Here is a 112663-nt window from a genome sequence, read left to right as displayed (position 1 = left end):
GACTTTTGCAGGATAATCGCGCGTGGTGCCGCTGGATGGTTTGCTTCTGACAGAGTCCCTCGTGCCCACAAACAATCAGCAACGCAACAGTCCCGGTTCGGGTGCCAGTACCGCTGGCCGGGAGCGGCGGTGCTGGCACCCGAACCGGATGTTTCACCCACACGACATTACACGGAGTTGGCATGAGTGCAAGTCTGATCAAAGTCCCACAAGGCGGCCAGAAAATCGTTCCGGGGCAGGCTGTCCCGGATAATCCGATCATCCCGTTCATCGAGGGCGACGGCATCGGCATCGACATCACGCCGGTGATGATCAAGGTGGTCGATGCGGCAGTCGCCAAGGCCTACGGTGGGGCGAAGAAGATCTTCTGGATGGAGGTCTACGCTGGCGAGAAGTCGACGCAGATGTACGGCTCCGACGTCTGGCTCTCCTCCGAAACCCTTGGCGCACTCAAGGAGTTTTCGGTATCGATCAAGGGGCCGATGACGACGCCGGTCGGTGGCGGCATCCGTTCACTGAACGTGGCGCTGCGTCAGGAGCTCGATCTCTACCAGTGTGTTCGCCCGGTGCGCTACTTCCGGGGCGTGCCCTCGCCGCTCAAGGATCCGGCCAAGACGAACATGGTCATCTTCCGCGAGAACACGGAGGACATCTACGCCGGAATTGAGTGGGAAGCGAATTCCGAGGGCTGCCGGAAGGTCGTCAAGTTTCTGCAGGATGAGATGGGCGTGAAGAAGATCCGCTTCCCGGCCAGTTCGGGAATCGGCATCAAGCCGGTATCGCAGGAGGGTACCGAGCGCCTCGTGCGTGCAGCCATCAAGTACGCGATCAGCAACAAGCGCAAGTCGGTGACAATCGTCCACAAGGGCAACATCATGAAGTTCACCGAGGGCGCCTTCCGTGACTGGGCTTACGCGCTGGCGAAGAAGGAATTCGGTGGCGTCGAGATCGATGGGGGACCCTGGCTTAGGCTGCCCAATGGCATCGTGATCAAGGATTCGATCGCCGACGCGTTCCTGCAGCAGATCCTGCTGCGCCCGGCGGAGTACGACGTGATTTGCACGACGAACCTGAACGGCGACTACATATCGGACGCGCTGGCCGCCCAGGTCGGTGGCATCGGGATCGCCCCGGGCGCCAACATCTCGGACGCCTACGCCTGTTTCGAAGCGACGCACGGCACGGCACCCAAGTATGCCGGTCTCGACAAGGTCAACCCGGGTTCCCTTATCCTCTCGGCAGAGATGATGCTGCGCCACCTCGGTTGGTTCGAAGCCGCGGACCTGATCATCGCATCGATGGAGGCCGCGATCGGCGACAAGGTCGTCACCTACGACTTCGCGCGCCTGATGGACGGGGCCACCGAGGTCTCGTGCTCGGAATTCGGCGACGCGATGATCGCCCGCATGTAGAGAATCGATGCGACGCAAGCCTGGCTTGCCGCACCACGAGGACCCCCCGGCGAGGGGGTCCTGTTTTTTTCTCCTCGGCCATCGGGCGACCACGCCGCACTGGCCTTCTTGGCATCATCCCGGTCGCTTGCCTGTCAATCGCAAGCCCTCAGCGGACGCTTGCCCGGTCGCGCAGACGATGCGGTAGAATCGACCACGATGTCTGGAGCGACGGCATCCCACCGTTCTGTCCCGGCAATGTCACCCCGGATTCCACGCCGCGGGCGCCGGTGACAGGATGGGCTGCGCGCCCAGTCTCCCGAGAGCGGCACGCGGCGACCGCCATGCACCGCAAGAGCCGTCCGTCGCAACCACCTGCTGCCCAGAGGGAGGCCACCGATGAATCGCCGGACAAGTCTTTCAGTGGCTGCCCTGTTCCTCCTCCCCCTCGACGCCAGCGCCAGACCGCTGCCGGATGATCCGTTCGAGCGCCGGTGCTGGCTGCAGTTCACCGCTGACCGCGCCGCCGTCAACCTGTTCGCCGACGCGACGCCGGTAACGTTCTCCAACCTGCGCGACGGTTTCCATGTTCGCAGCCCGCTGTGGGTGGAGTTCGGCATCCGCGGCATGGGCGTGATGCCTGCCGGCAACAAGCGCGAGCAAACCGGCCACCACCACTTGCTGATCGACACACCGCTTCCGGCATCGGTTACCGAACCGATTCCCTTCTCCGACAAGCACCGGCACTTTGGCAAGGGACAGACCGCCGTCGCGCTCGACCTGTCGCCCGGACCGCACCACCTGCGCTTGCTCTTTGCCGATCACGAGCATCGCCCATATTACGTCTTCAGTCGCAAGATCAACATCATTGTGACGGGTAGCCGAAAGGACTTGCCGAAGCCGAAGATCGACCCGGCTCGCTTTGCCGAAACCTGCCAGGCGTGGTATCAGGATGAAGTGACGACGCCACCGGCAGCAGAGAAACTCGTCTACGCGAAAAACCTGCGCAACGGCGAGACAGTCGGCAGCCCTTTCCTGCTCAAACTTGGTGTCGTCGGGCTTGGTGTCGCAGCGGAAAGGACGGCAATCGCCGATACCGGGTTCTTCCAGATCGACGTCAGACAGAATCGCTCCGTGCTGCGGAGCCTCCGTCTGAGTGACGGCCAGACCGAGACAGTCCTTGATCTCGAACCTGGCGACTACGATCTCGACCTCGCCTTCCTGGCTGGCAACGGCCAGCCCCTGTTGCGCGACCAACTGCAGGTCACGGTCACCAAGCGCCAGACGATGACCCGCCCGTGAGGGACCGGACGATCGCCAGAAGCGTCCCCCGTGGAGGCAGCGGGCGCGTTTGCCGCAGCAATGGTAAGATGCATCGAATCGGATCGCGACCCGCGACCCTGAACTGCTCGTGCGTGCCGGTTGGGACCAGCCCGCTGGCTCCCACCTCGGCTCGGTCGCCGCTCGAATTCCGCTTGAACCGGGCAGGAAAGCTTGTGAGATGACTAAAGCCTTGCGCCAGACCGCCGTATCGATGATCTGCACGCTCCTCCTCGCCATGAGTGGCTGCAGCCGGGAGCCAGAGAGCAGCGTCCCGACGCCACCACCCGCCATCAGCGTCGAAGAGCCGCCGACCGAGGCGCCCGCCTTGGCAACTGCCGCCGCCCGCGGTGACTTGGCAGCCATGAGGGCGCTGCTCGAAGCAGGGGCCGAGATCGACGACACCGACACCCTTGGCAGGACGGCCCTGCACATGGCTGCATTCTATGGTCGCACCAGAGCCAGCGAACTGCTGCTCAGCAGCGGCGCGAATATCGAAGCCCGCGACCGCATCGGCATGACGCCCCTGCATGCCGCCGTTGTCGCTGGTGGAAGACTGCAGGTGGAACTGTTGCTGTCAAGGAAGGCCGATGTCGATGCGCGCAGCGAAACCGGTCAGACGCCACTGCACTTGGCTGCGGCAACCGGCCAACCGAGAGTGGCGCGCGTCCTGATCGACAACGGCGCCGATACGAAGAGCAAGGACAAGAGCGGCAACACGCCGCTGTTCTACGCCTCGCGCAACAGGCACCCGGTCACCGCGGAACTGCTCCGGCAGTACGCAGCGCGGGATTGACCCGGAAGTGGGCGGCCGGCGACAGCAGCTATGACGACGACGCTCAGGCTCAACGGGACTGCCGACTCGCGGCCCCGTTGCTCGCGCCCACGCATTTCTTCACGTCCGCTCACGATTTCTTTGTCGCTTCGTCGCGCAGCTCGCGGCGCAGGATCTTGCCGACGTTGGTCTTTGGCAACTCGCTGCGGAACTCGACCTGCCCTGGAACCTTGTAGCCGGTCAGGTGTTCGCGACAGTGGGCGATCAGCACCTCGGCGGTCAGTGCCGGATCCTTCTTGACCACGAAGATCTTCACGACCTCGCCGGACTTTTCGTGCGGCACCCCGACTGCCGCAACCTCGAGGACGCCGGCGTGCTGCGCCACCACGTCCTCGACCTCGTTCGGGTAGACATTGAAGCCGGAGACGAGAATCATGTCCTTCTTGCGGTCGACAATGCGCACGAAACCCTTTTCGTCCATCACCGCGACGTCACCGGTGAGAAGGAAGCCGTCCGGCATGATCACCTTCGCCGTTTCTTCCGGACGGTTGTAATAGCCCTTCATCACCTGCGGGCCGCGGATGCACAGTTCGCCGCGCTCGCCGAGTGGCACGTCCCTGCCTGCATCGTCGCGAATCGTGACCTCGGTCGACGAAATCGGAACACCGATGGCACCGTTGTAGGCCGGGATGTCGAGCGGATTGATCGTTGCCGCCGGCGAGGTTTCGGTGAGACCGTAGGCCTCGATCAACGGCTTGCCCGTGACCTGCTTCCATCGTTCCGCCACCGCCTTCTGCACCGCCATGCCACCGCCGAGGGTGACCCGGAGGTGCCCGAAATCGAGCGCGCAGAAAGCATCGTTGTTCAGCAGTGCGTTGAACAGCGTGTTGACACCTGTAATGACGGTAAAGCGATGCTTGGCGAGTTCGCCGACAAAACCGGGAATGTCGCGCGGATTGACGATCAGCAGGTTGCTGGCACCAATCTTGAAAAAGGTGAAACAGTTCGCCGTCAGGGCAAAGATGTGATAAAGGGGAAGCGCCGTCACGACCATGTGCTGGTCGTCGCCCAGCGCCGGATTGATCCAGGCGTGCGCCTGCGCGAGGTTGGCAAGGATGTTTCGGTGCAACAGCATCGCCCCTTTCGAGACGCCCGTGGTACCCCCTGTGTACTGCAGGAAGGCCAGGTCTTCCTGCTGCACGATGACCGCTTTCAGTTCGGCGGCCGCTCCCTTGCCAAGTGCCGTCCTGAAATTGACCGCCCGCGTCAGGGTCCAGGCGGGGACCATCTTCTTCACGTACTTGACGACGAAGTTGACCACTGCTCCCTTGGGGAAGGGAAGCATGTCACCCAGACGGGCCACGAGGATGTGCTTGACCGGTGTCCGGGCGACCACCTGCTCGAGCGTCACGGCGAAGTTCTCGAGAATGACGATCACTTCGGCACCCGAGTCCTTGAGCTGGTGTTCGAGCTCGCGGGGCGTATACAGCGGGTTTACATTGACTACCACGTAGCCGGCACGCAGCGCGCCGAAAATGCAGATCGGATACTGCAGGACATTCGGCATCATCAGCGCCACGCGCGCGCCCTGCGGCAGCTTGAGAACGGACTGCAGGTAAGCGGCAAAATCCCGTGACAGCTTGTCGAGTTCGCCGTAGGTGATCTGTGCGCCCATGCTGAGGTAGGCGACACGATCGCGATACTTGCCGACACTCCTTTCGAACAACTCACCAAGCGACTTGAACTCGCTCAGGTCCACCTCCGCGGGCACACCCTTCTGATAGCTCTGCAGCCAGATTTTTTCCACTGTTCTCCTCCTGTCGTTGCCTTGTCCAATATTTTCACTCTTGCCATGCCCACCAGATTTCCGGCCACTCCCCGCCGGGCAGGGGTGGCCCGATGAACGCAAACCAATACCATTCTAGAGGATTTGCCCTGCCGCTGCTGTCCGAATGGCTGTTTCCTGGCTAGCGCAGCGAACGGGTGACCGATCGATTCACATCGTGCCTGGTCAGTCAGCGCTCGCCACCGCCACCAAGAACGAGCGACAACGGGATCAACGCTCGAGATACTTGAGCTTGTCCGGCTTGTTGCTCCACTCGTCGGCGTCCGGCAATGCTTCCCGGCGCTCTGAAATGACCGGCCAAATCTGTGCCAGTTCCGCATTCAGGGCAATGAACCCATGCTGTGCCTGCGGTACATCATCCTCGGCGAAGATTGCTTCCGCCGGACACTCCGGGACGCAAAGGGTGCAGTCGATGCACTCCTCGGGATCGATCACGAGGAAGTTCGGCCCTTCATGAAAGCAGTCCACCGGACAGACGTCGACGCAATCCGTGAACTTGCACTTGATACAGTTCTCTGTAACAACGTACGCCATGATCGTGTTTCTGGAGATATGAGACGATGCCGACTATAGCGTACTTGCAGCCGTTCAGGCCAACGCACGACTTCCCTTGGCAAGTTTTTTTCGCTAGCATTGCGTGGCTCGCCGATTGGAGTCCCGGTCGCTCCCAGGGCAGCCCCCCGTCTGCGCTTACCAAGATCCCCATCCAAGATCCCGCAAGAGGCTTTGAATGAACGAACACATCCATCACGTCACCGACGACAGCTTCGCTGCCGACGTATTGCAGTCGGCAGAACCGGTTCTGGTCGATTACTGGGCAGAATGGTGCGGCCCGTGCAAGATGATCGCGCCGCTGCTCGACGACATCGCCACCGACTATGCAGGTCGCCTGAAGGTCGTCAAGCTGAATATCGATGACAACCAGAGGACGCCGGCCAGTTACGGCATCCGTGGCATCCCGACGCTGATGCTGTTCAAGAACGGCAACGTCGAGGCGACGAAGGTGGGGGCACTGTCACGCGCGCAGTTGGTCACTTTCATTGACAGCAATCTCTAAAGCCGCTACCCTCGCGACCTGATGGTTCCGGGGGCCGACGCGAGTTTCCCACTCGGACCCCCCCGCCCGATCCAAAGCCTTCAGGCACTCTCGCTTTCTTGCAGCAGCCCTAGCCGTCCTCTCCCGGCGGCCGCCGCACATCCCGGGTCGATCTGCCTGCGAACGGTCGCCCCGTCATTCCCTCATCTCTCGTCAGCACATGCAACTATCCGAACTCAAAGCATTACATGTCAGCCAGTTGCTCGACATGGCGGTCAACAACAACATCGAGGGCGCCAATCGCTTGCGCAAGCATGAGCTGATCTTTGCCCTGTTGAAGAACCAGGCCCGCAAGGGGGAAAGCATCTTTGGCGACGGCACGCTCGAAACCCTTTCTGACGGTTTCGGCTTCCTCCGCTCGCCGGACACCTCGTACCTAGCAAGCACCGACGACATCTACGTCAGCCCGAGCCAGATCAGGCGCTTCAACCTGCACACAGGGGACACCATCGAAGGGGAGATTCGGACGCCCAAGGAAGGAGAGCGCTATTTCGCCCTGGTCAAGGTCGACCGGATCAACGGCGAGACGCCAGAGGCATCAAAGAACAAGATCCTCTTCGAAAACCTGACTCCACTGCATCCGGCCGAGCATCTGGCACTCGAACGGGACATCCGCGGCGAGGAGAACATCACCAGCCGCATCATCGATATCATCGCGCCGATCGGCAAGGGACAACGGGGGCTGTTGGTAGCCAGCCCGAAGAGCGGCAAGACCGTGATGATGCAGCACATTGCGCACGCCATCACCAGCAACCATCCGGACGTCTCGCTCATCGTGCTGCTCATCGACGAACGTCCCGAAGAGGTGACCGAGATGACCCGGTCCGTGCGTGGAGAAGTCGTGGCATCGACCTTCGACGAGCCGGCGACTCGCCATGTACAGGTCGCCGAGATGGTCATCGAGAAAGCCAAGCGCCTGGTTGAACACAAGCGCGACGTCGTCATCCTGCTGGACTCGATCACCCGCTTGGCGCGCGCCTACAACACGGTGCAACCCGCCTCCGGCAAAGTCCTCACCGGCGGTGTCGATGCCAATGCACTACAGAAACCGAAGCGTTTCTTCGGTGCCGCGCGCAACATCGAAGAAGGCGGCTCGCTGACCATCATCGCCACCGCCCTGATCGATACCGGCAGTCGCATGGATGACGTCATCTACGAGGAGTTCAAGGGCACGGGCAACATGGAAATCCACCTTGATCGCCGGATGGCGGAAAAACGCGTCTATCCAGCGATCAACGTCAATCGATCGGGCACGCGCCGGGAAGAACTGCTGCTGAAACCGGACGTCCTGCAGAAGATGTGGATCCTGCGCAAGCTGCTCTACAACATGGACGATCTCGAAGCGATTGAGTTCCTGCTCGACAAGATCAAGGCAACCCGCAACAACGGCGAGTTCTTCGACTCGATGCGCCGCTGACCAGCCGCGAAAATCGACCGTCGGTGCCGTTCCGCACTGCCCCGGACCAACGGTGTGCCTGCCGCAGCCAGTTGGGGCATTGGGGCAACGGCAGATTGCAGCCGGGAGAGAAATCGCGGATAATCCGACCCTTCGGTGACACTGACCACCCGCGCAAGGCTCATTGCCGATGGCCCGCCTGATCACCCGCCATTTCCAACGTACCGGAAGATGAACAGATGAAAGAGAAGATTCACCCAGCATACAACGAGATCACGGTGACCTGCTCCTGCGGCAACGTCTTCACCACGCGATCGACGATGAAGAAGGCGCTCCACGTCGAGGTCTGTTCAGCCTGCCATCCGTTCTACACCGGCAAGCAGAAGATCATCGACACTGCCGGTCGCGTCGAGAAGTTCAATCAGAAGTACGGCGCCATGCGCAAGACGGCCTAGGTCGGACGGCGGGTTCGACCAGGAAGGCAGCCCCCCGGCTGCCTTTTTCGTTTCCGCCAGACATGCGCCTCCGGCACTAGCACCCAGATGCTGGCACCCGCGCAGCCGGCTCGCCTACCGGGCCTCACGCTGCCGCCAAGCGGCTGGAGCCTGGCCGTCCTGCTCGCCCTTTACGTCCTGCCGGGCCTGATCGGCCACGACCCTTGGAAGAACGACGATGCGGTGACCATCGGCGTCGTGCACCAGATGCTGTCGAGTGGCAACTGGCTGACACCCGGACTCGCCGGCCGTCCTTATCCTGACGCCCCCCTGTACTACTGGCTGGCGGCCAGCAGCGCCTACCTGTCATCCTGGCTACTGCCGCTGCATGACGGCGCCCGCCTGGCCAGCGGAGCATGCACATTGCTGGCGCTGGCGTTCATTCTGCTCGCGGCGCGCGAACTGCATGGCCGCACCGAGGCGCCAGCAGCGCCTCTGCTGCTGGCCGGCAGCATCGGGTTCCTGTTCCACGCGCATGAGGCGCAACCGATGCTGGCGACGCTGGCCGCTCATGCAGCCGCCTACTGGGGCCTGACGCAAATGGCGCGGCGACCGCGCCGCGGCGCCATCGTTTACGCCACCGCGCTTGGGCTCGGTCTCCTGACCAACGGCCTGGCAGCGATGCTGCCCCTGCTGCCAGTCGCCGCCCTCGTCGCCTGGCGCGCCGACAACCGGCAACGTGTGGCCCGCCTGCTGGCGGCCTCCGTCCTGCTGGCCACCCTTCCTGCGGCCACATGGCTCGCGGCTCTGGCGTTGCGCGACCCGTCCTATCTGACCGCCTTCAGTCTCGCGGAGCTGAGCCAGCTCGCCAGCACGGCGCCGCCGTGGCCACGACTGCTGCGCCTCCTGCTCATGCTGCCCTGGTATGCCTGGCCGGCTTTCCCACTCGCCGCTTGGGCTCTGTGGGCAAAGCGAAGGCATCTACTGAGCACGCCGCTTGCCCTGCCCCTCTTCGCACTGCTGTCCGCGCTACCCATGATCAGCTTCTGGTTGGATGCGCGCAGCGCATCGGCGCTGCTGCTGCTGCCACCACTGGTACTGCTCGCAGTGCCGGGGGTCAGCGCGCTGCGGCGGGGCGCTGCCAACGCATTCGACTGGTTCGGCATGATCACCTTCAGTATTCTGGCGCTGCTTGCCTGGATTGGCTGGTGCGCCATGGTTTTCGGCTGGCCGGCGAGTCTGGGCCGGCAGTCCCTGCGCCTGGCACCCGGTTTCATCGCCCACTTCAGCGTCATCGCCGCCGGCTTCGCGCTGTGGGCGACCACCGCGTGGTGCTGGCTGATCGGCACCACGGCGCGCTCACCGATGCGCGGCATCATGCACTGGATGGCGGGACTGACGCTCTTCTGGCTGCTGATCGCGACGCTCTGGATGCCCTGGATCGACCACATCAAGACCTATCGTCAGGCCGCGGCGTCGCTTGCCAGAAACCTGCCGGCAAGCTACGGGTGCATCGTCAGCGTCAACGTCTCGGATCCCGTACTGGCCTCGCTTGACTACTTCGAGGGTATTCGCACGGTGTCAGCGGCATCGCCTGGCGCCACGCACTGCCAGTTGTTCCTGTTCCATGGCTCACCCAAGGACGGCGGTCTGACGGCAGGGCGCGACTGGCGAAAGATATGGCAAGGGGGCCGTCCATCTGATCGCCGTGACAGCGAAAAGCTGCAACTCTACCTGCGGGGTGGCAAGCGGAGCACCACAGCCGACACCTGAGAAGTAGTGCAGAAATCGTCGCGAGCAGGCCCGAGCTGCGAGGCGCGAGCAGGCGACGACACATCTCCGATGGATAGGCAAGGAGTGAGCGTGTGAGCGACGCCGCAGGTCGATCGCGCAAGAGACCTGTTCACAACATCTGAGCAGTCGGAACGAAGCCGCAGCCTCCTCCGCTTAGGCCCGGATGAAGTTCGCGCGGTAGTACTGCAGTTCGCTGATTGACTCACGGACGTCTGCCAGCGCCGTATGATCGGCCTTCTTTACGAACGCTCTGGCGACCTCGGGTTGCCAGCGCCGGCAGAGCTCCTTGAGCGTACTGACGTCAAGATTGCGATAGTGGAACCATGCCTCCAACTGTGGCATGTAGCGCAGCATGAATCGACGATCCTGGCCAACCGAATTGCCGCACATCGGACTCGCCCCCTGCGCCACGTGCGCGCGCAGAAAATCCAGCGCTGCCGCTTCGACTGCAGCCTCGTCGAGCAGCGATGCCCTGACCCGCTCGATCAACCCCGAACGACCGTGCGTCTTGCGGTTCCACTCGTCCATCGCCGCGAGACAAGAGTCCATCTGGTGCACCACCCAAACTGGTGACTCGGCGATGGTCACCAACTGGTCATCGGTAAGCACCATCGCCAATTCAATGATGCGATCCCGCTCGGGGTCGAGCCCGGTCATTTCCATATCCAGCCAAACGAGGCGATTGTCGGCCTGTGCCATATAATCCGATCTGATCTTGGAAAGCGCCATTGTGTCACAGCCCCATGCCCAACACCTTCTCTCTTTCGTTCATCGTCGCCCTGCTGCTGATGTGCGGTTGCCGACTGTGGCTGACGCAGCGCCAGATGAACTGCGTCATGGCGCACCGGGCAGCGGTCCCCGCCGACTTTGCCGATCGGATCGATCTCGGGGCGCATCAGAGAGCGGCTGACTACACGCTGGCGCGCAGCCGCTTCGGCCGGCTCTGCCTCGTCGTCGAAGTATGCCTGCTGCTCCTGCTCACCTTCGGCGGCGGTCTGCAGGCAATCCACGACTTCTGGTCGCCACGTCTTGACGACTTGGCTTACGGCGTCGCCGTGATCCTCAGCGTCGTGCTGATCTCGGCCGTGGTCGACCTGCCGCTGACGATCCACAGGCAGTTCGTCATCGAAGAGCGCTTTGGCTTCAACCGCATGACGCCAGCCCTGTTTCTCGCCGACCTGGCGAAACAGGCGGTGCTCGGACTGGTCATCGGTACCCCCGCACTGCTCGCGGTGCTCTGGCTGATGGAACGTATGGGACCGTGGTGGTGGTTCTACGTCTGGCTATTCTGGTGCGCGTTCAATCTCGTCTTGCTGCAGGTCTACCCGACCTGGATTGCCCCACTGTTCAACAAGTTCTCGGCACTCGACGACGACACCCTCAGGGCGCGCATCGAAGCACTCCTCGCACGCTGCGGCTTTGCCAGTTCCGGGCTCTTCGTCATGGATGGCTCGAAGCGGTCCAGCCACGGCAACGCCTACTTCACGGGCTTTGGCCGAAGCAAGCGGATCGTCTTTTTCGACACCCTGCTCGCCCGCCTGCAGCCCCGTGAGATCGAAGCCGTACTGGCACACGAACTCGGACACTTCCAGCATCGTCACGTCGTCAAGCGAATGATCTTGCTCTTCGCCATCTCGCTCGCACTCCTCGCCCTGCTGGGTCAGCTGATCAATGCCGAGTGGTTCTTCCGTGGTCTTGGTCTGCTCGACGAGAACACGGCTCTCGGACTGCTGCTCTTCTTCCTCGTCGGCCCGGTTTTCACCTTCCTGCTGACTCCGTTGCTCAGTCTGCTGTCACGCCGCGACGAATACGAAGCCGATCGTTACGCCGCGACGAACGCCTCGGCAGACGGCCTCGTCGCGGCGCTGGTGAAGCTCTATGAGGACAATGCAGCCACCCTGACGCCAGACCCGTTACACTCGCTCTTTTATGACTCCCATCCACCCGCTGCACTGCGCATCGCGCGCCTGCAGACAACCTGAGAAACAGTGACGAGGAGGAGGCCACACGATGTCAGGACAACAGGATCTGGCCGCTGATCGCTGCCGTCCGTTGCGCGGTAATGAGCACGCCATCGACCGGACGCAGGCAACCCAACTGCTCATCGACCTGCCGGGCTGGCAGATCGACGCCACCGGCGTTCTCTGGAAGGAGTTCAGCTTCGACACATACACCGGCGCCATCCTTTTCGTGAACATCGTCGCCGGCTTGGCTGAACGCGAGAATCACCACCCCGATCTCAAGGTTGGCTATGGCCGCGTGATTGTCCGCTACAGCACCCACGACGTCGGCGGGCTGTCGCGCAATGATTTCGTCTGTGCGGCCAAGATCGAGGCACTGGCGAGAATTTGACCGTAAGCGGAACGGTCGTCGCCGCCTACGGGCGACAGTATCGTGTCGAGCTCACCGACGGCGCGACCGTGCTCTGTGTGCCTCGCGGCAAGAAGAGCGAGTTCGTCTGCGGCGACGGCGTCACGATCGACAGGCTCGACTCGCAACAAGGAGTGATCCAGGCACTCGCACCGCGGCAAAGCCTGCTCTATCGCTCCGACCCAGGCCGCGAGAAACTCATTGCAGCCAACGTGACGCAGATCGTCATCGTCGTCGCCACCGAACCGCCGTTTTCGGACGAGCTGATCACCCGTTGCATCGTCGCCGCGGAAAGCCAGGGCATCGCCGTCCTGATCGTCCTCAACAAGTGCGATCTCGAAGACCGGCTGGCCGCAGCGGCCACCATGCTCGCGCCGTACGAGAGGCTCGGCTACCGCGTCCTCCGACTGACTGCGCGGCGCGACGCCGGCCCGCTCACGAAGCACCTGTCGCATCACCTGAGCCTGCTGATCGGGCAATCCGGCATGGGGAAGTCCACGCTGATCAATGCCCTGATCCCGGGCGCGCGCGCCCCGACGCGCGAGCTATCCCACTCGCTGCACACCGGAAAGCACACGACGACACACGCCCGCCTCTATCGCCCGAACCGGCATGCGGCAATCATCGACTCGCCCGGGCTGACCGCCTTCGGGCTGCACCACCTGTCGTCCGCAGAGATTGCGGAATCCTTCGTCGAGTTGCGCCCGCTGCTCGGCAGTTGCCGCTTCCGCAACTGCCGCCACGACCGGGAACCGGATTGCGGCGTCCAGGCTGCGCTGTCACGCGGGGAAATCGATCCACGCCGCTTCGCTGCCTTTCGCGCACTCTGCGCCGAGATCAACTGACCTTCCACGAGGAGCCCTCGCATGAGCGACATCCGCATCCGCCGCCGTCACGGCAAAAGCCTCGCCGAGGCACGCGCCTCGGCCGAACACATGGCGAGCGAATTGAACGAGGAATTCGACCTGAGCTATTCCTGGAGCGGGAATGTCATGCGCTTCAAGCGTCCCGGTGTCTCGGGCGACTTGGCGGTCGACGAACGAGACGTCGCTCTCAACATCCGCCTCGGACTCCTGCTCTTCACCCTGAAGCCCACGATCGAACGAGAGATCCACCGCTTCTTCGACGAGAACTTCCCCGTCTGAAGCACGCTCGGCGCTGCCCGCAGCAGGATTGTCCTGTCTCAGCCTGCCCGCAACTGCTCCACGAGCGCGACGTATTGCTGCATCGCGTCTTCGCCGACAGTGCCCCGCAGCGTTGCCCAGGCATCGAACTTGGCACGGCCGACCATGTCGGTGAAGCCCGGACGCCTGCCGGCGACGTCGCCATCGGTAGCCTGCTTGTAGAGCGCGTACAGCTTCAACAAGGTGGCGTTGTCGGGGCGCTCGGGCAAGGTCCTGGACTGTGCCACGGCGGCCTCGAACTGGGCTTTCAGGTCACTCACGCTGGTTTCTCCGGTTGATGATCGGTTGCGACGGCTTGCTATTATATGGTCTTGAATATTCCCGGGGGTCGCTGCGATGAGCGCGCGCGAACGAGTCTCCAGCGTCGACACCGCTTGGCTGCGCATGGATCGGCCGGAGAACCTGATGCAGATCGTGGGCGTGATGGTGTGCAAGGGCCGCATCGATGACGAGCGACTGAGGCGAACGGTTACGGATCGTCTGCTGCGCTACCGCCGCTTTCGCCAGGTCATCCAGGAAGACCCCGACGGGCTTTGGTGGATCGACGATACCGACTTTGCCATTGCAACGCATGTCCGCCGTTCGCTTCTGCCACCACCGAGTGGCAAGACAGAACTGCAGGAGTTCGTCGCCGAGTTGGCCAGCGCGCCGCTCAATCCGGCAAGGCCACGCTGGGAATTCAACGTCGTGGAAACGGCCGACGGCAACTCTGCGATCGTCATCCGCATCCACCACGTGATCGCCGACGGAATCGCCCTCATTGGCGTCATCCACTCACTCACAGATGGGCGGGCCGATGCGCCACTGCAGACGGGGCAACCGGCGGCAGAGGCAGGCGCGCCGCCGACGCCCAATCGGGGCAACGCGATCGACGACACGCGCTCCGGTATCTGGCGCACGGTGTTCGAGCCGCTCGTCGATCTGGCACAGGCGTCGCTGAGTCTGGGCGGCAACCTCTGGGGGCAGTACCAGGGCCTACGGCGCGATCCCGCAGGCCTGCGGGATTACACCAGCGTAGCCCGGGCCGTCGCCGAGGAAATCGGCAGGCTCGCGCTGATGCCCAGCGACACACCGACCCGTCTCAAGGGAACGGCGTGCACCATCAAGCGTGTCGCCTGGTCGGAGCCGCTACCGCTGGCCGAGATCAAGGCCGTCGGCCAAGTGCTCTCGTGCTCGGTCAACGACCTGCTGCTCGCCGCGGCCGCCGGCGCCTTGCGCAGCTATCTGGTACACAAGGGCGATGCCGTGGAAGGGGCGGAGATTCGCGCCATGGTCCCGGTCAACCTGCGCCGAACAGGTGATGGCGAGGAACTCGGCAACCACTTCGGCCTGGTTGCGCTCGAGTTGCCACTCGGCAGCGACAACCCGCTCGTCCGCCTCTACGCAACGCGCGCCAGAATGGCTGCCTTGAAGGCGTCGTATCAGGCGATGCTGACCTTCGCCCTGCTCGGCGCGGCCGGCATGGCACCGCGGTTCATCGAGGAACAGATCCTCAGACTGCTGACCAGCAAGGCGACGGCGGTGATGACCAACGTCCCGGGGTCAGCCGAAGCGCGCTTCCTCGCCGGCTGCCAGATCGAGCAGCAACTGGCATGGGTGCCACAAGCCGGCGACATCGGCGTCGGCGTCAGCATCCTGTCCTACAATGGCCGCGTCCAGTTCGGCCTCATCACCGACCGGAACATGGTCGACGATCCACAATGGATTGCCGACCAGTTCGGTCGCGAATTCGATAAGCTGCTCTGGCTGGCATTGCTCGAAACACCCGAACGGCTGACTGATCCGCTGCTCGTGGCAGACGACCTGAACGCCCTGAGCAAGCGGCACGACGCCCCCGCAGCTTCCTGAGCCAGCTGCGGCGGTCGCCGCTGCCCGCCTGCTGGACCGCCAGTCTTCGCCCCTCACGAGTCTACGACGACTTCTTGACGATCCCTCAATCGGCGAGTTCGGCCTTCGCAGCCTCGACGTCGAGCCGCTCCATGGCGTCCAGCGGAACGCACGCGGCCGCTTCCTGGTAGAGCCGCTCTGCCTCCTTCATCTTCGCCTTGCCGAACATCAGGAGCAACGCGTTGGCGTACTCGATGCGGGTGATCGCCGACTCAGGGTTGAGTTTCATCGCCCTCTCGAGGAGATCCTTGCCGACATCCTTCTTGACGCCGTAAGTGATGCCACCGACCAGGGCCCCAACCTTGTCGATCACTTCAGCATGATAGGCGCCGAGGGCAAGATGTGCGTCGGCATGCGCGGGTTGCAGCGCCAACGCCTGCGTCAGGCTGTGCTTGATCCTGCCACCCAGCCCCTGTGCCAATGCCTTGACGACCGAGATGCTCTGGCTGTAGCGACCAAGCGCGAAGGCATGCAGATACCATGCATTGGCATCGTCCGGCGTCTGTTCCTGCTGCTCCTCGCAACGCTCCGCCACCTCGTTCAAAAGGCTCAGCTTGCGCTCGTCGTTGGTCTCCAGATAGCTGGCGTAGATCGTCGTCGCCTTGTTGGCCACGTTGTAGCCCGCCCTGCCGCAGGCCAACCCGGCCGCGACCGCCTGCTCGAAATCACCGGCGTGGTAACCCCGCCAGGCATCCTGCAGCCTCGGGTCGGCCGGGAACGGCTCACAGTCGCCACGATGCAGACGTGCCCAGCTCTTCTGCAACGCCGCACCGGCGTGGTTGTACGCCTTGTCGGGATAGGGGAACTTGGTCCATGCCATGGGACATCCTCCTCGATGGAGTTGGGAAAAGACGATCACCCGCGTCGGATCAGGCCGCGAGGTACTCCTGTGAGAGCCTGTCGAGCAGGCCCTTCGATTCGCCGACGAGAAACGGCGACAACATCGCCATCACCTGATGGACGCCACGTCCGATGCGGCCGCTTTCGAGCTTGCCGCGTGGATCACAGGCGTACTCATAGGATAGCCAGTAAGTGGCGATGACCGTCATGTTCGTCGCCAGCGCCCGCAACTCGTCCCTGCTGGCACGCATGGCGCCAGCCAGAACCAGACCCTCGCAGAGCGTCGTCGCAGTCCGCACCTTGTGCAGGAGAATCTGTCGGAAATGGACTTCCAGCAGTCGATTGCGCGTCAGCAGGTCATTCAGGTCGCGGTAGAAGAAGCGGTACTTCCAGATCTGTTCGAAAAGCAGATGCAGGAACAGCCAGATGTCTTCCACGTCGGCGGGTCGCCGGGTGGGCGCAGCGAGCGTGTCCTCGATCTCCCGCTCGAAGACGGCAAAAATCGACTCCAGAATTTCGTCCTTGTTGTGGAAATGATAGTAGAGATTGCCCGGACTGATGTTCATCTCGTCCGCGATGACCGTCGTCGTGACGTTCGGTTCACCGAAGTCGTTGAACAGGCGCAGGCTCGTCTCGATGATCCGCTCGCGCGTACGCCGCTTCGGCTTCCTCTCCATCGGCTCTCCGTGTCGACCTCTCCGCGGAGCTCAGAATAGCACTCTGCGTGATACCGGGGAATCCTTGTCGACCATACCGCCGGCGGGGTGCCGCACCGACGCGGGCGGCTCAGGCGCCCTGCGTCCGCAACCAGCGCTCGAGATCCGTCAGCGAGGCATCGAGCGCGCCCGCGCTCGTCGCCAGATCGGGCCGGCGCTTGTGCGGCAGCAGCGAACGGCTGTGGTCCTTCAGCACACCGAGATTGAGCTCGATGCCGTGGCGGGCAAGGATCGGCCGCAACTCGTGCCGGCGTCGGTAGAGATCGCTGCGCGTCCGCTGATAGGCATGCTCGCAGAGCCGGCTGCGCCCACGATAGCTGAAGACATTGGTGAAGAACATATCGACATCGTCGCGGGTCGGCTCGAACAGGACGACATCGCGGCCCTTGAACTCGTGCCGATAGCGATCCATCCCGGTGCGCATCCGCGAATGGATGATGGCGCGAAAGGTCTGCGACAGAACCACCGGCAGGCCACCGTCGACCAGGTGCTCGGGGGCATGCGGAGGATTCTCGTGCAGCGGTCGCTGGGCAGCGAGTCGCGAGTCGAAGGGTACGAGCGGGTTGATGCAGATGAGGAGTTCGGCACCGGCCTGCAGCGCGACGGACGCGTGCAGGGTCTTGATCAGGGCGCCATCGACGAAGTAGCGTTCACCGATTCGCACCGGCGGAAACAGTCCCGGCAGCGCGGCACTGGCCTGCACCGCGACCGAAATCGGCACGTCGGCGTGCGCAGGCGAACCGAAGGCAACCGACTCACCGGTATCGAGGTCGGTCGCGACGATGAACAGCCGCCGCTTCAGTTGCCGGAAATCGTTCGTGCGGCCACCAGTGGAAAACAGTCGGCGGAGCAGTCGATCGATGCCAGCGCTGTTGAAGACGCCGGCCGGAATGGCATGACTCAGGCTCTGGAAGGCCTCGATCGGCCGTAAATGCCAAGGATCCGACAAGTACTGGCGAAGCGACGACCAGAACAGGACCGGCACTGCCAGCGCCCGCCGCAGGTACTCTCCGAAAGCGGGCCGCAGCAGCATCTCGGGATCGAAGACCTCGTCCGTGTCGTTCTCGACCAGCATCCGCGCCAGTTTGTCGGGCCCAAGCCCGTTGGCCACCGCGGCCGCGATGAAAGCACCCGAACTGACGCCGACGTAGATTCCGAAGGCAGTGAAGTCGACGCCCTCGAACGCCTCTGCCAAAGCTGCCATCGCGCCAACCTCATAGATTCCCCCAACCGGGCCACCGCCGGCAAGCGCCAGGCCAATCATCGGGTACGTCGTCGCAGCGTTCATCGGGTTTTCCTTTGGCGATGGGGAAACGGCCTGCAACCGTCGCTGGCCGACGGCTTCGCGTCGCTAGCGCGGCCAGCAATCCACGGCGGCAAGCCAAGCAGGCCGCGGGCCTGCCCACTCGCGGTCTTGAACCGCGCCCAGGGCGTTGCCCGACCCCGAAACGAGAAGCGTGCAGCGGGACGTAGCGGTCCCGCACGCGAGCAGCTTACTCGCCGGTCTGCGGAATCGTGTTCAGCACGTCAGCCGGCGTCACCGGCGGCGCCGCCTTGACCGCGGTCGGTTTGGCAGCGGCACGGCGTGGTGCCGCCCGCGCCGTCGCGGGCTTGCTGGTGGGAACCTTCTCCTCAAGCCCGGCGGCAACGCTGTCGGTCGCCGGCGCCACCGGCTTGGCGGCGCGCGCAGCCGCCTTCGGCGGGGCCTTCCCTTCGGTCAGCGCCTGCACGGCCGCGCTCAACTCGACGACGCGCCGCGACAGCCGCTCGATATCCTGCTTGCTCGGAACGCCGAGGCTGCCCAGCGCACGCGCAACCCGGTCCTCGAAGACCTGCTCGAGCCGGTCCCACGTACCTGCTGCCTTGCCGGCCACCTGTGCGATCCGCTCGTCGGTCATCTTGCGTGTCCTCGACTGGATGCTCTCGCCTTCCTTCACCAGCGCCTCGAAGACCTTGCCGCCTTCTTCCTGTGCCTTGGCAAAGGCGCCGAGCCCCGCCAGCCAGATCTGTTGGGCCGATTCCTTGACGGTCGACGCCAGTTGGTTCTCGCCCACATCACCAGCCAGTTCCCTGAGTTTCTTGCCCATTTCGGTCTCCTTAAAGACGATAATCAAGAGGTCAACAAGTTTTTCGCTTGCCCTGGAAAGAGAGTCTAGTGACAATATCTAGAGGACGCACACTAAAGGTCTGCGCAAGGTTCTCCAGCTGGGGGTGCTGGAAAAGCACGCAACACGACCACAGACTACCGACATGAGGAGAATGGGATGATCTACTTCGTCACCGGCGCCACCGGTTTCATCGGCAAGCGGCTCGTCGCCAAGCTGCTCGCGCGCCCGCAAGCAACCGTCTATTTCCTGACCCGCGCCGTCGAGCAGCCCCGCCTCCAGGAATGGTACGACTACTGGGGCTGCGACGAAAGCCGGGCCATCCCGATCGTCGGCGACCTGACACAGCCCGAACTCGGTGTCGCGAAGGCAGACGTGCACAAGCTCAAGGGCAGGGTAGACCACTTCTTCCACCTGGCTGCGATCTATGACCTCAAGGCAAGCGCCGAGGACCAGCAGCGAGCCAACGTGGACGGCACCCGCAACACCGTCAGGCTGGCCGAGGAACTCGCCGCCAGGCACTTCCACCTCGTCAGTTCGATTGCCTCCGCCGGCCTCTTCGAGGGACTCTTTCGCGAGGACATGTTCGAAGAAGCGGAGAACCTCGATAATCCGTACTTCCGCACCAAGCACGATTCCGAGGGCATCGTTCGCCGCGAGTGCAAGGTCCCGTGGCGCATCTTCCGTCCGGCGATCGTCGTCGGTGACTCGCGCACCGGCGAAATGGACAAGATCGACGGCCCTTACTACTTCTTCAAGCTGATCCAGAAGATGCGCCGGATGTTCCCGTCGTGGATGCCGACGATCGGCATCGAGGGCGGGCGCATCAATGTCGTGCCGGTCGACTTCGTCGTCGCTGCGATGGACCACATCGCGCACCTCGATAATGAGGACGGCCAGTGCTTCCATCTCACGGACCCGACGCCGATGCGCGTCGGCGACCTGCTCAACACCTTCGCCCGCGCGGCTCACGCACCGGAAATGGCGATGCGCATCAATGCCGCCCTGCTCGGCTTCATCCCGCGCTCGATGCGCAAGGCGATGTTCGCGCTGACCCCGGTGCGGCGCATCCGCGCCGCGGTGATGAAGGATCTCGGCTTGCCCGATGACATCCTCGATTTCGTCAACTACCCGACGCGTTTCGACTGCCGCGAGACGCAGCGCGCGCTCAAGGGCAGTGGCATAGCGGTGCCGCCGCTCGACAGCTATGCCTGGCGCCTGTGGGATTACTGGGAACGGCATCTCGACCCCGACCTGTTCATCGACCGGACGCTGCGCGGGCAGATCGAAGGCAAGGTCGTACTGGTGACCGGTGGCTCGTCCGGGATCGGCAAGGCGACGATCCGCAAGATGGCCGAAGCGGGCGCGATTGCCGTGACGATCGCCCGTGACGCGAAGGCGCTCGACGAAGTCCGCAAGGAGTTCGAGGAAGCCGGGCTGCGCCTGATCACGCACGCGGTAGACGTGGCCGACCCGCAGCAGTGCGAGGCATTCGTCAAGTTCATGAACGAGGAGCACGGCGGGGTCGACATCCTGGTCAACAATGCCGGCCGCTCGATCCGCCGTGGCATCGAGAGCTCCTTCGACCGCTTCCACGACTTCGAGCGGACGATGGAGGTCAACTACTTCGGCGCCCTGCGACTGACCATGGGCTTCCTGCCGGCGATGATCGCCAAGCGCAAGGGCCACGTGATCAACATCTCGTCGATCGGTGTCCTGACCAATGCGCCCCGCTTCTCCGCCTACGTCGCTTCCAAGGCAGCGATGGACGCCTGGGCGCGCTGCGCAGCGTCGGAGTTTGCCGATCGCGGCATCGAGTTCACCACCATCAACATGCCGCTGGTGAAGACCCCGATGATCGCCCCGACCAAGCTTTACGATCAGGTGCCGACGCTGACCCCGGATGAAGCGGCCGACATGATCGTCGAAGCGATCATCCACAAGCCGGTCCGCATCGCCACCCGGCTGGGGATCTTCGGCGCCCTGCTGCACTCGCTGACGCCGAAGGTGGCGCAGATCGTCATGAACACCAGCTTCCGCATGTTCCCCGATTCCAGCGCAGCCGCGCACAAGCCGAACGAGCCCGCGCCGCAGACGGCGGATCAGGTCGCCTTCTCGCAGATCATGCGCGGCATCCATTTCTGATCGGCTGTCGGCTGCATTCGTCCTGGCGTAGCGCCGCGCGGGCATCGGCGATGCGCCGGACGATCGAGGCACGGCGCTTGCAGTGCGATCTGCCGGCCCCTTCGAAGCATATCCATGGCACCCACCACGCCAAGCCCGTTTTCGGACACCGATCATCATGACGACGCCGACCACGAAACCCGGCCCGGAGAGCGACCCCCGCCAACTCCTGAAGGACTTGCAGGAACGCTTCCCGGTCTTCCGCGAATGCCAGGCGCTGGCGATCGGCATCGACAAGCAACTGCTGACTTGCGTGCCGGGCGTCGATCGCAGAACGCTGCGCATTGCCCTGGCGATGCATACAAACTCTTTGCGCTACCTGAAGACGCTGGCGGGAGCAAGCGACCGCCTTGGTCTCGATGGCCAGAAGAGTGGCGAGGTCACCGAGGCACACCGCGGTCATGCTGCCAAACTGGTGAAGGAGCGGCTGCGGAAACAAGCGGAAGAACGCAAACAGCAGCGCGCAGCGGAAGAACAGGCACGGCGGACCAGCGAGAAACTGGGCCTGCTCGTGGAGAAGTTCAGCCGTAGCCGTTAGCCACTCCCCGGCCGCCTCGCGCTCCCACCGCAACGAGAACCGCCGTCGCGGATGTGCGGCGGAACGCAAGCAGCCCGGACAGCTCAGTGTGGCAGGAAATCATGGATCACTTGCTCAAGGACAGTACGACGATCGAGCTCTACGCCTGGCTTGATGACGATGCCGAACTGCCGGGGTGGGATATCCTGGTCGGCAATCCGTTCGGCCGCTCGTTGCCGGAAGACCAGTTCACGACGGTTCAGAACTACTTCGCCGAGTACCATCTCGAGTATTTTCGGCAACGCCTGTACGGGCAGTTCCCGAGCCGCCTGCATGCCCTGCTGCTCTTCGCCACCCGCATCGACGCCGAAACTTTTCGCCACAAGCACCCGGCGCGTGTCTTCGGCAAGGCACTGGTGCGCGCGCGTAGCAAGGGAGCCTACGTCTGCTCCTTCCATGACTCGAGCTGGCTCGACTACCTGCGGCTGCCGCACAGCCTCAGCCTGGCGGCCCTCGACGAGATTGCCAACCACTACTGGCGCGGCGCCCTGGTCGAGGAGGTCGGCCTGACCTTCCTCAATGAACGATGGCGCGAACCGCCGGTCATCGAAGCCCTGTTCCAGGGCACACTCGAAACCGTCACTCGCCGCGCGGAGAGTGGCTGGCTGCCCGGGTTTTCGTGAATTCGCAGCGACGTCGTTGCAGGGATGTGACACGGTCCCGCCGGGTTCCTGGATGACCAGCGCCCGGCAGGCGAGAATGTCGGCCCTGCAAAGATCCTGCGCCGGACTGCCGATGCGGCGGCCGTGCGCGGAAACACATGGCCGTCTTTCCTTGTCGGGATCGGCTACCAGAGCATGACTGGGCGCGCTGGTGTACGGGCGGCTGGTCTCCGCCATGACGCCAGCGACGCTCATCAATCCGTCCGTGGTGGGCGGACCGATGACGGACGTCGGCGCTGGTTCCGTCGTTCTCGGCGCCTGTTCGCTTGACCTGTGCGCCCGGATCGGCACCAACGTGTTCGTCAATCCCGCGTGTTCGCTGTCGCACGATTCCGAAGGGGGAGACCACTGCTTCCTGGCACCCGGTGCCGTGATCGCCGGCAGTGTGCTGATCGAGGAAGGTGTGTTCCTGGGCGTCCGGAAGGTCGTCTCGGACGGGATCCGCATCGCGTCCGCGGTGCGCACCGGCGCCGGCACTGTCGTCGCACACGACTTGGACGCGCCCCGCCTCTACGTCGGCACGCCAGCCCACCGCGTCCGCGACTGAAGCGCTGTCCCGAGACCAGTCCAACCTGGCGACGCGGCTTGCTCCGACGCCACTCTGGTCGCAGCCTTGACGAGATCGGCAGGTCGCCGCAGTCGAGTGACCGGATGCGACGCTGGCCGATCCGGTCGACTCTCCGTACGGCAGCGGGCGCAACTCGCGGCGACAGGTCGCAAGGTCGACAGGTCGACGGCATGGTTAAACGCGTGATTTATTTGGCTGGATGCATACGATCCAGGCGTTATCATTGGCAGCATCCGGATCGGTGAACCGCGACTGCAAGACCGCAGCCGCCCATACCGGTCGCCACAGCATTCGCCATCGATACCATAGTGGAACAGCCACCGACCATGCCTAGACCGTTGCACGCGCTGATCCAGGGCCCACCGCAACCGATCGTTGAGGCGCCACGACCACAGATCAGCATCGTTTCCACCCTGTACCGTTCGCGGCCCTTTCTCGAAGACTTCCTCGACGGCTGCCTCGAGGCTCTGCGCCGGCTCGCCATCAGCGACTTCGAAATCGTCCTGGTGAACGACGGCTCGCCTGACGATTCCCTGGACTACGTGCTGGCACGCCGCCACGACTTGGCGGAATTGGTGGTCGTGGACCTGTCACGCAATTTTGGCCATCACCATGCAATGCAGGCGGGCCTGCGGCAGGCACGTGGCGATCTGGTGTTCCTGATCGACTGCGATCTCGAGGTCTCCCCGCTGAGCCTGTGTTCATTCCACGACAAGCTGCGCGAGACCGACTGCGACATCGTCTTCGGTTATCAGGAGAAAAGAAAGGGGAGCTGGTTCGAACAGGTCAGCGGTGGTCTTTTCTGGAAGGGTTTCAACCTGCTGAGCGAAACCAGGATTCCCGAAAACATCGTCACCGAGCGCCTGATGAAGCGCCGTTTCGTCGACGCCCTGCTGCAGTTGGGCGACCACAATCTGTTCCTCGGCGGAATGATGAGCTGGACCGGCTTTCACCAGATTGGCATCGCAGTAGGCAAGAGCCAGCGTGAGGGAGCGAGCACCTACACGCTCCTGAAGCGCGTCAGCCTGATGGTCAACGCCGTCAGTTCGTTCTCGGCGCAGCCCTTGGTCTGGCTGTTCAACTTTGGCGCCCTCGTCACCGCAGTCAGCTTTTCCTACGTCATCTACCTGGTGATCAGAAAGCTGCTGTTCGGCGATGCCCTGATCGGCTTCACCTCGGTCATGGGGCTCATGGCGCTGAGCCTGGGAATCCTGACGATGGCCGTCGGGCTCGTCGGCGTCTACCTGGGCAAAGTCTTCACCCAGGTCCAGAACCGACCGAACTATATCGTCAAGGACATCCACCGGTGAGGCGTTGCGCTTCCACCCGTCGCTCACCGCTGCGCCACCGGACGCCACCCCCCGCGATCACCGGCGGCAAAGCGCACGGCCCGGTGAGCGCTCCGGCAGGATGGAGCATTCGGCGCAACAGCGAAGCCGCGCGATTGCAGGAGATGGGAAAGCTGAAATGAAGTCCGTTGCCATCCTGCAATCCAACTACCTGCCGTGGAAAGGTTACTTCGACATCATCCACAGTGTGGACCTCTTCGTGTTCTACGATGACGTTCAATACACCCGGCGTGACTGGCGCAATCGAAACAGGATCAAGACCGCGCGCGGCGCCGAGTGGCTGACGGTGCCAACCGATGGTGACCAGGACAAGCGCATCTGCGACGTGCGACTGACCGATCCACGTTGGCAAGGCAAGCACTGGAAGTCGATCGAACAGTCCTACAGCAAGGCACCATTCTTCCACTGCTACCGCGAGCCTCTGCAGGAGGTCTATCTCGGTCGACGCTGGGACCACCTGTCCGACCTCAACCAGCACCTGATCATGATGATCGCGCGCGAGATGCTGGGCATCCGGAGCGAGTTTGCCGACTCGCGAACCTATGCTGCAAGCGGCAGCAAGCAGGAGCGGATTCTCGATCTCCTCGGCCGCTGTGAGGCCAGCTCCTACCTTTCCGGACCAGCCGCCAGGGACTACATCGACGAAAGCCGTTTTGCCGAACGTGGGATCGAGCTGCACTGGCAGGATTACGCTGGCTACCCGGAATACGCCCAGCCGCATCCACCCTTCGTGCATGGAGTCACCATTCTCGATCTGCTGTTCAGCGTCGGTCCCGACACTCCGTGGTACATCTGGGGCTGGCGCAGCGACCGGCGTGAACCTTCGGCGCGGCTACCGGCCGCAGTGGCGGGCAACGCCGGATGAAACCGAAACTGCTGCATGTACTGGGCGGCGGGCAATGGCAGTTGCCGACAGTACGACTCGCCAGGGCCCTCGGCCACCGTGTGCTGGTCAGCGACATGTACCGCGATCGGCCAGCCTACGCGCTGGCGGACCAGCACGAAGTCGTCGATATCACGGACTGCGAAGCGACACTGCAGTTGGCCTCCCGCTGCCGCATCGACGGCATCATCTGCGATACCACGGATGTCGGAGTCGCCACCGCCGCCTTCGTCGCCGAGCGACTCGGGCTGCCGGGAATCGGCTACGAGACGGCGCGCAATTTCACCGACAAAGGGCGCATGCGTTGCCTGACCGATGCCGCCGGTCTGGTCGTTCCACGCTACCATCTGCTTTCGTCGCCTTCCGGGCTGGCGGCAGCCGCCGCAGAGGTCGCCTTCCCACTGATCGTCAAGCCGGTGGACAGTCAGTCCGGAAAGGGCGTCAGCAGGCTGTCCGCTGCCGACGGGCTGGACGCTGCCTATCGTCTGGCAAGAAGCTGTTCACGCTCGGGCGAAGTCCTCATCGAGCGCTGCGTCGAGGGCCAAGAGATCATCGTTGACGGCTTTGTCGTTACCGGCAAGGCGAGGATCCTTGGGATCGCTCACAAGGTGCCGTTTGCGGATTCGCCCACCGTCTCGTCGCGAATCCTCTATCGGGGTGCGCTGCCAGACGCGGAGTTCGAGCGCATCCGGGCAACCGTCTGCGCCACCCTGTCGGCACTCGGTCTGCTCGATGGAGTATTCCACGCCGAGTTCATGCTCGACGGCGAGCACATCGTGCCGATCGACATCGCGGCGCGCGGCGGCGGCGTCATGATCTACACCCACGTCCTGCCACACGTCTCAGGGGTGAACGCGAACCGCGCGATGATCGGGCGGGCGCTCGGCGAAGCGGTGCGCATCGACCCGCTGCCGATGCCACGAGCCGCGACTATCGAGTTCTTCAGCATGCCGCGCGGCACGATCGCCGAGATCGGCGGCATTGACAGCGCAGCCGCGGTGCCCGGTGTCGCTGCCGTCCACCTCAACCTGCAGGCCGGTGATGAAGTCGGCCCGCTCGAACACAAGGACCGCCGACCGGGCTACGTGGTCACCCTCGGCGACACGGCGACCGAGGTCATCGCCATCGCTCGGCGCGCCATTTCCCTGCTGCGCGTGCGCATGGCTGGCGCCGGCGAATTCACGAGCATCGACTGATTGACTGAAAGGACGACACGATGAAGCTTTTCGACTCGCTGACGCACGTCACCCGTGACGGCAGCTGGTGCGGCGAGCGGCGCTACGACGCAACGCTTGCGAGGCTCCTGCAGGACATGGACGAAGCGGACGTGTACCGCGCCTGCCTGGTGGCGATCGCCGATTACGTCGACAACGAAGTGATCATCGAGTCGGCGCGTGCGCATCCGGAGCGCTTCGTCCCGATCGCCGGCCTCAACCCGCGCACCCTGCCGACGCTGCGCCGTGTCGAGGCGGTGGTGGCCGAACTGGCGGCGCAGGGCTTCGCCGGCATCAAGCTGCATCCGCGCATGAATGGTTATGATCCGCTCGACGCAAAGTGCATCGCCGTCTTCGACGCGGCAGCCGAGCACGGGCTGGTGATCCTGCTCGACACGCTCTTCCGGCGTCGCGGACTGGCGACGACGAATGCCCCGGACACCATCGACTACATCGCCAACGCCTGCCCGGACACGCGCATCCTGCTGTTGCACGCCGCCGGTCCGTCGATGCTCGACCTCTTCGAGATCGTACGCGCCAACCCGAACCTGATGCTGGACTTTTCCTTCACGCTGATGCGCTACGCCGGCAGCCGCCTCGACGACGACATGCGCTACCTCTTCTCGACGACCGACCAGTTGATCACCATCGGCTCCGACTTCCCCGAGTACCCGCCGGCGAGGATCCTCGAACGCTTCGCCCTGCTCAGCGAGGGCATTGAAGCACACCGTGTCGAGAACATCATGTACCGCAACCTCGAACGCCTTTTTGCCGGCTACCGGGTACCGGTGTGAGCAGCGGCGAGCAGCAGCACGCCATCCTCGCGCTTCCGCCCGGCCAGCCCGCGGCGGGCGGGAGTGTGTCCCGGGACAACAGCTTCTGGTTTCTGCCCGCGCTGCTCCTTGCTGCCCTGGCCCTGCGCCTGGCGTTCTTCACCGGCTGCTTCGGTTCGGACGAAGTGACCTACACCGAGCAGGCACTGAAGATTGCGCAAGGCGAATGGGCGCGCGCCGACTACATCGGCGCCGTGCGTCTGGGAATCAGCCTGCCGGTCGGCTTCCTCGTCTGGATTTTGGGCCGCAGCGAGTTCGTCGCCAACCTCTGGTCCCTGCTCTGCTCTTTGGGCGAAATCGCCCTCGTCTACCTCATCGCGCGGCGCTTCTGGGGCGAGCAGGCGGCCGTGCTGTCAGGACTCGTCCTCGCCTTCACCCCCCTGCATGCCCACTATGCCGGGCGCCTGATGGCCGACGCGCCGCTCGCCTTCTTCATCAGCCTGAGCTTCTTCGCCCTCTTCGAGGGCGATCGCAGCGGTCGCCGTGCCTACTACCTCTGCGCCGGACTGGCAGCCGGCTTCGTCTGGTGGATCAAGAGCTCGGTCGCGCTCGTTTACGTCCTCGTCTTTGCCCTTTACGTCGTTCGGGAAAGGCGGCTGCACAACAAGTGGCTGCTGATGGCCACGGGCTTCCTGGCAATGCTCGTGCTCAACGGACTGCTGTTCCTCATCATGGAAGGCGACTTCTGGAAGATCTGGCGGATGACGACCTCGGGCGCCGCCGAGTACGTCCAGAAGGTGAGCAGCGGCAACGACCCGACGTTCTACCTCCGTCTCCTCCTGCTCGACATCAAGCACACCTGGCTGCTCGGGCCGCTGGCAGTGGCAGGTCTCCTTCTCTGGCTGACGCGGAATCGGCACGACGACGGCCTGACCCGTGTCGCCATCTGGTGCCTCGGACTGATTGGCGTTTTCAGCCTGTTCATCGTCTCGTTCAAACCGCTGCTGTTGATCACCAAGCAGGTGAACTACGCCATCGTGTTCCTCGCCCCGCTGTCCCTGCTGGCAGGCTATGCGCTGTCGCGACTCGGCCGCAGCCTGGCGACCCTGGTCGCCGTTGCGCTGATCATTCCCCTCGGCATCATCGGCACCGCACTGGAACAACAGGTCATCCAGTCCTTCGTGGCGAACAGCAAGGCGGCGCTTCATTACGCCCGCGAGCATCCGAACAGCGTCGTCTTCGGCATGACCAGTGCCATCCGCACCGGCAACTACGCCCGACTGTTCGCGACCTCCCCGGCCGATGCGCCACGCATCGGCGATATCCAGTCGCTCGCCCGTGACGCCCCGGGTGTGGCCTTGAAGGCGGACGCCGACGGGTTCGTCGCCCACGCGGTTTTCGACCGCCAGACCGCGGACTGGGGCCAGCAGGGCCCGTATTCACGCGCGGAGGGTCTTCCCCACTGCTGGCACCGACTCGGCGAGCTCGAGCCGACCGGCATGGGACTCGGGTCACGGATCGTCAGCGGTCTGCGCTCTGCCGCAGCGATCCTGCCGGCCGCGATCGCAGAGAAGGTGGCCAGGCAGCTGGACTTGCTGGCACGCCCCCTGCCGGCGACGATCTACGGGATCAGAGCCGATTGCCTGGCGGTAACCGCCGACGCGGCGGCGCACTGAGGTACATGCCGTGCGGGCGGAAATCTGACGATGACTGATCATTCGATCACATTCACCCGTGTCTCCTCGCGCTATCGTTCGCCACGTCGCTGCTGCTGCCGCGGCCTGCGCGCGCGGCAGGCGGCCAGGGAAGACGAGCAGCAGCGCCGCCAGACGTCGATCGCCGGGGCACCAGGCCAACCCCCCGCCGACAGATCCCGGGCAAGCCCACCGGTTGGCGCACCTTGACGAGGAGCAAGCCCGATGCAGGCGAGATTTGACATTCCCGGACACGTGTACATTGCACTCACGCTGCTGTTCACGGTGTATGGCCAGCTCGTCCTGAAGTGGCAGATGGGCAGCGTCGGCCCCATGCCCGCAGGTACGCTCGGCAAGCTGCAGTTCCTGCTCCTGCAGTTCCTCAACCCATGGATCATGACCGGCCTGGCGTCCGCCTTTCTCGCCTCGCTGGCCTGGATGGCAGCCATGACGCGCCTCGACCTGAACTACGCCTACCCGTTCATGAGCCTGGCCTTCCTCATCGTGATGGCTTTCTCGGTCGTCTTTCTCAATGAGGCGCTTTCGCTGCAGAGAGTCCTGGGGACCTTGCTGGTGGTCACCGGCCTGGTGATCATGACTCGCTGATCGATGCGCCGCAATCGAACCTCACCCTGCGCGTTGGCGCAGGATCGGGACGGCCCTGCGCTACGCGACGCGGCGGCGTCCCGCAGCGGCGCAGCGGCTCATCGTCATGAGCCGCCCACAGTGTTTGCCTACCGCGGAGCGCGCTGCAGCGGCAGCCAAGTGTGCGCCGATGGCGGGCGATCCATTCCCCGCAGCTCGGCGGGCGGCCACCTTGCCGCACCCCGGCCGACGGGCCGCACTCACCCTCCATCGGTGCCTGGCACCATCTTCACCTCCGGAAAAGCGTCCATGATCCCGTTCAACAAGCCGTACATGACCGGCAAGGAACTCTGGTACATCTCCCAGGCACACGCCGCGGGACACCTCGCCGGCGACGGCCAGTTCACCCGGCACTGCAACAACTGGCTGGAGAGCCGCATCGGCTGCCGCAAGGCGCTGCTCACCCACTCCTGCACCGCAGCGCTGGAGATGGCTGCGATCCTGGCTGACATCAAGGAGGGTGACGAGGTGATCATGCCCTCCTACACCTTCGTCTCGACCGCCAACGCCTTCGCCCTGCGGGGTGCCGTACCGGTCTTCGTCGACATCCGGGCGGATACGCTCAACATCGACGAAACACGGATCGAGGAGGCAATCACGCCGCGCACCAGGGCAATCGTCCCCGTGCACTATGCCGGAGTCGCCTGCGAGATGGACAGCATCATGGACATCGCCCGACGCTACGGCCTGCTGGTCATCGAGGATGCGGCGCAGGGAATCATGGCCACCTACAAGGGCCGACCACTCGGCAGCATCGGCCACCTGGCGGCATTGTCGTTCCACGAGACGAAGAACATCATCTCGGGTGAGGGCGGTGCGCTGCTGATCAACGATGCCAGCCTGGTGACCAGGGCCGAGATCGTTCGCGAGAAGGGAACCAACCGCAGTCAGTTCTTCCGTGGGCAGGTCGACAAGTACACCTGGGTCGACATCGGCTCTTCGTATCTCCCCGGAGAGATCATCGCCGCCTTCCTCTGGGCGCAGATGGAAGAAGCCGACGCCATCAACAAGCGCCGGCTCGCCCTCTGGTCGACCTACCATCAGTGGTTCCGGCGGGCCGAGGAGAAGGGCGCCTGCAGGCGGCCAATCATTCCGCGCGACTGCTCGCACAACGCGCACATGTATTACCTGCTGCTGCCGGATCTCGAACGCGAACGCGCTTCATCGAAACGATGAGAGCGCACGCCATCGGCACGGTGTTCCACTATGTCCCGCTGCACAGCGCGCCCATGGGCCAGAAACTCGGACGCGCCTGCGGCAGCATGAGTCATACCGATTCACTGTCGGAACGGCTGGTTCGCATGCCCCTGTGGCTTGGTCTCGAGGACGAGCAGGCACGGATCATCCAGGAAGCGACCAACGCTCTTGCCTGACTGGCATCGGTCCGGCAACGGGCCCCGCCGCCGGACCGCGAGCGTGGCCGGCCGCTGCTCGCCATGTTCCATCGACTGCCGCTAGAATGCGAAATGCGCTGGATGTCACCGCCCGTCCCACCGGACTTCGCCGGCGGGGCTCGCTGCCGCCGCAGCGGACGCGGTGACGCGAGCCTGAACGAGAGCCGCCACGCAGCGAGCGACGGGCTCTGACCACAACCTCCCAACACCCCCAACCCAGAACAGGAAATCCGAGCATGTTCAGCGATGCCAAGCGGTTCAGCCACTGCCCAGACCATCGAATGGCACGCCTTGCCTGCGTCATCGGCCTCTGGGCCCTGGCCGGAATCGCCAGCGGCCAAGTGAAGAACGTGACGCCTGCGGAGATGGCCGCAGTGCCACGCTACTGCCCCTACACGCATGCCTTTGGCCGCAGCGGCCTGCCTGACTCACCTTCCGCCGAAGCGAAACCCTGGGTAGCGATGATGGGCCCGACCTTCTGGCACATGCACCATTACTGCTGGGGCAAGTTGAACCTGCTGCGGGCCATGCGGAGCACCGCCACTGAACAGGAAAGAAACCACCTTCTCGGTGCCGTTGTCGGCGACTACTGGTATGTCGCCCAGCGGGCGCCGCGAGATTTCATCCTGCTCCCCGAGATCTACGCCGGCATCGGCGAGATCGAGTTGCGTCGCGGGCGCCCGCAGGAAGCGAACAAGGTCTTCGCCGAAGCCAGGGCGCTGAAACCCGATTACTCGCCCGGATACTCGCACTGGGCCGAGTACCTGATGCGCTCCGGACAGAAGGCAGAGGCCAAGCAACTGGTCAGGACCGGTCTCGAATACAATCCGGACGCCAAGACCCTGCGCGAGCAGTATCGCCTTCTGGGCGGCAACCCGTCGGAGATCGTCCCGCGGGCGAAGGATGGGAAGCGAGCGGAACCGATCGACGATGGCGAATCGCTCATGCTCTTCGAAGAGCCCGAACCCGAGGACGCTGCCGCTGGCGCTTCGCGCCGGAGTGCGACGACGCCCTGATACCGGCAGCGGAAACCCGGCTCCCGCACGACCGCGCATGCGCGGGGAGTCCCATCCCCGACAACCTGGTGAGCCGGGTGCAAGCAGTGCAAGAGTGCAAAATTGTGCTTGAGCAAGCGCCATCCGGCCGGTATAATCTCGCGCTCAAACATGGCAAGGCGCCCGTAGCTCAGCTGGATAGAGTACTTGGCTACGAACCAAGGGGTCGGGCGTTCGAATCGCTCCGGGCGTGCCAACGGCAGCAAACAATGAAGCCACCGTCGCGGTGGTTTTTTGTCGTCTCCCGGCTGCCGTCGCTGCGAGAAGCCGGCTTCATCCACCGAACCGCACGGCGACACCTCTTCCCACCTTGAAGATCCTGCTCACCGGCAAGAATGGCCAGGTCGGCTTCGAACTGCAGCGAGCGCTCGCGCCGCTCGGCGAGGTCGTCGCGATCGGCCGGGCGGAATGCGACCTTGCCAAGCCCGCGGCCATCCGCCAACTGGTCCGTGCGGTCCGCCCGGGGATAATCGTAAACGCAGCGGCACATACCGCGGTGGACGGAGCGGAGACCGAGCGCGATCAGGCCTTCGCGGTCAACGCGTCGGCGCCACGAGTCTTCGGTGAGGAAGCAGCCCGACTGGGCGCCTTCGTCGTGCACTACTCGACCGACTATGTCTTTGACGGCAGCAAGCAAGGCCCCTACGACGAACTGGACGCAACCCGACCGCGCAGCACCTACGGCCAGAGCAAGCGCGCGGGTGAGGTCGCCCTGCAGGATGCCACCCGGCGCCACCTGATCCTGCGTACCGCCTGGATTGCCGGCGCCCACGGCGGCAACTTCGCGAAGACCATACTGCGGCTGGCAAGCGAGTGCGACAGTCTCAGAGTGGTTGCCGACCAGTGGGGAACCCCGACTTCGGCTGCGCTGCTGGCTGACATCACCGCCCACCTCGTTCGCCAGCAGCAACGAGGGGACGATCTGCAAGCCTTCCCCTACGGAATCTACCATTGTGTTGCCGGCGGCGACACCAACTGGTGTGACTACGCCCGCTTCGTCGTCGACGAAGCGATCCGTGCGGGCAGGAAGCTCCGCGCCAAACCGGAAACGATCACGGCGATCTCGACTGCCGAATACCCGACTGCCGCCAGCCGACCCGCCAACTCCCGACTCGACACGCGCAAGCTGCAACATGCCTTCGGCCTGGAACTGCCACACTGGCAGAGGGGCTTGCGACACGTTCTGCAGCAGATCCTCGGCAGCTGAGCGATGTCCGGCAGCCGGCTCCCCTTCGCCGCAGCGCGGCCCCACACCGACAGCAGCCGAGTGGCGACCGCCGCTGCATCCTGGTCAAGCACGGAAGCCCGACCAGCGAGAAGAAAGGAACCGGACCACAGATGATCGTCACCGCCACCGCCATTCCCGATGTCCTGCTCATCGAACCGGAGATTTTCGGCGACGAACGCGGATATTTCTTCGAGAGCTTCAATGCCCGTTCGTTCGCCCGCGCAACCGGCCTCGAACTCTCCTTCGTGCAGGACAACCACTCACGATCCGCGCGGAACGTCCTGCGCGGACTGCACTACCAACTGCCGCCGAAGGCCCAGGGCAAGCTGGTACTGGTCGTGCAGGGGATGGTCTTCGACGTCGCGGTCGATCTGCGCCAGCACTCGCCGACGTTCGGCCGTTGGGTCGGTCATGAGCTCAGCGGAGAGAACAAGAGGCAGTTGTGGATTCCCCCGGGCTTCGCCCATGGCTTCCTGGTGCTTTCGCAGAGCGCCGAGTTCCTTTACAAGACCACCGACTACTACTCACCGGAACACGAGCGCAACCTGCGCTGGAACGACCCCGACGTCGCCGTCGACTGGCCGCTCGATGAGCCGCCGATTCTCGCCCGCAAGGATGCCAGCGCCCCGCTGCTGGCGGCTGCCGACCGCTTCCCCTGAATCCCGGATGACCCGCCGCTGGCGCAACTGCAGTGGCACGGTCGCCGCCCGGCCGGCGGCTGCGGCAGTCATCGCGCCGCTCCTGAACACCGATCGTCCGGCAGCGGCTTGCCGCCGGGGGTGACACGTGCGAAGATTGGCGACTGACCCATCCCGCGCTGACCAACTTGATCAGACCACACGCTCACCCACAGCAACACGGCATCAACATCGAAGCGCTGCTGGCGCACGTCCCGCTGTTCAACGGACTGGAACCCGACGAGATTGCCCGCCTGGCCCGCGGTTCGCGTGAAGTCACTGCGACCCGTGGAGACATCCTGTTCCACAAGGGAGACACGCCGACCGGCTTCTACCTGATCGTCTACGGGCAGGTCAAGCTGGCCTTCACCTCGCCACAGGGTGGCGAGAAGGTCGTCGACATCGTCGGCCAGGGCCAGACCTTCGGCGAGGCCGTCATGTTCATGGACAAGCCGTTCATGGTCTATGCGCAGGCGCTCGCCGATTCGCTGTTGCTGCACATCTCGAAGACCGCGATCCTCGACGAACTGGACAAGGATCCGAGACTGGGACGCAAGATGATTGCCGGACTGTCGATGCGCCTGCACCACCTGATCAACGATGTCGAGTCCTATTCGCTGCACTCGGGTAGGCAGCGGATCATCGGCTATCTGTTGCGCGAGTACCCGAACGGCGGCGAGCGGTCGATCACCGTGACGCTGCCGACGAACAAGGGCGTCATTGCCTCCCGTCTCAACCTGACGCAGGAATACTTCTCACGTATCCTGCACGAACTCTCGGAAAAGGGATTGATCGTCGTCGAAGGACGAAAGATCCACATCCCCGAAGTCGAGAAGCTGCGTTTCCACGAGCACTGAGGCTGGGGCCACACCATACCAACCAAGAGGAGACAATGAAGCATGGCACTGGAAACCGAGATCAAGCTGAGCCTGCCGGCAACGGCCGTACGCCGCCTGTCGTCGCACCCGCTGCTGGCCGCAAGCAAGCCCGTGCGACAGAAGCTGGTCAATACCTATTACGACACCCCGGACCAGCGCCTGCAGCGCAAGCGTCTCGCCGTTCGCTACCGGCAGAAGGGCGAGGCATGGCTGCTCACCGTCAAGAGCGACGCGCCGTCGCCCGGCGGACTGGCGCAGCGCCGCGAATGGGAAGTACCCGGCCAGCCGGGGCAATTCGACTTCAGCCACGTCGACAGTCCCAAATTGCGCCGCTTCCTCGAAGAGGCCACAGCCGAGCTCGTCCCGGTATTCACCACCGACTTCACGCGCAGCCTGTGGGTACTGACGCCGCGCGAGGGCAGCCGCATCGAGGTTGCTCTCGACCGCGGAACGATCGTCGCCGGCGAACGCAGGGAAAACATCTGTGAACTCGAACTCGAACTGCTCGAGGGAGATGCCAGCGACCTCTTCACCGCCGCCCTGGCCCTGCAAGCCGACCTGCCGCTGCACCCCGAAGGCGTCAGCAAGGCCGAGCGCGGCTACCGCCTGGCGCACGATGCCAAACTGGCACCCGCCAAGGCGGGGCCAGTCCCGCTGAGCATGGGAATGACCAGCATCGGCGTCTTCCGCAGTACCGCCTTCTCCTGTCTGTCACAGCTGCAGGGCAACGAGCGCGGGGTCCGTGAGACCGACGCCCCGGAGTTCATCCACCAGGCGCGGGTGTCGATCCGTCGCCTGCGCTCGGCGATCCGCCTGTGGCGACCGCTGCTGCCGGAAGACTATGTAAACAACTTCGATCCGCGCTGGCGAGCACTCGCGAACCAGCTAGGCGACACCCGCAACTGGGACGTCTTCATCACCGAGATCCTGCCGCCGATCAGCAAGGCCTTCCCGGATCATGGCGACGTCCAGAGACTGTCGACGCAGGCGCGCAACCAGCTGGCCGCCTGCCGCAAGACGGCGCAGGCGGCGATCAAGGCGGAGGCCTACTCGCAACTGCTGCTCGAGTTCACTGCCGCGACGCTGGCGCTCCTGGAGAGCCGAAAGCCACCCGTCACGGTCTTTGCACCCCGCTCGCTGAACAAGCGCGCGAAGCGTGTCGCCGCGCTCGCAGCCGAGACCCGCGACTCGAACCCGGAAGCCCGGCATGCGTTGCGGGTCGCCCTGAAACGCTTGCGCTACGCAATCGAGTTCTTCGCGCCGCTGTTCCCGGCGAAGCGGCTGCAACGCTACCACCAGAGTGCCGCCGGCCTGCTCGATCTCCTCGGACGGATGAACGACGCGACGGTCGCCGAGCAACTCGTCCTGCAGGCCGTTCCGGGCCACCACAGCGATCTGGTGCGCGCTTGGCTGGCAGGTCGCAACGACCTGATGCTGACGCAGCTGGAGCCGCTGCTGGCCGAGTTCCTCAGCCATCCGCCACCTTGGGAACATGGCTGAACGCCGGACTGGCGACCGGCCCTGAGCCGGCGCCAATGAGGCTGCAGCGATTCGTCGCCAGCGCGCCGGTGTGCGGGGTGCGCCCAGCACCTGCCGGATCCGGACGGGGAAGAGCATGATCCGTGCCGCCCTCGTGCTATGGCTCGCCGCCTGGCTGGGCGTGGTCGCGGCCGCCGAAATTCCGGCCAGCGTCAGCCGCGCACTCGAGCAGGCGGGAATTCCCGCCCGCTCGGTCGGCATCGTCGTGCAGGCGGTGGACGGCGGAGCGCCACTGCTCGCACACAATGCGCGGACAGCGCTGAACCCGGCGTCGGCGATGAAGCTGCTGACGACCTACGCCGCCCTCGAACTGCTCGGCCCCGCCCACACCTGGCGCACCGATGCGCTCGCCGATGCAGCCGTCCGCGACGGCCGGTTGGATGGCAACCTCTACCTGCGCGGCAGTGGCGATCCCCGGCTCGGCCTCGAACAGTTCTGGCTGCTCCTGCGCCAGATCCGTGTCCGCGGCGTCAGCGAGATCAGGGGCGACGTCGTGCTCGACCGCAGCGCTTTTGCCGTCGCCGAGCACGACCCCGGGGCCTTCGACGGCCAGCCTCTGCGCCCTTACAACGCCGGTCCCGACGCGCTGCTGGTCAACCTGGCGAGCATCCGGCTGACGCTGCAGGCAGACGCCGCACGGACGATGGTCAGGGTGATCGCCGAGACGCCGAGCGATGGCCTGCGCATCAGCAACCGCCTCAGCCTCGGGCACGAAGGCTGCGGCGACTGGCGCGAACAGATCCGGGCGACAGTCAGTGGCCAGACCATCGAACTCGCCGGCAGTTTCCCGGCGGCCTGTGGCGAGAAGGCGCTGCACCTCATGCCCTGGCCTGCCGACACCCAGGTCGACGGGCTCTTCCGCGCGCTTTGGCACGAGCTCGGCGGCAGTTTCGGCGGCCGCGTGCGCGCCGGGCGGACGCCGGCGACGGCCAGCACGATTGCCACCCAGGAGTCGCCGCCACTGGCCGAGATCATCCGCGAGATCAACAAGTACAGCAACAACGTCATGGCGCGCCAGCTGTTCCTCAGCCTCGATGGCGAGCGACCGGCCACCGCCGAGGGTGCCCGCCGGCAGGTGGAATCCTGGCTGCAGGCAAAGGGCCTCAAACTGCCCGGGCTGGTGGTCGACAACGGCTCCGGGCTGTCGCGCAGTGAGCGCGTCTCGGCAGAGGGGCTGGCGCAGCTGCTGCGCGCCGCCTGGCAGAGCCCGGCAATGCCGGAATTCATCGCCTCGTTGCCACTCGCCGGAGTCGACGGCACGCTGCGCCGGCGCCTCAACGGCAGTGCCGCCGGCGGCAGGGCGCACCTCAAGACGGGCTACCTCGAGGGCGTCCGGGCGGTGGCGGGCTACCTTCTCGATCAGGGCGGCAGGCGCTGGATCGTCGTCTTCCTGATCAACGATCCGAAAGCCAGGCTCGGCAAACCGGCGATCGACGCCCTGCTGCAGTGGCTGGCGGAACGCTGAGCGGGCCTCACTTGCTACCGCCCTTGCGAACCCCCAGCGCGATCAGCGGATGGTCGGAACGCGAGTTCTCGCGCACCCGTTTCGGCGTCGCCGACTTGGAGAGCGCGGCCAGCGCGACGAACCAGGCTTTCGGCATGTCGACCGGCAGTCCGGTCGGGATGCCGGCGATCTTGGCGGTCTCCATGAACGGGTGGCCGGGTTCCTCGAAGCCGGGCTCCGTGCACGAGATGCAGGCAAAACCGCCGCGCAGACAGGAGCCGACACCGTGCCAGGGCCGCAGGTTGCAGTCGGCGTGGGCCTGTGTTCCCTTGCAGCCCAGGTTCTCCATCAGACAGCCGAGGTCCGAGGGCTTCTGGGCACTCGCCTTGAACTCGTAATACTCGTTGCGCGGGCAGCCATGGTGCACCAGTTGCTCGGTGTAGAAGCGCGGCCGCTGCCAGGCATCGAGGTCGCCGGCAGCCAGCGCGTCGAGCGCCAGCGCGAGCAGCGTATCGACGACCCAGCCGGGATGCGTCGGACAGCCGGCGACGTTGATCACCGGCAGGCCCGAGCGGGAACGGAAGTCGATGCCCAGCACACCACCCTCCTGATCACCGTCGAACTGCAGACCGCAGGCCTCGCTGCGGTTCTCGCCGGCGGCAATGATGCCGCCATAGGCGCTGCAGGTGCCGATCGCCAGTACATGCCGGGCACGCTGCGCCAGGTCGCGCACCACGTCGATCAGCGGCCGGCCGGCCAGTGTCTGGAAGCGACCGCTGCCATTCGGACCACGCAGCAGCGCGCCTTCGATGCACAGCAGGTCGCACGGCAGTTCGCCGGCGATGGCGGCGCCGAGCAGCGCCAGCGTCTCGCTGCCGCTCGCCTCCGACAGCGCGGGGTGGAAACACAGCTCGATGCCGCTCTCGGCCAGTTGTGCCAGTACGCCGCCGCGACCTTCGCCAGCCAGCAGCGACTGCGTGCAGCCGCCGCAACCCGCCGCCTGCAGCCAGATCAGTTTCATCCGCGCTCGAGCCCGTAACGCACGAGCTTGCCGCGGAGGCCGACGCGCGACAGGCCAAGTTCGCCCGCCGCACGCGACTTGTTCCAGCGGTGGCGGATCAGCGTTTCCTTGAGGACACGGGCCTCGAGCGCCTCCATGCGCTCCTTCAGGCCACCCGCGAGCGGAATCAGTTCAAGCAGATGGTCCTCGCACTGGTTCACCGCCGGCGTGCGCAGGATGCGCGGCGCCAGCAGGTCGGCGCCGAGCCGTGGCGTGTCGGCGAGGGCGAGCATGCGCAGGATCTCGTTCTGCAGTTCGCGCACGTTGCCCGGCCAGGGGTAGGCGGCGAGGCAGGCAAGAGCCTCGGTGCTGAAACCGCCGACGCTCTTGCCGAGAAGCTTCTGGCCGGCATCGAGCAGGCTGCCGGCGAGCAGCGGAATATCCATCGCCCGCTCGCGCAGCGGCGGCACGCGCAGCGTCACGGTGGCCAGCCGGTAGTAGAGATCCTCGCGGAAGGTGCCCGCGCGCACCTCGGCCTCGAGGTCATGGTGCGTCGCGGCGACGACGCGCACATCGACCGACTGCGGCCGCGCCGCACCGAGCGGCCGGAACTCGCCCTCCTGCAGCACGCGCAGCAGCTTGACTTGGAAGACCGGGCTGGTATCACCGATCTCGTCGAGGAAAATGGTGCCGCCATCGGCCTGCTGGAAGCGGCCCTGGCGATCCTCATAGGCGCCGGTGAAGGCGCCGCGCTTGTAGCCAAAGAGTTCGGCCTCGAGCAGCTGGTCGGGCAATGCCCCGCAGTGCTCGACGACGAAGGCCCGCTCGGCCCGCCGGCTGCGGTAGTGGATGGCGCGCGCGAGCATCTCCTTGCCGGTTCCCGACTCGCCACTGATCAGGACCGACAGGTCGAACGGGGCGATGCGTTCGACGAGATCGCAGACGGCATTGAGTGGGCTCTGCGGACTGCGGATCAGGCCATCGAGCGCAAACTCCCGGCGCGCGCGTTCCTGCTTGCTGTCGACCCGCCGCGCCAGCACCGGCTCCGCCGTCCGCAGCTCGAGCGACAGGCGCTGGTTCTCCTGCTGCAGGCGATGCACGCGGGCAGCGGTCTGCAGCGTCAGCAGCAGTTGTTCGGGCTGCCAGGGCTTGAGCAGGTACTGGTAGATGCCGGCTTCATTGACCCCGGCAATGATGTCCTCGGCGTCCGTATAACCGGAGAGGATGATGCGCAGGCTATCCGGCCACTGGCTGCGCACGCGCCGCAGGAACTCGACACCGCTCATCCCGGGCATGCGCTGGTCGCAGACGATGATCTGCACCCACTCGCTTTCCATGATGCGCAGCGCCTCGTCGGCGTTCGCCGCGGTGAACACCTCGAAGTCCTCGTCGAGCGTGCGCCGCAGCGCTTCCTGCGAGCGCACTTCGTCGTCGACGACGAGCACGGTCGGCAGGCGCGGTCTCGGATTGGCGGTCATGGGGCAGGCTGCCAGCCAAGCTCGCGGTGGATCGCCAGATGGCGGGGCGTCCACGAGTGCGGGGTCTTGTACACGAAATGGTGCCGGGCGATGTGGTAACTCGGGTCGAAGCCGTAGAAATTGCGCTCCAGTTCCGCCATTTCGGCGGCGCGGTAGTCTGCCAGCGGCCGCTGCAGCTCGTCCGCCGCGCGGCGCGCGCGCTTCTCCCGCAGGCGGCTGACGAGATCGGATGCCTGCGCGAGCTCGCGCGCGCGCCGCGCGACGTCGATGCGGAAGGACTCCGGATCGTTCGCCAGGCAGGCATCGAGCAGACCGGCAGAGACACCGGCGCTGGCGCTCAACGGCAAGCGCTGCTGCATGATCGCTGCCGCAGCCGTCTCGCCGACCCGTGCCGGGAACAGGTAGGTCCAGTACTCGGAACCATACAGATTGCCCATGTTGCGGTAGTGCGGGTTGAGGACGACGCCTGCGCGTGCCCAGACGAGGTCTGCCGCGCGGGCGAGAAAGCAGCCGCCGGCGGCGCAGTTGCCCTGCAAGGCGGCGATCGTCAGCCTGTCGTCGGTGCGGATGATCGCCTCGGCGAGATCGTCGATGGCTTCGATGTTGGCCCATGATTCGTCGGCCGGCGATTCGGCAGCCTCGATCTGCTGCAGATGGATGCCGTTCGACCAGTGGTCGCGCCCACCCATGAGGACGATGACCCGCAGCGGCCGCCGCCTGACCCAGTCGTAGGCCGCCAGCAGGCGCCGGCACTGGCGACTGCTCATCGCCCCGTTGTAGAACTCGAAGTGCAGGAAGCCGACGCCATCGGCCTCCTCGTAGCGGATGTCCTGCCAGGTACGGTGCGGCGCCGCCCAGCAGGCGGCGGGCGAAGCGGACAGCGGCACCTGGCGGATGCCGGCCAGCTGCGCGGCGAAGACCTCTGCCGCCGGCAGCTTCAGCGAATCAGGCGGCGTGCAACGGCGGACATGGCCGATCCATACCGCGCCGTCGACGGTTGCACGCAGGATCGCCGTCTCGCGCCAGGCGATCACGGCGCCAGCAGGACCAGCGCGCAGGATATCCTCGGGCCAGGCGTCGAAGAGCAGGCATGGCTCGCCGAACAGCTCGTCGGCGACGCCCGGAAAGCCATCGGCCGCGTGCAAACGGGCGAGCACGCGGCGGCTGTCGTCGCGCTGCCAGTCGATCGCCCGCTCTGCCTGTCGCAGCAGCGGCCGCAGTTCGCTGCCCGCCGCTGCCGCCATCGGCGACGGCGGCAGCGGCACGAAATCGCCGCCGGAGAAACGTTCGACGGCGCACAGCACGGCCCGGGTCGCCGCCTCGCTCACCTCGTGGCGGTAGAGACTCGACTTGCGGGCCAGACGCATCGGGAAGACCACCGACGCCCAGACCGGACCGGCGTCCATCTCGCCGGTCGCCTGCAGCACGGTCACCCCCCACTCCCGCTCGCCATCCTGGATCGCCCGGTCGAGCGCCGACGGCCCGCGATCGCCGACGATTCCCGGATGGACGACGAGACAGCAGTGCGCGCGCCAGATGGTTTCCGGGATCGCCCGCCGCAGGTACGGAGCGATGATCAGATCGGGGCGGAAGAGCGCCACCGCCTCCTCGGCCACCGCGTCGGCGATGTCGTACTCGACCGACAGCTCGTGACCGCGGCCGGCCAGCTCGCAGTGGAGGCGCTGGCTGAGACTGTTGAACGCATGGCAGAGGAGCAGGATGCGCATCGTCGCTCGTCGCTCAGCAGATGCGCGGCAACTGGTCACCGCTCAACCAGTCGACGACCCGCCGTCCGCCGAGCTTCGTGCTCATCTGCACGAAGCACTGCGCATCCTGATGCACGCTGCCGATCAGTGCGGCGTTCCGAGCGAGCGGATGCGCGCGCATCGCCGCCAGCAGCCGCCCGGCGTCGGCGTCGGCGACGATGGCCAGCAACCTGCCCTCGTTGGCGACATAGAGCGGGTCGAGGCCAAGGAACTCGCAGGCAGCCGCCACCTGCGGCTGCACCGGCACCTCGCTCTCGCGCAACATCATGCCGACCCGCGACTGGCGGGCAATCTCGTTCAGCGTGGTGGCAACACCGCCACGCGTCGGGTCGCGCACGACGTGGATGTCGGCACCACTGGCCCGCATGGCGACGATCAGTCCGTGCAGCGGCGCCGTGTCGGAAACGATGTCGGCGGCGAAGCCGATGCTTTCGCGCTGCGCCATGATCGCCATGCCGTGCTCGCCAATGCCGCCGGAGACGATGATTCGGTCGCCCGGCCGCGCCCGGTCGCCGGACCAGTCCTCGCCGTCGGCGACGACGCCGACGCCGGTGGTGGTGATGTAGACGCCGTCGCCGCGGCCGCGCTGCACCACCTTGGTGTCGCCGGTGACCACCGGCACGCCAGCGGCGGCCGCTGCCTGCGCCATCGAGTCGACGATGCGCGCCAGATCGGCGAGCGGGAAACCTTCCTCGAGAATGAAGCCGGCAGCCAGATAGAGCGGCGTCGCGCCCATCACCGCGACATCGTTGATCGTCCCGTTCACCGACAGGCAACCGATGTCGCCGCCGGGGAAGAACAACGGCGAGACGACGTGCGAGTCGGTCGACACGACCAGCCTGCCGGCCGCCGCCGGCAAAACCGCCGCGTCGTTGCCCGCTCCCGGATGAGCGTTGCCGAGGCGACTGAGGAAGAGCTCGTCGATCAGTTGCGCCATCGCCCGGCCACCGCTGCCGTGCATCATCTCGACCCGGCCCTGGCGCAGGTCGAGCGGTCGGCCGTATGCCTTGCGCACGGGAATCACGGCGCCACCTTCGCGTCGGCGAAGCGGCCGAAGGAGTAGTGCGCGGCGCAGGCTCCCTCCGACGAGACCATGCACGAACCGACCGGGTTTTCCGGCGTGCACACGCTGCCGAAAATGCGGCAATCCTGCGGCCGGCGGGCACCGCGCAGCACCGCGCCGCACTCGCACGCCGGATGGTCCGGCACCGCCTGATAGCTGATCGGGAAGCGGCGCTCGGCGTCGTAGTCGGCAAACTCGCGGCGGATGCGCAGCGCGCTGTACGGCAGTTCGCCGAGTCCGCGCCAGGCGAAGGAGCGGCGCAACTCGAAGACCTCGGCAACCATCCGCTGCGCCTTGCGGTTGCCTTCGCGCGTCACGGCACGGGCAAATTCGTTCTCGACCACCGCCCGGCCGGAATTGAGCTGCGCGATCAGCATCAGGATCGCCTGCATCACGTCGAGCGGCTCGAAGCCGGCGATGACGACCGGTTTGCGGTACTCGGCGGCGAAGAACTCGTACGGCCGACTGCCGATGATCGTCGATACGTGCGCCGGGCCGATGAAGCCGTCGAGCCGGACGCTGCCCCACTGCCGCACCTCGGGTGACTCGAGGATGCTGGCGATCGCCGCCGGCGTCAGCACATGGCAGCAGAGCACCGAGAAGTTGCGCAGCCCGAGCGCCCTCGCCTGCCTGATGACCACCGCCGTCGGTGGCGTCGTCGTCTCGAAGCCGATGGCGAAGAACACCACCTGCCTCTGCGCGTTCTCCTGCGCCAGGCGCAGCGCATCGGCGGCGCAATAGACCATCCGGATCTCACCGCCGCCGGCCAGGGCGGCCCTCGCGCGCAGCAGCGACAGGCCGCCGGAAGCCGGCACGCGCAATGGATCGCCATAACTGCAGAGGATGACCCCCTCGTCCATCGCCAAGCGGATCGCCATGTCGATGCGACCGATCGGCAGCACGCAGACCGGACAGCCGGGGCCATGGATCATGCGCACGTTCGCGGGCAGGAGGTCGCTGACGCCGTAACGGGCGATCGCATGCGTGTGGCCGCCACAGAACTCCATGAAGTGATAGTCACGCTGCGGCTGCGCCGCCCGCCCGATTGCCGCCGCCAGCCCGTGCGCCAGCTCCCGGTCACGGAACTCGTCGATGAACTTCATCTGCCGCCACGCGCGGCGCGCGCTCCCGGCATGGCGCCATCTCCCTGCGGCACGGCCCTCAGGCGCTCCACGCCGGCTGCTCCGGCACGGCCGCCTGGCCCAGCTCGGCGAACAGCGCCAGGGTCCTGAGTGCTTCGTCGGCATCGAGGCGGGTGAGCGCGTAGCCGACATGGACGATCACGTAATCGCCAACCGCGACACCATCGACGAGCGCCAGCGAAACCTGTCGGCCAACGCCGTCGACATCGACCGTCGCCTGCTCGCCGGGCAGCAGCTCGACGACTCGACAGGGTAGCGCGAGGCACACCGCCCGCGCTCCTAGTGGCTCGCCAGGTGCTGCAGCGCAACCCAGGCCTGGCCAACCGACAGCCCACCGTCGTTGGGCGGCACCTGGCGCGCCTCGATGAGCTGCATCCCCTTCGCCCCGAGCCGCGCCCGCAGTCCGCGCATCAGGACCTGGTTGAGGAAGCAGCCGCCGCTGCCGACCACCGTCCTGGCCTCGGGCGCCACCACGCGCAGCCAGTCGGCGAGGGCGGCGGCGAGCGTCGCATGGAACAGCGCCGCGCCACGCTCGGCGTCCTTCTCGTCGGCGAGCGCGCCGAGCAGCGGCAGCAGGTCCAGCCTGCCATCGTCGATCGTCCAGCACTGATCGAGCGGCAGCACGTCACCGTAGCGCTGCGCCATGCTCTCGAGCAGCATCGCCGCCTGCCCCTCATAGGCCATCACCGCCTTAATCCCGAGCAGGCCGGCCGCCGCGTCGAACATCCGGCCCATGCTCGAAGTCGGCGGACAATGGATGTCGCCGACGAGCATCTGCGCCACCGCCTGCGCTGCCTGCTGCTCGGCGAAGCGCTCGCGGATCTCGGCATTGCGGCCGAGACGATGCAGCGCCGCTGCCGCCATTCGCCAGGGCTCGCTGGCGGCGCGGTCGCCTCCCGGCAGCGCCAGCGGCTGCAGATGTCCGAGTCGTTCGAAGCGGGCGCCGTCGACCTGCAGCAGTTCGCCACCCCAGGCAGCACCGTCGGTTCCCATGCCGACCCCGTCGAGCGACAGCGCCAGCGTGCTGCCCTCGATCCCGTGTTCGGCCAGCACCGCGGCGACATGCGCGTGGTGGTGCTGCACGCCGAGCAAGGGCAGGCGCAACTGCTGCGCGAAATCGCTGGCAAAACGCGTCGAATGGAAATCCGGGTGCAGATCATGCGCGACTATCGCCGGTTCGACGCCGAGCAGCCGGATCATCTGCGCCACCGTCTCGTCGAGGAAGTCACAGGCGGCGGCGTTGTCGAGGTCGCCGACATGCTGCGAGACGAATGCCTCGTCACCGCGCGTGACGCAGACCGTGTTCTTGAACCAGCCACCGAGCGCCAGTACCGACGGTCCCGAACGCGGCAGCTTGATCGCCCGCGGCGTGTAGCCGCGAGCGCGGCGGATGAACTGCAGACCGCTGCTGGTGATGCGCGCGACGCTGTCGTCGCAACGGGTAACGATGTCGCGATCGTGCATCAGGAAGGCATCGGCGATGCCGTAGAGTCGCAACAGCGCCTCACTGTTGCCGATCACCAGCGGCTCGCCACCCGGATTGGCGCTGGTCATCACCAGCGCCAGGTCCTGCGCCCGCTCGAGCCAGCCGAGTCCCGCCGGGCGCCTCGCCGCTTCGTGGAAGAGCAGGAAGTGCAGCGGCGTGTACGGCAGCATGACGCCCAGCCAGGCGAGCCCGGGTGCGACCCCGGGCAGCGCCGCGTCGCAACCGCTGCGCTTGCGGATCAGGATCGCCGGCCGCGTCGGCAGGGTCAGCAGGCCGGGTTCGCCGATGCCCATCTGGACGAAGGACGCCGCCGACGCCGGGTTGGCCAGCATGACGACGAACGGCTTCTGCTCACGCTGCTTGCGCTCGCGCAGCAGCGACACGGCCACCGCGTTGCGCGCGTCGCAGACGAGATGGAAGCCGCCGAGCCCCTTGATGGCGACGATCCGCCCGTCGCGCAGCAAATCCAGGGCCATGGCGATGGGATCGCCGGCCAGCCGGTGCCCCTCGCTGTCGAGCAGGAACAGTTGCGGCCCGCACTTCGGGCAGCAGTTGGCCTCGGCATGGAAACGCCGGTCGTCGGGGCGGCGGTACTCGGCCTGGCAGCGCGCACACATGGGAAATGGCTTGAGGCTCGTCCGCGAGCGGTCGTAGGGCAGGCCGCGGCTGATCGTGTAGCGCGGCCCGCAGTTGGTGCAATTGGTGAAGGCATGCCGCCAGCGGCGGCTGGCGGGATCGAACATCTCGGCGAGGCAGTCACGGCAGACGGCGGTGTCGTGACCGATCATCGTCGCCGCACGGCCGCTGCGGCTGTCGATGATGACGAAACCGTCGCCGGCGCGCGCCGGTGCCGCATCACGCGCCACCACCGAATTGATCCGGGCCAGTGGCGGCGCCTCGTGCTGCAGGCGCTCGACGAGCGATTTCACCTGCCCGGCGGCACCGCGCACTTCGATCTCGACGCCACGGGAATCGTTGCGGACCCAGCCGGCCAGGCCCAGTTCCCGCGCCAGGCGCCAGACGAAGGGACGGAAACCGACGCCCTGGACGACACCGCTAACGCGGATGTTCTGGCAAACGTTCTGCTCAGCCATCGCAGCACCTCGTACCGCTGGACAACAGGTTCTCAAGCTCGGCGACCCGCCGGCGCAGTGCGTCGATCGTCGTCTTCCTGCTCCGCTGCGCCGCGGCGCAACCCTCGTCGAGCCAGGCCAGCCATTCAATGAAACCCTCGCCGGTGGTCGCCGACAGCCGCATCACGCGCAACGCCGGATTGACCTGTCGCGCATGGGCGATCGCCAGGTCGACATCGAAGCTCAGGTGTGGCAGCAGATCGATCTTGTTGAGCAGCATCAGCGACGCGGCGGCAAACATGTTCGGGTACTTGAGCGGCTTGTCCTCGCCCTCGGTGACCGAGAGGATCACCACCTTGTGCGCCTCGCCGAGGTCGAAAGCCGCCGGGCAGACGAGGTTGCCGACGTTCTCGATCAACAGCAGCGAGTCATCGCCCGGTGACAGGCGTTGCAGCGCGTGGCCGACCATGTGCGCGTCGAGGTGGCAGCCCTTGCCGGTGTTGATCTGCAATGCTGGAACCCCGGTCGCGCGAATCCGCTCGGCATCGCGACTGGTCTGCTGGTCACCTTCGATGACCGCCAGCGACAAGCGGCCACGGAGCAGTTCGATGGTGCGGCAGAGCAGCGAGGTCTTGCCCGACCCGGGGCTGGAAACCAGGTTGAGCGCGAAGATCCCCTGTTCCTCGAAGCGGCGACGGTTCTCCGCCGCATAGGCGTCGTTGCTGGCCAGGATGTCGCGCTCGATCTGCACCAGACGCGCTGGCGTCGTCGCCGTACCGGGTCCGCCGCGATGCCCGTGATGCCCGTGATGTGGATGGTGTTCGCCATCCCCGTGATGTTCGTGATGTTCGTTCCGGCGGTAACCACCATCGGCGTCGGCCGGCGTCGCCACACCTGCCGGGCGATACCGCCGTGCCTGCCCCGATTCCGGCAACGCGGCCGCATCGGTGCTCGCCGGCGCCGGCACCGACTCGCCCGCGACGCGCGTGTCCCCGACGCCACAACCACAAGTCGTACACATATTGCTGTCTCCTGTTGTTATTCGACCTCCAGCTCCTTGACCCGCATCTCGGTACCACCGGTCGCCTGCACCGGGTGACCGCCGCAGGCAGGGCAGGGGTCGTACAGCGCCGCGAGCGGCACCGTCTGATGACAATTAAAGCATAAACCTTCACCCGGCACCTGCACGATTTGCAGGCGCGCTCCTTCGGCCAGCGTGCCGCGTGCCACTGCGGAAAAACAGAAGCCGATGGCCTCCGCTTCCACCGCCGCCAGCTCGCCAATCTCGATCGCCACCGTCAGCACCCGCCGGAATCCCTGCGCCCTGGCCGCCTCCTCGATGAGGTCCACGATGCCGACGGCCAGGGACATCTCATGCATCGACGAGCCTGCAGCTGCAGGGAACGCAGGGGTCGAGCGACAGCGCCAGACGCTCGGCGGCGAAGCGTGCGGCCCGCTGGCTGGCCGCCGGGAAGCCGCTGATCTCGCGCACGAAAGCACCTTGCGGATGGAAATTCCATTCGGTGGGCGCGACGATCAGGTAGTGTGCAACGCCATCGCCGGCCAGCTCGAGACGATGCAGAAGAGTGCCGCGCGCCGTTTCGACCCGCGCCAGGCCGACGCCGGCGCGCACCGGGCTGGCGTCGAGCAACGCCGACAGACGCGGCGGATCGGCCAGCGCGGCCGCCAGCCAGCACAACTCGAGCCGGCGTGCCAGCAGCCGCGCCGCGAACCGCCTGCCCGCGGCAAGCAACCGGGTGATCGCCGCATCGCCCACCTGCCGCGCGAGGGCGCCGGTCTCGGCCACCTCGCCGGCGCGGGTCGGCAGGAGTGCGAAGTCCGCGAGCAGCGCCATGCGCTCCCATTCGGCTGCCGGCAGCACCGGCAGCAGCGGCGCCGCCGCGATGTGTGGCGACTCCTCGCCGGGCGACGGCAGCTCGGCTTCGCCGAGCCAGCGCGCCAGATCGGCGGCAACTGCCGCCGCCGACCGCCGGTCGGAAGCGGCCCGCAGGCGACGGCGCCAGTCGCCACAGTCGGCCACGCGGGGCGGCCGCAACGGATCGGCGAGCAAGGTCGGCCAGGCAATCAGCAGGTGGCAGAGGTGCTCCGAAATGGTCTCCAGCGCCACCGGCAGCGCCAGTTCGTCGAGCGCACCAGGCGTCAGTCGCTCGCCGCGCGCCGAACGGACGCACAGCGCGGCAGCGGCGGCCTGCGCCTGACGGCAGATGCCGAACAGCTGCAGGACGCGTTCGCTCACGGCTGCCGCCGGCAACCGACGCAGCAGCGACGCCACCTGCGGCCGGTTTGACGCCACCGTGGCGGCAACAATCCGCTTCCCATCCCAGGTCAATGCCAGATCCAGAGAACCCTCTTGCACGGCCACGCTCCCGGAAATCACTCGCAAACGATACTAGAGGCCATTGAATCCATTTTGATTTCGGTCAATCCGGGGCTAAACTCGCGGGTTCACAATACGCCCTTGCCGGCACTGACCCCGACCCGGACCCCCTCTGGCATGCTCGAAGCTTCCAATCTGGAATGTGTGCGCGGTGAACGCCGCCTGTTCGCCGGCGTCAGCTTCCGTCTCGCGGCTGGCGAGATGCTCGCCCTGCAGGGCCGCAATGGCTCCGGCAAGACCAGCCTGCTGCGCATGCTGTGCGGCCTGACGCCAGCGGCCAGCGGCGAGATCCGCTGGCGTGGCCGGCCGATCGCGCGGTTGGGCGAGGAATTCCGCAGCGAGCTGTGCTTTCTCGGTCACCAGAACGCGATCAAGGAGGAACTGACGCCGCTCGAGAATCTCCTGGCGACGGCGCGACTGGCGCAGGAGGCGCTCGACGAGGAGGCGGCACTCGCCGCGCTCGAACTGGTCGGGCTGCTCGGCCGCGAGGACCTCGCCTGCCGCTATCTGTCGCAGGGACAGAAGCGACGCGCCGCGCTCGCCCGCCTGGTGCACGAGAAACGCGCGCTGTGGGTGCTAGACGAGCCCTACGTCGCGCTCGACAGGGCGGCAATCGATCTCGTCGCCGGGCTCGTCGGGGCGCACCTGCAACGTGGCGGGCTGGCCGTGCTGACCACCCATCAGGCGGTCGCGGTATCCGCCGGCAGCGTTCGCGAGCTGACGCTCGGCGACGATGCTGCATCGCAGCAACGATTGTAGCCAGCCCGATGCTATCATTGATCCGTGCAGTCATCGGCCGCGACCTGCGACTGGCGATGCGGCGGCAGGCCGACATCGTCGCCGCGACGTTCTTCTTCATCATCGTCGTCAGCCTGTTCCCGCTCGGCGTCGGGCCGGAACCGGAGCAGTTGCGACGAATGGCTCCGGGTGTGCTGTGGGTCGCCGCGCTACTGGCGACGATGCTCTCGCTGCCGCGCCTGTTCGCCGACGATCATCGCGACGGGACGCTCGAGCAACTGGCGCTCGCGCCGCAACCGCTGGCGCTGATCGTCCTCGGCAAGGTGATCGCGCACTGGCTCTTCGCCGGGCTGCCGCTGGTCCTGCTGGCGCCGGTGCTCGGCATCCAGTTCGACCTGGCGGAGGACGCGCTGGCGGTGCTGACGCTGTCGCTGCTGATCGGCACGCCGGCGCTGTCCGGGATCGGCGCCATCGGCGCCGCGCTGACCCTCGGCGTGCGCGGCGGCGGTGTCCTGCTGTCGCTGCTGGTCCTGCCGCTGTACATTCCGGTGCTGATCTTCGGCGCCGGTGCCGTCGATGCGACGGTCACCGGCCTCGGAGCGCAGGCCCACCTGTCGCTGCTCGGCGCCCTGGCGCTCGGTGGCGTGTTTTTTGCGCCGTGGCCAACGGCCGCGGCGCTGCGAGTCGCCCTGGAATAGATGAGCAACAGACTGATCAACTGGTTCAGGTATGCCAGCCCGCAGAGCTTTTACCCGCTCGCCGGCCGCATGATTCCGTGGTTCTGGGGTCTCGCCGCGATCTTCGGCGTCGCCGGCCTCGGCATCGGCTTCCTGCTGGCGCCGACCGACGCGCAGCAGGGCGAGGGCTACCGGATCATCTTCCTGCACGTGCCGGCATCGTGGCTGTCGATGTTCATCTACCTGGTGATGGCCTTCTGGGCGGCGACCGGACTCGCCTTCAACACCCGCCTGTCGGGGATGATGGCGTCGGCGCTGGCGCCGACCGGCGCCCTCTTCGCCTTTCTCTCGCTGTGGACCGGGGCCCTGTGGGGCAAGCCGATGTGGGGCACGTGGTGGGTCTGGGACGCGCGCCTGACCTCCGAACTGATCCTGCTCTTCCTCTACATCGGCTTCATCGCCCTGCAGGCGGCGATCGACGACCCTCGCCGTGCCGACAGGGCGGGCGCGATCCTGGCGCTGGTCGGGGTGGTCAACATCCCGATCATCTATTTTTCGGTCCAGTGGTGGAACACGCTGCACCAGGGCGCTTCGGTCAGCCTGGCCAAGGCTCCGAGCATGGCGGCGATGATGCTCTGGGGCATGCTGCTGTGCGCGCTCGCCTGCTGGATGTACAGCATCGCGGTGGCGCTGATGCGCGTGCGCGTCATCATGCTCGAACGCGAGCGGCATACCGACTGGGTGCGCACGTTGCTCGGCGGGAAGGAATAGGATGATCCACTGGAACAGTCTTGCCGAATTCCTGGCGATGGGCCGGCATGGCCCCTACGTCTGGGGATCGCTGCTGGTGATGGTGCTGCTGATGGTGGCGGAACCGATGCTGCTGCTGCGGGGTCGCAAGAGCCTGATCGCCCGCCTCAGAAGACAGTACCGGGCCGAAGCGGCGGAGCGCGGCCAAGCCAGCGCGACCAGCCAGCGGGGTACGGCAAACAGGAGCAACGATTGAAGCCTCGTCACAAACGCATCGCGCTCATTCTCGGTGGCCTCGCGATCCTCGCCGTCGCCGCAACCCTGGTGCTCAACGCCTTCCGCAGCAACCTCGTCTTCTTCTTCTCGCCGACCCAGGTCGCCGCCGGCGAGGCGCCGCAGGGCAAGAGCTTCCGCATCGGCGGCATGGTCAAGGAAGGCTCGCTGCAACGCCAGCCGGACGGCGTGACGCTGCGCTTCGTCGTCACCGATACCGAGAAGGACATGACCGTCGCCTACAAGGGAATCCTGCCCGACCTGTTCCAGGAGGGCAAGGGTGTCGTCGCGCAGGGCAAGCTCGCCGAAGACGGCGTCTTCACCGCCAGCGAGGTCCTTGCGAAGCACGACGAGAACTACATGCCGCCGGAAGCCGCCAAGGCGGTCGGCGATGCGCACCAGCGGGCGGCAGCGAACAGGGCGGCAGCCGAAGCCGCCGCCCGCACGACCAGGCAGTGACCCGGACGAGACGCCCATGATCCCGGAACTCGGCACCTTCGCCCTCATTCTCGCGCTGTGCGTCGCGCTGACGCAGGGAACGCTGCCGCTGCTCGGCGCCCACAGCGGACGGCAACCGTGGATTGCCCTTGCCCGCCCGGCGGCGATCGTCCAGGCGCTGCTGCTGGGGGCCGCCTTCGGCTGCCTGACCGCCGCCTTCGTGCAGAACGACTTCTCGGTGCTCTACGTCGCCCAGCACTCGAATAGCCTGCTGCCACTGCAGTATCGCATCGCCGCCGTCTGGGGTGGGCACGAGGGTTCCCTGCTCCTCTGGGTCCTGATGCTCGTGCTGTGGGCGCTGGCGGTCGCCCTGTTGTCGCGACAGCTGCCCGATCACATGGTGGCACGGGTACTCGGCGTCCTCGGACTGGTCAGCGCCGGCTTCCTGCTCTTCATCCTGCTCACCTCGAACCCCTTCGAGCGCCTGCTGCCGGGCGCCGAGGAGGGTCGCGACCTCAACCCGCTGCTGCAGGATCCCGGCCTGATCTTTCATCCGCCAATGCTCTACATGGGCTACGTCGGCTTCTCGGTGGCCTTTGCCTTCGCCATCGCGGCGCTGCTCTCCGGCCAGCTCGACGCCGCCTGGGCACGCTGGTCGCGACCGTGGACGACCGCCGCCTGGATCTTCCTGACGCTGGGAATCGCCCTCGGCTCGTGGTGGGCCTATTACGAACTCGGCTGGGGCGGCTGGTGGTTCTGGGATCCGGTCGAGAACGCGTCGTTCATGCCCTGGCTGGTCGGCACGGCCCTGGTGCATTCGCTGGCGGTGACCGAAAAGCGCGGCAGCTTCAAGAACTGGACGGTCCTCCTCGCCATTTCGGCGTTCTCCCTGTCGCTGCTCGGTACCTTCCTCGTCCGCTCCGGCGTCCTGACCTCGGTGCATGCCTTCGCCACCGACCCGCGGCGCGGCATCTTCATCCTCGCTTTCCTGGTCGCCGTCATCGGCAGCTCGCTGGCGCTGTTCGCCTGGCGCGCACCGAAGGTGGGCCTCGGTGGCCGCTTCGCCCTGCTTTCGCGCGAATCACTGCTGTTGACCAACAACGTGCTGCTCGTCGTCGCCTGCGCCTCGGTGCTGCTCGGCACGCTCTACCCACTCCTGATCGACGCCCTCGGCGCCGGCAAGCTCTCGGTCGGCCCGCCCTATTTCGATGCCGTCTTCGTGCCACTGATGCTGCCGGCGGTGTTCCTGATGGGCGTCGCACCCTTCGTCCGCTGGAAGCAGGCAGAACTCGGCGAGCTGGTGCGAACGCTGCGCTGGGCTTTCCTGACGGCGGCGCTGGTCGGGGCCGGAGCACCGTTCCTCGCCGGCGCATGGAAACCGCTGGTCGCGCTCAGCCTGCTGCTGGCGGCGTGGATCGCCTGCAGCACGCTGCTCAACATCTACCAGCGGGTGCAGGCGACGCGCGCCGGGCAGGCGCTGCTGCCAACGCTCGGCCGGCAGCCGCGCAGCTTCTACGGCATGCACCTGGCGCATCTCGGCATCGCCGTCTTCATCGTCGGCGTCGCCATGGTCGGCGGCTACCAGACCGAGAAGGACGTGCGCATGGACATCGGCGACACCGTCAGCGTCGGTGGCTACGTCTTCCGCTTCAACGGCGTCCGCCAGCAGCAGGGTGCGAACTACCGCGCGCTGGTCGGCGACGTCGATCTGATCCGCGACGGGCACACGCTGCGCAAGATGTACCCCGAGAAGCGTTTCTACGTCGCGTCTTCGATGCCGATGACCGAAGCGGCGATCGATACCGGCCTGCTGCGTGACGTGTACGTCTCGCTGGGTGAACCGATCGACAAGTCGCGACCGGAAGCGGCGTGGGCGGTGCGCGTCTACCACAAGCCATTCGTCGACTGGATCTGGGGTGGCTGCGTGCTGATGGCCATCGGCGGACTCGCCGCGATGAGTGATCGTCGCTACCGCATCAAGGCGCGCGCGCCCTCGGCACAGCCGGCATCGGCTGCCACGCCCGTGCCGCAGAACAGTTGAGGGATCGCGCATGAACCGGTTTCTCTGGCCGTTGATCGGCTTCGTCGTCCTCGTCGTCCTGCTCGCCGTCGGCCTCAACCTGAACCCGCGCGACGTGCCCTCGCCGCTCGTCGGCAAGCCGGCACCGGCGTTCTCGCTGGCGCGCCTGGATGCACCGGAGCAGCAGTTCTCGCCGCAGGAAATGCTTGGCAAGGCCTGGCTGCTCAACGTCTGGGCATCATGGTGCGTCTCCTGCCGGCAGGAGCACCCGCTCCTCGTCGACCTGGCGAAGCGCCAGACTGTGCCGCTGATCGGCCTCAACTACAAGGAAGTGCGCGGCGACGGAGCGATCGACAGCAGCAGGCTCGACGCCGCCGCCGAGAAGCGGATGGTCATCGAGCGCGCTGGCGGCTGGCTGGCCCGGCATGGCGATCCGTACACCCTTTCCGTGCTCGACATCGACGGCCGCGTCGGTATCGACTACGGCGTCTATGGCGTCCCCGAAACCTACGTCATCGACAAGGCCGGCATTATCCGCATGAAACACACCGGCCCGGTGACGCCGGACATCCTCGCCGGCAAGATCCTGCCGCTGCTCGCCGAGCTGAACCGATGAGCCGCTGGCTGCTCATCGTATTCCTGCTCCTCACCGCCATCGCCGGCAGCCGCCTGCAGGCCCGGGAGGCGGCACCGCTCGCCGCCGACGAGGCGACCGAGAAGCGCCTGGTGGCGATCTCCTCCGAGTTGCGCTGCCTCGTCTGCCAGAACGAGTCGCTGTCCGGATCGAACGCCGAACTGGCCAACGACCTGCGCCGCGAGATCCGCAGCCTGATCCGTGACGGCCGCAGCGACGCCGAGATCATGGAGTTCATGGTCAGCCGCTACGGCGATTTCGTCCGTTACCGGCCGCCCCTGAAGGGGACGACGCTGCTGCTCTGGTTTGGTCCCGGCCTGCTCTTCGTCGCTGCCCTGGGCGCGCTTCTGCTCCACCTGCGGCGGCGCGAGCGCGCACTCCGCAAGCAGCGCCCGCTGAACGCCGACGAGACGCGGCGTGCCGAGGCGCTGCTGCACGATCCGGACGCGCCGCCACGGCCATGACTTCTGCCGACCGGGCCGCAGGTGCCCAGCATCGCCTCATTCCACCGCCACCGGCCAGCTTCCAGTCTGCGGCCAGGGAAGACGCCGCATGACTCCCGCCCGCAGCGGTCCCGACTAGGACGAGCATGACTGCCTTCATCATCGTTGCGGCGCTGCTGCTCGCCGCCGCACTGGCCATCCTGCTGCTGCCGCTGTGGCGGTCGGCGCCACCGGCCGCCGGCGCCGACCGGCGCGAAACCCATCTGGCGATCTTCCGCGACCAGCTCGCCGAACTCGAACGCGAGCGGGACGAAGGCACGCTCGGCGCCGCCGAGGCGGCGCAGGCGCGCAGCGAGCTGCAGCGCCGCCTGCTCGACGAAGTGGAGACGCAGCCGGCCGCACCGCTCAGCCAAGGCGGTGGCCGGCGCACGGCGCTGTTCCTCCTCCTTGTCATCCCGCTGGCCGCTGCTGCCGGCTATGCGCTGCTCGGCAACCCGGGCGCTCTCGACCCTCTGCAACGACAGGCGCGCATCGCTCCCGAGCAGATCGACGCGATGATCGGCGGGCTGGTCGAAAGACTGAAGAAGAACCCGGAAGACGGCAAGGGCTGGGTCATGCTGGCGCGCTCGTACAAGGTCCTCGAGCGTTACCCCGAGGCGGCCGACGCCTACGCCCGTGCCGGCAGCGTCGTCGACCAGGATGCCGGCCTGCTCGCCGACTACGCGGAGGTGCTCAGCCAGGTGCATGGCGGCAGCCTGCAGGGCAAGGCGGGCGAACTGATCAAGCGGGCACTGGAGATCGACCCGAACGAAGCACAGGCGCTGCTGCTCGCCGGCGCGGCAGCCCGGGAACGGCAGGATTTCGCCGCTGCCGCCGACTACTGGTCACGCCTCCTGTCGCAGCTCGAACCCGGCAGCGACGAGGCAAAGACGGTCGCCGCGGCGATCGGCGAGGCACGAGACATCGCCGCCGCCCGAACCGCTGGCGGCACAACGGCGACGAAGGGCGGCCGCGGCTCCGGCCAGGTCGCCGGCGAGGTGGCGCTGAGCGGCAAGCTGGCCGGCCGCGCGCGGCCGGACGACGTCGTATTCGTCTTCGCCCGCGCCGAGGACGGGTCGCGCATGCCGCTGGCGGCGATGCGCGCGACGGTCGCCGACCTGCCACTCGACTTCCGTCTCGACGACTCGATGGCACTCGCCGGTGGCCGGAAGATCTCCGACTTCCCCAGCGTCAGCGTCGAAGCGCGGATCACCCGCGCCGGCGGCACCAGCACTTCGTCCGGCGACCTTTTCGGCCGCATCACCGGCGTCAAGCCGGGCAACCGCAAGCTGCGCCTGATCATCGACCAGGTGCAGCCGTGAGCGAACGCTCACCTGCCTGTCGGTCCGGCAAGGAGCAGCGGTGGCGGCGCACCGGCCGCACCGCCGGAGTCCGTCCCTGGCGGACCGAACGCGGCGGACCGACAAGGGCTGCCGTCAGTGGTCTTCCGCCCGCGCGCGTCGCCCGCTTCATGGCAGCCGATGCAGCGCACCATCGCCGCATTTGTTAGCACAGATCAAACCGCGGCCACCGGCCCATCCGCTAGACTTCGCGCAGCCTCGGCAAGCCGACCGACGGCCTGACAATGACAGGGAGGTAACAGCGTGACCGATGACAGCTCCGGGTTCTGGGCCCGCCTCAAACGCCCGAGTACGAAGTACTCGCTGCTGGCGCTGCTGTCGGTCGGCTTCGTTGCCGGCGTCTTCTTCTGGGGTGGCTTCAACACGGCGATGGAAGCCACCAACACGCTCGAGTTCTGCATCGGTTGTCACGAGATGAAGGACAACGTGTACCAAGAGTACAAGAAGACGATCCACTACAGCAACCGCACCGGCGTCCGCGCCTACTGCTCCGACTGCCACGTGCCGAAGGACTGGGGGCACAAGATGATGCGCAAGATCGCCGCCAGCAAGGAACTGTACGGCAAGGTCATGGGCACCATTTCGACGCCCGAGAAGTTCGACGCCAAGCGCCTCGAACTGGCGACCAACGAGTGGAACCGGATGAAGGCGAGCGACTCGCGCGAATGCCGCAACTGCCACTCATTCTCGGCGATGGACATCGAGAAACAGAAGGCGCGTGCTTCCAAGATGCACAAGATAGGTCAGGAAGACAAGAAGACCTGTATCGACTGCCACAAGGGAATCGCGCACTCGAAACCGAAGAACATGCCGGAAGAGGACGACGAGTAGCCCCCTTCGCCACAAACCCCTTTGCCCCAGGCGCGGCCATCGACGTTCGATCGACGTCGCGTGGCCGCTGACACGTACCAACCGCATCAACCCTTGAGTGGAGTCCGAAATGAAAAGAACGAGCGTTTCCCTGGCCCTCTTCGGCGCCCTGCTGGCTCTCGGTCCGCAGCTCGCACAGGCTGCTGCTCCCGACTGGAGCAAGGTTCCCAAGCGCGACATTCAAGTGTTCCACGCCGGCGTGACGCCGATCGAATGGATCATGAAGAAATCCGACCACAGCGGGCGGACCGGCCTCAACAAGGGCGAGAGCTGCGTCGGCTGCCATGAGGAAAAGGGCGGCCTCAACTTCGACATGAAGCGCCTTGCCGGCAAGGATCTCGAGCCCAAGGGCGCGCCGAAGACGATGAATTTCCCGGTCGCCGTGCAGACCGCCTACGACAAGGACAACCTCTACGTCCGTCTGACTTTCAAGGCGCCAGGTGGCGGCGTCGACCCGGCCGACAAGGAGAACGAGGTCAAGGCGACGGTCCTCTTCGCCAACGACAAGGTCACCCAGGGTGCGCAGGTCGGTTGCTGGGCCACCTGCCACAGCGACGCACGGACGATGCCTGGCGCCGACGACAAGAAGACCAAGTACACCAAGGACGGCGCCTACGAGCTGATGCAGTGGAAGAGCGCCAAGGGTGCCAAGGCGGCTGACGGATCGGTGACCGACAAGCGCAACATGGAGGGCGGCAGCGCCGGCGTCAAGGCCGAGGGCAGCAAGAGCGGTGACACCTACACCGTCACCTTCACCCGCAAGCTGAACGGCACCCTCGCCGAAGGCAAGGCGACGCCGATCGGCGTCGCCATCCACAGCGACCACGCGATCGGCCGCTTCCACCACGTGTCGATGGGTTACACGCTCGGCGTCGGCGCCGACGGCGACATCAAGGCCGCCAAGCAGTAAGCGCAGGGCGACTGGCCGGGAGCCTGCGGCGCGACGGGCAGAGCCTTGTGGCTCTGCCCGTTTCGTCTTTGCCCGGCCACGGCCGCCAGCCGGCGAAGCGGCAAGCGTACCGCGACCGGCCGGGTCGACACGACGGCGACCCGGGACCGCCGGCAGGGCGATTCAGGGCTGCTGCCGGCGCCGTCCGACCCAGCCAAACAGCCCCAGCCCGCCCGCCAGCAGCGCCGCGGTGGACGGCTCGGGAATCGCCGAGATCTCGAGCAGTGGCCGCAGCCCGGCGTCAGCCCACGCGGACGAGGCGTAGAGCGAGGCGAGCGGCTTGCCGGAAGCAGCGATGACGATATCGGGCTGGCGCAGCTCGACACCGAAGTTGCTCGCCGGGTCGGCGAGCCAGTCGCGAACCAGCGCCGTGACGTCGAAGGAGACCCACTGGTTCACGCCATCCTGCGTCACCGAACTCAGCGCCCCCGATACCGCCGGCTGCGTCTCCCAGGTGACGCCGGTCTCGCTCCAGTTCTCGGTGACGCGGTGCAGGTCGGTGCTGATCGGCTGCGCCGGTGTCGGATTGTCGAACGGCGGCAGACCGGGCAGCGCGAAGAGCCTGAGGCTGGCGCTGACGACCTGCCCGGCGGTGATTCCGACGCCGCTTGGATCGAAGCGCAGCAGCGAGCGCGTGTCATGCGCCCGGCTCTCGCCTTGCGCACCGATCAGCGGCACGGTGTTGCTGCTGCCCAGGAAGTTGCCGAAGGGCACCGCCGGCAGGGGCACCAGGCTGTTCAGCGTCTGGCTGTCGAGGTTGGTGACGCGCGCGGCGCTGGCGATGCCGAAGGCACCGGGAATCGCGAACTCGTAGACGAAGACATCCTGGCTGGTCGCTTCATCGGGCTGCAGCGTCAGGGTCGTTGCCGCCTGCGCCGGCTGTGCGAGCGCGGCGAGGAGTATGAGTGCGGCGATTGAGGTGGCTTTCGCCGGGACTGTGTGCGACATGGCTGGATCCTCCGTTTGGTCTGTAGGCCGGCGACGACGCCCCGTGCGTGGCCGCTGCACCGCTTGATACGCAGGCAGCCGGCGTCCGGATGCGGGCCGCCGCCTAAGCGAACGGGGACTGACCGTCCAGCGCGAAGCGACTGCATCACGCTGCGACGCTGCGCGGCGGATGAAAAAAACCGGCAGTTGTGGCACCATCACGCTCGCCCGGACTGATCCGGGCGGGAGTCTCCGGGTGCCGCCGAGCACGCATCGGCGGAGAATCGGGAAGGCGGTGCGAATCCGCCACGTGCCCAGCGCTGTGAGGAGGACGGGCGATGCATTGGCCACTGACGCGAGTCGGGAAGGCGCATCGGACGGGTGAATCCAAGTCAGAAGACCGGCCGGGAGACGAGCAGGTACTGCCCGGCCAGGCAGCGACAGTTCTTCCAGAAGGGGAATCGATGGAAAACCCGGGTGCGCCATTGGCGCATGCCTTCTCCGACGCCGACCGCGCAGCGGTGTACCAGGCGATCTACAGCCGCCGCGACGTGCGCGGCCAGTTTCTCCCCGACCCGGTCGCCGACGACGTCCTCGGCCGCGTGCTGCTGGCCGCTCACCACGCGCCGTCGGTCGGTTTCATGCAGCCGTGGAACTTCCTCGTCGTCCGCTCGCCTGCGGTCAAACAGCGCGTCCATGATGTCTTCTGCGCCGCCAACGCCGAAGCCGAGCGCCTCTTCCCCGACGACAAGCGCGCACTCTACAGCCGCATGAAGCTGCAGGGAATCCTCGAATCGCCGATCAACCTCTGCGTCACCTGCGACCGCTCGCGCAGCGGACCGGTCGTCCTCGGCCGCACGCACATGCTGAGCATGGACCTCTACAGCAGCGTCTGCGCGGTGCAGAACCTGTGGCTCGCCGCCCGTGCCGAAGGACTAGGAGTCGGCTGGGTGAGCATCTTCCACCAGCTGGCGCTGCAGGATGCACTGGCGATGCCGCACGCCATCGTGCCGATCGCCTACCTGTGCATCGGCTGGGTCAGCCACTTCAACGACCGGCCGGAGCTCGAGAAATCCGGCTGGCTGCCGCGCCTGCCGCTCGCCGACCTGCTCTACTACGAGCAATGGGGCGTCACCCGGACGCCGCCGGCGGAAGCGCTGACGGCAACCGTGAGCAGCCTGCAGGACGAACTGCAGCGGCTGCACGTGCAGCCGGCATGAGCCGCCAGCGTACCCGGCGGCAACGCCGCTGCCTGACCGCCATACTGAGCGCTGGCGGCGCGCATGCTTGAGCACGGCGGCCGCCTGTGCGCCGCGGCGGCGCACTACGGGATTCCGGCCGGCGAATGGCTCGACCTGTCCACCGGCATCAATCCCGACCCCTGGCCGGTGCCGCCACTGCCGGCGAGTGCCTGGCAGCGTCTGCCGGAAGACGACGACGGCCTCGAAGCCGCCGCCGCCAGCTTCTACGGCGGCCCCGGCCTGCTGCCGGTCGCCGGCTCGCAGGCGGCGATCCAGCTCCTGCCGGCACTGCTGCCGCGCGCTGCCGTCGCCTGCGTCGCACCGCTCTACGCCGAGCACCCGCACTGCTGGCAGAAAGCTGGCCACCACGTGCGACTGATCGAGGGCAGCCTGTCACGCGCACTCGCCGCCGCCACCCCCTACGTCCTGCTGTGCAATCCGAACAATCCGACCGCCAGCGCCCACACGCGCGCCGCCCTGCTGCACGCGGCCGACGAACTGCAGCGTCGCGGCGGCTGGCTGATCGTCGACGAGGCCTTCATCGACCCGACGCCCGCCGACAGCGTCGCCGATCTCGCCGGCACGCCAGCGGCGCCGCGGCTGATCGTCCTGCGCTCGCTCGGCAAGTTCTTCGGCCTCGCCGGCGCGCGCGTCGGCTTCGTCCTCGCCGCCCCGGAACTGCTGCAGCGAATGCGCGCCGAACTCGGCCCGTGGACGGTTTCCGGCCCGGCGAGGAGCGTCGCGCGCCAAGCACTCGCCGACCTCGACTGGCAACGGACCGCACGCCACCGCCTGCTCGCCGCCGGCGAGCGCCTGCACGCCCTGCTCGCCACGCACGGCGAAGTCCGCGGCACGGCGCTCTTCGCCACGCTGCGCCGCGCCGACGGCGCGCAGCTCCATGACCATCTGGCACGGCGCGGCATCCTGACACGTCTGTTCGCCGCGCACGGCCTGTTGCGCTTCGGACTGCCGGCCGGCGAGGACGACTGGCAGCGGCTGCGCGTCGCCCTGCAGTCGCTGCCGCAGCAGGCCGCCATGACCCAGCCGGGAGCAATGCATGCCGACGCATGAGGAGCGCATGCAGAAGAAGCAGGCGGTGGTGCACGCCCGCATCGAATCGGCACGGCAGGAGCGCGGCATCCTGCTGCTCAACACCGGCAACGGCAAGGGCAAGTCGAGCGCTGCCTTCGGCGTCCTCGCGCGCGCGCTCGGGCATGGCCTGCGCGCCGCCGTCGTCCAGTTCGTCAAGGGCCGTTCGGACACCGGTGAGGAAGCCTTCTTCCGCGGCCACGTCCGCGTTGCCTGGCACGTCGGCGGCGAGGGCTTCACCTGGGAGACGCAGGATCGCGAGCGCGACGCGCGCGCCGCCGCTGCCGCGTGGCAGGTCGCCCGCGGCCACCTCGCCGACCCGGCAATCGACCTCGTCATCCTCGACGAGCTGACCTACGCCTTCAAGTACGACTGGCTGCCGCTCGCCGAAGTGATCGCCGCGCTGCAGGCAAGGCCGCCGCTGCAGCACGCGATCGTCACCGGCCGCGGCGCGCCGCCGGCGCTGCGCGAGATCGCCGACACGGTGACCGAGATGAACATGGAGAAGCACGCTTTCCGCGCGGGAGTCCGGGCGATGCCGGGGGTGGAATACTAGCGCCCTGTCGGACTTGACCAAGTCGGTTGCAAGAAGGGGGAAGACGGCTCATTTCTCCGCGTATCTCTGCACGAAGAGAACAACCATTCGCTTGAAATCGGTGAAAAACTGCGCTCGCCTCTCACTCTTTTCGCTCCGACCGATCAAGTCCAACAGGCTGCCAGGGCTCTCCCCGGGCAAGGCTGCCTGAAGGGGCGCCGGCGCTCTCGCGCAGCATGGGAAAGGCGAAGCAGCCGCTCGGGTGTGCAGCCGAAGTCAACGGACGCCACATCACGGCGAGCGGCAGGCCGCCCGCCGCGCTGCGGCCGGTGACCGCTACCTGCGCCGCGCCCGGCGAGACCCGGACACCCGCCGACGCTGCCCGGCCAGGCAGCCACACAGTCAATCCAGCAGCGTGTTCGATGCCAAACCGCGGCGCTCCGGGCTGCGGTCCGTTGGCTACCTTGGCGAGCAGCCAGCGGTCAAGGTCGGCTTCCTCGCCATTGGGGCAGCGGCGGGAAATTCCGGGCCCCGCATCAGTCGTCCGTGCCGCCGAGACGCAGGACGACGGTTTCCGGCGGGCAGTTGAAGCGAATGGGCAGGATGCTGGTCCCGATGCCGGCCGTCACCCAGGTCGGTGCCGGTGCGTCGGGTATCCAGCCCCAGGCGTGGCGGCGAGGCGCTCGCCCCGGTGTGATCAGCGCGCCGATCAACGGCAGCCGGACCTGGCCGCCGTGGGTGTGGCAGGCAAAGGCAACCATCGTTTGTGGCGGCAAGGCGGCGGCGTTCGCCGGATCGTGCATGATCACGATCAGCCGGGCGTCGGCGGGTACGCCAGCGAAAGCCGCATCCGGGCGGGCGTGACCGGTCGTGTCGTCACCGATGCCGGCCAGCCACAGCCTGCCGCCGGCGCTGGCGAGCGGCAGCGCGCGGTTGTCGATGACCTGGATGCCGGCGGTTTCCAGTGTCTTGCGCACGCGCTCCCCGTCCAACCACCAGTCGTGGTTGCCAAGTGTGGCGAAGACGCCTAGGGGTGCCCGCAGCCGTGCGAGGACTCGGGCAACGTCTTCCGGCGCGACCGGTTGGCCACCGACGAAGCCCTGAATGACGAAGTCGCCGGGGAGCAGAATGAGGTCCGGGTGTGCGGCATTGAGCTGGTCGGCCACCCGCTGCAGCATCGGCAGCCCGGCGTGCGGGGCGCCGACATGGAAATCGGCAGCAACGGCAATGGTCAACGGCGGTCCATCCCAGGCCGGCGCAGCGAGCACCAGCTGCCGCTGTTGCAGCCAGCCCGGCTCGATACCGACGCTCCAGCCGGCGATCCCGAGCACGAGGGCAGCAAGGGCAAGCCGCGTGCGTTTCATCGCGCTACCGGCGGCGCCGATGAGCCCGGCGCCATTGGCGGACGCAAACCCTCGCCGGCACGTCTCCCGCTCAGCACGATGCCGGACGGCCTGCCGCAGCCGATAGCAAGCGGCCACGGCTTGGCCAGGGAACCGCAGTGTTGAAGTGCAGCCTCTGCAGCACGCGCGTCGCGCGCGCCCAGGCGCTGACGGATGTCGACGCGGAGTCCTGCGAACTCGCGACCGGCTTTGCGCAGCGCGGTCCTGCCGCACCGCCGCCGGTAAGATCGAAACGGCTGCGGCCGCCGACGTCACTGCTATCGTTGCTGATCGACAACCCGACGCAGACGATCGGCCGCTCGAACTGCATGACTAGACAGGGCTTCGCCGTTCCGGCAACGGAATCGGCGTTCAGGAAGGAGTGGTCGGGCATGTCGTTGAGCGGCTCGCCGGAGACGCCCGCCGCATTGCCGTAGGTGCCGCGCGGGTGGAAGAGGCCGCAGGCGGTGGCGCCGGGATCGATCTGGCCCATCCGGCTGCGCCAGTCGATCCGCTGCAAGCTGTCGCCAGGACCGCAGCGCACGCGGTTGTCACCCAGTTTCACCCAGTCCGTGAGCGCCCGCGCGTTGACGAAACCGCTTGCGAAGTCCTGACGAGCCGACGTGCCGCCGAGGGACAGGGAACCGACATCGGTCAGCAGACCGAAGGCATCGAACTGGGCAGCCTGATCCTCATCGATCCTGGCGGGGTTCGGATCGTAGCTCACATCGCCCCACGCAGCGTGTACCGACGGAAGGGACGCCGCCACTGCGACGAGGAACAAGACACACAACCGACGCAGCAACTGGCGCAGCTGGACGACCTCCAAGGCACGAGAACAACGGAGCAAGCGGGGGGGAACCCAGCCTTTCTGGCGACGATGACAGGCAGCACTGACGTGCAGTCTATGAACCGCGCCTGGTGTCGTCAACCTCGAAGCAGGCCATCGGCAACAAACGCCGTGACTGTTTTCCCGAGCCGCTCAAGGCGCAGACCGCGGTTGGCGGTGGTCAGAACGGGCCGCGGCGACGGCAAAGCCCTCTTCCCCGGCGACATGGCGGATCGGGCAAGGGCAACGCCAGGGAGGCCCGCGCAGCGAATCGCCAGCTGAACGCGCCCGACAACAGCAAGCGGTTCGAGCAGAAAACCGGAGCACAACACGCCATACGGAAAACGAGCAGGATCATGCCGATGCGTGGTCGACCCGCTCGGTAAGGACTCCCCATCGGCAGGCGGCGAAGGGCCATCGACTCGCCTGAAGACGCGCACGGCCTGCTCCGTCGCCTTGCCGCTGTTGCTCCTCGCCGCCCTCGCGCGCGCGGCAAGGGCACACGCTGCCGCGCCGGCTGCCTGCGAGCACAACAGCCGGCCGCATGTGGTGGCGCTCGTCGAGATCTGCACGTCGGAGGGCTGCAGCCGTTGCCCGCTGGCCGACCGCTGGCTGAGTGGACTGACGGCGCGCTACGGCCCTGACCGGATCGTCGCGTTGTCGCTGCATGCGGACCACCGGGACGACATCGGCTGGCTGGACCCGCTATGCGCGGCGCCAGTTCGCCGCGCGGCAGCGCGACCTCGGCCACTTCGCCACCAGTCCGGCGATCTACACCCCGGGCACGAAACGATCGCGGCAAGCGGTGGCGCCGCGGCACCCGGAAATCGACAATTCACCTTGCAATCCCTAAAACGGAGTGTAAACTGTCCGGGAAAGGAGTTACCGGATGAATGTTGCCTATGCCTACCCCGCCAGCCGCTTCGAACCTGCGGCTCTTGTCGATCTCAATTCGCGCGCCGAGCGCGAGCGTCTGTCGAAATCGGCGCTGCAGGGCTTCTTCAATCTGGCCGCTGCCTGGCGACTGCGCGACGAAGACGCGCGCGAGCTGCTCGGCGGCCTGTCGAGCAGTGCCTTCTACGAGTGGAAGAAGAACCCCGACCGGCTGCTCGAAGTCGATCGGATCACCCGCATCTCCTACCTGATCGGCATCTACAAGGCCCTGCACATTCTCTACGGCGACAAGCTGGCGGACGAGTGGGTCAGCCTGCCGAACAACAACCGGATTTTCGCCGGCCGCTCACCGCTCGCTTTCATGCTGGGCGGCGGTCTGCTGGCGATGCAGACCGTTCGCAAACTGCTCGAGGCGCGGCGCGGCGGCCTGTGAACCCGCCCGAGCCGCGCCTGTCGCGCCTGCGCCAAAGCGATACGGTACGGCTGATTCCTTCGCGCTTTGCCGAGCGCGAGGATTCGGTGCTGAGCGCAATCGCCGACAACCTCGACCACCTGCGCGACCTGTTCGAACTCGACAACGCCAGCAACGAACGACTGATCGGCGAGCGTGGCGGGCTGCCGGGAATCGGCGTCGACGAACTGGTTTTCGGCGTGCCGAACTTCCGCATCGTCAATGCCGCCTTCACCTACCCTCGCCCGGAAGGCAGCCGCTTCAACGACGGCGAGCGTGGCGCCTGGTATTGCGCCTTCGAACTGGCAACGGCACTCGCCGAGATCATCTTCCACAAGACCGTCGAGTACGAGGAAATCGGCCGCTTCGACGACAGCGTCGACTACCAGGAACTGCTCGCCGACTTCAGCGGCGAGTTCCACGACTTGCGCGACCCGCAGACCTTTGCCGCCTGCCTCGACCCCGGCAGCTATGTCGCCGCGCAGGGTCTCGCGGCACGCCTGCTCGACGCCGGCTCGCTGGGAATCATCTACCCCAGCGTGCGCCGCTCCGGCGGGACCAACCTCGCCTGCTTCCGGCCGGCGCTGGTCGGCAATCCTCGCCGCGCCGCATCGTTTCGCCTGACCTGGACGGGCAACTGGCAACCCCGGGTGGAGAGACTCGACCACCAGGAAACAGGAGGCTCGTGAAGCGATCGACGGGACAGCGCAACCCGGCCCCACCGCCATGACGACCGCTGCCGCGCCAGCATCCACTGGCGCAGCCGGATACGGGACGTCTCCACGTTTGGGGCGCGCGCACGACCGCGAACCATTTCCTTGCGATGTAAGCCAATCGACGATGAAACCCGTTCGTTCGCCTTGGGAATCAATAGGTCTGCACTCCTGGTCTCCTCAAGAGGCCAGAGGCAGACGCCGGCACTATGGCGAACCGGAAGTACGCTGGCCGACGAGGCGACGATGCAGCAGCAGCCCGCCGAGCACGACGAGACCGGCCAGCATCAGCAGCAGCGAGACGTGCACCGCCGCCTGGCTCGCCGCGTAGGCGACGCTCGACCACGCCAGCCAGGCGCACGCGGCGCAGAACACGATGGGCGTCAGCGGGTAGAGCGGCACGCGGAAGGGCCGCTCGATCCCGGGCTGGCGCCGGCGCAGCCGGAAGACGGCCATCCCGACCATGAACAGGAAGGCCCAGAAGACCGGCGCCGTGAACTCCACCATCGCCGCAAAGCCATCGGCCTGGAAGGTGCCGAAGACGACCAGTGCGAGGCTGATGGCCGCCTGCACGACATAGGCGTTCACCGGCGCACCCCGCCCGGCAGACCAGCGGCCCAGGCGGCGCAGCGGCGCCCAGTCGCGGCCGAGCGCGTAGTTGCCGCGGGCGCCGACGATCATCGTCGAATGGATGCTGGTCAGCGCGCCAAGCCCGACGAGCACGCCGAGCAGGCGCTCGCCCCAGGCGCCGAAATGCAGACCGAGCACCTCGGCACCGGCGGCCTTGCTGGCGGCAAGCCGGCTGAGGCCGAGCCCGTGCAGCAGTGCGAGATTGGCGAGCAGGTAGAGGGCGGTGATGAGGCTCAGGCTGATCATCAATACCGGGGCGACGGCGCGTGCGCCGCCGTGCATTTCGGCCGAGAGGTAGGCGGCCTCGTTCCAGCCGCCGAAGGTGAGCAGCACGAACACCATCGCCAGGCCGAGCATGCCGGCCGGCGGTGTGCTGGCGAACCAGGCCGGCGACGGACGCGACGTCAGTTCAGCCGCCGGTGCCGCGAAGCCGGCAACGACGACGGCCGCCAGCCCACCGACGAGCAGCAGCACCATCGCCGTCTGCAAGCGGGCGGCGAAGCTCAACCCGAGGATGTTGGCGGCGGTGAGCGCGATGATGATGGCAACCGCCCAGAGAGCCGAAGAATGCGCGCCGAGATCGACGACACGCGACATGTAGTCACCGAAGACGTAGGCGAGCAGGGCGATCGAGCCGGTGTTGATCACCATCGCCTTCGACCATGCGTAGAGGAAGGCGAAGCGCTTGCCCCAGGCGCGGCTGAGGAAGTGGTAGTCGCCGCCGGCATGTGGGTAGGCCGCACACAGTTCGGCATAGCACAGCGCGCCGGCGAGCGAGACGAGGGCGCCGGCCAGCCAGACGGCGATCAGCCAGCCGTGATCCTGCGTGATGCCGGCGACCATCGCCGGTGTCTTGAAGATGCCGGCACCGACGACGATGCCGACGACGATGGCCACCGCACCCGTCGTGCGCAGCAGGTGGCGGGGTTGCTCGCCGCGGGCAGGCATGGCCGACGCTTCAGCGGCGTTCGCCGCTCACCCGGCCGCTGGCCCGCGGGTGTTGCTGCTCGCCGGCGAGGTGCTGGCCATCGACGGCGACGGTGACGGTTGCCGGCGTGCCGTCCGGCCCGACGTAGTCGAACTGCAGCGTCGCCCCCTGTAGCCGGCCCGCGACGGCAACGCTCCGCTCGCCGAGCGCGAGGGTGCCGGACACCTGCTGGTAGGCCTGCTGCAACTGCAGGTGGGACGACGTGGCCTCGCCCGGCAGGCGCAGCGACCACTCGCCCGCCACCTGCGCCGGCACGATCCAGAAGAAGCCCTCCGCATTCTCGGTCGCGATCGTCGCATCGGGTTGCCAGTCGCCCATGTGGAAACTGTGCGAGACGATGCGCGTGCCCGGCTTCATCTGCAGCAGGAGAGGCCGCAGCCTGCGGTTGAGGACAGGTGTCAGGAACATCGTCACCACCGTCGCCTCGGAAAAGTCCTCGACGAAGAGGTCACCGGTGACGATCCTCACCCGCCCCTCGAGGCCGGCGCGTTTGACGTTGCGCCGCGCCAGCGCGGCGACCTCCGGCGAATGCTCGATGCCGACCGCGCGGGCGCCGAAGGCCCGTGCCGCGGCGATCGGAATCCGCCCCTCGCCAGCGCCGAGGTCGTAGACGATGTCCGTCGGCGTCACCCTGGCGGTCCGCAGCATCAGCATCACCATGGCGTCCGGCGTCGGCGCCCAGAAGACGTCCTTGCCGTCGTACCCGTGTTCGAGGCGGAACTGCTCGTCGCCGTAGTTTCTGGCGGAATGGACGGGGTGCGCCAGCCCAAGGATCAGGACGCTGCTGGCAAGGACGCGGAGGAACTGTGCAGGCATGTTCGGCAGGCGTATCGGATGCGGCAGGGGGCGAGTGATTCGCTGTGGAGTATAGCCGCAGGCGCCGGTGGTCCGCCTGCGCATCGATCAGCGACAGCGACCGGCTGCGCATCGGCGACGGGTGCCGGTCCGAGCGGGCGATTCCGCTGCACGATGCAGGCGCCACGATCGGCATGAACGCGTCAGCGAACGGGATGACGCCGGGCGAATTCCGCCAGCGCCGCACATCGCCGCCCAGCGGCCACTGTGCAAGGAACCACACACTGGCCAGACGGGTGGTCGGCGCCGGTCCGGAAAGCGGAACCCCGCCGCCGGAAGACGCTACAATCGGTCGCCATGAACGGTCTGCGCCGCGCCTTGCCGCTTTCCCTCACCCTTGCCACGCTGACGGCGAGCGCCGGCGAGGAGTGGCTGATGCCGGCAAGGGCCAGGCATCCCGCCCCGGCGCCAGCGGCAGCCATCGGCGGCGACGACTGGGCGCCGGAACTGGGGCGCCAGCTCGCCATCCTCCGCGCCCAGCCGGACAACGTCGAGGCGCGCCATGCTGCCTGGGTGGCCGCCATGCGCCTCGGCCTCTTCACGCAGGCCGCCGCGCTCGATGCACCTCTTTCCGAAGCCGATCGGCGGGCGATGGAGGGCGACATCATCGCCCTCGACATCCGCTACGGCATCGTCGACCGCAACACCCTGCGCGGACCGGAACGCTTCGTGCGCCTCGACATCGCGCTGACCGCAACCGACGCGCTCGCCGCAGAGTTCTTCGCCGGCAAGCTGCCGGACGCTGAAGACCGGCGCCGCCTGACCGACCGCCTCAGCGCGCTCGCCGCCCGCGGCCGCGCCGCCGATGCCGTCATGCTCTACGAAAGCCTGCTCGCCCGCGACATTCCGGTTCCCCTCTGGGCAGAACGCGACGTCGCCGGCAGCTACCTCGAACTGCGCCGGCCGCAGGAGGCGCTGATCCTCTACCAGCGGGTGGTCGCCGACAATGCGGACGATTTCGACGGCAACCTCGGGCTCTTCTACGCCCTGGTCGAGACCGAGCAGCTCGACGCCGCCACCGGGCACATCGACCGCTACGCCGCCCGCCTGCCCGAGCGTCGCCATCTCGACGGCCGCTACAACGGCGAGCGCCTGAGCGCCGACATCGCCGCCGACCGCGTGCGCATCTTCGCCGACCGCCTCGGCGAAGCGCAAACGCGCATCGATGCCCGCCATGCGACGATTCCCCACAACAGCGAAGCCCGCCAGTCATCGGCCAGCCTCGCGCTGGCCCGCGGCTGGCCGCACCAGGGTGGCGAGATGCTGCGCCGGACCATCGGTAGCGACCCGCTCAACCCGGCGCTGCACGCCGATCTTGCCGAGAACCTGCTCACCCTGCAGGACTGGCCCGCCGCCCGCGCCGCTCTCGACCATGCCAGCGAGCTCGACGCCGACAGCGGCGCCGTGCGGCGCGCCCGCCGCAGTCACGAGTTGTACGACAGTCACGAGCTCCACGTCGAAGCCGGCTATGGCGAGGGGCAGGACGTCAATTTCTTCGGCAGCCGCGACTGGGCGATCGACAGCTTCCTCTACAGCCGGCCGATCAACGACACCTGGCGGGTCTTCGCCCACAACTACTCGGCCAGCGCCGATTTCAACCGCGACAACCAGAGCTGGATCCGCACCGGCGCCGGCGCTGAATGGCGCCATCTCGGCTGGCGGGTGACCGGCGAGGTGAACGGCGGCAGCGGGGTCAGGACCGGCGTCACCGGCACCGTGCGCTGGAAGCCCGACGACCAGTGGACCTTCTACGGCGCCGCGGAGAGCGTGACCAACCAGATCCCGCTGCGCGCCGTCGCCGACGGCATCCACGCCAGCCGCGTCAGCCTCGGCGTCGACTGGCGCCAGCACGAAGCGCGCAGGCTCGGGCTGGGCGTGCATGCGAGCGATTTTTCCGACGGCAACCTGCGCCGCGGCGTCAACGCCCTGTGGTTCGAACGCTGGCTGAGCGGCCCGAAGTGGATGTTCGAGACGACGCTCGGCGCCGACGCCTCGCGCAACTCGCTCAATGCCCCCGTCAATTACTTCAACCCGAAAAGCGACCGTTCGCTGTGGTTGACCGGAGCCGTCGAGCACCTCACCTGGCGCAGCTACGACCACTCCTTCCGCCAGCGTCTCGCGCTGACCGGCGGCACCTACTGGCAGGAGTTCTACGGTTCCGGTGCCATCGAGGCCATCGAATACGGCCACCGCTGGGAGATCGACCGCGACCTCTCGCTGCGCTACGGCATCGGCCGCCTGCTGCGCCCCTACGACGGCGAGCGCGAAGGCCGCACTTTCGCCAATCTGGTCCTGCTATGGCGTTTCTGATCCGCAGCCTCCTCGGCGTCCTGCTGGCTCTCGCCGCCGCGCCGGCGCCAGCCGCCGACGCCCGCTTCATGGCGCTGAGCTACCACGAGGTCGTTGCCGACAACGAGCCGCTGACCCCGACCGCCGTCCGCGCCAGCGATCTGGCCCGGCAGTTCGCCTGGCTCAGGGCCAACGACTTCCATCCGGTCAGCGTCGACCAGATCCTCTCCGCCCGCGCCGGCGGCCCGCCACTGCCGCCCAACGCCATCCTGCTGACCTTCGACGACGGGTTCAAGGATGCCTACACGCGCGTCTTTCCGCTGCTCAAGCTGTTCAACTACCCCGCGGTCATCGCCCTGGTCGGCCATTGGATGGACGTCCGCGAAGGCCAGATGGTCGACTACGACGGCAAGCCGGTCGCGCGCAGCAAGTTCCTGAGCTGGCAGCAGGTTCGTGAAATGCAGGCCTCCGGGCTGGTCGAGGTCGCCTCGCATTCCTACGGCCTGCATCGCGGCATTCTCGCCAACCCGCAGGGCAATACGCAGCCGGCGACGACCACCCGCCTGTACGCCAACGGCCGTTACGAGGACGATGCCGCCTACCTCGCCCGCCTGCGCCATGATCTTCGCGACAGCATCAGCCAGCACACCGGCAAGGCGCCGCGGATCATCGTCTGGCCCTACGGGCGCAGCAACCAGGCCGCCCAGGAGGTCGCCGGCGAGCTCGGCATGCCGATCGGCCTGACGCTGGTCGACGGCTTCAACGATCCCGGCACGCCGAAGTCCACCTGGAAACGCCAGTTGATCGAGAACAGCCCTTCGCTGCAGGCCTTCGCCGAAATGCTGCGCGTCACCTGGGACGCCAACCCGGCACGCAGCGTCGGGGTCGACCCCGCCACCTGGCCAGTCGGCGAGGACGGCCTATCGCCGACCCTCGACCGCCTGCTGAGCTTGAGCCCGAACATCGCCTTCGTCAAACCGACCATCGAACGCGACGGCCGGGAAATGGCTCTGTTCCCGACCGGATTGCGTCCGCTCGCCGACGACCAGCTCAACCACATCGCCTGGCAGACCGAGCGCCGCGCCGGCGTGCCGGTCTTCATCGACCTGCCGGCCGCCTGGCTCGCCGAACCGGAACTGGTCGCCGACCTCGCGCGGCAGGTCAATTTTGCCGGCCTGCGCGTGCGCGCCGCGCCCGACAGCGCCGCCGCCGGGCGCCTCCGCGAGGCGGCCACACGCTGGGTCTGGCCGCTGCAGATCGCCTGGGCGCCGGCGCAGCCACCGACTGCCGCGCAGTGGGCGGCGCTGCGCCCCGGTGACCTGATGGTGCTGCCTGCCGGCACGGAGCACCTCGCAACCGTTCCCAAGGAAATGGCCCGGCAGGTCCTCTTCGAGTTCGACCCCTCGCTGCCGCCGGAAACCATCGCCCGCCAGATGCGGCAGCTCGAAGCCGCCGGCTTCCGCCAGTTCGGCGTCGGCGGCTTGCCGGAGAGCCTGATGGGGCCGATCTTCCCTTCCCTCTCGCTGCGCTGGCAGCCGCAACTGCCATGACCCCGCTGCCGGTCCTGCTCGGCGATTTCTGGAGCGCCATCCTCGCCTACGTCTTTTTCTACCCGGTGCTGATGTCGGTCGTCTGGATGATCGGCGGCATTGCGTTCTACCTGCGTTTCGAGCGCCGCCCGCACCGCATCGTCGACCAGCCGCCGCCGCGCGACGACTACCCGCTGATCGCCGTGCTCGTCCCCTGCTACAACGAGGAGGCAAATGTCGAGGAGACCGTCGAAGCCCTGATGGAGCTGCGCTACCCGAACTACGAAGTCATCGCCATCAACGACGGCAGCACGGACCGCACCGGCGAACTGCTCAACGCGCTGGCGGCACGCTTCGCGAAATTGCGCGTCATCCATCAGCTCGCCAACCAGGGCAAGGCGGTCGGCCTCAACACGGCCGCGTTGCTGACGGCCGCCGAAATCCTCGTCGGCATCGACGGCGATGCACGCCTCGACCCTTGCGCCCTGAACTGGCTGGTGCGCCATTTCGACGAGCCCGACGTCGCCGCCGTCACCGGCAACCCGCGCGTGCGCAACCGGTCGACCCTGCTTGGCCGCCTGCAGGTCGGCGAATTCTCGTCGATCGTCGGCCTGATCAAGCGCGCCCAGCGCTCGGTCGGCCTGATCTTCACCGTTGCCGGAGTGATCGCCGCCTTCCGCCGCAGCGCGCTGCACGAGGTCGGCTACTGGAGCCCGGAAAAGCTGACCGAGGATGTCGACATTTCCTGGAAGCTGCAAATGGCCGGCTGGGAGGTCCGCTTCGAGCCGCGCGCCCTGTGCTGGATCCTCATGCCGGAAACCCTGCGCGGGCTGTGGAAGCAGCGTCTGCGCTGGTCGATGGGCGGCACCCAGGTACTGCTCGACTACACGCCGCAACTTCTGTCACCGAAAAACGCCGCCATGTGGCCACTCTGCGTCGAGTACGGAATGAGCATCATGTGGGCCTACCTGTTCGCACTGCTCGCCACCTACCGCGTCATCGACCTGCTGGTCTACCGGATCGACCTGCAAAGCGCGCCGATCCTGCTGCTGGGGTGGGCCGGACTGCTGATCGCAACGACCTGCCTGCTGCAGATCATGCTGAGCCTGGTCCTCGACCGGCCCTACGACCGGGGCCTGCTGAAGAACTATTTCTGGATGATCTGGTATCCGATCATCTACTGGGCCATCACGGCTGCCACCTCGGTGGTGGCCGTGCCAAAGATCCTTTTTCGTGACGGCGAGAAACGCGCCCGATGGACGAGTCCCGACCGCGGCATCAAGCCCGACGCCTCCCGCTGATCATCGAGCGGCCCGACCTGGCGCACCCGCTGCGGCGGGTGTCGGCTGTCGTCATCACTGCGCTCGCCTGGCTTCTCTGGCTGGCCATGTGGATTCCTTTTCTTTTCGCCCTCGGCCGGCATTTCGGCTACGACCTTCCGGACATCCTCTTCCCGAGTCAGATCAGCCTCGCCACGTTTCTCTCGCTGGTGCAGGTGATGCCCTACGTCGCCGGCGTCACCGTTCTCGTGTTTCTCGTCGGCGCGCTGCGCGAAAGACTGAAGGCGCGCATCGGCACGGCCGACGACCGCTGGCGGCCCCTTGGCATCGACCGCCTCGCCACCGGCGCCGCCCTCGACCCGGAGAAGCTTGCCGCATGGCAAAAGGCGCAGATTCTCTACGTCGAACACGGCCCTCGCGGCCGCGTCACCAACGCCAGGGGATGAGAAGTCGCGCGATCCGGACGAGAGTCCATCAGCCGGGAGCAGTTCGTTCGGCACCATCCCGCGCGGCGACGACCAGCTGCCGGCGCGTCATCCAAGCGCGGTCAAAGCCATGTGCGAGCATCCCGGGACAGGCCTGTCTGCCGGTACGGCCACGGCCGCCGTCACCCCCCGTGAAAACGCCCGCAAATGACCCGCTCCCCGGGGGCGGCGTCCGCAACAGCCGGATTCCTCTCCTGTCCCTGCCTCAGCGCGCGGTCAGCGCTGCCCAAGAAGCGTCGGGGTCGAAGCGTGTCATCGCGCCAGCTATGGCGGCGGTATCGGGACCCAGGTACTTCTGGTAAACGACGCCGTCCTGGTTGACGATGAAGGTCATCAGGCCCGTCTCGTTGTAGCGGGCCGGCCAGCCGACCAGTGCGAAACCCTCCGTCATGCGCCCGTCTTTGACATAGCTGCGCGCACCGCCCGGCGCCGCCTTGCCCTGTGCCTTGAGAATCCTGAACCGGTAGCCGCGGTAGCCGTCCTTCAGGTCCCTTGTCTCGAGGAGCGGACCCACCGGGCTTTCCGGCTCGCCCTCTGCCGTCGGCCAGTAGAGACCATCCCGCTTGCCCGGGGAACTCACGATTTTTTGGGCAAACTCGCGGATGCCGTCACCGTTGCGGTCTTGCTCGGCATATTCCTCCTGCGCCTGCACGTAGGCGCGCATGGTTTCTATCGCCGCCAGTTCATTGCGGCCGATGCGGCGAACGCGCACTTCGGCCTTGCCGGCCTGGGTGTCGAAAACCCAGCCCTGACTGGTGTGTACCAAGGGGATCGGCAGGGTCCAGCCAGTGCTGAGTTCGAGGCGAGCCACCTTGCCGCCATCGTCCAGGATGCGATGACCCTGCGCCCAAGCGGCGAGAAAGGCCAGACGATCGTCAAGGGAGACGCTGTCAAGCGGCACCAGCTTTTCCGATTGGATGCCAAGAATGGACCGCACCTCGGCCCCGTCGTTGCGCGCCACGCCATCCACCAGCGCAGTCACCGCCTGTTCCGGCGAGGCGAACGTCCTTTGCACACCGCCGGCCGCCACCTGCCCCGACAGCGCCAACGCACACAGCAGCGCGTGGATCCCCTGCAACCAGCGATTCTTCATCATGCGATCTCCCATCATCGGGCCCGTCTCGGTCAATTGCGCAGCCGCTGGGCGGCGCCGCCGCCACCGCCCGCCGGGCGGGCGATGTTGCCTTGCCGGTTGCCGGAGGCTTGGCGCTGGGCGGCCTGGCTGGCGTGGCCACGGTCGATCTGCTGTCGCGTCTGGCGGCCATCGTTCGCGCCGCGCAAGGCGTTGTCGCGATTGGTTCGCGCGGCGCTTTCGTTGCGACTCGGCACCTGGCCGCGATCGATGTTGGCGGCGCGGTCACGGGCCTGGCTGCGATCGACGTTGGCTGCCCGGTTCTGCAGCTGGCTACGGTCGATGTTGCTCGCGCGGTCCTGGGCCTGGCTGCGATCGATGTTGGCTGCCCGGTTCTGCAGCTGGCTGCGATCGATGTTCCCCGCGCGGTCCTGAACCGCGCTCCGGTCGACCTTGGCGGCACGGTTGTGGACCTGGTTGCGGTCGATGCCGGCTGCCCGGTCCTGCACCTGCCCGCGATCGACGCCGGCCGCCCGATCGCGCGCGCCCGCGCCGGACCCGGCCGCCGGCCGCTGCGGAATCTGGCTGCGGTCAATGTCACGCAGCGCATTGCGCTCCAGATTCTCGGCGCCGATACGATCGCTCAGTGCCGATCGCGCCTGCGCACGCTGGTCCTCACGCCCACGATGGTCCTGAAGTCCGCCGCGTTCGCCCATTCTGGCCTGCTGCAGCCGATCGCGCGTCGCGGCATCGCGATAGGGGATACCCCGCCGGTTGCCGGGGTTGTGGTTCCAGTTCACGTTCCGGTCATTGGACGTGATGCGGTTATTGACGTTGATGTTGTTCCAGCGATTGACGTTGATATTGACGTCGCGCCGGCCCCAGTTGACGCCGCCCCACAGCGCATTGGTGACGCCGATGCCGACCCCCCACCAGATCGCCGTGGCGACCGGGTTCCAGCCGAATCCCCAAACCGGCGGCGGCGGGAAGAAAAAGGGCGGGAACAGCGGGTGCCACCATGGGCCGAAGACGTGAACCGGGTTGTAGATGGGCACGAAGACGACCTGCGGGGTCGCCGGCGCGATGCTGATGATCTGCGCCGGCGGTGGCGGCGCATTGGCCACGATCGTCTGGGGCCGCGGTGGCGCCGCCTCGACGGTGACGACCTGCTGTTCGTTGCTGCTCAGGTTGCCGGCGTCCTTGGCCCTGGCGCGAAGGAATTGCACCGAGTCCATGACCTCCTTCGGCTGGCCGAGGAAGGCGTCGCCGAGGTCGTTTACCCACTCGGGCTTTTCACCGAGCATGGCGAGCACCTGCGGGAAGGCGACCAGCGACTGCACGCTGGGGTCCCAGGGCTTGTCCTGCACCGCCTTGACCGCATCGTCCCCCTTCAGGCTGCGGTTGGCGAGCGCCCATTGCACGGCTTCGGCGACATCCTTCGGGTAGGTGGTCGCCATCAGCACCTGCGCCAGCAACGCATCCGGAAAAAGGGCGATCGGCGCCAGCATCTGGTCAAGCTGCTCGACGGTGAACTTCGGCGGGTCGGCGGCGCGCACCTGCGCGGCAAACAGCAGGAGCATCGCGACAAAGAGCGCGGCGATGCCACGCAGGATCGAAGGCATTTCCATGGCTCCTCCACGACAAGACACGACATGACCCATGTGGAGTCTCGTCTTGCGGTTGGAAGCACAGGAAATCCAACGGCACCGAGCACCGACGGGAATGAAACGACGCCACCGACGGGAGTATAGGAGCCTTCCCCAAGCACGGTCAATGTCGAATCTGGACCCGCCAGCGCCTGAAAAGTCATCTGAATCGCATCCGGATCAGTGCCCGTGCACCGACGGCCGCACCCGCCAGGGCGCCTGGCGCCATGTTGCTTTGCCAATCGCTGTGCACACCCTCGACGACGGGTGCCGCGTTGTCCGAGCGCTCGATGAGCGTGGCGGCAGATCCTTGTCGACCGGGTTCGCCACCTGGTCGAAGGCAGAGGTGCCAAAGAAGACGCACATCGCGACTCCTTCCTCAAGGAGCCGTTTCGCGCTCTTCGAGAATCATGCATCTGACTGAAACGCCATCCAGAACCAAGGGTTGCGCGCGGCGCCGCTGCCATGAAGGCAGGTCAGCGGCGATCGGAATGATCTCGGCGATGGGCTTGCCGGTGCGCAGGACGCGCCTGGCCGAAGGGTGTGAATCTCGGCCCTGGGTGGCCACATGCCGAACGGGCGGATCGGAAAACGAGTCGGCCCTTTGTGACTCGCCCTCTTGGCTCGCAGCCGAATTCACTCCTCGAGGCGCAGTCCGCTGGAGTCCTGCAATACCGGATTGGGTCTCCGCGCCGCTGAACGATGCGTCAAAGCCGCCTCGGCACGTAGCACGATTCGACCTTCGACCGAGACGCGGCGATCGTTGAACCGAGCGATCTCCTCGCTCGGGCGTGCGGCGTTGCCGAGCCCGATGCGTGCCGGCGTGTCGCCGGCCGCCGGGTCGTAGGCCGCGGCACTGCCCTCGATCTGAATGACGACCTCGCCCAGATCCACGTACTCGGGCGGCCCGCCCGGACGGGGCATCCTCTTCAGGCTGGGCACGGACAGGTAGCTTCCGACGAGGCGGACCCGCTGCCCATCGAGCCGCCTCAGCTGCTCGGCGCGATCAAGGCGCGGCGGCAACTCGTGGCGCCCGGTCTCCGCTTTGCTCACTGGTCGGTCCTGACCGCGATGGACGTCGCGTGCGAACCATGCGTCTTGCTGGCCAGGTGCTCCTGGTGGAACGTCTGGCTCTTGTCCACCGTCCCGTACATCGCAAAATTCCACTGGCGGTCGATGAAATCATATTGGCTGACCCCCTTGCTCGCCGCGTACTTCTCGGTGACGGCATAGTTTTCGAGCGTGATGTTGTCGCCACCATCCTTCATCACGACGCCGGCCCAGTGGTAGTTCCATGTGTCCCTGCCCGGATAGGACTTGAAACCCGGCATGTCGCCCTCGGTCGCCATCGAGTACGACTCGCCGATCTCCGGATTGGCATAAAAGTTGATCCCCGCCTCCTTGTCAAACTTGTCCATGCCGGCGTTGCCCAGCGCCAGGTACATCGCCTTGGCTTCGGCAATGCTGGCGGGCTTGCGAAAGACCTTGCTGCGGACCCGCGAACCGACGATCGCGCCGCCGACTGCTCCTGCCACGCCGCCAATGACTGCCCCGGGAACCGCGCCCAAGCCGCCAACGAAACTGCCGATCAGGGCACCGAGCCCGGCGCCGACGGCCGCACCCGCCAAGGCGCCCGATGCGGTGTTGCCTTGCCAATCGTAGTGCACTCCCTCGACGACGAATGCCGCGTTGTCCGAGCGCTCGATGAAGCGTGGCATCAGATCCATGTAGACCTGGTTCGCCATTTGGTTCGGCTCTCCCTTGAGCCAGTCCGAAACCGTCGAGTCATCGACGCCCTTGCCGAGCTTGGCGACGCCGTTGTCGAAATAGACGACACTGCGGTCGCCACCGCCGGAGGAACCGGTCACCGCCGCCGACGAACGGCCGCAATCGGTCCACAGGGCCATGGGGCCATTGGCGGTTCCTTCGGTGTCCATGCCACCCGGCGCATTGGCCTTTTCCACGCCCGAGTGGGGGCTCCCCGGCTTGGCGAGGAATTCCGGTTGGACGCCGGTCAGCGAGTTGCCATCGACGCTGACCGAGCCGCCGACCGCTTTCAGCTCGATGGACGAGCCCTGTTTTCCCGCTGCCTGAAGCTTGGTGTTCGCTCCGCTGATGAGTCCGGATGTCGCATAAAGCGTCTGCGACCCGAACAGCGCCGTCTGCTTGTTCTCGCCAACCTGCGCACGTCCTCCTCCGAGCGTTTCGATCGTGTAGCGCTGGACCACGCCTGAACCGCCGGCGGCCCGGTGCTCACCGCGCGGCAGCAGATCCCTGGCGGACTTCCCCGCCACCACCCGATCGGCCACTGCGCTCGCCGCGCGCTCGTGGCGGTCGCCTGGCGAGTCGAGCCCGGCGGGCGGCCCCTCGCCATGGCGCTGCTGGATGACATGCGCCGCCTCGTGCGCGGCGAGCCAGAGGTCGGGGTCGGCACGAAACGCGATCGATGAGCCGGTCGCAAACGCGGCGGCACCGAGCCGCTCGCAGGCTTCGCCCGAACTCCGGCCGACGTGCATCCGCACCGAGGACAGATCGTGCCGCGATCCGAACGAATCCTGGATGCGCTCGCCGTGCGCCAGCGCCCGGCCGGGGCCCTGCATCCCGTCGCGCGCGACATCGTTCGCCGATTGCCGGGCCGAGCCGACCGCGAGAAACCTCGGCATTCCCTGCATTGCAGGCACAGCCCCCGGCTCGGAGATCTTCGGGGTCGTGCGGGATTCCTGCTGGCGCCGCTGCAACGCCGTCCTCGTATGGACCATGACGCTTCTCCCCAGACGCCGGGTGCCCGGGAAGCGTCGGGACAGACGTTCCCGACCGGCGAGAGACTCAGGATAGAGGACCGGACACCGCTTCCGCAAGTCTTCCCGGATCCGACGGATCATGACCGGCCCCGCCGGCAACCATGCAGCGGCGCAAGCGTGGCGACGGAGCGCCACGACCGGGCGAGGATCGCGGCGCGGCGATGCCTGCAACTGGCCATCAATAGTTGTTCCATGCGTGCAGAAATACGGGGGAAATGAGCCGTCTTCCCACTTCTCGCAGGCAACGTGGTCAAGTCCGACAGGCTGCCAGAGCACCTCGACACGCACTGCGTCGTCGGCGGTGCGGTCGAGGATCAGCTCGCCTTCCAGCGGGGTCGCGTCGGTCATGTCGCTTCCTGCGCACGAAGGTCGAGCTTAACGGCCAAGCTCCGGAGCATGGTGAACGTATCTTTGGAGGGCACCTTGAACTGCGTGCACACGTCGGGCAGCAGCACTCGGCTGCGGGAGTCGGGCCTCGGCTGCTCATTGGTCACGACGCAGGTGCCGTGAACCATGCAGTAGGCGACAAGCCAACCGTCGGCCTCGGTCGCGAACTTCGCCTTCGCGCGATCGAGATACTGTGTGCTGCGTTGGACCCAGAGCGCGATCTCGGTGTACGCATCAAGCACGGCCTTTGCTTGGGTACCGTGAAAGAAGCCAGCAGGGACCGTTTCCTTGACCCACACGACGAGGTCTTCCTTTGGCTGCCCTGCGACCAGCTCGGCCTTGATGCGATCGATACTGCGAACCCGGTCGTGCCGGTACGCTTGCACGATCGCGTCCCAAAAGCCGGGACAGATGTCGAAGGAGTAGTAGGCGTTCTTTGCCGCGATGAAGACGTCGGAGTCCAGGACGTAGACGGCGCGCTTCTTCATGGCAGCGGCACTCCCAGTCGACGCCCGTACTCCTGGAACGTACCGCCGCGCAGACCGGTGAGATCGTACGCCTCTTTGAAGCTCAACCGCCCCGCAAGCGCTGCCCGCATCACGGCAAGCGCGAAGCTCTCGCCGAGCCGGGTGTTCTGCGTGTTGTAGAAGTCGCCGCCGCCCGCGGTCTTTACGCGATCCCGTTCGCGCTGCGTGTAGTCCTTGTAGAACTTGAAGAACACGTCGCGACCTACGAGCCGCAGATCCATTGCGCGTCGTCCCGCGACGATCGGGCTCACCTTGAAATGACGCGCGAGGCGCTCGAATAGGTCGTCTTCGAGTTTCGCCGTCGGCCACTTTTTCTTCAGCTCGCCGGCCGGCACGAGAAACTCGGCCGCTGCACGATCGCAGAATCTCTCGATGCGCTGGTCACCCGGGAAAATGCCTTCGAAGCCGGAGAGTCCTTCGCCGTCCCGTCCGAGCCAAACGTGCGCGAGCTCGTGTGCAAGCGTGAACATCTGCGCCGACTTCGCATCGGCTCCGTTTACGAAGATCAGCGGCGCGTAGGAGTCCGTCAGGGCAAAACCGCGAAACTCGTGCACGTCGAGCTTGCGAGCGGTGTTGTTGCCGACGACGCCATTGATCACCGCGATCACACCGAGCTTCTCTGTGCGTCGCCGCAGCTCGCCCACGGCTTCCGCCCAGGTCTTCACATCCGCCGCCCAGCCATCATCGAGCCCGAGCACGCGACGCATCTCGCGACCGACGGCCTCGGGGTCGTCGGAGAGCCGCGCACTCCCGACGAACTCGACTGGCTCGGCTGCACCGTCGCGACGCTCCTCGCGAAGCCAGTCCTGACGGCGCTGCATGGCGAAGATCGTGTCGAGCAGGTCCGCGCTCGGCCGAGCAACATCCTCGTCCACGGTGCGGAAATCCTGAATGGGCAGGCGCTCGACAGGAGGCTCAGGGAGGAAGAAATAGCCAAGGGGCGTATGCGTGGCCTTGGCGAACGCCTCGAGCTGTTTGATCGTCGGCTGCTTCTCTCCTCGCTCCCACGCATCGACTTGCGGGAAACGTACACTCAGATCGAGCTCGTCGATCCGGGACCGCGCACAGGCCCAGCGCAGAAGCTCCGGCTTGACCGGCACGCGCGTCATGCCGCAGCCCCCACTTCGAGCTGACCAGTCACCGCGGCAGCGATCAGCGCGGCGATGGCGCGCTGCTCCTCGAGCGAGGGAACAGGTAGCTCGAAGCGCTGTAGCACCTCGATTTCCATCTTCTTCGTCCCGTGAGCCGACGAATCAGCGAACGACAGCAGCAACCGCGACCATGAGTATCCCCATTCCGAAACGTGTCACCGAAGATTGTGGCAGCATGCACCCCGCTTGACCAGAGCCTCGCTGAGCCACCGGCGACCCGGCCTTCTGGTGGAGGAACAGGCACGGCCCTTGCGCGCCGAACGCGGACCACTCGACGGCAGCGATGCCCGTTCGCGCGTGCTATCCTCGACACCCTCCCCACTTGGCCCGCAACCGGATCCCCGGAGAAAACCATGCCGCTCACCCGTTCTCCCGCTCGCCGCGAAAGGGCAGCAACCCTGCCCGATAAGGACCTGTAGCCATGCCGCACTGCCCGGCAATGCTGATTGCCGCTGCCGCCTCTGGCCAGGGCAAGACGACGGTGACGGCTGCCCTCGCCCGCCTACACGCGCGCCAGGGACGACGCGTCACCGTCTTCAAGTGCGGCCCCGATTTCCTCGACCCGCAGATCCACGCCGTCGCCAGCGGACGCGCGTGCTACAACCTCGACCTCGGCATGTGCGGCGAGGACGACGCGCGCATCCGCCTGGCGCGCGCCGCTGCCGATTCCGACCTGATCCTGATCGAGGGCGTCATGGGGCTGTTCGACGGCGATCCATCGGCCGCCGACATCGCCTGCCTGTTCGGCATTCCGGTACTGGCGCTGATCGACGCGCGGGCGATGGCGCAGACCTTCGGCGCCGTCGCGCACGGACTGGCGACCTACCGCCCCGCGCTGCCCTTTGCCGGCGTACTGGCGAACCGGGTCGGCAGCGCGCATCACTGCGAACTGCTGCGCAACAGCCTGCCGGCGGGAATGGGCTGGTTCGGCGCCATCCCGCGCAGCGACGACAGCCTGCCGGAACGCCACCTCGGGCTGTTGCAGGCGGCCGAGATCGCCGACCTGGCGGGTCGCCTCGACCGTCTCACCGATGCGCTGGCGGCCTCGGCGAGCGTCGGCCTGCCGCCGCCGGTGCACTTCGCCGCGCCCGCAGCAGCGCCCGTCCCTGCCCTGCTTGCCGGCCGCCGCGTGGCGATCGCGCGCGACGCCGCCTACGGCTTCATCTACCCGGCCAACGTCGACACGCTGCGCGAACTGGGGGCCGAGATCCGCTTCTTCTCGCCGCTCGCCGGCGACGCGCTACCCGCCTGCGATGCGCTCTGGCTGCCTGGCGGCTACCCCGAACTGCACGCGACGGTGCTATCGACGCGGCGCGACCTCTGGCAGGCGCTGGCCAGTCACGTCGCCGCCGGCAGGCCACTGCTCGCCGAGTGCGGCGGCATGATGAGCCTGTTCGACGAGGTGGTCGACCGGGAGGGCGGGCGGCACGCGCTGGCCGGCCTGCTGCCCGGACGGGCGGTGATGCAGCGACGCCTGGCGGCGCTCGGCATGCAGGTCGCCGACCTGCCAGAAGGCAGGCTCGCCGGCCACACCTTCCACTATTCGCAGAGCGACACCCCACTGGCACCGCTCTGTCGCGCGCGCCGTCCGGCCGGCGGCGACGGCGAGGCGATCTACCGGCAGGGCGCGATCACCGCTTCCTACGTCCACTTCTACTTCGCCGGCAACCCGCTGGCGGTCGCCCGCCTCTTCGGCGCCGGTGCCTGATCGCTGCAGTCGCTCGCCGCGTCTTCTCTCGACGCATGATCCTGCACGACTCCCCGTCGCGCCACGCCTCGAATCCCGACTGGCTCCAGCGGTTGCTGGCCGCATGCAGCACACACACCACGGCCATGCCGGCGGAGCGCACTGAAGCGCCCGCTCCAGCACGGCGGCGCTTTCAGTCGATGCCGGATTCCTCGTAGATTTCTTCGAAAGTGAGCGCAAGCCCCACGCTGTCGAGATGGACGGGTTCATCCGGCGCCGGAATCTCGAGCACCATTTCGCCGTCTGCCTCCTGACGATAGATGTCGACCCGCCTGCTGGCGCTGTCCACCAGCACGTACTCGAGACGCCCCGGCAGTTGTGCGTACGCCAGCAGCTTCTCCCGACGGTCGATGCTTTCCGTGCTCGCCGAGAGAACTTCGACGATCAACGAAGGGGCCGTCAAGTAGTCCCGCGGACTGGCAGGCGCCAAGTCTGCCGCGTCGCACGTAACGACGCCATCCGGGTAGTAATGGCTGCGCGCTCCCTCGATTCGCACTTTCATATCGGCAATGAACGCACGGCACGGGCGGCTGCGCAAGTGCGTTCGCAGGCGCGCCGCAATGTTCAGGGCGATCGTGTTGTGGGCCTTGCTGCCGCCGGCCATGGCGAAGAGCTGTCCGGCGACATACTCGTGGCGCACGACCGCCTCGCGCTCCGCACGCAGGTAGTCGCTCTCGCTCCAACGGGTCACTCTATCGTGCTGCATCGGGTGCTCCTCTCTGCGGCGAGGAAAGCTGCATGCTAGCAGCCCAGGCCGCTCTGTGCAGTGTTCCGCGCACCGGCGGGGTCGTCAAGTCATGGAATCCGTCAACAAGCGGCGGCAATGTCGAACCTGGCCCCGGGAACGCCTCCGGGAACGCCTCAATCCATTCGCCCCGCAACCTGCCGGCAGTCGTCCGCCGCTTTGGCGCCGCAGCCTGATCGCGGCAGCAGCTCCGCAGAGGATCCTTTCGACGTATAATCAATCCCGTTTCGGGTGCCTTGCTCCGTAGTCACGGGGCGGGTGAAACGGGAAGCCGGTGAAGTTGGCCGTCCATGGTGACGGTGACCCATTCCGGCGCAGCCCCCGCTGCTGTAAGCCTGACGACTCCGCAATCCGCCACTGTGCCCAGGCACGGGAAGGCGCGGGGAAGATCGAGGGCAAGCCAGAAGACCGGCCCGAAACCGGATTGCACCATTCCCCGGGGTGACGGGAAGGCGTCTCTGGTCGCGCCCGCTGCGCATCGAGACCACCTTCCTCCTTCGGGGTTTTCGGCTGACGGGTCGTCAGCCTTCGAAAGGGGGAACGCGATGCACATCATGGAAGGCTTCCTGCCGGTCGAGCACGCCGTCGGCTGGACCCTGGCGTCGGCGCCGTTCGTCGTCGTCGGCGTGCGTTCGCTGCGCTGCCGGCTGCACGAGCAGCCCGAGCAGCGCATGCTGCTCGGCGTTGCCGCTGCCTTCTCCTTCGTCCTCTCGGCACTCAAGCTGCCCTCGGTGACCGGCAGCTGCTCGCACCCGACCGGCGTCGGCCTCGGCGCGCTGCTCTTCGGGCCGACGGCGATGGTGCCGGTCGGCCTCGTCGTCCTGCTGTTCCAGGCGCTGCTGCTGGCGCACGGCGGTGTCACGACACTCGGCGCCAACCTGTTCTCGATGGCCATCGTCGGTTCCTTCGTCGCTGCCGGGCTCTTCCGCGCCGGCCGCCGGCTGCAACTGCCGCTCGCCGTCTGCGTCTTCGCCGCCACCTGCGTCGCTGACCTCGCCACCTACGTGACGACCTCGCTGCAGCTCGCGTGGGCCTTTCCCGATCCGGTTGGCGGCTTTGCTGCCTCGTTCGCCAAGTTCGCCGGCATCTTCGCCATCACGCAGATTCCGCTGGCGATCAGCGAGGGACTGCTGAGCGTGCTGGTGGTCAACGCCCTGCTGCGCTTCAACCGAGACGAGCTGAAAGGCATGCCGCTGTTTGCCGGTCGCGAGCTGCGGGCATGATGCGCACAAACTGGTTGCTCATCGCCGCCGTGCTGCTCCTGACGGCGTTGCCGCTGTGGCTGGTGCCGCGGCCGGCCGCCGGCCCGGACGGCCAGCCGAGCGAGATCTTTGCCGGTGCCGACAGCGTCGCGCAGAAAGCGATCGAGGAGATCGCCCCGGGTTACCAGCCATGGTTTGCACCGCTGCTCGAACCGGCGAGTGGCGAGATAGCCTCGCTGCTCTTCGCCCTGCAGGCCGCCATCGGCGCCGGCATCATCGGTTATTGGCTGGGCTCAGCGGTCACCCGCGAGAAGATGCGCCGGCAAAGCGGGCACGAATGCAGCGACCGTGCTGATTGAGCAGGCGGCCTACGGCAACCGCTGGCGACGGGTCAGTCCCGCCGCCAAGGGCAGCCTCGCGCTGGCCGGGCTGCTCGCCGCCTTCGTCGCCGCGACGCCGGCGACGGCCGCCTTCGTCGCGCTGCTGCTGGCGCTGACCACCGTGCTCGGGGCGCGCGTCGACGCCGGCGTGTACCTGCGCGTCGCCGCGCCGGCCGTCGGTTTTCTCACCCTCGGCAGCGTGTCGCTGCTCGTTGCCGTCGGCACCGACGCCGCCGGCCACCTTTCGTGGGGGCTCGCGCCCGACGCCGGGCCGCGCATCGCGACCGTTGCCGGCCGCTCGCTGGCCTCGCTGGCGGCCTTGCTACTGCTCGTGCTGACGACGCCGCTGCCGGACCTGATCGGGCTGCTGCGCCGCCTGCGCGTGCCGGAAGTCCTGCTCGACCTGATGGTTCTCTGTTACCGCATGCTGTTCGTACTCGCGGCAGCCGTACGCGACACGCTGACCGCGCAGTCCGCCCGCCTCGGTTACGCTTCGCTGCGCCACGGCTGGCGCTCGCTCGGCCTGCTGGTCGCCAACCTCGCCGTGCAGATCTGGCAACGGGCGCAGGCGCTGCACGTCGCGGCGCTGGCGCGCAATGGCGGCGGACCGCTGCGCTTCCTCTCTCCCGGCTTCGCCAATGCCGGGCGTGACACGCTGCTCGCCATCGTCGCCGGCGCCGCACTGATCCTCTTCGCGGTAGGTCTCGGCTGATGGCCGACGAACTGCTGCTCGACGTGCAGACCATCAGCCACGTCTTTGCTGACGGCAGCCGCGGCCTCGACGACTGTTCGCTGGGCATCCGCCGCGGCAGCCGCAATGCGCTGCTCGGCGCCAACGGCTCCGGCAAGACGACGCTGCTGCTGCACCTGAACGGCCTACTGCAGCCCTCGGCGGGCTGCATCCGCATCGACGGTTGCCCACTCGACTACAGCCGCAGCGGCCTCGCGGCGCTTCGCCGGCGGGTCGGGCTGGTGTTCCAGAATCCGGAGCGGCAGCTCTTCTCCGCCAGCGTCTTCGAGGACGTCTCGTTCGGACCGCTCAACCTCGACCTCGACGAAGACGGCGTACGTGCGCGGGTGGCCCAGGCGCTGGCAGCGGTCGGGATGGCGGACCAGGCGGAGCGCCCGGTGCATCATCTGAGCTTTGGCCAGAAGAAGCGCGTCTGCATTGCCGGCGTGCTCGCCATGCAACCCGAGCTGCTGCTGCTCGACGAGCCGATGGCCGGCCTCGACCCCGGCATGCAGGACGAGTTGCTGCGCGTCCTCGACGAGCTCTCGGCGGGCGGCATCAGCATCGTGCTCGCCACGCACGACGTCGATTTCGCCTACCGCTGGGCCGACGACATCCATCTCCTGGCCGCCGGCCGCTGCACCGCCTCGTTCGCTGCGGCGGAGCTGCCGCAGCAGGCAGCGGCCCTGCACGCCGCCGGCCAGCCGCTGCCAGCGGTCGTCGCCCTGCACCGCCAGCTGGTCGCGCGCGGCGTACTGCCGGCCGAACCGGTTCCCGGCGGCATCCCTCAGTTGCTGGCATTGCTGGCCGAAAAGGAAGCAGGAGAACCGAAGATGAACGAAACGCCGCCTGCCCGGCAACGGAGCGTCGCCTGATGGCCAGCAAGGTCTGGTTCGTCGGCGCCGGCCCCGGTGACCCGGATCTGATCACCGTCAAGGGCCGCCTGCTGCTCGAGGAAGCCGGCGCCATCCTCTACGCCGGCTCGCTGGTCGACCAGGCGGCGACGCGCTTCGCCCCAGCCGGCTGCACGATCCGCGATTCGAAGGATATGACGCTGCCCGAGATGACCGACTGGCTGCTCGAGCAGGCGGCGCGGCACGCTACCGTCGTCCGCCTGCAGACCGGCGACCCCGGCCTCTACGGCGCGCTGATCGAGATGACGCGGCCACTGACCGCCGCAGGCATCGACTGGGCGGTGGTCCCTGGCGTATCGTCGGCACTGGCGGCGGCGGCCGCCGCCGGCGAGACGCTGACGCTGCCCGAAGTCACCCAGACGGTGATCCTGACGCGCGTCGCCGGGCGCACGCCGATGCCGGCCGGCGAGGATCTCGAGGCGCTCGCCGCGCACCGGACGACGCTCTGCATCTTCCTCTCGATCACCCTGCTGCACCGCGTGCAGGAAGCGCTGCGCGCCGCCGGCTGGGCCGAGGACGCGCCGATCCTGGTGGTGCAGAAGGCGAGCTGGCCGGGCGAGGAGAAGATCGTCCGCGGCACCCTCGCCGACATCAAGCAGAAGTGCCAGGCGGAACGGATCGCCGCGCAGGCGATGATCATCGCCTCGCCGACGCTGGGTGCCGCCGACTGGCCCGACCTCGCACGCAGCAAGCTCTACGATCCGTCCTTCTCCCACCGCTTCCGCAAAGCCAGCGAGGCCAAGCCATGATATCGGATACCACCATCCTCCTCGTCGGCCACGGTTCGCGCAACCGTGACGGCAACCGCGAGACCCTGCATTTCGCCGCGCAGTGGCGCGAGCAGCATCCCGACTGGCGCATCGAGGTGTGCTTCATCGAGCACGCCGACGTGCTGCTCGATGAAGGGCTCGATCGCGCCGCCCGCGACACGCGGCGCGTCCTCCTCGTCCCGTTCATCCTCAATGCCGCCGGCCACGTCAAGATGGAGCTGCCGGCGGCGCTCGAGCGCGCCCGCCAGCGCCACCCGGCGGTCGACTTCGCGGTCACGCCGCATCTCGGCATGGGGCGGCCGCTGTTCACGGTCCTGCAGGCGCAGCTCGAGCGGCTGATGAAGCAGCTGGCGGTGCCCGATCCACGCAGCACCGGCGTCATCCTGCTCGGCCGCGGCTCGTCGGATGCCGGTGCCAACGGCGAACTGGCGAAGATGGCGCGCTGGATTTTCGAGGCGAACGAGCACGAACTCGTCGACCTGGCGTTCACCGGCATCACTTGGCCGCGACTCGAGACCGCCGTGCAGCGTCAGGCGCGCCTCGGGATGATGCAGATCTGCATCGTCCCGGTCTATCTGTTCACCGGCGTGCTGATCGAGCGCATCAAGGAGCAGGTCGAACGCCTGCAGCGGCAGTACCCGCAGATCGCCTTCGCCCTCGGCACGCATTTCGGTTTCGACCGCGGCATCTTCGCGCTGCTCGACGCACGGGTCGAGGACCAGGGCCTGCCCGAATGCCGCATGCTCGAGTGCGATGGCTGCAAGTATCGCGAGCTCGCCGAGGACGGCCACCTGCCCGACCACAGTCACACCGCGACCGGCGGCGGCCAGCTCGAGCATGATCACGATCATGGACAGCCTGCGCCGCATGCGCATCATCACGGCTGTTCCCACAAACCTGCCTGAAGACCCGGAGACGCCATGACCAACGACGCCATCACCGAACAGCTCACCGCCGCCGGCCGCGCCATCGAGCACGATTCCTTCGCCATCATCGACGCCGAGGTCGGCGCGCACGGCTACAGCGCGGAGCAGTGGCCCCTCGTGCGGCGAATGATCCACGCCAGCGCCGACTTCGAGTTCAACGGCCTCGCCGCCTTCCACCCGGATGCCATGCGCGCCGGCCTCGACGCCATGCTCAACGGCCCGCGGGCGATCGTCGCCGATGTCGAGATGATCTGTGTCGGCCTCTCCGCGCCCCGGCTGCAGCACTTCGGACTGAGCACCCGGCACTACATCTCCGACGCCGACGTCATCGAGCGGGCGCGCACCGAGAACACGACCCGCGCCGTGCAGGCGATGCGCAAGGCGTGGCGACTCGGCGAACTCGACGGCGCCATCGTCGCCATCGGCAATGCGCCGACGGCGCTGATCGAGGTCGTGCGACTGATCCGCGAGCACGACGTGCGGCCGGCCCTGGTCATCGGCATGCCGGTCGGTTTCGTCGCGGCGGCCGAGTCGAAGGATCTCCTGCGCACGCTGGGCGAAGTGCCGTGGATCACCATCAAGGGACGCAAGGGCGGCTCGACGCTGGTCGTCGCCGCCATCCATGCGCTGCTCTCGCTCGCCGAGGCGACGCAGCGACGACGGGCGGCATGAGCGGAAAGATCCGCAAGGGCGACACCCGGCGCACGCGCGGCAACCGCACCGGTTTCACCACCGGTGCCTGCTCGGCGGCTGCGGCGCGCGCCGCGACCTGCGGACTGCTCGCCGGCGAAGTGCCAGCGAGTATCACCTGCCGGCTGCCGAACGGCCGCGAAGTGATCTTCGCCGTCATCGACGGCCGCGTCGAGGGGGAGGGCAACGCCCGTGTCGCCCATGCTGCGGTGGTCAAGGACGCCGGCGACGACCCGGACGCGACGCACGGCGCCCACCTCACCGCCGATGTCCGCCGGCTGCCCCGACTGGCCGGCGAGATCCGCCTGCGCGGCGGCCCCGGCGTCGGCATCGTCACCCGCGAGGGGCTGGGTCTGGCGGTCGGCGGACCGGCGATCAACCCGGTGCCGCAGCAGAACATCCGCGACAACGTGCGCGCCGTCGCCGCCGAGATCCTCGCCGTCGATGGCCTGGAGATCAGCATCTCGGTTCCCGGTGGCGACGAGATGGCGAAGAAGACGCTGAATGCCCGCCTGGGCATCCTCGACGGCATCTCGATCCTCGGCACGACCGGCATCGTCCGGCCGTACTCGACCGCCGCCTTCCGCGCCAGCGTCGTGCAGGCGATCGATGTCGCCGCCGCGCAGGGGCAGAGCAGCGTCGTCCTCACCACCGGCGGCCGCAGCGAGAAGTTCGCCATGCGCCAGTTGCCCGGCCTCGACGAGGCCTGCTTCGTGCAGATGGGCGATTTCGTCAAGGCCGCCTTCGCCACCGCCATCAAGCGCCGGATGCGCGAGGTGTACGTCGGCGCCATGGTCGGCAAGCTGACCAAGATGAGCCAGGGGCTGGCGGTGACCCACGCCTGGCGGGCCGAGGTGGACCGCGAGATCCTCGCCGAAGCGGCGCGCGCCGTCGCCGCGCCGGCCGACCTGATCGCCGACATCCGGGCCGCCGAGACGGCCCGTTTCGCCGCCGAGAAGCTCGCCGTCCTCGGACTGACGGTTCCCTTCCACCGTGAACTGGCGGGCCGCGCCATGCGGAGCCTCAAGCAGCAGTATCCGGGCGACTACCGGCTGTCGATCCTGGTCTGCGACTTCGAGGGCCGCTTCATCTGCCGGGTCGATGAACATGAAGCCCTCTGAGCCGGTACCGCAGCCGACCTGCACCGTCGTCGGCATCCTCGACGACGGCTGGCACGGCCTCTCCGGCAGCGCGCGCGACTGCCTGCGTGCCGCCGCGCTGGTGATCGGCGTCGAGCGGACGCTGCAGCTCGTACGGCCGGAACTGGCAGCGAACTGCGAACTGCGCCCGCTCGACGGCGCGCTGGCGCAGTGCCCGGGATGGATTCGCGACGCCCTCGCCGCCGGCCGCAGCGTCGCCGTGCTGGCGACCGGCGATCCGCTCTGCCACGGCATCGGCAGCAGCCTGATCGACCGCCTGCCCGGACTGCCGGTGACCGTGCTGCCGGCGCCATCGACGCTGCAGATCGCCTGCGCGCGCTTCGGCAAGGCCTGGCAGGACGTGAAGATCGCATCCTGCCACAGCCAGGATGCCGGCGAATGGATCGTCGGCGCGACGCCGGGCCACGGTCTCTACCCGGTGCTGCGGGCGATCGCCCTGCACCGCCGCGTCTTCGTCTTCACCAGCCCGGCCAACGACCCGGCGCGATTGGCGCGCGCGCTGCTCACCGTCGGCCACGGCGACGAGTTGCGCCTGTCGGTCGCCAGCCGCCTGCTGCTGCCGGACGAGACGCTGCATCCCGGGCTGTCGGCGGCGACGGCAGCGACGATGCACTTCGCCGAACCGAGCGTCGTCCTCGTCGAGCGCGATGAATTGTCGGCGGAGCCGGCGTTCGGCCGCGAGGACGACGACTACCTGCAGCGCACACCGGCCAGCGGGCTGATCACCAAGCTCGAGGTGCGCGCCGTGTCGCTGGCCAAGCTGCGCCTGGCGGCAGCGGCGACCGTCTGGGACATTGGCGCCGGCTCCGGCTCGGTCGGTCTCGAATGCGCGCGACTGGCACCGCACGGCCATGTCTGGGCGATCGAAAAGAACGCCGCCGATGCCGCCATCGCGCGCGCCAACGCCGCCCGCCTGCGCACCGGCAACTACACGCTGATCGAGGGGCGGGCGCCCGCCGGCCTCGCCGGCTGGCCCGACCCGGACGCGGTGTTCATCGGCGGTTCCGGCGGCGAACTCGGCGAACTGATCCACCTCATCCTCGGCCGCCTGCGACCCGGCGGCCGGCTGGTGATGAACTTCGTCACCCTCGAGAACCTGGCCACCGCGACCAGCACCCTGCAGGCTGGCGGCGCCGACTGGCAGGTCGTCCAGCTGCAGACCAGCCGCAGCCAGCCGATCCTCGGCCTGCACCGGCTGGCGGCGCAGAACCCGGTCTGGATCGTCACCGCCCGCAACCCTGGAAAGGAAAGCGCATGACCGAAATCCCCCGCTTCGGCAAACTGATCGGCGCCTCGCTCGGCCCCGGCGACCCCGGGATGATCACCCGCCGCGCCTGGGCGGCGCTGCAGTCCGACGCCCGGTGGCTGTATCCGGTGAAGAAGGCCGAGGAGTCATCCTACGCGCTGGCCATCGTCGAGCGCGGCGGCCTGTCTGTCCCGGCCGATGCCGAGCAACTCGTCTTCCCGATGACCCGCGACCCGGAGATCCTCGGCAAGGCCTGGGCCCGCGCCGCGGTGCGCACCGTCGAACTGCTCGCCGAGGGCCGCGACCTGCTCTTTCTGGTCGAAGGCGACGCCTCGACCTTCTCGACCTTCGGCCACCTCGCGCGCGTCGTCCGCGAACTCGCGCCGCAGGTCGAGGTCGAGACGATTCCCGGCGTCTCCTCGTTCGCCGCCGCTGCGGCAGCGACCGGCACGACGCTCGCCGAGGAGGACGAGACCTTCGCCATCATTCCGGCCGCTTACGGCGTCGAGGTCATCGACCACCTGCTCGACGAGTTCGACACGCTGGCGCTGCTCAAGGTCAAGCCGCTGCTCGACGAGATCATTGAACTGCTGGCCCGGCGCGAGCTGCTCGCCACCTCGTGCTTCATCGAGAAGGTCGGTTCGCCCGACGAGCGTGTCGTGCGCGACCTCGCCAGCCTCCGCGGCAGCAAGGCCAATTACCTGTCGCTGTTGCTGGTGCAGAACCCGAAGCGGCAGCGCGGCGAACTACGGCGTGGCTGCCGCAGTCGCCAGGAAGCCGCGGCTGCCGCCGCTGCCGGCAACTGATGGCCACCAGCCGGGGCCTGCGGCGATGAGGATCGCCGTCGTCGCCATCACGCGCCACGGCATCGCGCTCGCCGGGCGCGTGGTCGCCGCCCTGCCCGGCGCCCGCCTCTTCGCGCCGGCGAAGTTCCGTGGTGAAGCCGCGAACGCCGCCGGAGATGCCGCGCAGTGCTACGAAGGCAAGGTCGGCGACCAGGTGCCGGCGCTCTTCGCCGCCTTCGACGGCATCGTCGCCATCGTCTCGCTTGGTGCCGTCGTCCGCCTGATCGCGCCGCACCTGCAAGGCAAGGAGGCTGACCCGGCGGTCGTCGTCGTCGACGAGGCCGGCCGTTTCGCAATTCCGGTACTCTCGGGCCACCTCGGCGGCGCCAACGCGCTCGCCGGCCACCTCGCCACCGCGCTCGGCGCGACCGCCGTGCTGACCACCGCATCGGACGCCCGCGCGACGATCGCCGTCGACCTGCTCGGCCGCGAACTCGGCTGGGAGCTCGCGGCGACACACGGTGAACTGGTGCATTGCAGCGCCGCGATGGTCAACGACGAGCCGGTGGCGCTGGTGCAGGAGGCGGGCGACGGGGACTGGTGGGTCCATCATGCCAACGGCCGCGACGGGCCGCTGCCGGCCAACGTCGTGCGCTTCGAGCGGCTCGAGGAGGTCACCCTCGACGACTTCGCCGCCGTGCTCTGGATCAGCCGCCGCATCATGCCCGCCGCCCTCGCCGCGCGCCTGGCCGGCCGCTGCGTCACCTACCGTCCGCCGGCATGACGACGCCGCCGGCAAACATGGCGCCGCCGCTGGCGCTTGGACTCGGCTGCGACCGCGGCACCCCGGCGACAACGATCGCGCAGGCGATCGCCGAAGCCCTCGCCGCCTGCGGCGGCGGACTCGCCGACGTGCGCGCCGTCGCCTCGATCGACCTCAAGGCCGGCGAAGCCGGACTGGCGGCCGTGGCACGCGACAACGGCTGGACGATCGTCTTCCACCCGGCCAGCGAACTCGCCGCCGTCGAGGTTCCCAACCCGTCGGAGACCGTCCGCCGGCACACCGGCACGCCGTCGGTCTCGGAGGCGGCGGCCCTGCTCGCCGCCGGCGCCGACTGCCGCCACCTGCTCGTCGAAAAGCACAAGCTGCGCGGCGCCGACGGCCGCAACGCCACCGTCTCCATCGCCAGGATCCCCGCATGACGCCAGACGCCCCCACCGCAACCGCCATGCCGACAGGCAAGATCATGCTCGTCGGCCTCGGACCCGGCAGCCTCGGCCACCTGACCGCGCGCGCGCGCGCGGCGATCGCCGAAGCCGACACGGTAATCGGCTACACCACCTACATCCGCCTCGTCGCTGACCTGCTGGCCGGCAAGGAGGTGATCCGCAAATCGATGACCGAGGAACTCGATCGCGCCATCGAGGCGCTCGACCGCGCCCGCCAGGGCCGCAAGGTGGCGATCGTCTCCTCCGGCGACGCCGGCGTGTACGGCATGGCCGGACCGACCTTCGAAGTGCTCTTCGACGCCGGCTGGACCCCCGAATCGGCGATCGAGGTCGAAATCATCCCCGGCGCCTCGGCACTCAACACCTGTGCCGCGCTCGTCGGCGCACCGCTGACGCACGATTTCTGCGCCATCTCGCTCTCCGATTTGCTGACACCCTGGCCGACGATCGCCCGCCGCCTCGACGCCGTCGCCTACGCCGATTTCGTCGTCGCCCTGTACAACCCGAAGAGCGGGCGACGGACGCGGCAGATCGCCGAGGCGCAGCGCATCTTCCTGCGTCACCGCGATCCGCAAACGCCGGTGGCGATCGTCAAGTCGGCCTACCGGCCGAAGCAGCGGGTCGAGTTCAGCACCCTCGAGCGAATGGGCGACGCCGACATCGGGATGCTGACGACGGTACTGATCGGCAACTCGAACACCTTCGTCCGCGACGGGCTGATGATCACGCCACGCGGCTACGCCAACAAGTACGCCGTCGAGGACGGCGAGCGCGCCACGCGCGACGGCGAGCAGGCCGGCCGCTCGCTGTCGACCGGACTCGACGGCTGGATCGAGACGATCCAGCAGAGCGGTCGCTCGGCCGCCGATCTGGCGCGCGAATACCGCCTGCCGGCCGACTACATCCAGTCGGTACTCGACACGCCGCTCGACGAAGCGGCGGACTGAGGCGCACAGCGCCAGCCGATCTGGCAATACGGTGACAGTATATGAATTGCGCCGCCGTGACTGCCAGGCGCCGTGCAAGCCAACCCCAATAGCGGCGTCCGCGGCGCCCAGGTTTCTGTTTCGATCGCGCCTGCAAGGCTGTGCACACAGATGAAAAGCGCTGGCAGCCGTTTCGACTGCCTTGATCCCGGGGGCTTCTGCTCCCGGAAAGGCTCGCGCCGAGCAGCTGAATCAAAACCAAGCCGGTCAGCCGGTGGCCGAGCGACGCCGGCGATCAGGGCGCGATCGTCGGCGAAAGAAAATTTCATATACTGTCACTGAATTGGACGTAGCGGAAGAGCGAAATCCGCTTCGCCGCTGCGGGCAACCGGCGGCCACCAGCAGTCCTGGCTCGGCGGCGCCCGCCGGCGCTGCCGTGCATGCGATAATTCGGCCCTTGGCGGTCTGCGTTACCGCCATCAATAGCGCCGGCGAGTCGTCGGCCACGAGTGGCACCGTAAGTCGCGAGGGCTTCCGCCTCGCGACGGTTGATGAAATCGGGAGAAGTCGATCACCACTGCAGCGCCCCTGATGCGCCGCGCCGTCCTGTCGCCCGTCCGGCGCCGGGCCCGGAGCGGCTGCCGCATGCTCCTGCTGCTCGCCTGTGCGCTCACCCAGGCCGCAGCCGCAGCCGAACTACGCGCTGTGCCGGCACGCCCGCTGCCGGCGGCCGCCGCCGGAACCTCACTCGCTGCCCAACTGGCTGCGCTTGCCGGCCGCCCGGTGATCATCAACTTCTGGGCCTCCTGGTGCGAGCCCTGCCGCGACGAGATGCCGGCGCTGCAGCAGCTCGGCGCTCGCTGGCGCGAGCAGCGGCTGGCCGTGCTGACCGTCGCCGTCGCCGATCAGCGGGCACGGCTCGACGCATTCCTGACGGCACACGCCATCGACCTGCCGGTGATCGACGATCGCGAACAGCAACTCAGCCGCACCTTGGGCATCCGCTTGCTGCCGACCACCCTCGTCCTGGACCACCAGCACCGCACCCGCCTGCGCGCCGAGGGGGCCATCGACTGGCATTCGGCGGCCGTCAGCCGGCGCTTGCGCAGCGTCCTCGAGCGGCCGCCGCGATGAAGCGCGCCCTGTGGCGAGGGTGCCGGCCACCGGCGCGTGGACGCCGTCGGCGGGCGCTCGACCGCACCGGTAGAGCCATCGCCCCGCGCGCATTGCCCAGTCCTCGCGAACCCGCGACGTCGCCCGACCGCAGCGCGCTCGCCAGAAACCGCCCGGTTCCCCGTGCGTCGCTGCGGCGACCGGTCCGTTCACCCACTCAGGAGACCCATCATGGATCGTCGTGATTTCCTCAAGACCGCCACCCTCTTCAGCATCGCCGGCTCTGCTGCCTGGCGGCCGGCGCGCGCCGAACAAGAGTTCTTCGACCCCGACCCGGCCAACGGCTGGCGAGTCTTCGAAGTCAACATGCGCGCCGAAGTCGCCCGCGGCGGGAGCGAGACACGCGTCTGGCTGCCGTTGCCCTCGCTCGATGAAGCCGCCTGGATCAGGCCGATGGGCAACCTCTGGCAGGGCAACGCGGCGACCATGCAGATCGCGCGCGACCCGGTTTACGGCGTAGAGATGCTCGTCGCCACATGGGACGCCGCAGCCGGTGCACCGGTCGTCGAGGTGACCAGCCGCATCGCTACCCGCGACCGCGCGATCGACTTCAGCCAGCCCGGCCCGGTGAAGCCTCTCGACGGGGCGGCGCTCAGGCTTTACACCGGGCCGACCGAGCTGCTGCCAACCGACGGCATCGTCCGCCGCACAGCGAGCGAGATCACCCGTGGCGCGCGCAGCGACATCGACAAGGCGCGCGCCATTTACGAGTGGGTCGTCGACCACACCGCCCGCAACCCGAAGACCCGCGGCTGCGGCGTCGGCGACATCCGCGCGATGCTCGAGAGCGGTGACCTCAGCGGCAAATGCGCCGACCTCAACGCGCTCTACGTCGGCCTCGCGCGCGCCGCCGGACTGCCGGCGCGGGACGTATACGGCATCCGCATCGCCGATTCGCGCTTCGGCTACAGGAGCCTCGGCAAGTCCGGCGAGATCAGCAAGGCGCAGCATTGCCGCGCCGAAGTCTGGCTGGCGGACTTCGGCTGGGTGCCGGTCGATCCGGCCGACGTGCGCAAGGTGGTTCTCGAGGAAAAGCCCGGGCTCACACTGCAGGACGAAGTCGTCGTCGCCGTCCGCAGGAAGCTCTTCGGCACCTGGGAGATGAACTGGCTGGCGTACAACACCGCGCACGACATCAGACTCCCCGGCTCGAGCGGGCCGAAGATTCCCTTCCTGATGTATCCCCAGGGGGAGAACGCCAACGGCCGCTTCGACAGCCTCGACCCGGAGAGCTTCCGCTACCGCATCAGCTCGCGCGAAGTGGCAGCGTGATCATGGCGCAGGTCGGTAATGGCGACCACGCTGACCTGAGATTCTCGAAATCCCGATGAAGCACAACTGTTTCCGCAGCCTGTTCCACTCTGAGCACCCCAGATCGCAGGAATTTCAAAAGTACGCCGCATGCTTCACTTGCCTGGTGGTGCTCCTGGTGGGAGACGGTGCGCGGCATGGGCCGCGCCAGCAACGGCGACGGTGTCTGCATCTCTGGCACCGTTCGCGCTCCAAGATACCGTTCTGTCGCCGACCCCCCCACTCCGCCGGATCACACGCAGTGACGAGCATCCAGGCGAGCGGCGTTGGCGTTCGGAATTGAATATACTGTCCCCCAAAATGCCACTGTCCCCCAAAATGCCACTGGCCGGTACGCCGATCGACGAGTTGCGGGTCACGCTCGCTGCGACGAGCGTAACGGCCACTGTCATCGACAATCTTCAGGTGACAGCCGCCGCCGTCCCCGAACCCGGTGCGCTCGCGCTGCTCGGCCTCGGCCTCTCCGGTCTGGCGGCAACGCGCAGGCGGCAGCGATAAGCGCAAGGCTTGCGAAAAACAGTGACAGTATAGGAAATTGCGCCGTCCGTTGATCGTCTCGACAGGGCGGCGCTCAAGCTCTACACCGGTCCGAAGCAGCTGCTGTCAACCGACGGCATCGTCCGCCGGACAGCGAGCGAGATCCCCCGTGGCGCGCGCAGCGACATCGACAAGGCACGCGCCATCTACGAGTGTGTCGTCGACCACACCGCGCACGACATCAGCCTCCCCGGCTCAATCGGGTCGAAGATTCCCTTCCTGATGTATCCACAGGGCGAGAACGCCAACGGCCGCTTCGACAGCCTCGACCCGGAAAGCTTCCGCTACCGCATCAGCTCGCGCGAAGCTACGGCCTGAGAACGGCGCCGCTCGATGGCAGCCGGATACTGGCGCTCTGTATCGTCAGACATGCTGTCGCCTGATTTCGCGCCCCCCACTCGCAGGAGCAACCGCACGGACAAGGGTCGAGGCAAACCGGCTCGATGTCCTGACCACGAAGAATGCCCCGCCAAGGGAATCAACGTGTCGGATTTTCTTACAGAAAGCTGCGAGGTTTCTTTCAGATACGCCAAGAATCAGTGACTTGCCGATATAGCATGATTCGTGCTTTGTATAGTTCGGACAAGATGCTCCCGATTGACACCGACCACGGAGACTACCATGACAGCAGGAAAACACCTCGCAGCGATGCTTGCCGCGATCGGCATCTTCGCGGCCTCGATCGCCACCGTCCCCGCTCATGCCGCGACCGTAAACGCCTTGGGTTTCAGTTCCGGCGGCCTGACCTGCAGCTTCTTTCCCTGCACGGCCAGTGTCCCGATTGGCGGTGGGAACCTCGCGGCCACGACTCCGGCCGGTTATCAGGCTATCGGCTTCAACAGCTTCATGGTTCATGACTTCGCGGGGGGCGATCCGGCCGGCCCGTCCACGTTCACCGCCAGCAACTTGCCGGCACACAGCAGTCTGAACCTGAGCTTCCTGCTGGCGATCATCGACAGCTGGGACGGGTCGACCACAGCCGGCGGTTCAGTTCCTCCGGATGTCTTCAACATCACGGTGGATGGTGTGTCGGTCTATGCGCACACCTATGACAATTTCTTGACCAGCGACCAGTCGGCGTCGACCGCCAACCAGATGAGCTTTGGCTCGAATCTCGGCTTCAGCCCCGGGTGGAACGACTCGGCCTACGACTTCACGGGCAGCAACGCCTTGCTCAACATCCCGCACAGCGCAAGTTCCGTCATTGTCGAGTTTTTCGCCAGCGGCAGCGGCTGGCAGGGCGGAACCATTGACGGAGGCGACGAGTCCTTCGGCCTGGACCGGATCCTGATCAGCATCAACACGACCAACGACATTCCGGAACCGGGTTCGCTGGCCCTGCTCGGTATCGCATTCGCCGGTCTCGCCGCGCGCGGCCGTTGGTCGGCAAGTGCAAATCGGTGACAGTATATGAATTGAGCCGCTGAACCTTGCGCAGCTGAATGGGCCGCGCTGCGCGGACCCGCGGTTTCCATCCTGTTGTCAAGCGGCGCGAATCGGTCAGACCGTTCGCGCCGCTTTCGTTTGGCATGTCGCTCGCCGGCGAGCGACGAACGTCGGGCGAGGCAAACGCCGTGTCACAGTCCGCAAGAATCACGGCGGTCGCCGGGAATTGCAGTGTCCGGCGCACCACAGCACACACGCCATCTGGCTGCCCGCGTTCGGTCGGGCGAAAGATGTTCTCCGGCTGTGCCCCCAGATTCGCCGAATCAGAGGCGGCTGATGATCTCGTCGGCCATCGCGCTCGTGCCCAGGCTGCCGCCAAGGTCGGCGGTGCGGGCGCCGGCGCTGATGGTGGCGTCGACTGCCTGTTCGATGGCGGCAGCCTCCGCCTCCAGCGCCAGCGAGTGACGCAGCAGCATTGCGGTGGACAGGATCATGCCAATCGGGTTGGCAATGCCCTTGCCGGCGATGTCGGGCGCCGAACCGTGGATCGGCTCGTAGAGGCCGACGCGGCCCTGGCCAAGGCTGGCGGAGGGCAGCATGCCCATCGAGCCGGCGAGCACCGAGGCTTCGTCGGTCAGGATGTCGCCGAACATGTTCTCCGTCACCACCACGTCCAGCGCCGCCGGGCCGGTGATCAGGCGCATGGCGGCGGTATCGACGAGGACGTGCTCGAGGGCGATTTCCGGGTTCGCCGCGGCGACCTCGACGGCGATCTGCCGCCAGAGCCGCGACGATTCGAGGACGTTCGCCTTGTCCACCGAAGTGAGCCTGCGCTGGCGACCCCTGGCGAGATCGAAAGCCAGTTCCATCACCCGGCGGACCTCGTAATCGTAGTACTCGAGGGTGTCGACGGCGCGCTCGCGGCCGTCCTTGCGGTCACGGCCCTTCGGCCAGCCGAAATAGAGGCCGCCGGTCAACTCGCGAATGACGAGGATATCGACGCCACGCAGCTTTTCCGGCTTCAGCGGCGAGGAATCGATCAGCGCCGGATGCACCTTCACCGGCCGCAGGTTGGCGAAGACGCCGAGTCCCTTGCGCAGCGCGAGGAGTCCCCGCTCGGGGCGATCCTTCGCCGCCGGATCATCCCATTTCGGCCCGCCGACGGCGCCGAGCAGGACGGCATCGGCGGCCTGGCAGTCGGCCAGCGTCTCGTCGGTCAGCGACGAGCCGAAACGGTCGATCGAACAGCCGCCCATCAGGCATTCCTGGTAATCCCAGTGGTGCCCGTAGCGGCCGGCAACGGTGTCGAGGACGCGGACGGCTTCGCGGACCACTTCCGGGCCGATCCCGTCACCGGGGAGCAATACGATTTTTGCTTTCATGATTTTTCCATTTCACGGTGGCGCGACAGCACTGCGCCGGGACACGAGCGGGCCAAGGGCAACGCAATCATTGCGCCACCGACAGGCCATACTCGACGGCATCGACCAGCGCCTGCCACGATGCCTCGATGATGTTGGCGCTGGCACCGACCGTACTCCAGACCCTGTCGGCACTACGGGTGTCGATCAGCACGCGGGTGATCGCCTGCGTGCCGTCGCGACCGTCCAGGATGCGGACCTTGTAGTCCGCCAGATGGAAGCTGGCGATCTCCGGGTAGTGCCCGAGCAGCGCCTTGCGCAAGGCGATGTCGAGGGCGTTCACCGGGCCGTTGCCCTCGGCGGCGGTGTGCAGCACCTCGCCATTCACCTTCACCTTGACCATCGCCTCGGCGAAGATGCCGCGGCCCTGTCGGTGCTCGACGTTGACCAGGAAATCGACCAGCTCGAACGGCGCCGCGTAGTCCGGTTGCTGCCGCTTGAGCATCATGGCGACCGACGCCTCGGCGGCTTCGAAGGAGAAGCCGCGTGCCTCGAGTTCCTTGACCTCGTTGAGCACGCCGACGACGTCGTCGACGCTGGCGACGTCGACACCGTGTTCCTCGGCCTTGCTGAGGATGTTGGCGCGCCCGGAAAGCGCCGAGACGACGACCCGCATGCGGTTGCCGACCCGTTCCGGCGCGACATGCTGGTACGACTGCTCCGAGCGGCGCATCGCCGCGACATGGACGCCGCCCTTGTGCGCAAAGGCGCTCCGGCCGACGTACGGCAGGTGGTCGTTGGGCGCGATGTTGGCCACCTCGTCGACCACGTGCGACAGCTCGTACAACTTCTGCAGACGGCCTTCCGGCAGGCAGCGGCGCCCCATCTTGAGCTCCAGGTTGGCCATCACCGAGCACAGGTTGGCGTTGCCGCAACGTTCGCCGACGCCGTTGATCGTTCCCTGCACCTGCACCGCACCCAGTCGCACAGCCGTCAGCGCGTTGATCACCGCACAGTCGCCGTCGTTGTGGGTATGGATGCCGAACGGGTGAGCGATCGAGTCTCGCATCTCGCCGATCGTCTTCTCGACCTCCCACGGCATGCTGCCGCCGTTGGTGTCGCAGAGGACGACCGTCTCGGCACCACCGCGAATCGCCGCCTGCAGCGTCGCCAGCGCGTACAGCGGATCGGCCCGATAGCCGTCGAAGAAGTGCTCGGCGTCATAGATGACGCGCCGGCCGGCTGCGCGCAGGTAGGCGACCGACTGTTCGATGATGCGCAGGTTGTCGTCGAGCGTCGTCAGCAGGACGTCGGTCACGTGCAGCGTCCAGGTCTTGCCGAAGATCGTGCACACTTGGGTCCGTGCGTCGAGCAGCGCGCGGATATTGGCGTCCTCTTCTGGACCGCCCTTGACCCGGCAGGTCGAGCCGAAGGCCGTGATCAGCGCGTTCTTCCATTCGATGTCACGCGCCCGCTCGAAGAACTCGGCGTCCTCGGGATTCGAGCCGGGCCAGCCCCCCTCGATGAAGGCCACACCGAGATCGTCCAGCCGCTGCGCGAGGCGGATCTTGCTGTGACCGGACAGGGAAAAGCCCTCGCTCTGGGTCCCATCGCGCAGGGTGGTGTCGTAAATCTGGACGGCAGGCATCAGCTCAGCTCCGGGCCTCGAAGGCGGCAATTTCGGCCGCGCAGCCGACAATGTCACCCAGCTCGTCGACGCCGTTGAGAAGACAGGTCTTGTTGCAGAGTGTTGTTGACATGAGCAGTCGGTGACAGTGGGAAGAACCGCGACTCGCGGCCGATGGCCGGAGATCATGGCACGCGCAGCGACCCGTTTTCTGGCTGCTCCCTGCGGCAGCTTCGTGCGGATCGGCGCGGATGCGGATTTTCCCATGCTTTGCCGATTGGCGATAGCCGGCAACGCGACGTCGCGCAGCGGCCAACGGCCGCGCGGGAGCCACGCCCCCCGCGCCAGCAGTCGGCGTCTGCACCGCCGCGGCGCCCCCGCTGGCAGCGCCCTCGTCACGAAACCGGACCGGCAACCGGGTGGCTGCAACCCTTTGCCGGGCCGGAGCGGAACACCGGGCGCGGCCGGGCCGTCGAAGTGATCATGGCGACGACTGCGCCGAGGCCGTCCGCCAGAGCGCAGCGGACGCCGGCCGCACCGCCACCGGGCGGCGCCAGGCTGGCCCGCGTGGTGTCGCCGCAGGCGCCCACGAGCGTCCACTCTCGGCGTTTCATCGATCGAGGAGAAGGATCATGAGCACCGCACTCAGTGGCATCGCCATCGATGCCGCCTGCCGGCTGACCGCCGGCAAGGCGCAGTATCAGACCCCGACCGTCGTGACCTCACCGCAGTCACCACACGTCGGCCCGGACTTCGCCGGCCCGTTCTCGACCCCCGAACCCGGGCCCAATCCAGCCATCGAAGTCAAGCAGGAGTGGACCGCGATGCGCATCGACGCCAGACGCGATCTCTTGGCCGATGTGGCGATCGCGGTCCTCGACACGATCGCCAGCTTCAACCCGCGCACCGCGAGCGGCGCCCGCGAAGCGCTGGCAGCGGTGATCGCGTTCAAGGATCGCCTGATCGGCCTGCTCGAGGAGGGCACCTGGACGATCAGCCAGGACTGGTCGTTCGATTTCAAGATCGAGGGCAGCCACTGCTGCATCGTGCAGCCGACACTGATGGCGCGGGCGTGGAAGAACGACGCCTACTTCAAGTGGGACGTTCGCCTGGAAACCCGGCTGAATGGCGCCTCGGTCGTGGCCGAGGACCATTCGCGCGACGAGACGCGCGCGCTGAGCGTGATCGGACTCGCCCCCGAACCGGTTTTCGCATCGATGGCACAACCAGGGGTCAACACCGTCACCCAGTCGATCACCGCCAACGTCCGCTTCCAGGGATACATGGACGAATTCCGCGACACCCTGGCGGCACTCGAACGGGCGGTATCCTTCCTGGGCGAGCAAATCCAGAAGATCTGGGAGTGGTTCAGCGAACGCCTCGACGAGATCATGTCCGACGACAGCAAGACGGATCAGGAGAAGCAGGAGGAGGAACGGCGCGCCGAGCAGGAAAGGGTGCGCCGCGAGCGCCGCGCCGCCGAGCGCGGCGCCGAGCTCGCCGAGCAGGCAAAACCGTCGGCAACCTCGGCCATCAATCGGCTGCGCACGCACATCGCGTATTTCGACGTCGACTACAGCCGCGTGCGCGTCACCGGAGTCAGCGGCAGCCTCGAGCAGAACCAGGGCCTGATCGATCGCAACCAGCGCAATGCCAGTACCGAGAACCGGATCAAGGACGGCGAGCAGCGGCTGCGCGATGCGCTCGAGCTGCCGCCGGCCGGCGCACGCGGCGAACTGCCCCTGCGCGGCATCGACGAGCGCTTGCGCCAGGAACTCGCCGTCTGGTCATACAGGGAAGTCCTGAGCCACCAACTGGCAATCCGCCGCCTGGTCTTCGAGCGGCTGCCGCACGGCGAAGACTGAAGTCCCGGCCGGCGCGCAGCCTCTGCATTGACGAGGCCGGGGCAGCGCGACGAACGCGGAAGGCGGCGACGGGCCAGTCAGCAGCCGGATCCCGGACGCAGGCACGGTGTTACGATTGACCATCGTCAGCATTGCGCCCGTTCGGAATCCCAGGATGTCCCCCGTCGTCGATGACCGCGACCCGCCGCCGCCCGCCGGTGTCACCGGCGCCGGCGACGCCCGGCGCCCCGCCGTGCAGCCACTGCCGCGGCCGCCAGCCGCGACCGTCGTCCTGGTGCATGGCTTGTGGACGCCGTCGGCGGTCTGCAGCCTGCACGCCCGCTGGCTGGCGCAGCGGGGCTACCGCACGCGACGTTTCGGCTACCCGAGCGTCCGCGGAACGCTGGCGGAAAATGCCGAAAGGCTGCAGCGCTTCGTCGCCGCGACACGGGCGCGCGACATCCACCTCGTCGGTCACAGCCTCGGTGGCCTGCTGATCCTCGAGATGCTCGCACGGGCAAGCGAGCCCCGGTTGCAGCGTGTCGTCCTGCTCGGCACCCCTTGCCAGGGCAGCCATTGCGCCCACAGGCTGGCTACGGTGCCCGGGATGCCCACACTGCTCGGGCGCTCGATCATGCAGTGGCTGGCAAGGCCGGCAGGCTGGGCAACGGCGCCGGCGACGGGGACGGTCGGCGTCATCGCCGGCACGCGCAGCTGCGGCCTCGGCCGCGTCGTTCCGGGGTTGCCGCGACCGAACGACGGCGTCGTGACGCTGGCGGAAACGCGGCTGCCCGGCACTGCCGATTTCCTGACGCTGCCGCTGGCGCACTCGCAACTGCTCGTCGCCCGATCTTGCGCGCAGCAGATCGCGTCCTTCCTCGACAGCGGCCGTTTCCAGCATGCGCTGGCGCCGTAGGGCGGCGCCGCGGCGCGCTGCCGCCGTCCTGCTGGCTGCCGGCGTGGCTGCCGGCGTCACTGCCTGCGGCCAGATCGGCTACTACGGCCAGGCGATCGGCGGCCATCTCGAGCTGATGCGGGCGCGAACGCCGATCGACGAACTGCTGCGCGCACCGGCGACCGATCCCGATCTCCGGCTCCGGCTGGCCGAGGTGCAGGCGATCCGCGACTTTGCCAGCCGCGACCTCGGCCTGCCGGACAACGGCAGCTATCGCAGCTACGCCGACCTCGGTCGCCCCTACGTCGTCTGGAACGTCTTCGCCGCGCCGGAACTGTCGCTGCGGGCGAAGGAGTGGTGCATGCCGATGGTCGGCTGCGTCAATTACCGGGGCTACTACGACCGGCGCGCTGCCGAGGCGCTCGCCACCGAGCTGCGGCAGGACGGCTACGACACCTTCGTTGCCGGCGTGCCCGCCTATTCGACCCTCGGTCACTTCGACGACCCGGTGCTCAACACCTTCCTGCAGCAGGGAACACTGGCGGTCGCGCGCACCGTCTTTCACGAGCTGGCGCACCAGACCGTCTTCGTACCGGGCGATACCCGCTTCAACGAGTCGTTCGCGACGGCCGTCGAGGAAGAGGGGCTGCGACGCTGGCTGCGCGAACACGGCAACGACGAGCTGCGGGCAGCCGACGCGACACAACGGCAGCGGCGAGCAGCCTGGCTGGCACTTCTGCACAGCCATCGCGAGCGTCTCGCCGTGCTCTACGCGAGCGAGCTGCCGTCCGCCGAGAAGCGCGCTGCCAAGGCGGCGTCGTTCGCCGCGCTGCGCCGGGAGCGGTCCGCCCTGCTGGCGGAATGGAGCGGCCAGGCGGGCGACGAGCGCACGGTCGGCGACGATCTGAACAACGCCCGGCTGGCCTCGCTGGCGCTCTACAGTGAGCTGGTGCCAGCCTTCGAGCGGCTTCTCGCCAGCCAGGATGGCGACCTGCCGCGCTTCTACCGCGAGGTCGCCGGCCTCGCCGCTCTCGCCGCGAGTGAGCGGCAAGCCGCGTTGGAAGCCATGCTGCTGCCAGAAAAGCCCGGCCGCGGGCGCGAGCGCGAAGTCGCCCGCGGCAGCCAGGACGGAAACAGTTTGCCAGGCCGTTAAGCATTATTCTAGAATCTTCTTACGAGATGGTCGCAGCCACTGGTTCCGACACAGGGAGGAGTTCCCATGCACATGGCAGACGCACTGATTTCGCCGCTGGTCGGCGGCGTGATGTGGGCGGCCACGGCCGGCATCACCGTTTACAGCGCACGCAAGCTGAAGGCTGACGGTGACGACCGCATCGTGCCGCTGATGGGGGTGCTCGGAGCCTTCGTCTTCGCCGCACAGATGATCAACTTCAGCATTCCGGGCACCGGTTCGAGCGGCCACCTTGGCGGCGGCATGCTCCTCAGCATCCTGCTCGGTCCGTACGCCGCCTTCCTGACGCTGGCGTCGGTGCTCAGCGTGCAGGCGCTGTTCTTCGCCGATGGCGGCCTGCTCGCACTCGGCTGCAACATCTTCAATCTCGCCTTCTTTCCCTGCTTCATCGCCTACCCGCTGATCTACCGGCCGATTGCCGGCACGCAGGTCGCCGGGAAACGCGTCGTCGCCGGGTCGCTGGTCGCCGCGATCGTCGGCCTGCAACTCGGCGCCGCCGGCGTCGTTCTCGAGACTTGGTTCTCGGGGATCTCCGACCTGCCCTTCGCCACCTTCCTGCTGCTGATGCTGCCGATCCATCTGGCGATCGGCATCATCGAGGGGCTGCTGACGGCGGCCGTCGTCAACTTCGTCGGCCGTGCGCGCCCCGAGTTCCTGGCCGTCGCTGCCAGCGGCCGGCAGCTGCCGCCGCATGGCGGCGGCAGGCTGCTTGCGGGTCTGCTGTTGCTGACCGCACTCACCGGCGGACTGCTCTCCTGGTTCGCATCGTCACGGCACGACGGGCTCGAATGGGCGATCTTTCACAGCACCGGCAAGGAAGCGCTGCCGACGCCGGTGAGCGAAGCGCATTCGCTGGCCGCGGCGCTGCAGGAGAGGACCGCGCTGCTCCCCGATTACGGCTTCCGGCAGGCGGCGGAGAGCGGCGACGCGACCGCTGCCGGCGAGGTCGCCGGAACGGTCGGCGAGATCGAGAAGGCGTGGCCCGACGTCAACGCCGGAACATCCTTCTCCGGCCTCATCGGGGCGACCATCAGCCTGCTGCTCGCCGGCCTGCTCGGCTTCGTCCTGCTGCGGCTCCGGCAGCGGCCCTAGGCGGCCGGAACCGCGCCCGACCGCGCCCACCGGCTCCGCCCGGTGGCTGGCGGCAGCGCTGTTCGGCGCAAAGAAAAGCGGCAGCCATGACCCGGATCGACGCCGCGTCTTCGCACCTGAGTCACCTCGACAGCCTCGCGTACCGGGATTCGCCGATCCATCGCCTGGATCCGCGGGTCAAGCTGATCACCACCCTGCTCTTCATCGTCTGCGTGGTGTCCTTCGCCAAGTACGAAGTCTCGGCACTGCTGCCCTTCGCCATCTACCCGCTCATTCTGCTCGCGCTGGCGCGGCTGCCACCCGGCTACATCCTGCGCCATCTGCTGCTGGCGGTACCGTTTGCGCTCTGCATCGGCCTCTTCAATCCGCTGTTCGACCGCGCCACCCTGCTGCATGTCGGGTCGATCGGGATCTCCGGCGGCTGGATCTCCTTCGCGTCGATCATGCTCCGCTTCGTCCTCACGGTCAGTACCGCACTGATCCTCGTCGCCAGCACCGGTTTCGATTCGCTCTGCCTGGCGCTTGCCAGACTCGGCGTGCCGCGCCCCTTCGTCGTCCAGCTGCTGCTGCTCTACCGTTACCTCTTCGTTCTCGTCGATGAGGCGATGCGGCTGTCGCGGGCACGCGCGCAGCGCTCATTCGGTCGCCGCGGCATGGAACTGTCGGTCGTCGCCAGCCTGCTGGCGCAACTGCTGCTGCGGACGCTCGATCGCGCGCAGCGCATCTACCTGGCAATGCAGTGCCGTGGCTTCGACGGCGAAATCCGCCTGCTGCGCCCGTTGCGCATCGGCGGGCGCGATGTCGCCTTCCTGACTGGCTGGACGGCAGTCCTTCTCGGCCTGCGCTTCCTCGACCCGGCACCCGCACTCGGCCACGCCTTCGGCGAGCTGCTGCCGTGGTGACGCAAGCCCTCGTCGCCGTCAGCGATCTGCGGCATGCCTACGCCGATGGCCAGACGGCGCTGCACGGCGTCTCGTTCGAGGTCGGCAGCGGCGAGAAGCTGGCGATCGTCGGCGCCAACGGCGCCGGCAAATCGACCACCCTGCTGCATCTCGCCGGCTGCCTGCTGCCCCAGGCCGGCAGCGTGCGCATCGCCGATCTCCCGCTCTGCCGCGAGAATCTGCCGCAGCTGCGCCGCCGTGTCGGCATGCTCTTCCAGAACCCCGACGATCAGCTCTTCATGCCGCGGGTCTGTGACGACGTCGCCTTCGGCCCGGCGAACCTGGGGTTGCCGGCGGAAGAAGTCAACGCGCGGGTGATGCAGGCGCTCGCCGTCGTCGGCGCGACGCATCTGGCGCAACGCCAGCCGCACCGGCTGTCGACCGGCGAGAAGCGCTCCGTCGCCATCGCCGCAGTCCTGGCGCTGTCGCCGACGATCCTCCTCATGGATGAGCCGACGTCCAGCCTCGATCCCGCTTCGCGGCGGCAACTCATCGAGCTGCTGCAGACTTTCGAGCAGACCCTGATCATCGCCACGCACGATCTCGACATGGTGCTCGATCTCTGCCCGCGGACGCTGGTCCTCGGTGAAGGACGAATCATTGCCGACGGTGCCAGCGCCGTCCTCCTGCAGGATGCGGCACTACTGGCGACCGCTCGTCTCGAGAAGCCGTTGCGCCTGCAGGCTTGCCCCTCGTGCAGCGGCGCCGGTGCACGGCCGGCGCCCGGGCCGCACGGGTTGAACCGTCGGTAGGCCGTGGACACGCTGCCAGCCTTGCGGCAGACGTGCGGAGAAGTGACGCGCGCCGAAACACAAAGCACCTCCAGACGCTGCGCCGCATAGCGGATCAGACCGGACCGACGGAAGCGTGGCCGAGCGACGCCGCCGCCCGCGCTACCCAGGGGCGCTCGAGCGGCAGGTCGGCCGCGCTGATCCGCGAGCCGTCCGGCGCGGTGTAGGTTTCGCTGAAGGCTCCTGGCGAAACGGTACGCACCTCGCGCTCGCGGCTTTCGCGATGACCGGAGACCAGCAGGAAAACGCCACCTTCCGTATCGAGATGCAGGTCACCGACGCGTGCCGGTCCGGGCACGAAGACGGCACACATCATCTCCTTGGTACGCAGGTGCAGGCCAAACCCGGCAATGCCGGTCGCCGCATCCGCCAGCACCGCCAGCGATCGCGCGGCGTAGGCGCAAGTCGAGTCATAGCGGTCATCGAGGCCGATTTGCTGCGCGCGCTCGAGCACGAGCCGCACCCGTGCGACCGAGTCCAGCGCTGCCGGGCCACCCATGCCCTGCACGAAGCGCTGCAGCTCGTTCGCCTGCTCGGGAGTCGGACGATTGAAGATGATGATCCCTTCGCCGCCACTGCCGACCCCCTGAAAGGTCGCGTCCTCATAGTTGAAAAAGACGACACCGCGCGGCACCGATCCGTCCGTGCCGACGATCGGCCTTCCACGCCAGTCTTCGAGCGGCTGCCCGGCCTTCGGATGGGGCATCGCCGCCAAGGGATGCCGCGACCCGTCACGCCGCCGCATGTCCGCCGGGTAACGCTCGGGATAGCGCAACTCCTCACCGGCGAAGGCCGGCAGCGGCAGCACGAAGCGCAATGCCTTGCGCAGATCACGGCTGGGGAGCACCAGGCCCGCCGGATCGAAGCCGATCGCGTCGATGGAAAAACACGGTATCGCTGCTGGGGTACTCATTGCAAGCTTTCTCCCTGTCATGTCCGCTGCGCTTTCAGCATGGCTCGTCCGGGGCAACGGCCTCACCGGCGTAGAGTTCGTGCAGGCGGATGTAGTCCGCCACCTTCGGCGCCAGCCCGGAGGCAGGCCGACCCGCCCGCAGCGCCTGGCGAATCGAAGTCGCTGACAGACCGCGATCGAGGTCGTCGATGGTGTGCACCGGCAAGCCGTCGACCATCGCGGGCAGCGGTGCTCCGTCGTGCCGGTCGTTCGCCAGGATTTCGACACCTGGCGGCCGCAGGCCGACCGGCAAAGCTGCGTACCAGCGCAGCGCATCGCCGCCGAGAATGACGAAGACCAGCGCCGCGGGATGAATCTTCCGGACGCCTGCAAGCAGCTCCCACAACTCGCCGCCACCGAAGCGGTCGTCTGCCTGCACCTGCAGCACACGGATTTGCTCGTCACCGTCGAACAGGAGTCGGGTCATCGCCGCCCGGTGCTCGATCGACTGCATGCGCTTGTAGCGCTGAGACAAATCGGGGACGACGTATACCCGAAGTACGGCATGCCGATCTGCGCGGCGTGCTCGATACCCTCGGTGACGATGCTGCCGCCACCGACGAACACCGCGTAGCCGGCGTGGGCCTCGGCAACGGTGAGCGCGGCCAGCAGGGGCGCAGACCAGTCCTGATGCACTCCAGCGAACACCACCGTGTCGACCAGGTCGATCTCGCCTGCTATGGAACCCTGCTGGATGAAACCGACGATGTCGTAGCCCTGCTGACGCGCCACGCGATGGACGACGAGTTCGAAGCCGATATCGGTGCCGCCGGTAATCAGGATCTCCCGCTCGGGAGACGCCATCTGCGCGACCAGAGCGCGTGCTTCCTCTTCGATCCTCGCTTCGGCAAACGGCGAATGGCCAAACTTCGAGAATCCGGAGACGACGACAGGCCTTCGCTTGCCGATCAGCGTCTCGACGGCGTCGAGCGCCAGGATGCGCTTGCCCCTGCGCTGCAACTCGGCAACGAGCAGCTCAAAGTGCCGGCGGGTATCCTCCGGTTCAGAGCGTGCGACCGCCGGCTCCGGCTGCATGCGGAGCAGCTCCGCACGATCGATCACCTGGTCACGAATGTTGTGGCCATCGAAATACTTGCTGACGAGGTAGCGCGTGGCGCCGTCGATCCGCGTCCTGCCGACGACCGTATAGCCCTCTTCCCGCGTGACCATGCCGATCGGCGGCGGACTCTTCGCCGAGACGCGGCAGGTGGTCGCGATGCCACGCGCGCTCACCCCCCGGACGCGGATGCCGCCGTGCACGTCGATGCTGATCGTCGAATGGGCCCCGGCGCGGCGATGCGAGGTATCCGCCATCAGTCGCAGGAAGCCGTCTGCCCTGAGCGGTCCCGGCAAATCGCCGAAGGGCGAGTGGCCGACGATCTCGGTGTCGATCCCGGCAGCACGCAGATAGGCGATCGCCTCCTCGTCGGGTACGCGGAAATTGCCGCGCTCACGCTGCCGGAACGGGTAGATCAGGCTGACGTCGTTCATGAACAGCGCCCCCGCGCCCTCCCGCGCAGTCGCATCCCAGATCGCATCCGCATAGTGGATGAAGCCGTCGGGAAAGCTGGCCGGCCAACCCGGCGAACGAACCGCCCGCTCGACGAGCCCGATCTGCTGACGCCCATAGGCGTTCAGCGCGATGATCCATTGGCGCGCGTCCGCGATCCGGCTGGTAGCCCCGGGAACGAAGCCGATGTTCGACCGCGAGACGCCACCGTGGTCGATGAGCACGTTGCCGTGCAGGATGGCGATCTGTCCCAGACGCAGGAACTCGAACATCGTTCCACCCGGATGCAGCCGTGCGAGGTAGTCCTCGGCAGCCTCTTCGCGCGACACCGGACGGCCGCGCATTTCGGCGAGCTCGCGCTGGTGGAATGCGAAGGCCTGCGC

109 protein-coding genes, 1 tRNA gene, 3 pseudogenes and 2 riboswitches (1 of these 115 only partly in view) are annotated in these 112663 nt (G+C 67.1%); of the genes and pseudogenes, 76 read left to right on the top strand and 37 right to left on the bottom strand.

The features are described 5' to 3' along the window. Positions 1 to 182 precede the first annotated feature (182 nt). From icd to V5B60_RS10895, 3 genes are all read left to right on the top strand, one after another. A complete protein-coding gene (gene icd, locus V5B60_RS10905; protein WP_332347024.1) occupies positions 183 to 1412 on the top strand; it encodes an NADP-dependent isocitrate dehydrogenase in 1230 nt (409 codons plus the stop codon). A gap of 378 nt (positions 1413 to 1790) precedes the next feature. Further along, positions 1791 to 2693: a DUF4399 domain-containing protein gene (locus tag V5B60_RS10900; RefSeq protein WP_332347023.1), complete on the top strand. Its 903-nt coding sequence runs from the start codon at positions 1791 to 1793 to the stop codon at positions 2691 to 2693. Positions 2694 to 2892: 199 nt separating this feature from the next. Continuing rightward, a complete protein-coding gene (locus V5B60_RS10895; RefSeq protein ID WP_332347022.1) occupies positions 2893 to 3507 on the top strand; it encodes an ankyrin repeat domain-containing protein in 615 nt (204 codons plus the stop codon). Positions 3508 to 3616: 109 nt separating this feature from the next. On the opposite strand, the gene fadD is transcribed toward V5B60_RS10895, so the two are convergent. Together fadD and fdxA are read right to left on the bottom strand one after the other, a co-directional pair. After that, a complete protein-coding gene (gene fadD, locus V5B60_RS10890) occupies positions 3617 to 5293 on the bottom strand; it encodes a long-chain-fatty-acid--CoA ligase FadD (protein ID WP_332347021.1) in 1677 nt (558 codons plus the stop codon). Between the two features lie 249 nt (positions 5294 to 5542). After that, entirely contained in the window at positions 5543 to 5866 is a 324-nt protein-coding gene (gene fdxA, locus V5B60_RS10885) for a ferredoxin FdxA (RefSeq protein ID WP_332347020.1), read from the bottom strand. 196 nt (positions 5867 to 6062) lie between these two features. On the opposite strand from fdxA, the gene trxA reads away from it, so the two are divergent. The 4 genes from trxA (at position 6063) to V5B60_RS10865 (ending at position 10031) form a co-directional block, all read left to right on the top strand. Continuing rightward, positions 6063 to 6389, top strand: a complete 327-nt coding sequence (gene trxA, locus V5B60_RS10880; RefSeq protein WP_034933209.1) for a thioredoxin TrxA — start codon at positions 6063 to 6065, stop codon at positions 6387 to 6389. A gap of 199 nt (positions 6390 to 6588) precedes the next feature. Then, positions 6589 to 7845 (top strand): transcription termination factor Rho, encoded by a 1257-nt coding sequence (rho, locus tag V5B60_RS10875; RefSeq protein WP_332347019.1) that lies wholly within the window; start codon positions 6589 to 6591, stop codon positions 7843 to 7845. A gap of 218 nt (positions 7846 to 8063) precedes the next feature. Continuing rightward, complete coding sequence (gene rpmE, locus V5B60_RS10870; protein ID WP_332347018.1) at positions 8064 to 8279, top strand: 50S ribosomal protein L31; 216 nt, start codon at positions 8064 to 8066, stop codon at positions 8277 to 8279. Between the two features lie 87 nt (positions 8280 to 8366). After that, complete coding sequence (locus V5B60_RS10865; protein WP_332347017.1) at positions 8367 to 10031, top strand: ArnT family glycosyltransferase; 1665 nt, start codon at positions 8367 to 8369, stop codon at positions 10029 to 10031. A gap of 174 nt (positions 10032 to 10205) precedes the next feature. On the opposite strand, the gene orn is transcribed toward V5B60_RS10865, so the two are convergent. Beyond that, a complete protein-coding gene (orn, locus tag V5B60_RS10860; RefSeq protein WP_332347016.1) occupies positions 10206 to 10751 on the bottom strand; it encodes an oligoribonuclease in 546 nt (181 codons plus the stop codon). Positions 10752 to 10795: 44 nt separating this feature from the next. Between orn and V5B60_RS10855 the strand changes: the two genes are divergently transcribed. Genes V5B60_RS10855 through V5B60_RS10840 form a run of 4 tightly spaced genes read left to right on the top strand, consistent with a single transcriptional unit; the run spans position 10796 to position 13567 of the window. Next, positions 10796 to 12034 (top strand): M48 family metallopeptidase, encoded by a 1239-nt coding sequence (locus V5B60_RS10855; protein ID WP_332350530.1) that lies wholly within the window; start codon positions 10796 to 10798, stop codon positions 12032 to 12034. Between the two features lie 28 nt (positions 12035 to 12062). Further along, entirely contained in the window at positions 12063 to 12404 is a 342-nt protein-coding gene (locus tag V5B60_RS10850; protein WP_332347015.1) for a 4a-hydroxytetrahydrobiopterin dehydratase, read from the top strand. Next, entirely contained in the window at positions 12401 to 13267 is an 867-nt protein-coding gene (gene rsgA, locus V5B60_RS10845; RefSeq protein ID WP_332347014.1) for a ribosome small subunit-dependent GTPase A, read from the top strand. Before V5B60_RS10850 ends, rsgA begins: the two co-directional genes overlap by 4 nt. Before the next feature lie 21 nt (positions 13268 to 13288). Beyond that, on the top strand, positions 13289 to 13567 hold the full coding sequence (locus V5B60_RS10840) for a polyhydroxyalkanoic acid system family protein (RefSeq protein WP_332347013.1): 279 nt from the start codon (positions 13289 to 13291) through the stop codon (positions 13565 to 13567). 38 nt (positions 13568 to 13605) lie between these two features. Here the strand turns inward: V5B60_RS10840 and V5B60_RS10835 are convergent, their stop codons facing one another. Beyond that, positions 13606 to 13866, bottom strand: coding sequence for an acyl-CoA-binding protein (locus tag V5B60_RS10835; RefSeq protein ID WP_332347012.1), 261 nt, complete (start codon positions 13864 to 13866; stop codon positions 13606 to 13608). Between the two features lie 76 nt (positions 13867 to 13942). Between V5B60_RS10835 and V5B60_RS10830 the strand changes: the two genes are divergently transcribed. Then, the gene (locus V5B60_RS10830; RefSeq protein ID WP_332347011.1) at positions 13943 to 15454 is read left to right on the top strand and encodes a wax ester/triacylglycerol synthase family O-acyltransferase; all 1512 of its coding nucleotides are present in this window, start codon (positions 13943 to 13945) and stop codon (positions 15452 to 15454) included. An 85-nt stretch (positions 15455 to 15539) separates the two neighbouring features. On the opposite strand, the gene V5B60_RS10825 is transcribed toward V5B60_RS10830, so the two are convergent. From V5B60_RS10825 to V5B60_RS10810, 4 genes are all read right to left on the bottom strand, one after another. Continuing rightward, positions 15540 to 16313 carry a hypothetical protein gene (locus V5B60_RS10825; RefSeq protein ID WP_332347010.1) on the bottom strand — a complete coding sequence of 258 codons (774 nt, stop codon included), beginning with the start codon at positions 16311 to 16313 and terminating at the stop codon, positions 15540 to 15542. Between the two features lie 49 nt (positions 16314 to 16362). Further along, positions 16363 to 17010 (bottom strand): TetR/AcrR family transcriptional regulator, encoded by a 648-nt coding sequence (locus tag V5B60_RS10820; RefSeq protein ID WP_034933181.1) that lies wholly within the window; start codon positions 17008 to 17010, stop codon positions 16363 to 16365. A gap of 109 nt (positions 17011 to 17119) precedes the next feature. Then, positions 17120 to 18337: a patatin-like phospholipase family protein gene (locus V5B60_RS10815; protein WP_332347009.1), complete on the bottom strand. Its 1218-nt coding sequence runs from the start codon at positions 18335 to 18337 to the stop codon at positions 17120 to 17122. A 205-nt stretch (positions 18338 to 18542) separates the two neighbouring features. Further along, positions 18543 to 19136, bottom strand: coding sequence for a phasin family protein (locus tag V5B60_RS10810; protein WP_332347008.1), 594 nt, complete (start codon positions 19134 to 19136; stop codon positions 18543 to 18545). 177 nt (positions 19137 to 19313) lie between these two features. Here V5B60_RS10810 and V5B60_RS10805 point away from each other — a divergent pair, with 177 nt between their 5' ends. The 18 genes and pseudogenes from V5B60_RS10805 (at position 19314) to dacB (ending at position 37939) form a co-directional block, all read left to right on the top strand. Beyond that, positions 19314 to 21299 carry an SDR family oxidoreductase gene (locus V5B60_RS10805; protein WP_332347007.1) on the top strand — a complete coding sequence of 662 codons (1986 nt, stop codon included), beginning with the start codon at positions 19314 to 19316 and terminating at the stop codon, positions 21297 to 21299. Between the two features lie 157 nt (positions 21300 to 21456). Continuing rightward, positions 21457 to 21876 (top strand): ProQ/FINO family protein, encoded by a 420-nt coding sequence (locus tag V5B60_RS10800; protein ID WP_332347006.1) that lies wholly within the window; start codon positions 21457 to 21459, stop codon positions 21874 to 21876. A gap of 101 nt (positions 21877 to 21977) precedes the next feature. After that, complete coding sequence (locus V5B60_RS10795) at positions 21978 to 22538, top strand: hypothetical protein (protein WP_332347005.1); 561 nt, start codon at positions 21978 to 21980, stop codon at positions 22536 to 22538. A 214-nt stretch (positions 22539 to 22752) separates the two neighbouring features. Beyond that, positions 22753 to 23124, top strand: a complete 372-nt coding sequence (locus tag V5B60_RS10790; protein ID WP_332347004.1) for a hypothetical protein — start codon at positions 22753 to 22755, stop codon at positions 23122 to 23124. 347 nt (positions 23125 to 23471) lie between these two features. Further along, positions 23472 to 24455 (top strand): glycosyltransferase family 2 protein, encoded by a 984-nt coding sequence (locus tag V5B60_RS10785; RefSeq protein ID WP_332347003.1) that lies wholly within the window; start codon positions 23472 to 23474, stop codon positions 24453 to 24455. Between the two features lie 157 nt (positions 24456 to 24612). Then, complete coding sequence (locus V5B60_RS10780) at positions 24613 to 25359, top strand: WbqC family protein (protein WP_332347002.1); 747 nt, start codon at positions 24613 to 24615, stop codon at positions 25357 to 25359. Next, positions 25356 to 26573: an ATP-grasp domain-containing protein gene (locus V5B60_RS10775; protein ID WP_332347001.1), complete on the top strand. Its 1218-nt coding sequence runs from the start codon at positions 25356 to 25358 to the stop codon at positions 26571 to 26573. The genes V5B60_RS10780 and V5B60_RS10775 overlap by 4 nt, the downstream gene beginning before the upstream one ends. Positions 26574 to 26593: 20 nt before the next feature. Beyond that, positions 26594 to 27385, top strand: coding sequence for an amidohydrolase family protein (locus V5B60_RS10770; protein WP_332347000.1), 792 nt, complete (start codon positions 26594 to 26596; stop codon positions 27383 to 27385). 65 nt (positions 27386 to 27450) lie between these two features. Further along, entirely contained in the window at positions 27451 to 29040 is a 1590-nt protein-coding gene (locus V5B60_RS10765; protein ID WP_332346999.1) for an ArnT family glycosyltransferase, read from the top strand. 243 nt (positions 29041 to 29283) lie between these two features. After that, positions 29284 to 29664: an EamA family transporter gene (locus V5B60_RS10760; RefSeq protein WP_332346998.1), complete on the top strand. Its 381-nt coding sequence runs from the start codon at positions 29284 to 29286 to the stop codon at positions 29662 to 29664. Positions 29665 to 29952: 288 nt separating this feature from the next. Then, a pseudogene (rffA, locus tag V5B60_RS10755) lies at positions 29953 to 31076 on the top strand (dTDP-4-amino-4,6-dideoxygalactose transaminase). A 257-nt stretch (positions 31077 to 31333) separates the two neighbouring features. Next, on the top strand, positions 31334 to 32113 hold the full coding sequence (locus tag V5B60_RS10750; RefSeq protein WP_332346997.1) for a tetratricopeptide repeat protein: 780 nt from the start codon (positions 31334 to 31336) through the stop codon (positions 32111 to 32113). Positions 32114 to 32271: 158 nt separating this feature from the next. Next, positions 32272 to 32348 (top strand) — tRNA-Arg (locus V5B60_RS10745). A gap of 114 nt (positions 32349 to 32462) precedes the next feature. Next, positions 32463 to 33359: a dTDP-4-dehydrorhamnose reductase gene (gene rfbD / locus V5B60_RS10740; RefSeq protein ID WP_332346996.1), complete on the top strand. Its 897-nt coding sequence runs from the start codon at positions 32463 to 32465 to the stop codon at positions 33357 to 33359. Between the two features lie 131 nt (positions 33360 to 33490). Next, on the top strand, positions 33491 to 34039 hold the full coding sequence (rfbC, locus tag V5B60_RS10735) for a dTDP-4-dehydrorhamnose 3,5-epimerase (RefSeq protein WP_332346995.1): 549 nt from the start codon (positions 33491 to 33493) through the stop codon (positions 34037 to 34039). 167 nt (positions 34040 to 34206) lie between these two features. Continuing rightward, positions 34207 to 34914, top strand: coding sequence for a Crp/Fnr family transcriptional regulator (locus V5B60_RS10730; RefSeq protein ID WP_332346994.1), 708 nt, complete (start codon positions 34207 to 34209; stop codon positions 34912 to 34914). A 42-nt stretch (positions 34915 to 34956) separates the two neighbouring features. Then, the gene (locus tag V5B60_RS10725; RefSeq protein WP_332346993.1) at positions 34957 to 36435 is read left to right on the top strand and encodes a CHAD domain-containing protein; all 1479 of its coding nucleotides are present in this window, start codon (positions 34957 to 34959) and stop codon (positions 36433 to 36435) included. A gap of 115 nt (positions 36436 to 36550) precedes the next feature. Continuing rightward, complete coding sequence (dacB, locus tag V5B60_RS10720) at positions 36551 to 37939, top strand: D-alanyl-D-alanine carboxypeptidase/D-alanyl-D-alanine endopeptidase (RefSeq protein ID WP_332346992.1); 1389 nt, start codon at positions 36551 to 36553, stop codon at positions 37937 to 37939. A 7-nt stretch (positions 37940 to 37946) separates the two neighbouring features. Here dacB and V5B60_RS10715 read toward each other — a convergent pair whose 3' ends face one another. The 10 genes from V5B60_RS10715 to V5B60_RS10670 are packed head-to-tail and all read right to left on the bottom strand — an operon-like array spanning position 37947 to position 49303. Next, entirely contained in the window at positions 37947 to 38939 is a 993-nt protein-coding gene (locus tag V5B60_RS10715) for a HupU protein (RefSeq protein WP_332346991.1), read from the bottom strand. Further along, on the bottom strand, positions 38936 to 40396 hold the full coding sequence (locus V5B60_RS10710; protein ID WP_332346990.1) for a sigma-54-dependent transcriptional regulator: 1461 nt from the start codon (positions 40394 to 40396) through the stop codon (positions 38936 to 38938). The genes V5B60_RS10715 and V5B60_RS10710 overlap by 4 nt, the downstream gene beginning before the upstream one ends. Beyond that, the gene (locus V5B60_RS10705; protein WP_332346989.1) at positions 40393 to 42123 is read right to left on the bottom strand and encodes a hydrogenase maturation protein; all 1731 of its coding nucleotides are present in this window, start codon (positions 42121 to 42123) and stop codon (positions 40393 to 40395) included. Before V5B60_RS10705 ends, V5B60_RS10710 begins: the two co-directional genes overlap by 4 nt. Positions 42124 to 42136: 13 nt before the next feature. Continuing rightward, positions 42137 to 43126, bottom strand: a complete 990-nt coding sequence (gene hypE / locus V5B60_RS10700) for a hydrogenase expression/formation protein HypE (protein WP_434735373.1) — start codon at positions 43124 to 43126, stop codon at positions 42137 to 42139. 56 nt (positions 43127 to 43182) lie between these two features. Next, positions 43183 to 44328, bottom strand: a complete 1146-nt coding sequence (hypD, locus tag V5B60_RS10695) for a hydrogenase formation protein HypD (protein ID WP_332346987.1) — start codon at positions 44326 to 44328, stop codon at positions 43183 to 43185. A 58-nt stretch (positions 44329 to 44386) separates the two neighbouring features. Continuing rightward, positions 44387 to 44635 carry a HypC/HybG/HupF family hydrogenase formation chaperone gene (locus V5B60_RS10690; RefSeq protein WP_332346986.1) on the bottom strand — a complete coding sequence of 83 codons (249 nt, stop codon included), beginning with the start codon at positions 44633 to 44635 and terminating at the stop codon, positions 44387 to 44389. Between the two features lie 11 nt (positions 44636 to 44646). After that, positions 44647 to 46947: a carbamoyltransferase HypF gene (gene hypF, locus V5B60_RS10685; protein ID WP_332346985.1), complete on the bottom strand. Its 2301-nt coding sequence runs from the start codon at positions 46945 to 46947 to the stop codon at positions 44647 to 44649. Then, a complete protein-coding gene (gene hypB, locus V5B60_RS10680) occupies positions 46940 to 47947 on the bottom strand; it encodes a hydrogenase nickel incorporation protein HypB (protein WP_332346984.1) in 1008 nt (335 codons plus the stop codon). Before hypB ends, hypF begins: the two co-directional genes overlap by 8 nt. A 17-nt stretch (positions 47948 to 47964) precedes the next feature. Beyond that, complete coding sequence (hypA, locus tag V5B60_RS10675) at positions 47965 to 48306, bottom strand: hydrogenase maturation nickel metallochaperone HypA (RefSeq protein WP_332346983.1); 342 nt, start codon at positions 48304 to 48306, stop codon at positions 47965 to 47967. Continuing rightward, positions 48299 to 49303 (bottom strand): nickel-dependent hydrogenase large subunit, encoded by a 1005-nt coding sequence (locus V5B60_RS10670; RefSeq protein WP_332346982.1) that lies wholly within the window; start codon positions 49301 to 49303, stop codon positions 48299 to 48301. The genes hypA and V5B60_RS10670 overlap by 8 nt, the downstream gene beginning before the upstream one ends. 138 nt (positions 49304 to 49441) lie before the next feature. Here V5B60_RS10670 and ccmA point away from each other — a divergent pair, with 138 nt between their 5' ends. The 11 genes from ccmA (at position 49442) to V5B60_RS10615 (ending at position 58477) form a co-directional block, all read left to right on the top strand. Further along, positions 49442 to 50083, top strand: a complete 642-nt coding sequence (ccmA, locus tag V5B60_RS10665) for a cytochrome c biogenesis heme-transporting ATPase CcmA (RefSeq protein ID WP_332346981.1) — start codon at positions 49442 to 49444, stop codon at positions 50081 to 50083. 8 nt (positions 50084 to 50091) lie between these two features. Beyond that, positions 50092 to 50760: a heme exporter protein CcmB gene (gene ccmB, locus V5B60_RS10660; RefSeq protein WP_034933109.1), complete on the top strand. Its 669-nt coding sequence runs from the start codon at positions 50092 to 50094 to the stop codon at positions 50758 to 50760. Continuing rightward, on the top strand, positions 50761 to 51510 hold the full coding sequence (gene ccmC, locus V5B60_RS10655; protein WP_332346980.1) for a heme ABC transporter permease CcmC: 750 nt from the start codon (positions 50761 to 50763) through the stop codon (positions 51508 to 51510). Between the two features lies 1 nt (position 51511). Then, a complete protein-coding gene (ccmD, locus tag V5B60_RS10650) occupies positions 51512 to 51745 on the top strand; it encodes a heme exporter protein CcmD (RefSeq protein ID WP_332346979.1) in 234 nt (77 codons plus the stop codon). Further along, positions 51742 to 52221 (top strand): cytochrome c maturation protein CcmE, encoded by a 480-nt coding sequence (gene ccmE / locus V5B60_RS10645; protein ID WP_332346978.1) that lies wholly within the window; start codon positions 51742 to 51744, stop codon positions 52219 to 52221. Before ccmD ends, ccmE begins: the two co-directional genes overlap by 4 nt. 16 nt (positions 52222 to 52237) lie before the next feature. Further along, positions 52238 to 54241, top strand: coding sequence for a heme lyase CcmF/NrfE family subunit (locus V5B60_RS10640; RefSeq protein WP_332346977.1), 2004 nt, complete (start codon positions 52238 to 52240; stop codon positions 54239 to 54241). Positions 54242 to 54251: 10 nt separating this feature from the next. Beyond that, positions 54252 to 54836, top strand: coding sequence for a DsbE family thiol:disulfide interchange protein (locus V5B60_RS10635; RefSeq protein ID WP_332346976.1), 585 nt, complete (start codon positions 54252 to 54254; stop codon positions 54834 to 54836). After that, complete coding sequence (locus V5B60_RS10630) at positions 54833 to 55318, top strand: cytochrome c-type biogenesis protein (protein WP_332346975.1); 486 nt, start codon at positions 54833 to 54835, stop codon at positions 55316 to 55318. The genes V5B60_RS10635 and V5B60_RS10630 overlap by 4 nt, the downstream gene beginning before the upstream one ends. Before the next feature lie 125 nt (positions 55319 to 55443). Next, positions 55444 to 56658: a c-type cytochrome biogenesis protein CcmI gene (ccmI, locus tag V5B60_RS10625; protein ID WP_332346974.1), complete on the top strand. Its 1215-nt coding sequence runs from the start codon at positions 55444 to 55446 to the stop codon at positions 56656 to 56658. 282 nt (positions 56659 to 56940) lie between these two features. Next, on the top strand, positions 56941 to 57528 hold the full coding sequence (locus V5B60_RS10620) for a NapC/NirT family cytochrome c (protein ID WP_332346973.1): 588 nt from the start codon (positions 56941 to 56943) through the stop codon (positions 57526 to 57528). A gap of 109 nt (positions 57529 to 57637) precedes the next feature. Beyond that, positions 57638 to 58477, top strand: a complete 840-nt coding sequence (locus V5B60_RS10615; protein ID WP_332346972.1) for an ethylbenzene dehydrogenase-related protein — start codon at positions 57638 to 57640, stop codon at positions 58475 to 58477. A gap of 162 nt (positions 58478 to 58639) precedes the next feature. Here the strand turns inward: V5B60_RS10615 and V5B60_RS10610 are convergent, their stop codons facing one another. Then, the gene (locus V5B60_RS10610; RefSeq protein ID WP_332346971.1) at positions 58640 to 59464 is read right to left on the bottom strand and encodes a DNRLRE domain-containing protein; all 825 of its coding nucleotides are present in this window, start codon (positions 59462 to 59464) and stop codon (positions 58640 to 58642) included. A 216-nt stretch (positions 59465 to 59680) separates the two neighbouring features. Further along, a riboswitch (cobalamin riboswitch) is annotated at positions 59681 to 59866 on the top strand. 41 nt (positions 59867 to 59907) lie between these two features. On the opposite strand from V5B60_RS10610, the gene bluB reads away from it, so the two are divergent. The 3 genes from bluB to cobO all read left to right on the top strand — a co-directional run bounded on the left by bluB (position 59908) and on the right by cobO (position 62329). After that, positions 59908 to 60663 carry a 5,6-dimethylbenzimidazole synthase gene (gene bluB, locus V5B60_RS10605; RefSeq protein ID WP_332346970.1) on the top strand — a complete coding sequence of 252 codons (756 nt, stop codon included), beginning with the start codon at positions 59908 to 59910 and terminating at the stop codon, positions 60661 to 60663. A 63-nt stretch (positions 60664 to 60726) separates the two neighbouring features. After that, a complete protein-coding gene (gene cobD / locus V5B60_RS10600; RefSeq protein WP_332346969.1) occupies positions 60727 to 61755 on the top strand; it encodes a threonine-phosphate decarboxylase CobD in 1029 nt (342 codons plus the stop codon). Next, a complete protein-coding gene (gene cobO, locus V5B60_RS10595; RefSeq protein ID WP_332346968.1) occupies positions 61742 to 62329 on the top strand; it encodes a cob(I)yrinic acid a,c-diamide adenosyltransferase in 588 nt (195 codons plus the stop codon). Before cobD ends, cobO begins: the two co-directional genes overlap by 14 nt. 515 nt (positions 62330 to 62844) lie before the next feature. Here the strand turns inward: cobO and V5B60_RS10590 are convergent. Together V5B60_RS10590 and V5B60_RS10585 are read right to left on the bottom strand one after the other, a co-directional pair. Then, entirely contained in the window at positions 62845 to 63672 is an 828-nt protein-coding gene (locus tag V5B60_RS10590) for a metallophosphoesterase (RefSeq protein ID WP_332346967.1), read from the bottom strand. A 70-nt stretch (positions 63673 to 63742) separates the two neighbouring features. Next, entirely contained in the window at positions 63743 to 64417 is a 675-nt protein-coding gene (locus V5B60_RS10585) for a hypothetical protein (protein ID WP_332346966.1), read from the bottom strand. A 468-nt stretch (positions 64418 to 64885) separates the two neighbouring features. On the opposite strand from V5B60_RS10585, the pseudogene V5B60_RS22210 reads away from it, so the two are divergent. The 3 genes and pseudogenes from V5B60_RS22210 to V5B60_RS10575 form a co-directional block, all read left to right on the top strand. After that, positions 64886 to 65218, top strand: a pseudogene (locus tag V5B60_RS22210) (DUF1223 domain-containing protein); the annotation flags it as partial. A gap of 190 nt (positions 65219 to 65408) precedes the next feature. Further along, positions 65409 to 65846 (top strand): antitoxin Xre-like helix-turn-helix domain-containing protein, encoded by a 438-nt coding sequence (locus V5B60_RS10580; RefSeq protein WP_332346965.1) that lies wholly within the window; start codon positions 65409 to 65411, stop codon positions 65844 to 65846. Then, on the top strand, positions 65843 to 66553 hold the full coding sequence (locus V5B60_RS10575) for an RES family NAD+ phosphorylase (protein WP_332346964.1): 711 nt from the start codon (positions 65843 to 65845) through the stop codon (positions 66551 to 66553). Before V5B60_RS10580 ends, V5B60_RS10575 begins: the two co-directional genes overlap by 4 nt. 231 nt (positions 66554 to 66784) lie before the next feature. Here V5B60_RS10575 and V5B60_RS10570 read toward each other — a convergent pair whose 3' ends face one another. Together V5B60_RS10570 and V5B60_RS10565 are read right to left on the bottom strand one after the other, a co-directional pair. Then, positions 66785 to 68155 carry an APC family permease gene (locus V5B60_RS10570; protein WP_332346963.1) on the bottom strand — a complete coding sequence of 457 codons (1371 nt, stop codon included), beginning with the start codon at positions 68153 to 68155 and terminating at the stop codon, positions 66785 to 66787. 10 nt (positions 68156 to 68165) lie between these two features. Then, positions 68166 to 69011 (bottom strand): methyltransferase domain-containing protein, encoded by an 846-nt coding sequence (locus V5B60_RS10565; RefSeq protein WP_332346962.1) that lies wholly within the window; start codon positions 69009 to 69011, stop codon positions 68166 to 68168. Positions 69012 to 69347: 336 nt separating this feature from the next. On the opposite strand from V5B60_RS10565, the gene pgaA reads away from it, so the two are divergent. Genes pgaA through pgaD form a run of 4 tightly spaced genes read left to right on the top strand, consistent with a single transcriptional unit; the run spans position 69348 to position 74594 of the window. Then, a complete protein-coding gene (gene pgaA, locus V5B60_RS10560) occupies positions 69348 to 71360 on the top strand; it encodes a poly-beta-1,6 N-acetyl-D-glucosamine export porin PgaA (protein WP_332346961.1) in 2013 nt (670 codons plus the stop codon). Next, on the top strand, positions 71348 to 72889 hold the full coding sequence (gene pgaB, locus V5B60_RS10555) for a poly-beta-1,6-N-acetyl-D-glucosamine N-deacetylase PgaB (RefSeq protein ID WP_332346960.1): 1542 nt from the start codon (positions 71348 to 71350) through the stop codon (positions 72887 to 72889). Before pgaA ends, pgaB begins: the two co-directional genes overlap by 13 nt. Further along, positions 72886 to 74169, top strand: a complete 1284-nt coding sequence (gene pgaC / locus V5B60_RS10550) for a poly-beta-1,6-N-acetyl-D-glucosamine synthase (RefSeq protein ID WP_332346959.1) — start codon at positions 72886 to 72888, stop codon at positions 74167 to 74169. The genes pgaB and pgaC overlap by 4 nt, the downstream gene beginning before the upstream one ends. Continuing rightward, positions 74124 to 74594: a poly-beta-1,6-N-acetyl-D-glucosamine biosynthesis protein PgaD gene (gene pgaD, locus V5B60_RS10545; RefSeq protein ID WP_332346958.1), complete on the top strand. Its 471-nt coding sequence runs from the start codon at positions 74124 to 74126 to the stop codon at positions 74592 to 74594. Before pgaC ends, pgaD begins: the two co-directional genes overlap by 46 nt. Positions 74595 to 74838: 244 nt before the next feature. Here the strand turns inward: pgaD and V5B60_RS10540 are convergent, their stop codons facing one another. The 7 genes from V5B60_RS10540 to V5B60_RS10510 form a co-directional block, all read right to left on the bottom strand. Then, positions 74839 to 75681 (bottom strand): DUF2950 domain-containing protein, encoded by an 843-nt coding sequence (locus tag V5B60_RS10540; RefSeq protein ID WP_332346957.1) that lies wholly within the window; start codon positions 75679 to 75681, stop codon positions 74839 to 74841. A gap of 77 nt (positions 75682 to 75758) precedes the next feature. Next, positions 75759 to 77333, bottom strand: a complete 1575-nt coding sequence (locus V5B60_RS10535) for a DUF3300 domain-containing protein (protein ID WP_332346956.1) — start codon at positions 77331 to 77333, stop codon at positions 75759 to 75761. Positions 77334 to 77987: 654 nt separating this feature from the next. Next, on the bottom strand, positions 77988 to 78404 hold the full coding sequence (locus V5B60_RS10530; protein WP_332346955.1) for a hypothetical protein: 417 nt from the start codon (positions 78402 to 78404) through the stop codon (positions 77988 to 77990). Then, positions 78401 to 80014, bottom strand: a complete 1614-nt coding sequence (locus V5B60_RS10525) for an eCIS core domain-containing protein (RefSeq protein ID WP_332346954.1) — start codon at positions 80012 to 80014, stop codon at positions 78401 to 78403. Before V5B60_RS10525 ends, V5B60_RS10530 begins: the two co-directional genes overlap by 4 nt. A gap of 482 nt (positions 80015 to 80496) precedes the next feature. Continuing rightward, positions 80497 to 81027 carry a DUF4411 family protein gene (locus V5B60_RS10520; RefSeq protein WP_332346953.1) on the bottom strand — a complete coding sequence of 177 codons (531 nt, stop codon included), beginning with the start codon at positions 81025 to 81027 and terminating at the stop codon, positions 80497 to 80499. After that, complete coding sequence (locus tag V5B60_RS10515) at positions 81024 to 82175, bottom strand: ImmA/IrrE family metallo-endopeptidase (RefSeq protein ID WP_332346952.1); 1152 nt, start codon at positions 82173 to 82175, stop codon at positions 81024 to 81026. Before V5B60_RS10515 ends, V5B60_RS10520 begins: the two co-directional genes overlap by 4 nt. Then, a complete protein-coding gene (locus V5B60_RS10510) occupies positions 82172 to 82294 on the bottom strand; it encodes a hypothetical protein (protein ID WP_324602176.1) in 123 nt (40 codons plus the stop codon). The genes V5B60_RS10515 and V5B60_RS10510 overlap by 4 nt, the downstream gene beginning before the upstream one ends. Before the next feature lie 344 nt (positions 82295 to 82638). On the opposite strand from V5B60_RS10510, the gene V5B60_RS10505 reads away from it, so the two are divergent. Further along, on the top strand, positions 82639 to 83925 hold the full coding sequence (locus tag V5B60_RS10505; RefSeq protein WP_332346951.1) for a cobyrinate a,c-diamide synthase: 1287 nt from the start codon (positions 82639 to 82641) through the stop codon (positions 83923 to 83925). A 172-nt stretch (positions 83926 to 84097) separates the two neighbouring features. Here V5B60_RS10505 and V5B60_RS10500 read toward each other — a convergent pair whose 3' ends face one another. Continuing rightward, positions 84098 to 84670, bottom strand: coding sequence for a Uma2 family endonuclease (locus tag V5B60_RS10500; protein ID WP_332346950.1), 573 nt, complete (start codon positions 84668 to 84670; stop codon positions 84098 to 84100). 251 nt (positions 84671 to 84921) lie between these two features. Further along, positions 84922 to 85140: riboswitch (cobalamin riboswitch) on the top strand. A 114-nt stretch (positions 85141 to 85254) separates the two neighbouring features. Here V5B60_RS10500 and V5B60_RS10495 point away from each other — a divergent pair. From V5B60_RS10495 to V5B60_RS10415, 18 genes and pseudogenes are all read left to right on the top strand, one after another. Further along, positions 85255 to 85932 (top strand): energy-coupling factor ABC transporter permease, encoded by a 678-nt coding sequence (locus tag V5B60_RS10495; RefSeq protein ID WP_332346949.1) that lies wholly within the window; start codon positions 85255 to 85257, stop codon positions 85930 to 85932. Continuing rightward, positions 85929 to 86270, top strand: a complete 342-nt coding sequence (locus V5B60_RS10490; protein WP_332346948.1) for an energy-coupling factor ABC transporter substrate-binding protein — start codon at positions 85929 to 85931, stop codon at positions 86268 to 86270. Before V5B60_RS10495 ends, V5B60_RS10490 begins: the two co-directional genes overlap by 4 nt. Beyond that, positions 86260 to 87003: a cobalt ECF transporter T component CbiQ gene (gene cbiQ, locus V5B60_RS10485; RefSeq protein WP_332346947.1), complete on the top strand. Its 744-nt coding sequence runs from the start codon at positions 86260 to 86262 to the stop codon at positions 87001 to 87003. Before V5B60_RS10490 ends, cbiQ (V5B60_RS10485) begins: the two co-directional genes overlap by 11 nt. After that, entirely contained in the window at positions 87003 to 87896 is an 894-nt protein-coding gene (locus V5B60_RS10480; RefSeq protein ID WP_332346946.1) for an energy-coupling factor ABC transporter ATP-binding protein, read from the top strand. The genes cbiQ (V5B60_RS10485) and V5B60_RS10480 overlap by 1 nt, the downstream gene beginning before the upstream one ends. Next, on the top strand, positions 87896 to 88684 hold the full coding sequence (gene cobM / locus V5B60_RS10475; RefSeq protein WP_332346945.1) for a precorrin-4 C(11)-methyltransferase: 789 nt from the start codon (positions 87896 to 87898) through the stop codon (positions 88682 to 88684). The genes V5B60_RS10480 and cobM overlap by 1 nt, the downstream gene beginning before the upstream one ends. Next, a complete protein-coding gene (locus tag V5B60_RS10470) occupies positions 88681 to 89610 on the top strand; it encodes a sirohydrochlorin chelatase (RefSeq protein WP_332346944.1) in 930 nt (309 codons plus the stop codon). Before cobM ends, V5B60_RS10470 begins: the two co-directional genes overlap by 4 nt. A gap of 15 nt (positions 89611 to 89625) precedes the next feature. After that, positions 89626 to 90303 carry a precorrin-8X methylmutase gene (locus V5B60_RS10465; protein ID WP_332346943.1) on the top strand — a complete coding sequence of 226 codons (678 nt, stop codon included), beginning with the start codon at positions 89626 to 89628 and terminating at the stop codon, positions 90301 to 90303. After that, positions 90300 to 91442, top strand: coding sequence for a cobalt-precorrin-5B (C(1))-methyltransferase (locus V5B60_RS10460; protein ID WP_332346942.1), 1143 nt, complete (start codon positions 90300 to 90302; stop codon positions 91440 to 91442). The genes V5B60_RS10465 and V5B60_RS10460 overlap by 4 nt, the downstream gene beginning before the upstream one ends. Further along, positions 91429 to 92739, top strand: coding sequence for a precorrin-6y C5,15-methyltransferase (decarboxylating) subunit CbiE (cbiE, locus tag V5B60_RS10455; RefSeq protein ID WP_332346941.1), 1311 nt, complete (start codon positions 91429 to 91431; stop codon positions 92737 to 92739). The genes V5B60_RS10460 and cbiE overlap by 14 nt, the downstream gene beginning before the upstream one ends. After that, positions 92736 to 93533 (top strand): precorrin-2 C(20)-methyltransferase, encoded by a 798-nt coding sequence (gene cobI, locus V5B60_RS10450; protein WP_332346940.1) that lies wholly within the window; start codon positions 92736 to 92738, stop codon positions 93531 to 93533. The genes cbiE and cobI overlap by 4 nt, the downstream gene beginning before the upstream one ends. Positions 93534 to 93558: 25 nt before the next feature. Next, positions 93559 to 94296, top strand: coding sequence for a cobalamin biosynthesis central domain-containing protein (locus V5B60_RS10445; protein ID WP_332350528.1), 738 nt, complete (start codon positions 93559 to 93561; stop codon positions 94294 to 94296). Continuing rightward, positions 94293 to 94715: a cobalamin biosynthesis protein gene (locus V5B60_RS10440; protein WP_332346939.1), complete on the top strand. Its 423-nt coding sequence runs from the start codon at positions 94293 to 94295 to the stop codon at positions 94713 to 94715. Before V5B60_RS10445 ends, V5B60_RS10440 begins: the two co-directional genes overlap by 4 nt. Then, positions 94712 to 95689, top strand: a complete 978-nt coding sequence (gene cobJ / locus V5B60_RS10435) for a precorrin-3B C(17)-methyltransferase (protein WP_434735322.1) — start codon at positions 94712 to 94714, stop codon at positions 95687 to 95689. Before V5B60_RS10440 ends, cobJ begins: the two co-directional genes overlap by 4 nt. A 624-nt stretch (positions 95690 to 96313) precedes the next feature. Further along, entirely contained in the window at positions 96314 to 96802 is a 489-nt protein-coding gene (locus tag V5B60_RS10430) for a TlpA family protein disulfide reductase (RefSeq protein WP_332346938.1), read from the top strand. A 210-nt stretch (positions 96803 to 97012) separates the two neighbouring features. After that, on the top strand, positions 97013 to 98113 hold the full coding sequence (locus tag V5B60_RS10425) for a transglutaminase-like domain-containing protein (protein ID WP_332346937.1): 1101 nt from the start codon (positions 97013 to 97015) through the stop codon (positions 98111 to 98113). Between the two features lie 339 nt (positions 98114 to 98452). Continuing rightward, entirely contained in the window at positions 98453 to 98650 is a 198-nt protein-coding gene (locus tag V5B60_RS10420; RefSeq protein WP_332346936.1) for a PEP-CTERM sorting domain-containing protein, read from the top strand. A gap of 210 nt (positions 98651 to 98860) precedes the next feature. After that, a pseudogene (locus V5B60_RS22205) lies at positions 98861 to 99007 on the top strand (transglutaminase); the annotation flags it as partial. Positions 99008 to 99310: 303 nt separating this feature from the next. Next, positions 99311 to 100093: a PEP-CTERM sorting domain-containing protein gene (locus tag V5B60_RS10415; protein WP_332346935.1), complete on the top strand. Its 783-nt coding sequence runs from the start codon at positions 99311 to 99313 to the stop codon at positions 100091 to 100093. 305 nt (positions 100094 to 100398) lie between these two features. On the opposite strand, the gene leuB is transcribed toward V5B60_RS10415, so the two are convergent. From leuB to V5B60_RS10400, 3 genes are all read right to left on the bottom strand, one after another. Continuing rightward, on the bottom strand, positions 100399 to 101457 hold the full coding sequence (leuB, locus tag V5B60_RS10410; RefSeq protein ID WP_332346934.1) for a 3-isopropylmalate dehydrogenase: 1059 nt from the start codon (positions 101455 to 101457) through the stop codon (positions 100399 to 100401). A gap of 67 nt (positions 101458 to 101524) precedes the next feature. Further along, positions 101525 to 103084, bottom strand: coding sequence for a citramalate synthase (cimA, locus tag V5B60_RS10405; RefSeq protein WP_332346933.1), 1560 nt, complete (start codon positions 103082 to 103084; stop codon positions 101525 to 101527). A 374-nt stretch (positions 103085 to 103458) separates the two neighbouring features. Then, entirely contained in the window at positions 103459 to 103677 is a 219-nt protein-coding gene (locus V5B60_RS10400; protein WP_332346932.1) for a hypothetical protein, read from the bottom strand. Between the two features lie 18 nt (positions 103678 to 103695). Between V5B60_RS10400 and V5B60_RS10395 the strand changes: the two genes are divergently transcribed. From V5B60_RS10395 to V5B60_RS10370, 6 genes are all read left to right on the top strand, one after another. Further along, the gene (locus V5B60_RS10395) at positions 103696 to 104928 is read left to right on the top strand and encodes a hypothetical protein (protein ID WP_332346931.1); all 1233 of its coding nucleotides are present in this window, start codon (positions 103696 to 103698) and stop codon (positions 104926 to 104928) included. Between the two features lie 154 nt (positions 104929 to 105082). Beyond that, a complete protein-coding gene (locus tag V5B60_RS10390; protein WP_332346930.1) occupies positions 105083 to 105823 on the top strand; it encodes an esterase/lipase family protein in 741 nt (246 codons plus the stop codon). After that, complete coding sequence (locus V5B60_RS10385; protein WP_332346929.1) at positions 105807 to 106955, top strand: aminopeptidase; 1149 nt, start codon at positions 105807 to 105809, stop codon at positions 106953 to 106955. The genes V5B60_RS10390 and V5B60_RS10385 overlap by 17 nt, the downstream gene beginning before the upstream one ends. 66 nt (positions 106956 to 107021) lie before the next feature. Beyond that, positions 107022 to 108086: an energy-coupling factor ABC transporter permease gene (locus V5B60_RS10380; protein WP_332346928.1), complete on the top strand. Its 1065-nt coding sequence runs from the start codon at positions 107022 to 107024 to the stop codon at positions 108084 to 108086. A gap of 86 nt (positions 108087 to 108172) precedes the next feature. Next, the gene (gene cbiQ, locus V5B60_RS10375; protein ID WP_332346927.1) at positions 108173 to 108988 is read left to right on the top strand and encodes a cobalt ECF transporter T component CbiQ; all 816 of its coding nucleotides are present in this window, start codon (positions 108173 to 108175) and stop codon (positions 108986 to 108988) included. Beyond that, entirely contained in the window at positions 108985 to 109779 is a 795-nt protein-coding gene (locus V5B60_RS10370; RefSeq protein WP_332346926.1) for an energy-coupling factor ABC transporter ATP-binding protein, read from the top strand. Before cbiQ (V5B60_RS10375) ends, V5B60_RS10370 begins: the two co-directional genes overlap by 4 nt. Positions 109780 to 109873: 94 nt before the next feature. On the opposite strand, the gene V5B60_RS10365 is transcribed toward V5B60_RS10370, so the two are convergent. The 3 genes in view from V5B60_RS10365 to V5B60_RS10355 are tightly spaced (at most 34 nt apart) and all read right to left on the bottom strand, a layout consistent with a single transcriptional unit that may run on beyond the window. Further along, entirely contained in the window at positions 109874 to 110731 is an 858-nt protein-coding gene (locus V5B60_RS10365) for a hypothetical protein (protein WP_332346925.1), read from the bottom strand. A gap of 34 nt (positions 110732 to 110765) precedes the next feature. Then, a complete protein-coding gene (locus V5B60_RS10360; RefSeq protein ID WP_332346924.1) occupies positions 110766 to 111197 on the bottom strand; it encodes a hypothetical protein in 432 nt (143 codons plus the stop codon). Further along, on the bottom strand, positions 111194 to 112663 hold the 3' portion of the coding sequence (locus V5B60_RS10355; protein WP_332346923.1) for a metallophosphoesterase. Its footprint extends 477 nt past the window's final position; the window shows 1470 of its 1947 coding nt (coding positions 478-1947); its start codon lies off the right edge, out of view — the gene reads right to left on this strand; the stop codon is at positions 111194 to 111196. Before V5B60_RS10355 ends, V5B60_RS10360 begins: the two co-directional genes overlap by 4 nt.

Source organism: Accumulibacter sp., assembly GCF_036625195.1.
In the GTDB taxonomy this organism is placed as follows: Bacteria; Pseudomonadota; Gammaproteobacteria; order Burkholderiales; family Rhodocyclaceae; genus Accumulibacter.
Note: the sequence above shows the minus strand (reverse complement) of the source record. Positions and strands in the feature narration are given on the sequence as shown.

Bases quoted from the DNA above. Each gene is read 5' to 3' on its own strand.
- icd (WP_332347024.1), top strand. From the start codon at position 183: ATGAGTGCAAGTCTGATCAAAGTCCCACAAGGCGGCCAGAAAATCGTT.
- V5B60_RS10900 (WP_332347023.1), top strand. From the start codon at position 1,791: ATGAATCGCCGGACAAGTCTTTCAGTGGCTGCCCTGTTCCTCCTCCCC.
- V5B60_RS10895 (WP_332347022.1), top strand. From the start codon at position 2,893: ATGACTAAAGCCTTGCGCCAGACCGCCGTATCGATGATCTGCACGCTC.
- fdxA (WP_332347020.1), bottom strand. From the start codon at position 5,866: ATGGCGTACGTTGTTACAGAGAACTGTATCAAGTGCAAGTTCACGGAT.
- trxA (WP_034933209.1), top strand. From the start codon at position 6,063: ATGAACGAACACATCCATCACGTCACCGACGACAGCTTCGCTGCCGAC.
- rho (WP_332347019.1), top strand. From the start codon at position 6,589: ATGCAACTATCCGAACTCAAAGCATTACATGTCAGCCAGTTGCTCGAC.
- rpmE (WP_332347018.1), top strand. From the start codon at position 8,064: ATGAAAGAGAAGATTCACCCAGCATACAACGAGATCACGGTGACCTGC.
- V5B60_RS10865 (WP_332347017.1), top strand. From the start codon at position 8,367: ATGCTGGCACCCGCGCAGCCGGCTCGCCTACCGGGCCTCACGCTGCCG.
- orn (WP_332347016.1), bottom strand. From the start codon at position 10,751: ATGGCACAGGCCGACAATCGCCTCGTTTGGCTGGATATGGAAATGACC.
- V5B60_RS10855 (WP_332350530.1), top strand. From the start codon at position 10,796: ATGCCCAACACCTTCTCTCTTTCGTTCATCGTCGCCCTGCTGCTGATG.
- V5B60_RS10850 (WP_332347015.1), top strand. From the start codon at position 12,063: ATGTCAGGACAACAGGATCTGGCCGCTGATCGCTGCCGTCCGTTGCGC.
- V5B60_RS10840 (WP_332347013.1), top strand. From the start codon at position 13,289: ATGAGCGACATCCGCATCCGCCGCCGTCACGGCAAAAGCCTCGCCGAG.
- V5B60_RS10830 (WP_332347011.1), top strand. From the start codon at position 13,943: ATGAGCGCGCGCGAACGAGTCTCCAGCGTCGACACCGCTTGGCTGCGC.
- V5B60_RS10825 (WP_332347010.1), bottom strand. From the start codon at position 16,313: ATGGCATGGACCAAGTTCCCCTATCCCGACAAGGCGTACAACCACGCC.
- V5B60_RS10820 (WP_034933181.1), bottom strand. From the start codon at position 17,010: ATGGAGAGGAAGCCGAAGCGGCGTACGCGCGAGCGGATCATCGAGACG.
- V5B60_RS10815 (WP_332347009.1), bottom strand. From the start codon at position 18,337: ATGAACGCTGCGACGACGTACCCGATGATTGGCCTGGCGCTTGCCGGC.
- V5B60_RS10810 (WP_332347008.1), bottom strand. From the start codon at position 19,136: ATGGGCAAGAAACTCAGGGAACTGGCTGGTGATGTGGGCGAGAACCAA.
- V5B60_RS10805 (WP_332347007.1), top strand. From the start codon at position 19,314: ATGATCTACTTCGTCACCGGCGCCACCGGTTTCATCGGCAAGCGGCTC.
- V5B60_RS10800 (WP_332347006.1), top strand. From the start codon at position 21,457: ATGACGACGCCGACCACGAAACCCGGCCCGGAGAGCGACCCCCGCCAA.
- V5B60_RS10795 (WP_332347005.1), top strand. From the start codon at position 21,978: ATGGATCACTTGCTCAAGGACAGTACGACGATCGAGCTCTACGCCTGG.
- V5B60_RS10790 (WP_332347004.1), top strand. From the start codon at position 22,753: ATGACGCCAGCGACGCTCATCAATCCGTCCGTGGTGGGCGGACCGATG.
- V5B60_RS10785 (WP_332347003.1), top strand. From the start codon at position 23,472: ATGCCTAGACCGTTGCACGCGCTGATCCAGGGCCCACCGCAACCGATC.
- V5B60_RS10780 (WP_332347002.1), top strand. From the start codon at position 24,613: ATGAAGTCCGTTGCCATCCTGCAATCCAACTACCTGCCGTGGAAAGGT.
- V5B60_RS10775 (WP_332347001.1), top strand. From the start codon at position 25,356: ATGAAACCGAAACTGCTGCATGTACTGGGCGGCGGGCAATGGCAGTTG.
- V5B60_RS10770 (WP_332347000.1), top strand. From the start codon at position 26,594: ATGAAGCTTTTCGACTCGCTGACGCACGTCACCCGTGACGGCAGCTGG.
- V5B60_RS10760 (WP_332346998.1), top strand. From the start codon at position 29,284: ATGCAGGCGAGATTTGACATTCCCGGACACGTGTACATTGCACTCACG.
- V5B60_RS10750 (WP_332346997.1), top strand. From the start codon at position 31,334: ATGTTCAGCGATGCCAAGCGGTTCAGCCACTGCCCAGACCATCGAATG.
- rfbC (WP_332346995.1), top strand. From the start codon at position 33,491: ATGATCGTCACCGCCACCGCCATTCCCGATGTCCTGCTCATCGAACCG.
- V5B60_RS10725 (WP_332346993.1), top strand. From the start codon at position 34,957: ATGGCACTGGAAACCGAGATCAAGCTGAGCCTGCCGGCAACGGCCGTA.
- dacB (WP_332346992.1), top strand. From the start codon at position 36,551: ATGATCCGTGCCGCCCTCGTGCTATGGCTCGCCGCCTGGCTGGGCGTG.
- V5B60_RS10715 (WP_332346991.1), bottom strand. From the start codon at position 38,939: ATGAAACTGATCTGGCTGCAGGCGGCGGGTTGCGGCGGCTGCACGCAG.
- V5B60_RS10710 (WP_332346990.1), bottom strand. From the start codon at position 40,396: ATGACCGCCAATCCGAGACCGCGCCTGCCGACCGTGCTCGTCGTCGAC.
- V5B60_RS10705 (WP_332346989.1), bottom strand. From the start codon at position 42,123: ATGCGCATCCTGCTCCTCTGCCATGCGTTCAACAGTCTCAGCCAGCGC.
- hypE (WP_434735373.1), bottom strand. From the start codon at position 43,126: ATGATGCACGGCAGCGGTGGCCGGGCGATGGCGCAACTGATCGACGAG.
- hypD (WP_332346987.1), bottom strand. From the start codon at position 44,328: ATGAAGTTCATCGACGAGTTCCGTGACCGGGAGCTGGCGCACGGGCTG.
- hypF (WP_332346985.1), bottom strand. From the start codon at position 46,947: ATGGCTGAGCAGAACGTTTGCCAGAACATCCGCGTTAGCGGTGTCGTC.
- hypB (WP_332346984.1), bottom strand. From the start codon at position 47,947: ATGTGTACGACTTGTGGTTGTGGCGTCGGGGACACGCGCGTCGCGGGC.
- hypA (WP_332346983.1), bottom strand. From the start codon at position 48,306: ATGCATGAGATGTCCCTGGCCGTCGGCATCGTGGACCTCATCGAGGAG.
- ccmA (WP_332346981.1), top strand. From the start codon at position 49,442: ATGCTCGAAGCTTCCAATCTGGAATGTGTGCGCGGTGAACGCCGCCTG.
- ccmB (WP_034933109.1), top strand. From the start codon at position 50,092: ATGCTATCATTGATCCGTGCAGTCATCGGCCGCGACCTGCGACTGGCG.
- ccmC (WP_332346980.1), top strand. From the start codon at position 50,761: ATGAGCAACAGACTGATCAACTGGTTCAGGTATGCCAGCCCGCAGAGC.
- ccmD (WP_332346979.1), top strand. From the start codon at position 51,512: ATGATCCACTGGAACAGTCTTGCCGAATTCCTGGCGATGGGCCGGCAT.
- V5B60_RS10640 (WP_332346977.1), top strand. From the start codon at position 52,238: ATGATCCCGGAACTCGGCACCTTCGCCCTCATTCTCGCGCTGTGCGTC.
- V5B60_RS10635 (WP_332346976.1), top strand. From the start codon at position 54,252: ATGAACCGGTTTCTCTGGCCGTTGATCGGCTTCGTCGTCCTCGTCGTC.
- V5B60_RS10630 (WP_332346975.1), top strand. From the start codon at position 54,833: ATGAGCCGCTGGCTGCTCATCGTATTCCTGCTCCTCACCGCCATCGCC.
- ccmI (WP_332346974.1), top strand. From the start codon at position 55,444: ATGACTGCCTTCATCATCGTTGCGGCGCTGCTGCTCGCCGCCGCACTG.
- V5B60_RS10615 (WP_332346972.1), top strand. From the start codon at position 57,638: ATGAAAAGAACGAGCGTTTCCCTGGCCCTCTTCGGCGCCCTGCTGGCT.
- V5B60_RS10610 (WP_332346971.1), bottom strand. From the start codon at position 59,464: ATGTCGCACACAGTCCCGGCGAAAGCCACCTCAATCGCCGCACTCATA.
- bluB (WP_332346970.1), top strand. From the start codon at position 59,908: ATGGAAAACCCGGGTGCGCCATTGGCGCATGCCTTCTCCGACGCCGAC.
- cobD (WP_332346969.1), top strand. From the start codon at position 60,727: ATGCTTGAGCACGGCGGCCGCCTGTGCGCCGCGGCGGCGCACTACGGG.
- cobO (WP_332346968.1), top strand. From the start codon at position 61,742: ATGCCGACGCATGAGGAGCGCATGCAGAAGAAGCAGGCGGTGGTGCAC.
- V5B60_RS10590 (WP_332346967.1), bottom strand. From the start codon at position 63,672: ATGAAACGCACGCGGCTTGCCCTTGCTGCCCTCGTGCTCGGGATCGCC.
- V5B60_RS10580 (WP_332346965.1), top strand. From the start codon at position 65,409: ATGAATGTTGCCTATGCCTACCCCGCCAGCCGCTTCGAACCTGCGGCT.
- V5B60_RS10570 (WP_332346963.1), bottom strand. From the start codon at position 68,155: ATGCCTGCCCGCGGCGAGCAACCCCGCCACCTGCTGCGCACGACGGGT.
- V5B60_RS10565 (WP_332346962.1), bottom strand. From the start codon at position 69,011: ATGCCTGCACAGTTCCTCCGCGTCCTTGCCAGCAGCGTCCTGATCCTT.
- pgaA (WP_332346961.1), top strand. From the start codon at position 69,348: ATGAACGGTCTGCGCCGCGCCTTGCCGCTTTCCCTCACCCTTGCCACG.
- pgaB (WP_332346960.1), top strand. From the start codon at position 71,348: ATGGCGTTTCTGATCCGCAGCCTCCTCGGCGTCCTGCTGGCTCTCGCC.
- pgaC (WP_332346959.1), top strand. From the start codon at position 72,886: ATGACCCCGCTGCCGGTCCTGCTCGGCGATTTCTGGAGCGCCATCCTC.
- pgaD (WP_332346958.1), top strand. From the start codon at position 74,124: ATGGACGAGTCCCGACCGCGGCATCAAGCCCGACGCCTCCCGCTGATC.
- V5B60_RS10535 (WP_332346956.1), bottom strand. From the start codon at position 77,333: ATGGAAATGCCTTCGATCCTGCGTGGCATCGCCGCGCTCTTTGTCGCG.
- V5B60_RS10525 (WP_332346954.1), bottom strand. From the start codon at position 80,014: ATGCCGAGGTTTCTCGCGGTCGGCTCGGCCCGGCAATCGGCGAACGAT.
- V5B60_RS10520 (WP_332346953.1), bottom strand. From the start codon at position 81,027: ATGAAGAAGCGCGCCGTCTACGTCCTGGACTCCGACGTCTTCATCGCG.
- V5B60_RS10515 (WP_332346952.1), bottom strand. From the start codon at position 82,175: ATGACGCGCGTGCCGGTCAAGCCGGAGCTTCTGCGCTGGGCCTGTGCG.
- V5B60_RS10510 (WP_324602176.1), bottom strand. From the start codon at position 82,294: ATGGAAATCGAGGTGCTACAGCGCTTCGAGCTACCTGTTCCCTCGCTC.
- V5B60_RS10505 (WP_332346951.1), top strand. From the start codon at position 82,639: ATGCCGCACTGCCCGGCAATGCTGATTGCCGCTGCCGCCTCTGGCCAG.
- V5B60_RS10500 (WP_332346950.1), bottom strand. From the start codon at position 84,670: ATGCAGCACGATAGAGTGACCCGTTGGAGCGAGAGCGACTACCTGCGT.
- V5B60_RS10495 (WP_332346949.1), top strand. From the start codon at position 85,255: ATGCACATCATGGAAGGCTTCCTGCCGGTCGAGCACGCCGTCGGCTGG.
- V5B60_RS10490 (WP_332346948.1), top strand. From the start codon at position 85,929: ATGATGCGCACAAACTGGTTGCTCATCGCCGCCGTGCTGCTCCTGACG.
- V5B60_RS10480 (WP_332346946.1), top strand. From the start codon at position 87,003: ATGGCCGACGAACTGCTGCTCGACGTGCAGACCATCAGCCACGTCTTT.
- cobM (WP_332346945.1), top strand. From the start codon at position 87,896: ATGGCCAGCAAGGTCTGGTTCGTCGGCGCCGGCCCCGGTGACCCGGAT.
- V5B60_RS10470 (WP_332346944.1), top strand. From the start codon at position 88,681: ATGATATCGGATACCACCATCCTCCTCGTCGGCCACGGTTCGCGCAAC.
- V5B60_RS10465 (WP_332346943.1), top strand. From the start codon at position 89,626: ATGACCAACGACGCCATCACCGAACAGCTCACCGCCGCCGGCCGCGCC.
- V5B60_RS10460 (WP_332346942.1), top strand. From the start codon at position 90,300: ATGAGCGGAAAGATCCGCAAGGGCGACACCCGGCGCACGCGCGGCAAC.
- cbiE (WP_332346941.1), top strand. From the start codon at position 91,429: ATGAAGCCCTCTGAGCCGGTACCGCAGCCGACCTGCACCGTCGTCGGC.
- cobI (WP_332346940.1), top strand. From the start codon at position 92,736: ATGACCGAAATCCCCCGCTTCGGCAAACTGATCGGCGCCTCGCTCGGC.
- V5B60_RS10445 (WP_332350528.1), top strand. From the start codon at position 93,559: ATGAGGATCGCCGTCGTCGCCATCACGCGCCACGGCATCGCGCTCGCC.
- V5B60_RS10440 (WP_332346939.1), top strand. From the start codon at position 94,293: ATGACGACGCCGCCGGCAAACATGGCGCCGCCGCTGGCGCTTGGACTC.
- cobJ (WP_434735322.1), top strand. From the start codon at position 94,712: ATGACGCCAGACGCCCCCACCGCAACCGCCATGCCGACAGGCAAGATC.
- V5B60_RS10430 (WP_332346938.1), top strand. From the start codon at position 96,314: ATGCTCCTGCTGCTCGCCTGTGCGCTCACCCAGGCCGCAGCCGCAGCC.
- V5B60_RS10425 (WP_332346937.1), top strand. From the start codon at position 97,013: ATGGATCGTCGTGATTTCCTCAAGACCGCCACCCTCTTCAGCATCGCC.
- V5B60_RS10420 (WP_332346936.1), top strand. From the start codon at position 98,453: ATGCCACTGTCCCCCAAAATGCCACTGGCCGGTACGCCGATCGACGAG.
- V5B60_RS10415 (WP_332346935.1), top strand. From the start codon at position 99,311: ATGACAGCAGGAAAACACCTCGCAGCGATGCTTGCCGCGATCGGCATC.
- leuB (WP_332346934.1), bottom strand. From the start codon at position 101,457: ATGAAAGCAAAAATCGTATTGCTCCCCGGTGACGGGATCGGCCCGGAA.
- cimA (WP_332346933.1), bottom strand. From the start codon at position 103,084: ATGCCTGCCGTCCAGATTTACGACACCACCCTGCGCGATGGGACCCAG.
- V5B60_RS10400 (WP_332346932.1), bottom strand. From the start codon at position 103,677: ATGAAACGCCGAGAGTGGACGCTCGTGGGCGCCTGCGGCGACACCACG.
- V5B60_RS10395 (WP_332346931.1), top strand. From the start codon at position 103,696: ATGAGCACCGCACTCAGTGGCATCGCCATCGATGCCGCCTGCCGGCTG.
- V5B60_RS10390 (WP_332346930.1), top strand. From the start codon at position 105,083: ATGTCCCCCGTCGTCGATGACCGCGACCCGCCGCCGCCCGCCGGTGTC.
- V5B60_RS10385 (WP_332346929.1), top strand. From the start codon at position 105,807: ATGCGCTGGCGCCGTAGGGCGGCGCCGCGGCGCGCTGCCGCCGTCCTG.
- V5B60_RS10380 (WP_332346928.1), top strand. From the start codon at position 107,022: ATGCACATGGCAGACGCACTGATTTCGCCGCTGGTCGGCGGCGTGATG.
- cbiQ (WP_332346927.1), top strand. From the start codon at position 108,173: ATGACCCGGATCGACGCCGCGTCTTCGCACCTGAGTCACCTCGACAGC.
- V5B60_RS10365 (WP_332346925.1), bottom strand. From the start codon at position 110,731: ATGAGTACCCCAGCAGCGATACCGTGTTTTTCCATCGACGCGATCGGC.
- V5B60_RS10360 (WP_332346924.1), bottom strand. From the start codon at position 111,197: ATGACCCGACTCCTGTTCGACGGTGACGAGCAAATCCGTGTGCTGCAG.